112 protein-coding genes, 1 pseudogene and 1 riboswitch (2 of these 114 cut by a window edge) are annotated in these 112126 nt (G+C 67.0%); of the genes and pseudogenes, 53 read left to right on the forward strand and 60 right to left on the reverse strand.

Annotation, left to right across the window (positions count from 1 at the left end; translation table 11 throughout):
• A protein-coding gene (locus ACFXKN_RS01265; RefSeq protein WP_378948933.1) for a class 1 fructose-bisphosphatase crosses the window boundary here: on the reverse strand, nucleotides 1-362 show its beginning. Its footprint begins 718 nt before the window's first position; the window shows 362 of its 1080 coding nt (coding positions 1-362); its start codon is at nucleotides 360-362; the stop codon falls past the left edge of the window.
• A gap of 160 nt (nucleotides 363-522) precedes the next feature.
• Here ACFXKN_RS01265 and ACFXKN_RS01270 point away from each other — a divergent pair, with 160 nt between their 5' ends.
• The 18 genes from ACFXKN_RS01270 (at nucleotide 523) to ACFXKN_RS01355 (ending at nucleotide 19123) form a co-directional block, all read left to right on the forward strand.
• Nucleotides 523-1005, forward strand: a complete 483-nt coding sequence (locus tag ACFXKN_RS01270) for a MerR family transcriptional regulator (RefSeq protein ID WP_379432131.1) — start codon at nucleotides 523-525, stop codon at nucleotides 1003-1005.
• Nucleotides 1005-1352: a thioredoxin gene (gene trxA, locus ACFXKN_RS01275; RefSeq protein ID WP_379432132.1), complete on the forward strand. Its 348-nt coding sequence runs from the start codon at nucleotides 1005-1007 to the stop codon at nucleotides 1350-1352. The genes ACFXKN_RS01270 and trxA overlap by 1 nt, the downstream gene beginning before the upstream one ends.
• A gap of 88 nt (nucleotides 1353-1440) precedes the next feature.
• Entirely contained in the window at nucleotides 1441-2025 is a 585-nt protein-coding gene (locus tag ACFXKN_RS01280; RefSeq protein ID WP_378948940.1) for a DinB family protein, read from the forward strand.
• Nucleotides 2026-2124: 99 nt separating this feature from the next.
• A complete protein-coding gene (locus ACFXKN_RS01285) occupies nucleotides 2125-2526 on the forward strand; it encodes a hypothetical protein (RefSeq protein WP_378948943.1) in 402 nt (133 codons plus the stop codon).
• A gap of 372 nt (nucleotides 2527-2898) precedes the next feature.
• Nucleotides 2899-3279, forward strand: coding sequence for an NADH-quinone oxidoreductase subunit A (locus tag ACFXKN_RS01290; protein WP_056819816.1), 381 nt, complete (start codon nucleotides 2899-2901; stop codon nucleotides 3277-3279).
• A 10-nt stretch (nucleotides 3280-3289) separates the two neighbouring features.
• Nucleotides 3290-3844 (forward strand): NuoB/complex I 20 kDa subunit family protein, encoded by a 555-nt coding sequence (locus tag ACFXKN_RS01295; RefSeq protein ID WP_378913693.1) that lies wholly within the window; start codon nucleotides 3290-3292, stop codon nucleotides 3842-3844.
• A complete protein-coding gene (locus tag ACFXKN_RS01300; RefSeq protein WP_378948946.1) occupies nucleotides 3841-4593 on the forward strand; it encodes an NADH-quinone oxidoreductase subunit C in 753 nt (250 codons plus the stop codon). The genes ACFXKN_RS01295 and ACFXKN_RS01300 overlap by 4 nt, the downstream gene beginning before the upstream one ends.
• Nucleotides 4593-5906, forward strand: coding sequence for an NADH dehydrogenase (quinone) subunit D (nuoD, locus tag ACFXKN_RS01305; RefSeq protein ID WP_378948949.1), 1314 nt, complete (start codon nucleotides 4593-4595; stop codon nucleotides 5904-5906). The genes ACFXKN_RS01300 and nuoD overlap by 1 nt, the downstream gene beginning before the upstream one ends.
• A gap of 49 nt (nucleotides 5907-5955) precedes the next feature.
• Nucleotides 5956-6672, forward strand: a complete 717-nt coding sequence (nuoE, locus tag ACFXKN_RS01310; RefSeq protein ID WP_378948952.1) for an NADH-quinone oxidoreductase subunit NuoE — start codon at nucleotides 5956-5958, stop codon at nucleotides 6670-6672.
• Nucleotides 6669-7991, forward strand: coding sequence for an NADH-quinone oxidoreductase subunit NuoF (gene nuoF / locus ACFXKN_RS01315; RefSeq protein WP_379432133.1), 1323 nt, complete (start codon nucleotides 6669-6671; stop codon nucleotides 7989-7991). The genes nuoE and nuoF overlap by 4 nt, the downstream gene beginning before the upstream one ends.
• Nucleotides 7988-10447, forward strand: a complete 2460-nt coding sequence (locus ACFXKN_RS01320; RefSeq protein ID WP_379432134.1) for an NADH-quinone oxidoreductase subunit G — start codon at nucleotides 7988-7990, stop codon at nucleotides 10445-10447. Before nuoF ends, ACFXKN_RS01320 begins: the two co-directional genes overlap by 4 nt.
• Nucleotides 10440-12230, forward strand: coding sequence for an NADH-quinone oxidoreductase subunit NuoH (gene nuoH, locus ACFXKN_RS01325; protein WP_379432135.1), 1791 nt, complete (start codon nucleotides 10440-10442; stop codon nucleotides 12228-12230). The genes ACFXKN_RS01320 and nuoH overlap by 8 nt, the downstream gene beginning before the upstream one ends.
• Nucleotides 12227-13063, forward strand: coding sequence for an NADH-quinone oxidoreductase subunit J (locus ACFXKN_RS01330; protein WP_378948964.1), 837 nt, complete (start codon nucleotides 12227-12229; stop codon nucleotides 13061-13063). The genes nuoH and ACFXKN_RS01330 overlap by 4 nt, the downstream gene beginning before the upstream one ends.
• Nucleotides 13060-13359 carry an NADH-quinone oxidoreductase subunit NuoK gene (gene nuoK, locus ACFXKN_RS01335; protein WP_056819797.1) on the forward strand — a complete coding sequence of 100 codons (300 nt, stop codon included), beginning with the start codon at nucleotides 13060-13062 and terminating at the stop codon, nucleotides 13357-13359. Before ACFXKN_RS01330 ends, nuoK begins: the two co-directional genes overlap by 4 nt.
• A gap of 1 nt (nucleotide 13360) precedes the next feature.
• Entirely contained in the window at nucleotides 13361-15247 is a 1887-nt protein-coding gene (gene nuoL, locus ACFXKN_RS01340) for an NADH-quinone oxidoreductase subunit L (RefSeq protein ID WP_379432136.1), read from the forward strand.
• Entirely contained in the window at nucleotides 15244-16866 is a 1623-nt protein-coding gene (locus ACFXKN_RS01345; RefSeq protein ID WP_378948970.1) for an NADH-quinone oxidoreductase subunit M, read from the forward strand. Before nuoL ends, ACFXKN_RS01345 begins: the two co-directional genes overlap by 4 nt.
• Entirely contained in the window at nucleotides 16863-18485 is a 1623-nt protein-coding gene (gene nuoN, locus ACFXKN_RS01350; RefSeq protein WP_378948973.1) for an NADH-quinone oxidoreductase subunit NuoN, read from the forward strand. The genes ACFXKN_RS01345 and nuoN overlap by 4 nt, the downstream gene beginning before the upstream one ends.
• A complete protein-coding gene (locus tag ACFXKN_RS01355; protein WP_379432137.1) occupies nucleotides 18485-19123 on the forward strand; it encodes a class I SAM-dependent methyltransferase in 639 nt (212 codons plus the stop codon). The genes nuoN and ACFXKN_RS01355 overlap by 1 nt, the downstream gene beginning before the upstream one ends.
• A gap of 18 nt (nucleotides 19124-19141) precedes the next feature.
• Here ACFXKN_RS01355 and ACFXKN_RS01360 read toward each other — a convergent pair whose 3' ends face one another.
• Together ACFXKN_RS01360 and ACFXKN_RS01365 are read right to left on the reverse strand one after the other, a co-directional pair.
• Nucleotides 19142-19927: a MerR family transcriptional regulator gene (locus ACFXKN_RS01360; RefSeq protein WP_379432138.1), complete on the reverse strand. Its 786-nt coding sequence runs from the start codon at nucleotides 19925-19927 to the stop codon at nucleotides 19142-19144.
• A gap of 106 nt (nucleotides 19928-20033) precedes the next feature.
• Entirely contained in the window at nucleotides 20034-21575 is a 1542-nt protein-coding gene (locus ACFXKN_RS01365; RefSeq protein WP_379432139.1) for a serine hydrolase domain-containing protein, read from the reverse strand.
• Nucleotides 21576-21837: 262 nt separating this feature from the next.
• On the opposite strand from ACFXKN_RS01365, the gene ACFXKN_RS01370 reads away from it, so the two are divergent.
• From ACFXKN_RS01370 to ACFXKN_RS01385, 4 genes are all read left to right on the forward strand, one after another.
• Nucleotides 21838-25092 (forward strand): hypothetical protein, encoded by a 3255-nt coding sequence (locus ACFXKN_RS01370; RefSeq protein ID WP_378948985.1) that lies wholly within the window; start codon nucleotides 21838-21840, stop codon nucleotides 25090-25092.
• Between the two features lie 140 nt (nucleotides 25093-25232).
• Nucleotides 25233-27113 (forward strand): multicopper oxidase family protein, encoded by a 1881-nt coding sequence (locus ACFXKN_RS01375; RefSeq protein WP_379432140.1) that lies wholly within the window; start codon nucleotides 25233-25235, stop codon nucleotides 27111-27113.
• Nucleotides 27114-27250: 137 nt separating this feature from the next.
• Nucleotides 27251-27832: a TetR/AcrR family transcriptional regulator gene (locus ACFXKN_RS01380; protein ID WP_379432141.1), complete on the forward strand. Its 582-nt coding sequence runs from the start codon at nucleotides 27251-27253 to the stop codon at nucleotides 27830-27832.
• A gap of 5 nt (nucleotides 27833-27837) precedes the next feature.
• Nucleotides 27838-29010 (forward strand): GDSL-type esterase/lipase family protein, encoded by a 1173-nt coding sequence (locus ACFXKN_RS01385; protein WP_379432142.1) that lies wholly within the window; start codon nucleotides 27838-27840, stop codon nucleotides 29008-29010.
• A gap of 95 nt (nucleotides 29011-29105) precedes the next feature.
• Here ACFXKN_RS01385 and ACFXKN_RS01390 read toward each other — a convergent pair whose 3' ends face one another.
• Nucleotides 29106-29696: a TetR/AcrR family transcriptional regulator gene (locus tag ACFXKN_RS01390; protein WP_379432143.1), complete on the reverse strand. Its 591-nt coding sequence runs from the start codon at nucleotides 29694-29696 to the stop codon at nucleotides 29106-29108.
• 82 nt (nucleotides 29697-29778) lie between these two features.
• On the opposite strand from ACFXKN_RS01390, the gene ACFXKN_RS01395 reads away from it, so the two are divergent.
• The gene (locus ACFXKN_RS01395) at nucleotides 29779-30789 is read left to right on the forward strand and encodes a saccharopine dehydrogenase (protein WP_379432144.1); all 1011 of its coding nucleotides are present in this window, start codon (nucleotides 29779-29781) and stop codon (nucleotides 30787-30789) included.
• Between the two features lie 18 nt (nucleotides 30790-30807).
• Here the strand turns inward: ACFXKN_RS01395 and ACFXKN_RS01400 are convergent, their stop codons facing one another.
• Nucleotides 30808-31944: an epoxide hydrolase family protein gene (locus tag ACFXKN_RS01400; protein ID WP_379432145.1), complete on the reverse strand. Its 1137-nt coding sequence runs from the start codon at nucleotides 31942-31944 to the stop codon at nucleotides 30808-30810.
• 62 nt (nucleotides 31945-32006) lie between these two features.
• On the opposite strand from ACFXKN_RS01400, the gene ACFXKN_RS01405 reads away from it, so the two are divergent.
• The gene (locus tag ACFXKN_RS01405) at nucleotides 32007-32999 is read left to right on the forward strand and encodes a helix-turn-helix transcriptional regulator (protein WP_379432146.1); all 993 of its coding nucleotides are present in this window, start codon (nucleotides 32007-32009) and stop codon (nucleotides 32997-32999) included.
• A gap of 24 nt (nucleotides 33000-33023) precedes the next feature.
• On the opposite strand, the gene ACFXKN_RS01410 is transcribed toward ACFXKN_RS01405, so the two are convergent.
• From ACFXKN_RS01410 to ACFXKN_RS01425, 4 genes are all read right to left on the reverse strand, one after another.
• The gene (locus ACFXKN_RS01410) at nucleotides 33024-34139 is read right to left on the reverse strand and encodes a serine hydrolase domain-containing protein (RefSeq protein ID WP_379432147.1); all 1116 of its coding nucleotides are present in this window, start codon (nucleotides 34137-34139) and stop codon (nucleotides 33024-33026) included.
• Between the two features lie 117 nt (nucleotides 34140-34256).
• Nucleotides 34257-34685 carry a nitroreductase/quinone reductase family protein gene (locus tag ACFXKN_RS01415; RefSeq protein WP_379432148.1) on the reverse strand — a complete coding sequence of 143 codons (429 nt, stop codon included), beginning with the start codon at nucleotides 34683-34685 and terminating at the stop codon, nucleotides 34257-34259.
• Between the two features lie 47 nt (nucleotides 34686-34732).
• Nucleotides 34733-35560: an alpha/beta fold hydrolase gene (locus ACFXKN_RS01420; protein ID WP_378949015.1), complete on the reverse strand. Its 828-nt coding sequence runs from the start codon at nucleotides 35558-35560 to the stop codon at nucleotides 34733-34735.
• A 301-nt stretch (nucleotides 35561-35861) separates the two neighbouring features.
• On the reverse strand, nucleotides 35862-36062 hold the full coding sequence (locus ACFXKN_RS01425) for a hypothetical protein (RefSeq protein WP_378949018.1): 201 nt from the start codon (nucleotides 36060-36062) through the stop codon (nucleotides 35862-35864).
• Nucleotides 36063-36907: 845 nt separating this feature from the next.
• Between ACFXKN_RS01425 and rsgA the strand changes: the two genes are divergently transcribed.
• Together rsgA and ACFXKN_RS01435 are read left to right on the forward strand one after the other, a co-directional pair.
• Nucleotides 36908-37918, forward strand: coding sequence for a ribosome small subunit-dependent GTPase A (gene rsgA / locus ACFXKN_RS01430; protein WP_378949022.1), 1011 nt, complete (start codon nucleotides 36908-36910; stop codon nucleotides 37916-37918).
• Between the two features lie 95 nt (nucleotides 37919-38013).
• A complete protein-coding gene (locus ACFXKN_RS01435) occupies nucleotides 38014-38529 on the forward strand; it encodes a GNAT family N-acetyltransferase (RefSeq protein WP_378949025.1) in 516 nt (171 codons plus the stop codon).
• Nucleotides 38530-38809: 280 nt separating this feature from the next.
• On the opposite strand, the gene ACFXKN_RS01440 is transcribed toward ACFXKN_RS01435, so the two are convergent.
• The 12 genes and pseudogenes from ACFXKN_RS01440 to ACFXKN_RS01495 all read right to left on the reverse strand — a co-directional run bounded on the left by ACFXKN_RS01440 (nucleotide 38810) and on the right by ACFXKN_RS01495 (nucleotide 48779).
• The gene (locus ACFXKN_RS01440) at nucleotides 38810-39034 is read right to left on the reverse strand and encodes a Tn3 family transposase (RefSeq protein ID WP_378949028.1); all 225 of its coding nucleotides are present in this window, start codon (nucleotides 39032-39034) and stop codon (nucleotides 38810-38812) included.
• 25 nt (nucleotides 39035-39059) lie between these two features.
• A pseudogene (locus tag ACFXKN_RS01445) lies at nucleotides 39060-39493 on the reverse strand (DUF4158 domain-containing protein); the annotation flags it as partial.
• Nucleotides 39494-39698: 205 nt separating this feature from the next.
• Nucleotides 39699-41120, reverse strand: coding sequence for a three-helix bundle dimerization domain-containing protein (locus ACFXKN_RS01450; RefSeq protein WP_378949033.1), 1422 nt, complete (start codon nucleotides 41118-41120; stop codon nucleotides 39699-39701).
• Nucleotides 41121-41339: 219 nt separating this feature from the next.
• Nucleotides 41340-41927, reverse strand: a complete 588-nt coding sequence (locus ACFXKN_RS01455) for a DUF308 domain-containing protein (protein WP_378949036.1) — start codon at nucleotides 41925-41927, stop codon at nucleotides 41340-41342.
• Nucleotides 41924-42319: a hypothetical protein gene (locus ACFXKN_RS01460; RefSeq protein WP_378949790.1), complete on the reverse strand. Its 396-nt coding sequence runs from the start codon at nucleotides 42317-42319 to the stop codon at nucleotides 41924-41926. Before ACFXKN_RS01460 ends, ACFXKN_RS01455 begins: the two co-directional genes overlap by 4 nt.
• A gap of 62 nt (nucleotides 42320-42381) precedes the next feature.
• Nucleotides 42382-43623 carry a GNAT family N-acetyltransferase gene (locus ACFXKN_RS01465; RefSeq protein WP_378949039.1) on the reverse strand — a complete coding sequence of 414 codons (1242 nt, stop codon included), beginning with the start codon at nucleotides 43621-43623 and terminating at the stop codon, nucleotides 42382-42384.
• A gap of 45 nt (nucleotides 43624-43668) precedes the next feature.
• Complete coding sequence (locus tag ACFXKN_RS01470) at nucleotides 43669-44280, reverse strand: 1,4-alpha-glucan branching protein (RefSeq protein ID WP_378949042.1); 612 nt, start codon at nucleotides 44278-44280, stop codon at nucleotides 43669-43671.
• 5 nt (nucleotides 44281-44285) lie between these two features.
• Entirely contained in the window at nucleotides 44286-45734 is a 1449-nt protein-coding gene (locus ACFXKN_RS01475) for a S8 family serine peptidase (protein WP_378949045.1), read from the reverse strand.
• Nucleotides 45735-45803: 69 nt separating this feature from the next.
• The gene (locus ACFXKN_RS01480; protein WP_378949048.1) at nucleotides 45804-46076 is read right to left on the reverse strand and encodes a hypothetical protein; all 273 of its coding nucleotides are present in this window, start codon (nucleotides 46074-46076) and stop codon (nucleotides 45804-45806) included.
• Nucleotides 46073-47623, reverse strand: a complete 1551-nt coding sequence (locus tag ACFXKN_RS01485) for a radical SAM protein (protein WP_378949765.1) — start codon at nucleotides 47621-47623, stop codon at nucleotides 46073-46075. Before ACFXKN_RS01485 ends, ACFXKN_RS01480 begins: the two co-directional genes overlap by 4 nt.
• Nucleotides 47624-47628: 5 nt before the next feature.
• Nucleotides 47629-48027 (reverse strand): hypothetical protein, encoded by a 399-nt coding sequence (locus ACFXKN_RS01490; protein WP_378949051.1) that lies wholly within the window; start codon nucleotides 48025-48027, stop codon nucleotides 47629-47631.
• The gene (locus ACFXKN_RS01495; protein ID WP_378949054.1) at nucleotides 48024-48779 is read right to left on the reverse strand and encodes a prolipoprotein diacylglyceryl transferase; all 756 of its coding nucleotides are present in this window, start codon (nucleotides 48777-48779) and stop codon (nucleotides 48024-48026) included. Before ACFXKN_RS01495 ends, ACFXKN_RS01490 begins: the two co-directional genes overlap by 4 nt.
• Nucleotides 48780-49011: 232 nt before the next feature.
• Here ACFXKN_RS01495 and ACFXKN_RS01500 point away from each other — a divergent pair, with 232 nt between their 5' ends.
• On the forward strand, nucleotides 49012-50724 hold the full coding sequence (locus tag ACFXKN_RS01500; RefSeq protein ID WP_378949057.1) for a glycoside hydrolase domain-containing protein: 1713 nt from the start codon (nucleotides 49012-49014) through the stop codon (nucleotides 50722-50724).
• Nucleotides 50725-50728: 4 nt separating this feature from the next.
• Here ACFXKN_RS01500 and ACFXKN_RS01505 read toward each other — a convergent pair whose 3' ends face one another.
• From ACFXKN_RS01505 to ACFXKN_RS01515, 3 genes are all read right to left on the reverse strand, one after another.
• Nucleotides 50729-50914, reverse strand: a complete 186-nt coding sequence (locus tag ACFXKN_RS01505; protein WP_378949060.1) for a hypothetical protein — start codon at nucleotides 50912-50914, stop codon at nucleotides 50729-50731.
• 10 nt (nucleotides 50915-50924) lie between these two features.
• On the reverse strand, nucleotides 50925-51914 hold the full coding sequence (locus tag ACFXKN_RS01510; protein WP_378949063.1) for a hypothetical protein: 990 nt from the start codon (nucleotides 51912-51914) through the stop codon (nucleotides 50925-50927).
• Nucleotides 51915-52386: 472 nt separating this feature from the next.
• A complete protein-coding gene (locus tag ACFXKN_RS01515; protein ID WP_378949066.1) occupies nucleotides 52387-52953 on the reverse strand; it encodes a TetR/AcrR family transcriptional regulator in 567 nt (188 codons plus the stop codon).
• Nucleotides 52954-53031: 78 nt separating this feature from the next.
• On the opposite strand from ACFXKN_RS01515, the gene ACFXKN_RS01520 reads away from it, so the two are divergent.
• Nucleotides 53032-54303, forward strand: coding sequence for an MFS transporter (locus ACFXKN_RS01520; protein ID WP_378949069.1), 1272 nt, complete (start codon nucleotides 53032-53034; stop codon nucleotides 54301-54303).
• A 58-nt stretch (nucleotides 54304-54361) separates the two neighbouring features.
• On the opposite strand, the gene ACFXKN_RS01525 is transcribed toward ACFXKN_RS01520, so the two are convergent.
• Nucleotides 54362-55018 (reverse strand): TetR/AcrR family transcriptional regulator, encoded by a 657-nt coding sequence (locus tag ACFXKN_RS01525; protein WP_378949072.1) that lies wholly within the window; start codon nucleotides 55016-55018, stop codon nucleotides 54362-54364.
• Nucleotides 55019-55118: 100 nt separating this feature from the next.
• Between ACFXKN_RS01525 and ACFXKN_RS01530 the strand changes: the two genes are divergently transcribed.
• Nucleotides 55119-55337, forward strand: coding sequence for a DUF5708 family protein (locus tag ACFXKN_RS01530; RefSeq protein ID WP_378949075.1), 219 nt, complete (start codon nucleotides 55119-55121; stop codon nucleotides 55335-55337).
• A gap of 381 nt (nucleotides 55338-55718) precedes the next feature.
• On the opposite strand, the gene ACFXKN_RS01535 is transcribed toward ACFXKN_RS01530, so the two are convergent.
• Complete coding sequence (locus ACFXKN_RS01535) at nucleotides 55719-56003, reverse strand: hypothetical protein (RefSeq protein WP_378949078.1); 285 nt, start codon at nucleotides 56001-56003, stop codon at nucleotides 55719-55721.
• A gap of 105 nt (nucleotides 56004-56108) precedes the next feature.
• Between ACFXKN_RS01535 and ACFXKN_RS01540 the strand changes: the two genes are divergently transcribed.
• Nucleotides 56109-56972 (forward strand): alpha/beta fold hydrolase, encoded by an 864-nt coding sequence (locus ACFXKN_RS01540; protein WP_378949082.1) that lies wholly within the window; start codon nucleotides 56109-56111, stop codon nucleotides 56970-56972.
• Between the two features lie 183 nt (nucleotides 56973-57155).
• The gene (locus tag ACFXKN_RS01545; RefSeq protein WP_378949085.1) at nucleotides 57156-58577 is read left to right on the forward strand and encodes an amidase; all 1422 of its coding nucleotides are present in this window, start codon (nucleotides 57156-57158) and stop codon (nucleotides 58575-58577) included.
• A gap of 106 nt (nucleotides 58578-58683) precedes the next feature.
• On the opposite strand, the gene ACFXKN_RS01550 is transcribed toward ACFXKN_RS01545, so the two are convergent.
• From ACFXKN_RS01550 to ACFXKN_RS01560, 3 genes are all read right to left on the reverse strand, one after another.
• Complete coding sequence (locus tag ACFXKN_RS01550; protein WP_378949088.1) at nucleotides 58684-60141, reverse strand: amidase; 1458 nt, start codon at nucleotides 60139-60141, stop codon at nucleotides 58684-58686.
• A 269-nt stretch (nucleotides 60142-60410) separates the two neighbouring features.
• Nucleotides 60411-61583, reverse strand: coding sequence for a macrolide family glycosyltransferase (locus tag ACFXKN_RS01555; protein WP_378949093.1), 1173 nt, complete (start codon nucleotides 61581-61583; stop codon nucleotides 60411-60413).
• Nucleotides 61584-61588: 5 nt separating this feature from the next.
• Nucleotides 61589-62197 carry a CatB-related O-acetyltransferase gene (locus ACFXKN_RS01560; protein WP_378949767.1) on the reverse strand — a complete coding sequence of 203 codons (609 nt, stop codon included), beginning with the start codon at nucleotides 62195-62197 and terminating at the stop codon, nucleotides 61589-61591.
• Between the two features lie 173 nt (nucleotides 62198-62370).
• On the opposite strand from ACFXKN_RS01560, the gene ACFXKN_RS01565 reads away from it, so the two are divergent.
• Nucleotides 62371-62991 carry a TetR/AcrR family transcriptional regulator gene (locus ACFXKN_RS01565; protein ID WP_378949096.1) on the forward strand — a complete coding sequence of 207 codons (621 nt, stop codon included), beginning with the start codon at nucleotides 62371-62373 and terminating at the stop codon, nucleotides 62989-62991.
• A gap of 343 nt (nucleotides 62992-63334) precedes the next feature.
• Here the strand turns inward: ACFXKN_RS01565 and ACFXKN_RS01570 are convergent, their stop codons facing one another.
• Together ACFXKN_RS01570 and ACFXKN_RS01575 are read right to left on the reverse strand one after the other, a co-directional pair.
• Nucleotides 63335-63979: a DUF4097 family beta strand repeat-containing protein gene (locus ACFXKN_RS01570; protein ID WP_378949099.1), complete on the reverse strand. Its 645-nt coding sequence runs from the start codon at nucleotides 63977-63979 to the stop codon at nucleotides 63335-63337.
• A 123-nt stretch (nucleotides 63980-64102) separates the two neighbouring features.
• Entirely contained in the window at nucleotides 64103-64621 is a 519-nt protein-coding gene (locus ACFXKN_RS01575; protein ID WP_378949104.1) for a pyridoxamine 5'-phosphate oxidase family protein, read from the reverse strand.
• 185 nt (nucleotides 64622-64806) lie between these two features.
• Between ACFXKN_RS01575 and ACFXKN_RS01580 the strand changes: the two genes are divergently transcribed.
• Nucleotides 64807-65838, forward strand: a complete 1032-nt coding sequence (locus ACFXKN_RS01580; RefSeq protein ID WP_378949107.1) for a DUF6670 family protein — start codon at nucleotides 64807-64809, stop codon at nucleotides 65836-65838.
• A gap of 10 nt (nucleotides 65839-65848) precedes the next feature.
• Here ACFXKN_RS01580 and ACFXKN_RS01585 read toward each other — a convergent pair whose 3' ends face one another.
• Nucleotides 65849-66925, reverse strand: a complete 1077-nt coding sequence (locus ACFXKN_RS01585; RefSeq protein ID WP_378949110.1) for an epoxide hydrolase family protein — start codon at nucleotides 66923-66925, stop codon at nucleotides 65849-65851.
• A 102-nt stretch (nucleotides 66926-67027) separates the two neighbouring features.
• On the opposite strand from ACFXKN_RS01585, the gene ACFXKN_RS01590 reads away from it, so the two are divergent.
• Nucleotides 67028-67516: a MarR family winged helix-turn-helix transcriptional regulator gene (locus ACFXKN_RS01590; RefSeq protein WP_379432149.1), complete on the forward strand. Its 489-nt coding sequence runs from the start codon at nucleotides 67028-67030 to the stop codon at nucleotides 67514-67516.
• On the opposite strand, the gene ACFXKN_RS01595 is transcribed toward ACFXKN_RS01590, so the two are convergent.
• Entirely contained in the window at nucleotides 67483-68226 is a 744-nt protein-coding gene (locus ACFXKN_RS01595; protein WP_379432150.1) for a class I SAM-dependent methyltransferase, read from the reverse strand. The genes ACFXKN_RS01590 and ACFXKN_RS01595 overlap by 34 nt on opposite strands.
• A 100-nt stretch (nucleotides 68227-68326) precedes the next feature.
• The gene (locus ACFXKN_RS01600) at nucleotides 68327-68659 is read right to left on the reverse strand and encodes a hypothetical protein (protein WP_379432151.1); all 333 of its coding nucleotides are present in this window, start codon (nucleotides 68657-68659) and stop codon (nucleotides 68327-68329) included.
• Nucleotides 68660-68727: 68 nt separating this feature from the next.
• Here ACFXKN_RS01600 and ACFXKN_RS01605 point away from each other — a divergent pair, with 68 nt between their 5' ends.
• Nucleotides 68728-68904, forward strand: a complete 177-nt coding sequence (locus tag ACFXKN_RS01605) for a hypothetical protein (protein ID WP_379432152.1) — start codon at nucleotides 68728-68730, stop codon at nucleotides 68902-68904.
• A gap of 40 nt (nucleotides 68905-68944) precedes the next feature.
• Here ACFXKN_RS01605 and ACFXKN_RS01610 read toward each other — a convergent pair whose 3' ends face one another.
• Nucleotides 68945-70066: an acyl-CoA dehydrogenase family protein gene (locus ACFXKN_RS01610; RefSeq protein WP_379432153.1), complete on the reverse strand. Its 1122-nt coding sequence runs from the start codon at nucleotides 70064-70066 to the stop codon at nucleotides 68945-68947.
• Between the two features lie 90 nt (nucleotides 70067-70156).
• Between ACFXKN_RS01610 and ACFXKN_RS01615 the strand changes: the two genes are divergently transcribed.
• From ACFXKN_RS01615 to ACFXKN_RS01625, 3 genes are all read left to right on the forward strand, one after another.
• A complete protein-coding gene (locus ACFXKN_RS01615; RefSeq protein ID WP_378949125.1) occupies nucleotides 70157-70855 on the forward strand; it encodes a winged helix-turn-helix transcriptional regulator in 699 nt (232 codons plus the stop codon).
• 84 nt (nucleotides 70856-70939) lie between these two features.
• The gene (locus ACFXKN_RS01620; protein ID WP_379432154.1) at nucleotides 70940-71179 is read left to right on the forward strand and encodes a hypothetical protein; all 240 of its coding nucleotides are present in this window, start codon (nucleotides 70940-70942) and stop codon (nucleotides 71177-71179) included.
• Between the two features lie 100 nt (nucleotides 71180-71279).
• On the forward strand, nucleotides 71280-72482 hold the full coding sequence (locus tag ACFXKN_RS01625; RefSeq protein ID WP_379432155.1) for a site-specific integrase: 1203 nt from the start codon (nucleotides 71280-71282) through the stop codon (nucleotides 72480-72482).
• Here the strand turns inward: ACFXKN_RS01625 and ACFXKN_RS01630 are convergent, their stop codons facing one another.
• Entirely contained in the window at nucleotides 72483-72965 is a 483-nt protein-coding gene (locus ACFXKN_RS01630) for a nitroreductase family deazaflavin-dependent oxidoreductase (protein WP_378949134.1), read from the reverse strand. It abuts the gene before it with no gap.
• 110 nt (nucleotides 72966-73075) lie between these two features.
• On the opposite strand from ACFXKN_RS01630, the gene ACFXKN_RS01635 reads away from it, so the two are divergent.
• The 3 genes from ACFXKN_RS01635 to ACFXKN_RS01645 all read left to right on the forward strand — a co-directional run bounded on the left by ACFXKN_RS01635 (nucleotide 73076) and on the right by ACFXKN_RS01645 (nucleotide 75944).
• Nucleotides 73076-73621: a nitroreductase/quinone reductase family protein gene (locus tag ACFXKN_RS01635; RefSeq protein WP_379432156.1), complete on the forward strand. Its 546-nt coding sequence runs from the start codon at nucleotides 73076-73078 to the stop codon at nucleotides 73619-73621.
• Nucleotides 73622-73860: 239 nt separating this feature from the next.
• Nucleotides 73861-75183, forward strand: coding sequence for a family 1 glycosylhydrolase (locus tag ACFXKN_RS01640; protein WP_379432157.1), 1323 nt, complete (start codon nucleotides 73861-73863; stop codon nucleotides 75181-75183).
• Between the two features lie 38 nt (nucleotides 75184-75221).
• Nucleotides 75222-75944 (forward strand): TetR/AcrR family transcriptional regulator, encoded by a 723-nt coding sequence (locus ACFXKN_RS01645; protein WP_379432158.1) that lies wholly within the window; start codon nucleotides 75222-75224, stop codon nucleotides 75942-75944.
• Between the two features lie 18 nt (nucleotides 75945-75962).
• Here ACFXKN_RS01645 and ACFXKN_RS01650 read toward each other — a convergent pair whose 3' ends face one another.
• The 4 genes from ACFXKN_RS01650 to ACFXKN_RS01665 all read right to left on the reverse strand — a co-directional run bounded on the left by ACFXKN_RS01650 (nucleotide 75963) and on the right by ACFXKN_RS01665 (nucleotide 79220).
• Nucleotides 75963-76961, reverse strand: coding sequence for a diiron oxygenase (locus tag ACFXKN_RS01650; protein ID WP_378949147.1), 999 nt, complete (start codon nucleotides 76959-76961; stop codon nucleotides 75963-75965).
• Between the two features lie 120 nt (nucleotides 76962-77081).
• The gene (locus ACFXKN_RS01655; protein WP_378949150.1) at nucleotides 77082-77675 is read right to left on the reverse strand and encodes a hypothetical protein; all 594 of its coding nucleotides are present in this window, start codon (nucleotides 77673-77675) and stop codon (nucleotides 77082-77084) included.
• 83 nt (nucleotides 77676-77758) lie between these two features.
• Nucleotides 77759-78499 (reverse strand): TetR/AcrR family transcriptional regulator, encoded by a 741-nt coding sequence (locus ACFXKN_RS01660; RefSeq protein ID WP_378949153.1) that lies wholly within the window; start codon nucleotides 78497-78499, stop codon nucleotides 77759-77761.
• 7 nt (nucleotides 78500-78506) lie between these two features.
• A complete protein-coding gene (locus ACFXKN_RS01665) occupies nucleotides 78507-79220 on the reverse strand; it encodes a MerR family transcriptional regulator (RefSeq protein ID WP_378949156.1) in 714 nt (237 codons plus the stop codon).
• 99 nt (nucleotides 79221-79319) lie between these two features.
• On the opposite strand from ACFXKN_RS01665, the gene ACFXKN_RS01670 reads away from it, so the two are divergent.
• Both ACFXKN_RS01670 and ACFXKN_RS01675 read left to right on the forward strand, forming a co-directional pair.
• Nucleotides 79320-81047, forward strand: coding sequence for a GMC oxidoreductase (locus tag ACFXKN_RS01670; protein WP_378949159.1), 1728 nt, complete (start codon nucleotides 79320-79322; stop codon nucleotides 81045-81047).
• Nucleotides 81048-81172: 125 nt separating this feature from the next.
• Nucleotides 81173-81307 (forward strand): hypothetical protein, encoded by a 135-nt coding sequence (locus tag ACFXKN_RS01675; protein ID WP_378949162.1) that lies wholly within the window; start codon nucleotides 81173-81175, stop codon nucleotides 81305-81307.
• Between the two features lie 55 nt (nucleotides 81308-81362).
• Here the strand turns inward: ACFXKN_RS01675 and ACFXKN_RS01680 are convergent, their stop codons facing one another.
• The 3 genes from ACFXKN_RS01680 to ACFXKN_RS01690 all read right to left on the reverse strand — a co-directional run bounded on the left by ACFXKN_RS01680 (nucleotide 81363) and on the right by ACFXKN_RS01690 (nucleotide 84865).
• Nucleotides 81363-82244: a DUF5995 family protein gene (locus ACFXKN_RS01680; protein WP_378949166.1), complete on the reverse strand. Its 882-nt coding sequence runs from the start codon at nucleotides 82242-82244 to the stop codon at nucleotides 81363-81365.
• 195 nt (nucleotides 82245-82439) lie between these two features.
• Entirely contained in the window at nucleotides 82440-83738 is a 1299-nt protein-coding gene (locus ACFXKN_RS01685) for a hypothetical protein (RefSeq protein ID WP_378949169.1), read from the reverse strand.
• A 197-nt stretch (nucleotides 83739-83935) separates the two neighbouring features.
• On the reverse strand, nucleotides 83936-84865 hold the full coding sequence (locus tag ACFXKN_RS01690) for an IclR family transcriptional regulator (RefSeq protein WP_378949172.1): 930 nt from the start codon (nucleotides 84863-84865) through the stop codon (nucleotides 83936-83938).
• An 86-nt stretch (nucleotides 84866-84951) separates the two neighbouring features.
• Between ACFXKN_RS01690 and cysD the strand changes: the two genes are divergently transcribed.
• The 5 genes from cysD to ACFXKN_RS01715 are packed head-to-tail and all read left to right on the forward strand — an operon-like array spanning nucleotide 84952 to nucleotide 90871.
• The gene (gene cysD / locus ACFXKN_RS01695; RefSeq protein WP_378949175.1) at nucleotides 84952-85857 is read left to right on the forward strand and encodes a sulfate adenylyltransferase subunit CysD; all 906 of its coding nucleotides are present in this window, start codon (nucleotides 84952-84954) and stop codon (nucleotides 85855-85857) included.
• Nucleotides 85857-87728, forward strand: coding sequence for an adenylyl-sulfate kinase (gene cysC, locus ACFXKN_RS01700; RefSeq protein WP_378949178.1), 1872 nt, complete (start codon nucleotides 85857-85859; stop codon nucleotides 87726-87728). The genes cysD and cysC overlap by 1 nt, the downstream gene beginning before the upstream one ends.
• The gene (locus ACFXKN_RS01705) at nucleotides 87725-88942 is read left to right on the forward strand and encodes a hypothetical protein (protein WP_378949181.1); all 1218 of its coding nucleotides are present in this window, start codon (nucleotides 87725-87727) and stop codon (nucleotides 88940-88942) included. Before cysC ends, ACFXKN_RS01705 begins: the two co-directional genes overlap by 4 nt.
• Nucleotides 88939-89724, forward strand: a complete 786-nt coding sequence (locus tag ACFXKN_RS01710) for an SDR family oxidoreductase (RefSeq protein WP_378949184.1) — start codon at nucleotides 88939-88941, stop codon at nucleotides 89722-89724. The genes ACFXKN_RS01705 and ACFXKN_RS01710 overlap by 4 nt, the downstream gene beginning before the upstream one ends.
• A gap of 13 nt (nucleotides 89725-89737) precedes the next feature.
• Nucleotides 89738-90871 carry a sulfotransferase family protein gene (locus tag ACFXKN_RS01715; protein WP_378949187.1) on the forward strand — a complete coding sequence of 378 codons (1134 nt, stop codon included), beginning with the start codon at nucleotides 89738-89740 and terminating at the stop codon, nucleotides 90869-90871.
• 172 nt (nucleotides 90872-91043) lie between these two features.
• Here ACFXKN_RS01715 and ACFXKN_RS01720 read toward each other — a convergent pair whose 3' ends face one another.
• Together ACFXKN_RS01720 and ACFXKN_RS01725 are read right to left on the reverse strand one after the other, a co-directional pair.
• A complete protein-coding gene (locus ACFXKN_RS01720) occupies nucleotides 91044-91607 on the reverse strand; it encodes a TerD family protein (RefSeq protein ID WP_378949191.1) in 564 nt (187 codons plus the stop codon).
• Between the two features lie 55 nt (nucleotides 91608-91662).
• Entirely contained in the window at nucleotides 91663-92883 is a 1221-nt protein-coding gene (locus ACFXKN_RS01725; RefSeq protein WP_378949194.1) for a serine hydrolase domain-containing protein, read from the reverse strand.
• Nucleotides 92884-92946: 63 nt separating this feature from the next.
• On the opposite strand from ACFXKN_RS01725, the gene ACFXKN_RS01730 reads away from it, so the two are divergent.
• Nucleotides 92947-93168 carry a hypothetical protein gene (locus ACFXKN_RS01730; RefSeq protein WP_379432159.1) on the forward strand — a complete coding sequence of 74 codons (222 nt, stop codon included), beginning with the start codon at nucleotides 92947-92949 and terminating at the stop codon, nucleotides 93166-93168.
• A 261-nt stretch (nucleotides 93169-93429) separates the two neighbouring features.
• Here ACFXKN_RS01730 and ACFXKN_RS01735 read toward each other — a convergent pair whose 3' ends face one another.
• From ACFXKN_RS01735 to ACFXKN_RS01765, 7 genes are all read right to left on the reverse strand, one after another.
• The gene (locus ACFXKN_RS01735) at nucleotides 93430-93522 is read right to left on the reverse strand and encodes a DUF5993 family protein (RefSeq protein WP_378949200.1); all 93 of its coding nucleotides are present in this window, start codon (nucleotides 93520-93522) and stop codon (nucleotides 93430-93432) included.
• A gap of 157 nt (nucleotides 93523-93679) precedes the next feature.
• Nucleotides 93680-94273: a hypothetical protein gene (locus tag ACFXKN_RS01740; protein ID WP_379432160.1), complete on the reverse strand. Its 594-nt coding sequence runs from the start codon at nucleotides 94271-94273 to the stop codon at nucleotides 93680-93682.
• Nucleotides 94274-94331: 58 nt separating this feature from the next.
• Nucleotides 94332-94967, reverse strand: a complete 636-nt coding sequence (locus ACFXKN_RS01745; RefSeq protein WP_379432161.1) for a (2Fe-2S) ferredoxin domain-containing protein — start codon at nucleotides 94965-94967, stop codon at nucleotides 94332-94334.
• Complete coding sequence (locus tag ACFXKN_RS01750) at nucleotides 94964-95752, reverse strand: ABC transporter ATP-binding protein (protein ID WP_378949209.1); 789 nt, start codon at nucleotides 95750-95752, stop codon at nucleotides 94964-94966. The genes ACFXKN_RS01745 and ACFXKN_RS01750 overlap by 4 nt, the downstream gene beginning before the upstream one ends.
• A complete protein-coding gene (locus ACFXKN_RS01755; protein WP_379432162.1) occupies nucleotides 95749-96816 on the reverse strand; it encodes a FecCD family ABC transporter permease in 1068 nt (355 codons plus the stop codon). The genes ACFXKN_RS01750 and ACFXKN_RS01755 overlap by 4 nt, the downstream gene beginning before the upstream one ends.
• Nucleotides 96813-97811 (reverse strand): FecCD family ABC transporter permease, encoded by a 999-nt coding sequence (locus tag ACFXKN_RS01760; RefSeq protein ID WP_379432163.1) that lies wholly within the window; start codon nucleotides 97809-97811, stop codon nucleotides 96813-96815. The genes ACFXKN_RS01755 and ACFXKN_RS01760 overlap by 4 nt, the downstream gene beginning before the upstream one ends.
• Nucleotides 97808-98845 carry an ABC transporter substrate-binding protein gene (locus ACFXKN_RS01765; RefSeq protein ID WP_379432164.1) on the reverse strand — a complete coding sequence of 346 codons (1038 nt, stop codon included), beginning with the start codon at nucleotides 98843-98845 and terminating at the stop codon, nucleotides 97808-97810. Before ACFXKN_RS01765 ends, ACFXKN_RS01760 begins: the two co-directional genes overlap by 4 nt.
• Before the next feature lie 28 nt (nucleotides 98846-98873).
• Nucleotides 98874-99067, reverse strand: a riboswitch (cobalamin riboswitch).
• A 184-nt stretch (nucleotides 99068-99251) separates the two neighbouring features.
• Here ACFXKN_RS01765 and ACFXKN_RS01770 point away from each other — a divergent pair.
• Nucleotides 99252-99476 carry a hypothetical protein gene (locus ACFXKN_RS01770; protein ID WP_378949222.1) on the forward strand — a complete coding sequence of 75 codons (225 nt, stop codon included), beginning with the start codon at nucleotides 99252-99254 and terminating at the stop codon, nucleotides 99474-99476.
• A 359-nt stretch (nucleotides 99477-99835) separates the two neighbouring features.
• Here the strand turns inward: ACFXKN_RS01770 and ACFXKN_RS01775 are convergent, their stop codons facing one another.
• Nucleotides 99836-100315, reverse strand: a complete 480-nt coding sequence (locus ACFXKN_RS01775; RefSeq protein ID WP_378949226.1) for a MarR family winged helix-turn-helix transcriptional regulator — start codon at nucleotides 100313-100315, stop codon at nucleotides 99836-99838.
• A gap of 106 nt (nucleotides 100316-100421) precedes the next feature.
• Here ACFXKN_RS01775 and ACFXKN_RS01780 point away from each other — a divergent pair, with 106 nt between their 5' ends.
• Nucleotides 100422-101552, forward strand: a complete 1131-nt coding sequence (locus ACFXKN_RS01780; RefSeq protein ID WP_379432165.1) for a GDSL-type esterase/lipase family protein — start codon at nucleotides 100422-100424, stop codon at nucleotides 101550-101552.
• A gap of 83 nt (nucleotides 101553-101635) precedes the next feature.
• On the opposite strand, the gene ACFXKN_RS01785 is transcribed toward ACFXKN_RS01780, so the two are convergent.
• The 5 genes from ACFXKN_RS01785 to ACFXKN_RS01805 form a co-directional block, all read right to left on the reverse strand.
• Nucleotides 101636-102298 carry a disulfide bond formation protein B gene (locus tag ACFXKN_RS01785; protein ID WP_379432166.1) on the reverse strand — a complete coding sequence of 221 codons (663 nt, stop codon included), beginning with the start codon at nucleotides 102296-102298 and terminating at the stop codon, nucleotides 101636-101638.
• Nucleotides 102295-102459, reverse strand: coding sequence for a DUF5993 family protein (locus ACFXKN_RS01790; protein WP_378949235.1), 165 nt, complete (start codon nucleotides 102457-102459; stop codon nucleotides 102295-102297). Before ACFXKN_RS01790 ends, ACFXKN_RS01785 begins: the two co-directional genes overlap by 4 nt.
• Nucleotides 102460-102559: 100 nt before the next feature.
• Nucleotides 102560-104518, reverse strand: a complete 1959-nt coding sequence (locus ACFXKN_RS01795; RefSeq protein WP_379432167.1) for an acetoacetate--CoA ligase — start codon at nucleotides 104516-104518, stop codon at nucleotides 102560-102562.
• Entirely contained in the window at nucleotides 104515-105261 is a 747-nt protein-coding gene (locus ACFXKN_RS01800) for a 3-hydroxybutyrate dehydrogenase (protein ID WP_379432168.1), read from the reverse strand. The genes ACFXKN_RS01795 and ACFXKN_RS01800 overlap by 4 nt, the downstream gene beginning before the upstream one ends.
• Complete coding sequence (locus ACFXKN_RS01805) at nucleotides 105258-106631, reverse strand: MFS transporter (protein WP_379432169.1); 1374 nt, start codon at nucleotides 106629-106631, stop codon at nucleotides 105258-105260. The genes ACFXKN_RS01800 and ACFXKN_RS01805 overlap by 4 nt, the downstream gene beginning before the upstream one ends.
• Nucleotides 106632-106730: 99 nt before the next feature.
• Between ACFXKN_RS01805 and ACFXKN_RS01810 the strand changes: the two genes are divergently transcribed.
• Together ACFXKN_RS01810 and ACFXKN_RS01815 are read left to right on the forward strand one after the other, a co-directional pair.
• Nucleotides 106731-107705, forward strand: coding sequence for a LysR family transcriptional regulator (locus ACFXKN_RS01810; protein ID WP_378949247.1), 975 nt, complete (start codon nucleotides 106731-106733; stop codon nucleotides 107703-107705).
• Nucleotides 107706-107890: 185 nt separating this feature from the next.
• Nucleotides 107891-108562, forward strand: a complete 672-nt coding sequence (locus tag ACFXKN_RS01815) for a histidine phosphatase family protein (RefSeq protein ID WP_379432170.1) — start codon at nucleotides 107891-107893, stop codon at nucleotides 108560-108562.
• Between the two features lies 1 nt (nucleotide 108563).
• Here ACFXKN_RS01815 and car read toward each other — a convergent pair whose 3' ends face one another.
• Nucleotides 108564-111995 carry a carboxylic acid reductase gene (gene car, locus ACFXKN_RS01820; RefSeq protein WP_379432171.1) on the reverse strand — a complete coding sequence of 1144 codons (3432 nt, stop codon included), beginning with the start codon at nucleotides 111993-111995 and terminating at the stop codon, nucleotides 108564-108566.
• A gap of 4 nt (nucleotides 111996-111999) precedes the next feature.
• Nucleotides 112000-112126 carry the 3' portion of an SDR family oxidoreductase gene (locus ACFXKN_RS01825; protein ID WP_379432172.1) on the reverse strand. 629 nt of this gene lie beyond the right edge of the window, so the window shows 127 of its 756 coding nt (coding positions 630-756); its start codon lies off the right edge, out of view; its stop codon occupies nucleotides 112000-112002.

Below are 112126 nucleotides of genomic sequence, written 5' to 3' on the forward strand. Positions count from 1 at the left end.
GGCAGGTTCACGTCGATGTTGCTCGACCCGTCCAGCGCGTCATAGGCCAGTAGATACTTGCCCCGCCGCTGAGCAGCGGGCAACACGGTCGCGTGCTGCTCGGACAACAACCCCGATAAATGCCCGGACCACTGCGTCTGCCCCACCATGATCTCATCGGTCAGCACATCGAGGCGCCCACTCACCGACGACTCGTCGTCGACCCCCGACCCGATGATCGCCCCACGCGTCACCTGATTGGCAATGATCTTCGCCGCCGTGGCTACCACATTGACCAGCGCGGAGAACTCCCCTGAAGAACCGGGGTGCCGATGTTCTTCCTCGATCGTGTAGCGAGTGAGTGTTTTCAGTCCATTCGGCATCCGGCAACAGCCCCTGTGAAATCCGGTGTGTCCCTTGCCCTTTCCAGAATGGCTCACAACACGCTCACAATCAATGTGAACCCGCCCGACAACATGGGCCGCGCCTTGATCGGCCGTCACGCTTGACCTTGCCCCTGGGGGCAGCGTTTACATTCGCTGTATGAGGATCGGAGAGCTTGCGCGGCTGGCTCAGCTCAGCCCCAAGGCCATCAGGCGGTACGAGGCTTTGGGGCTGGTCGCACCGGAACGTCACCCCAACGGCTTCCGCGAATACGACGACCACACCGTCCGGCTGGTGCAGGAAATCCGATCCCTGAATCGTCTGGGAATCCCGGTGGAGGAGACCCGCCCGTTCCTGGACTGCCTGGCGACAGGCAGCGAACGCATAGACGACTGCCCGGCCTCGCTGGCCGAATACCAGCGGACCATCGACGCATTGAACGCAGAAATCGAAGCACTCACCACCCGCAGAGACGCCCTCGCCGATCGACTCCGCGACGCCGCGCACCGCCACAGCACCACTCGAACGCTCCCATGGCCAGAAGCGGTCTTTGCGCGGCAGCCCCTATCGGGCCGCGATGGGGCGATCGAACGGCACGCCGAGCAACCCCACGACAGCCCCACCGAACTGAAGGAATCATGATGACCCAGAGTTCCGCGATCGCCGGCACCGTCGCGGTGACCGATGAATCATTCGACCGCGACGTCCTCACCCACCCGGGCCTCGTCCTCGTGGACGTCTGGGCCACGTGGTGCCCTTCGTGCAAAATGATCGCCCCCGTGCTGGCCGAAGTCGCCCGCGAACGCGCGGACACCCTCGCCGTTCGCACCCTCAACGCCGACGAGAACCCGCTCACCGCCCGCAATTACCAAGTGATGGCGGCCCCGACGCTGCTGCTCTTCCGGGACGGCCAACTCCTGCGCACCCTCGTCGGCGCCCGCTCGAAGGCTCGACTCCTCGCCGAGTTGGACGACGCGCTGAGCAAATGATCCCGGTAGACGGGTACCGACGTCGTCGATACCGTTGTCGCCAGGGGCGAGATCCTCGCAGCTACGCCAACTACGAGGAGAGACAACCTTGACGGTCAGCCGCACCATGGCCCCGAGTTTCTTTGCCCAGCCGCTCCGGAATCAGCTCGCCGGTTTCCTCGACGACCATCGCGAGTCATTGCGGAACTGCCTCGACGGGATGACCGAGGCGCAGGCGCGACGCTCACTGGTGTCGTCGCGAACAACGCTGCTCGGCCTGGTCAAGCACGCGACCTTCGTCGAGAGGGTGTGGTTCGACGAGGCGATCAGCTGCCGCTCACGCGCGGAGATCGGAATCCCCGAGACTCCGGACGAATCGTTCGTGCTCGAGGAGTCGGACACGATCGCGTCCATCCGAACCGCCTACGACCAGGCGTGTGACGCGTCCCGAACGGCCGCGGCGGACCTCGACCTCGATGACCTCGTCCACGGCAACCGACGCGGCCCGCTGCCGACGCGGTGGGTCTACCTGCATGTGCTGCGCGAGCTCGCGCAGCACTGCGGACACGCCGATATTCTGCGCGAGCAGATCCTGTCGACCGAACTCGCCGACGACCAACCCGATCAGCCCATCGGAGAAGGCGTTGCGACGATTCCGCTGGGCGGCAACGTCGTCGGAGACGCCGACGGGTAGCTCCCGGACGCCCGCGGCGGAGGTCCTTGCGCCGCAGGCCAACTGCCTGATCCGGCGAACCTGCCACGGTGGCGCCACACCCGGACGTACGATCCGAGCGTGGCCGAATCCAATGGTTCCACCCCCTTGCGTGTGCTGGTCTACAGCAACGATGCCGATACCCGCCAACAGGTGATCCTGGCGCTGGGTCGTAAGCCGCGTGCCGATCTACCCGAGCTCGATTTCTTCGAGGTCGCCACCGCACCGGTGGTCATCGAGCAAATGGATGCGGGTGGGATCGATCTGGCGATCCTCGATGGCGAATCGGCTCCGACCGGTGGCCTCGGTATCGCCAAGCAACTCAAGGACGAGATCGAGCAGTGCCCGCCGGTGGTCGTGCTCACCGGTCGGCCCGATGACGCCTGGCTGGCCAACTGGTCGCGTGCCGAGGCCGCCGTCTCACACCCGATCGACCCCACGCAGCTCACCAACGCGGTCGCCGGGGTCCTGCTCGCCCGCTGACCGGGAGCGTCCGGGCATCGTCCCGAACCGTCGGATAGTCCGCTTCGCACCTTTCTGTTCATCACCACTGGTAATGCCAGTGGTTCGCTGCCGCATGCCCGCTGACGATTACCCCCGTATCGCTCATGAATCGCGGTACCGATATCGATCAAACCCCGCCCCGGAAACGTGCGGCGGAGCCCCGAAACGGCGGTAGTCTGTGCTCTAGCTCACACGAGCACGGGCTCTTGTATAACGCTCCGTCATCGCTGCACAGCCTTGCGCGAGCCCCGGTTCGGCGGACAACGTTGTCGGCCCCGTCTCGCCGAAAGCTGCCGTCCGCGGCCGGGCCACACGGCTCGGCCTGCTCCAGCGAGGAGGGGAAGTGCAGTCGTGAATATCGAGGTGCCCGCACTCGTACTCGGCGCCATCGCCGCGGCGTTCGCGGTGTTCTCCGTCATCATGGCGTCGCTGATCGGCCCGAAACGCTACAACCGGGCCAAGCTCGAACCCTATGAATGCGGCATCGAGCCGACCCCGCACGCCATCGCCGGTGGCCCGGGAAATGCAGCAGGACAGCGCTTTCCGGTGAAGTACTACCTCACGGCGATGCTGTTCATCATCTTCGACATCGAGATCGTGTTCCTCTACCCGTGGGCAGTGCATTTCGACACGCTCGGGCTGTTCGGTCTCGCCGCGATGGCGCTGTTCATCGTCAATGTGTCTGTCGCCTACGCCTACGAGTGGCGTCGCGGCGGCCTCAGCTGGGAATGAGTGGGAAATAATGGGTCTCGAAGAGAAACTGCCAAGCGGGTTCCTGCTGAGCACGGTCGAGGATTTCGCCGGCTACCTGCGTAAGGGCTCGGTCTGGCCCGCCACGTTCGGGCTGGCGTGCTGCGCGATCGAGATGATGGCCACCGGCGCCGGACGATTCGACATCGCCCGCTTCGGCATGGAAGCGTTCCGCGCCTCCCCACGCCAGGCCGATCTGATGATCGTGGCGGGCCGGGTGAGCCAGAAGATGGCGCCGGTGCTGCGCCAGGTCTACGACCAGATGACCGAGCCGAAATGGGTGCTGGCCATGGGGGTCTGCGCGTCCTCGGGCGGCATGTTCAACAACTACGCCATCGTGCAGGGCGTCGACCACATTGTCCCGGTCGACATCTACCTGCCCGGCTGCCCGCCGCGCCCGGAGATGCTACTCAATGCGATCCTGGCGCTGCACGCGAAAATCGCCGAGATGCCGATGGGCGTCAACCGCGAGGAAGCGATCCGCGCCGCCGAAACAGCCGCGCTGGCCAGCACGCCGACCATCCGGATGGAGGGGCTGCTGCGATGACCTTCGACTCCCCCGACAACACCGACAGCCCCGCGGGACAAGAAATTCCGGAGGAATCGCCCGTACAGCCGCAACCGAAACCGCCCGAGGACGAGGTGATCGGCACCCGGCGCGGCATGTTCGGCGTCAGCGGCACCGGCGACACCTCCGGCTACGGCGGCCTGGTCACCCCGGTTGCCCTGCCCGCGGGCACCCCGCCCCCGTACGGCGGCTGGTTCGACGCCTTCGTCGGCACGTTGCGCGCCGCACTCATGGGACGGGTCATCGCCTTCGATACCGTGATCGAGAGGATCGTGGTGTTCCGCGGCGAACTCACCCTGCACGTGCGGCGCGAACACCTCGTCGCCGTCGCGAGCACGCTGCGCGACGACAGCTCCCTGCGATTCGAACTGTGCCTTGGTGTCAACGGCGTGCACTATCCCGACGACGAAGGCCGCGAACTGCACGCCGTCTATCACCTGACGTCGATCACCCACGGCCGCCGCGTGCGGCTGGAAGTGTCCGCGCCCGATGCCGATCCGCACATCCCGTCGCTGTTCTCGGTCTATCCGACAACCGACTGGCACGAACGCGAAACCTACGACTTCTTCGGCATCCTCTTCGACGGGCACCCCTCCCTGACCCGCATCACCATGCCCGACGACTGGCGCGGCCATCCGCAGCGCAAGGACTACCCGCTCGGCGGGATCCCGGTGGAGTACAAGGGCGCGCGCATACCGCCGCCCGACGAGCGGAGGACCTACAGCTGATGACCGACACCGACTTCCGCCGCGACGAACCGCCGGTAGTGACTGTCGCAGGCCAGGACTGGGACCAGGTCAGCGAAGTGATCGACGGCGGCGCCGAAGAACGCATCGTGGTGAACATGGGCCCACAGCACCCCTCCACCCACGGGGTGTTGCGCCTGATCCTCGAGATCGAAGGCGAAACCGTCACCGAGGCCCGTTGCGGCATCGGCTACCTGCACACCGGCATCGAGAAGAACCTGGAATTCCGCAACTGGACCCAGGGCGTCACCTTCGTGACCCGGATGGACTACCTGTCCCCGTTCTTCAACGAAACCGCCTACTGCCTCGGCGTCGAGAAACTCCTCGACATCACCGAGCAGATCCCCGAACGCGCCACCGTGGTGCGGGTGCTGCTGATGGAGCTCAACCGCATCTCCTCGCACCTGGTTGCCCTCGCGACCGGCGCCATGGAACTGGGCGCGCTCACCCCGATGCTGTTCGGCTTCCGTGAACGCGAACTCATCCTCGACGTCTTCGAAACCATCACCGGCCTGCGGATGAACCACGCCTACATCCGCCCCGGCGGCTTGGCCCAGGATCTCCCCGACGACGGCGTCACCAAAGTCCGTGAACTCCTCGACCTGCTGCCCGGCCGGCTCCGCGATATGGAGCACCTGCTCAGCGCAAACCCGATCTGGAAGAAACGCACCCAGGACATCGGTTACCTCGACCTCACCGGCTGCATGGCCCTCGGCATCACCGGCCCCGTCCTGCGCGCCACCGGCCTGCCGCATGATCTGCGCAAATCAGATCCGTATTGCGGTTACGAGAACTACGAATTCGACATCCCGACCACTACCGGTTGTGACTGCTACGGCCGCTACATCATCCGCGTCGCCGAGATGGCCGAGTCGATCAAGATCGTCGAACAGTGCCTGGACAAGCTGCGGCCGGGACCGGTGATGATCGACGACAAGAAGATCGCCTGGCCCGCCGATCTGGAACTGGGCCCCGACGGTCTCGGCAATTCACCCAAGTACATCGGCAAGATCATGGGCACCTCCATGGAATCGCTGATCCACCACTTCAAGATCGTCACCGAGGGCATCAGAGTGCCTGCCGGACAGGTGTATTCGGCGGTGGAATCCCCGCGTGGGGAACTGGGTGTGCACATGGTCAGCGACGGCAGCACCCAGCCGTATCGGGTGCACTACCGCGACCCCTCGTTCACCAACCTGCAAGCGGTGGCCGCGATGTGCGAGGGCGGCATGGTCGCCGACGTGATCGCCTCGGTCGCCAGCATCGACCCTGTCATGGGCGGAGTGGACAGATGAGCAATAGATACCGTCCGGGCACTGACCTCTCACTGTGCGGAGTGGCCCGATGACTATCGAACAGTCCTCCAGCACACCAATTCTCCTGAAGCTCAGCACGCGCCCAGAGCCCTATCCACCGCACGTGCGCGAACGCCTCGAACTGGACGCGAAGGAGATCATCACCCGCTACCCACACCCCCGCTCCGCGCTGCTCCCTCTGCTGCACCTGGTGCAAGCCGAGGAAGGCTGTGTGACCGGCACCGGCATCGACTTCTGCGCCGACCACCTGAACCTCACCGGCGCCGAAGTGACCGCGGTCGCCACGTTCTATTCGATGTACCGGCGCACCCCCACCGGCGACTACCACGTCGGCGTGTGCACGAACACCCTCTGCGCGGTCCTCGGCGGGGACGCCATCTACGAAGCACTGCAACAACATCTGGCAGTAGGACACGGCCAAACGACCCCCGACGGCGCCATCACCCTCGAACACATCGAATGCAACGCCGCCTGCGATTACGCGCCGGTCATGATGGTGAACTGGGAATTCTTCGACAACCAGACCCCCGAATCGGCAATCGCGATCGCCGATGCCCTGCGCGCAGGCCACCAGGTCCGCCCGACCCGCGGCGCACCACTGTGCACGTTCCGTGAGACCGCCCGCATCCTCGCCGGATTCCCCGACGAGCGCCCCGGCGCGCTCGAAGGCGCACCGGGCGCACCCACCTTGGCAGGGCTCGAAACCGGTGCGGCAGAAGATGACTCGGCAGGAGGATCGCGATGACGACGCTCACCCCGGTACTCAGCGAACACTGGGCCACCCCACGATCCTGGACCCTCGAAAGCTACCGCGCGACCGGCGGTTACGACGGACTCCGCGCCGCCCTGCGTACAACGCCCGACGAGGTAATCCAAACCGTCAAAGACGCGGGTCTGCGCGGTCGCGGCGGCGCGGGCTTTCCCACCGGCATGAAATGGTCGTTCATCCCGCAGGGCCCCGGCCCCGACGGCACGACGAAACCGCACTACCTCGTCGTCAACGCCGACGAATCCGAACCCGGCACCTGCAAAGACATCCCGTTGATGCTGGCCACCCCGCACACCCTCATCGAAGGCATCGTGATCGCCGCGTACGCGATCCGGGCGGCGACCGCGTTCATCTACGTCCGTGGCGAAGTGGTGCCGGTGCTGCGCAGGCTCCAAGCCGCCGTCGCCGAGGCCTATTCGGCGGGACTGCTGGGCCACGACATCCTCGGCTCGGGATTCGACCTGGACCTGATCGTGCACGCCGGCGCGGGCGCCTACATCTGCGGTGAGGAAACCGCCCTGCTCGACTCACTGGAAGGCAGGCGCGGGCAGCCCCGGCTGCGCCCACCGTTCCCTGCCGTCGCGGGCCTGTACGCGTGCCCGACAGTGGTCAACAATGTGGAATCCATCGCCAGCGTGCCCTCGATCCTGCGCAACGGCACCGAATGGTTCCGCTCGATGGGCAGCGAGAAGTCACCCGGCTTCACGCTGTATTCCCTGTCGGGACACGTCGCCCGACCTGGCCAGTACGAGGCCCCGCTCGGCATCACTTTGCGCGAGCTGCTCGACTACGCGGGCGGCGTGCGGGCCGGGCACACCCTCAAGTTCTGGACCCCCGGGGGTTCCTCGACGCCGATGTTCACCGACGAACATCTCGACGTCGCCCTCGACTACGAAGGTGTCGCCGCCGCCGGATCCATGTTGGGCACCAAGGCCTTACAGATCTTCGACGACACCACCTGCGTGGTGCGCGCGGTCCTGCGCTGGACCGAGTTCTATGCCCACGAATCGTGCGGTAAATGCACACCGTGCCGTGAAGGCACCTACTGGCTCGTGCAATTGCTGCACCGTCTCGAAGCGGGCCATGGCACCGAGGCCGACCTGGACAAGCTCGCCGACATCGCCGACAACATCAACGGCAAATCGTTCTGCGCGCTCGGTGACGGCGCGGCCAGCCCGATCTTCTCCTCGCTGAAGTACTTCCGCGAGGAATACCTCGCGCATCAGCGACTCGGCGGCTGCCCGTTCGATCCGGCCGCCTCGACCGTATGGGCGCCAGCGAAAGAGGACCGATGACAGCCATTGCCCCGGGTAACAGCAGCGGTGTGGTACCCACCGACATGGTGAGCGTCACCATCGACGACACCACCATCGAGGTGCCCGCCGGAACCCTGCTGATCCGCGCCGCCGAACTGATCGGCGTGCAGATCCCCCGCTTCTGCGACCACCCCCTGCTCGACCCGGTCGGCGCATGCCGGCAGTGCCTCGTCGAAGTGGAAGGGCAGCGAAAGCCGGTCGCCTCCTGCACGATCCCAGTTACCGACGGCATGATCGTGCGCACCCAGATCAGCTCCCCGGTCGCCGAGAAGGCCCAGCGCGGGGTGATGGAGTTGCTGCTCATCAACCATCCGCTGGATTGCCCGGTGTGCGACAAAGGCGGCGAGTGTCCGCTGCAGAACCAGGCGATGTCGACCGGTAGCGCCGAATCCCGCTTCGAGGGTGAGAAACGGACGTACCCGAAGCCGATCCCGTTGTCCACGGCGGTGCTGCTGGACCGGGAGCGGTGCGTGTTGTGCGCACGGTGCACCCGGTTCTCCCAGCAGGTCGCCGGTGACCCGTTCATCGAGCTGATGGATCGTGGTGCGCTGCAACAGGTCGGCATCGCCCAGGCCGAGCCACTCGACTCCTATTTCTCCGGCAATACCGTGCAGATCTGCCCAGTGGGTGCGCTCACCGGCACGTCCTACCGTTTCCGGGCCCGCCCGTTCGACCTGGTCTCCACACCCAGCGTCTGCGAACACTGCGCCTCGGGGTGCGCCCAACGCACCGACCATCGCCGCGGAAAAGTGTTGCGCCGCTTGGCCGGTGACGATCCGCAGGTCAACGAGGAATGGAACTGCGACAAAGGCCGCTGGGCCTTCGCGTACGCCACCGAACGCGACCGCCTCACCACACCGATGGTGCGCGGCTGGGACGGCGTCCTCGCCCCCGCCTCCTGGACAGAAGCCCTCACCGCCGCCGCCGCGGGCCTGAGCGCCGCGATCGGCAATGCCGGAGTACTCGTCGGCGGCCGAGTCACCGAGGAAGAGGCCTACGCGTACAGCAAGTTCGCGCGAATGGTCCTCGCTACCAACGACATCGACTTCCGTAGCAGGGTGCACTCGGAAGAGGAGCAACGATTCCTCGCCGCCCGCGTCGCCGGACGCGGTGTCCAGGTCGACTTCGCCGCGCTCGACAGAGCCCCTGTCGTGCTGCTGGTCGGGTTCGAACCGGAAGAAGAATCGCCCATCGTTTACCTGCGGCTGCGCAAAGCAGCACGGACACGTGGGCAGCGGGTGGTGTCGCTGGCACCGTTCGCGTCCCGCGGCCTCGAACGGATGTCGGGTGCGCTCATCCAAACCCCGCCCTGCGGCGAAGCCGATGTCATCACCTCGATCATGGCCAAGAACTCCGCTGATGCCACCGAACTCATGGCGATGCTGAACACACCGGGCGCGGTCGTCATGGCGGGCGAACGTCTCGCGGGCAGCCCCGGCGCGCTGTCGGCGGTGACCCGGCTGGCCGATGTCACCGGTGCCGCGCTGGCGTGGGTGCCGCGTCGTGCGGGCGAGCGCGGTGCGCTGGAGGCGGGCGCACTGCCTGGCTTGTTGCCCGGCGGCAGGCCCGTGGTGGATCCCGCTGCGCGCCAACAGGTGCGGCATCGCTGGCAGTCCGCAGAACTCCCTGTCACGCTGGGGCGCGATGCCACCGCGATCCTGTCGAGCGCGGCCCAGTTGGGTGCGCTGGTCATCGGCGGTGTCGACCCGGCCGACATGCCCGACCCGGCAGCCGCACTGGCCGCCATCGACGCCGCCCGGTTCGTCGTCAGCCTGGAAATGCGGCACAGCGCCGTCACCGAACGTGCCGACGTCGTCTTCCCGGTGGCGACCGCGATGGAGAAGTCCGGCACCTTCCGCACCTGGGAAGGCCGACCACGCCCCTTCACCGCGGCCTCGCTCGACACCACCCGCCGCGTCGCCGCCCCCCAGTCGGACCTGCGGGTATTGCAATCGCTGGCCGCGCAGATGGGCGTCCCGATCAACTTGCCCGACACCGCCGCCGCCCGCACCGAACTCGACGCGCTCGGCACCTGGAACGGCGCCCCCCTCGCGGCACCGGAGCTGACCAGCCAGACCCGCCCCGTGCCCGGCCCGGGAACGGCCGTGCTGGCCGGCTGGCGGATGCTGCTCGACGCCGGTCGCATGCAAGACGGTGAACCCAACCTCGCCGGCGTCGCCCGCCCGCCCGTCGCACGCCTGTCGGCCGCGACCGCCGCCGAGATCGAAGCCGACGATGCCGATCACGTCATCGTCTACACCGATCGCGGCGAGATCTCGGTGCCGCTGATGATCACGGACCTGCCCGACCGGGTGGTGTGGCTGCCGCTGCACTCGCCCGGCTCGACGGTCGCCGCCGAACTCGGTGTGACACCCGGCGCCGTGGTGCGCCTGCGTCGCGCCGACGACAGGATGAAGGAACACCGTCATGAGTGATCGAGTGCTACTCCTCGCGGCCGACGCCGGACCTGTCTTCGGCACCGACCCGCTGTGGCTGGTGGTGGTCAAGGCGCTCGGCGTGTTCGTCTACCTGATGCTGGTGCCGTTGATCGCGGTATATGCCGAGCGCAAAGTCGTCGCGTGGATGCAGATGCGGATCGGCCCCAACCGGATCGGCCCCGGTGGCATGCTCCAGTCCGTCGCCGACGGTGTGAAGATGGCGCTCAAGGAAGACATCATCCCGGCCATCGTCGACAAGCCGATCTTCGTGCTCGCCCCGATCATCTCGGTGATCCCGGCGTTCATGGCGTTCGCGGTGATCCCGATGGGCCCGGAGGTGTCGATCTTCGGGACGCGCACCGCGTTGCAGCTCACCGACATGCCGGTCGCCGTGCTCTACATCCTCGCCATCACCTCCATCGGCGTGTACGGCATCGTGCTGGCCGGCTGGTCGTCGGGCTCGACGTACCCGCTGCTCGGCGGCCTGCGCTCGACGGCGCAGGTGATCTCCTACGAGATCGCGATGGCACTGACCTTCGCCACGGTGTTCCTGCTGTCGGGCACCATGGCGACCTCCGAGATCGTCGGCGCGCAGGAGGGCACCTGGTACGTCTTCCTGCTGCTGCCGTCGTTCCTCATCTACTGCGTGTCGATGGTCGGCGAAACCAACCGGGCGCCCTTCGACCTGCCCGAAGCCGAAGGTGAACTGGTCGGCGGCTTCCACACCGAGTACTCGTCGCTGAAATTCGCGATGTTCATGCTCGCCGAATACGTGAACATGGCAACGGTGTCGGCGCTGGCGACCACCCTGTTCCTCGGCGGCTGGCGGGCACCGTTCCCGATCAGCCTGTGGGAGGGCGCCAACTCCGGATGGTGGCCGCTGCTGTGGTTCACCCTCAAGGTGTGGACGTTCCTGTTCGTGTTCGTCTGGCTGCGCGGCACCCTGCCCCGGCTGCGCTACGACCAGTTCATGAACCTCGGCTGGAAACTGCTCATCCCCACCTCGCTGGTGTGGGTGATGGTCGTGGCCGGGGCGCGGGTGCTCGACCTCGAAGGCCTCCCCGGGCAGAACCTGATCCTGGTCGGTGTGGGTCTGGTGATCACCGCGGCGATGATCGCGATGTTCCTGCGCGCCGGCCGCAGCAAGGGACTACCACCGTTGCCACCACAGGAGCCCTCGACCTCGTCGGTGTTCCTCGGATTCCCGGTCCCGCCGATGCCACCACGGCCCGCGAACGACGAACCCCAGATCGGCTTGTTCGAACCGCTCGCCGGATTCGCGGTTACCGCCGCCACCATGTTCAAGAAGCCCAATACCGAGTCCTACCCCGAAGAGAAGGTGCCGACCGCACCGCGCTATCACGGTCGCCACCAGCTCAACCGCTACGAGGACGGACTCGAGAAGTGCATCGGCTGCGAACTGTGCGCGTGGGCGTGCCCGGCCGACGCGATCTTCGTCGAAGGTGCCGACAACACCGAGGACGAACGCTTCTCCCCCGGTGAACGCTACGGACGCGTCTACCAGATCAATTACCTGCGCTGCATCGGCTGCGGCCTGTGCATCGAGGCCTGCCCGACGCGCGCACTGACGATGACCAACGAATACGAACTCACCGACGACAACCGCGCCGACCTCATCTACGAGAAGGACCAGCTGCTGGCACCCCTGCAGCCGGGCATGACGCCCGCGCCACACCCGATGGCACCGGGCACGGATGCGGCCGACTACTACCTGGGCCGGGTCGGTCCCGCACCGTCGGAGCAGGAGGTACTGCGATGAGCACCGCACAGATGCTGGCCGCCGAGATCGCCGACACCTCCACCGGCGAGGCCGTGTTGTTCTGGGTGCTCGCCCCGATCGCGGTGCTCGGCGCACTGGGCATGGTGACCGCCGCCAAGGCCGTGCATTCGGCAATGTGCTTGGCCGCCACCATGATCGCGCTCGCCGTGTTCTATATCGCGCAGGGCGCACTGTTTCTCGGCGTCGTGCAGATCGTGGTGTACACGGGCGCGGTGATGATGCTGTTCCTGTTCGTGCTGATGCTCGTCGGCGTCGACTCCGCGGAATCGCTGCGGGAAACGTTGCGCGGACAGCGCATCGCCGCCGCGATCGTCGGGGTCGGATTCGGGTTGCTGTTCATCGGCGGCATCGGCGCGGCCTTGCGTGACAGCGGAACCAGCTTCCCCGGCCGCGGTTTCGGCGACCGTGACGTGATCGCCGAACTCGCCGAGTTGATCTTCCTGCGCTACGTGTGGGCCTTCGAACTCACCGGCGCACTGCTGATCACCGCCACTATCGGTGCGATGGTGCTGGCCCACCGTGAGCAGTTCACGCCCAAGCGCGGGCAGCGCGAAATGTCGCGCGACCGGTTCCGCACCGCGGGCGAACGGGCGACTCCGCTGCCGACACCGGGTGTCTACGCACGCCACAACGCTGTCGACAGCCCCGCCCAGCTCCCCGACGGCTCCTTCGCCGAACTCTCGGTGAGCACGATCCTGCGTCACCGCCGCACCCGCGCTCACACCGAGGCCGCCGTGGCCTCGGTCGGCACGCTGCGTGAGGACGAGATCAGCGACGACAACCCGACGGCCGACGAGGAAGGCAAGCGGTGAACCCCCAGAACTACCTGTTCCTGTCTGCGCTGCTGTTCACCATCGGCGCCGCGGGAGTGTTGTTGCGCCGCAACGCGATCGTGGTGTTCATGTGCGTGGAGCTGATGCTCAACGCGGTGAATCTGGCGTTCGTCACCTTCGCCCGGTTGCACGACAACCTCGACGGTCAGGTGATCGCGTTCTTCACCATGGTGGTCGCCGCCGCCGAGGTCGTCGTCGGCCTGGCCATCATCATGACGATCTTCCGTGCCCGCCGATCGACCTCGGTCGACGACGCGAACCTGCTGAAGTTCTGACATGGGTACCGCGATGCTGTGGCTGCTGCCCGCCCTCCCGCTCGCAGGCGCGATCGTCTTGCTCCTGTTCGGCCACCGCACCGACCGTTGGGGCCCCTACCTGGGTACCGCGGCCGCTGTGGCCTCGTTCGTCGTCGCCCTCGTCGCGTTCTTCGGCATGCTCGGCCGCGCCGACGCCGACCGCGCCGTGCACAAGGAACTGTTCAACTGGGTGCCCGTCGGTGATCTCCAAGTCGGGTTCAGCTTGCAGCTGGACCAGCTCTCGATCTGCTTCGCGCTGCTCATCACCGGTGTCGGGTCGCTGATCCACCTCTACTCGCTGGGCTACATGAGCCACGACCCCGCCAAGCGCCGGTTCTTCGGCTATCTCAACCTGTTCCTGGCCGCCATGCTGGTGCTGGTACTCGCCGACAACTTCCTCGTGCTGTATCTGGGCTGGGAGGGCGTGGGCCTGGCGTCCTATCTGCTGATCGGGTTCTGGTACGAAAAGCCCTCGGCCGCAACGGCAGCCAAGAAGGCGTTCGTGGTGAACCGGGTCGGCGACATGGGCCTGGCCATCGCCATGATGGTCATGTTCGCGACATTCGGTTCCTTCGACTTCCGCACCGTGTTCGCGGCGAGCCCCGGCGCGAGCGAAGGCACCCTCACCGCGATCGGACTGCTGCTGTTGCTGGCCGCGTGCGGCAAATCCGCGCAGGTGCCGCTGCAGTCGTGGCTCGGTGACGCGATGGAAGGCCCCACCCCGGTCTCGGCGCTCATCCACGCCGCCACCATGGTCACCGCCGGTGTGTACCTGATCGCCCGCTCCAACCCGATCTACGATCTCGCCCCGAACGCGCGTACCGCGGTGCTCGCGGTCGGTGCGGTGACGTTGCTGTTCGGCGCCATCATCGGCTGCGCCAAGGACGACATCAAGAAGGCACTGGCCGCCTCGACGATGAGCCAGATCGGGTACATGATCCTGGCCGTCGGCCTCGGCCCCGCCGGCTACGCGTTCGCGATCATGCACCTGCTCACCCACGGCTTCTTCAAGGCCGGGTTGTTCCTCGGTGCCGGTTCGGTGATGCACGCGATGAACGACGAAACCGATATGCGCCGCTACGGCGGCCTGCGCACGCTGATGCCGATCACCTTCATCACCTTCGGCCTCGGCTATCTCGCCATCATCGGAGTGCCACCGTTCTCCGGGTTCTTCTCCAAAGACAAGATCATCGAGGCGGCCTTCGACCACGGCGGATCCACCGGGATCCTGCTGGGCGTGGTCACGCTCCTCGGTGCCGCACTCACCGCCTTCTACATGACCAGGGTCATGCTGATGACGTTCTTCGGCGAGCGCCGATGGAAGCCCGACACCCATCCACACGAGTCACCCACGGTGATGACCGGGCCGATGATCCTGCTCGCGTTCGGATCGGTCTTCGCAGGCGGACTGTTCGTCTGGGGGTCGTCGCTGGTGAACTGGCTCGAACCCGTCGTCGGTTCCCATCACGCGGAACCCGTGATCCCCGCGGCGGTGGTGACCGGCCTCGCTCTGACAGCGGTCGCGATCGGTGTGGCCGTCGCTTACCGCAAATACGCCGAGAGCCCGATCCCCGAGGTCGCACCGGAGCCGGTCAGCGTGCTGACCGGGGCCGCGCGCGACGACCTCTACGGCGACAAGATCAACGAAGCCGTCTTCGAGCGCCCCGGTCGCCACCTCACGAGGGCGCTGGTGTTCCTCGACGCGAAGGGCGTCGACGGGATCGTCAACGGGACCGCCGCGACGATCGGTGGGCTGTCGGCGCGAATCCGCAAGGTGCAGACCGGTTTCGTGCGCTCCTACGCCCTGTCCATGTTCACCGGCGCGGCCCTGGTGGCCGCTGCCCTGCTGGCGGTGAGGTACTGGTGAACTCGTTTCCCTGGCTGACGACACTCTGGCTCGCCCCCGCGATCGGGGCGGGGGCGGTGCTCGTCGTGCCCGCCGCCCGCCGCACTGTGGCGCGCGGCATCGCGTTCGCGGTGTCGATCGGTGTGCTCGCGCTCGCCGTCGTCCTGACGGTCCGGTTCCAGCCCGGCGGTGCGCAGTACCAGTTCGTCGAATCCCACGAATGGATCCCGGCATTCGGCGTCGGTTACACCCTGGGATTGGACGGCATCGCCACCGCCTTGGTCCTGCTGACGGCGGTACTGGTGCCGTTGCTGATCCTGGCGGGCTGGAACGACGACACCGCCACCGGAGACGGCCGCAAGACCACTCACATCTACATGGCGTTGATGCTGCTGGTCGAGGCGATGGTGCTGATCTCGTTTCTCGCCCTCGACATCCTGCTGTTCTACGTCTTCTTCGAAGCGATGCTGATCCCGATGTACTTCCTCATCGGCGGATTCGGCACCCGCACCACCGACACCGCGATCCGGGCCCAACGTTCGCGCGCCGCGGTGAAGTTCCTGCTCTACAACCTGTTCGGTGGGTTGATCATGCTCGCCGCGGTGATCGGGCTGTACGTGCTGACCGCCACGGCAGGCCTCGGCGAGGGATCCGCGGGCACCTTCGATCTGCGCGTTGTGGTCGCCGCGGCCAACAATGGCGAACTCGGGGGCAGCACCGCGGTGCTCAACGCGCTCTTCCTGGGTTTCATGTTCGCCTTCGCGGTGAAAGCGCCACTGTGGCCACTGCATACGTGGCTGCCCGACGCGGCGGTCTCGGCCACCCCGTCCAGCGCGGTGCTCATGATGGCGGTCGTCGACAAGGTCGGCACCTTCGGCATGCTGCGCTACTGCGTGCTGTTGTTCCCCCTGGCGTCGGACACCTTCGCGCCCTTGGTGATCACGCTGGCCGTGATCGGCATCGTCTACGGCGCGCTACTCGCGATCGGCCAAACCGATGTGATGCGCCTGATCGCCTACACCTCGATCTCGCACTTCGGATTCATCATCCTCGGCATCTTCGCCATGACCAGCCAGTCCCAATCCGGGGCGACGCTGTACATGGTCAACCACGGATTGTCCACGGCGGCACTGTTTCTCATCGCCGGATTCCTCGTCTCCCGGCGTGGAACCAGAATGATCGCCGAATACGGCGGCGTGCAGAAGGTCGCGCCGGTTATGGCGGGCACGTTCCTCATCGCCGGCCTGGCCACTCTCTCCCTGCCGGGTCTCGCACCGTTCATCAGTGAATTCCTGGTCCTGGTCGGCACATTCCCGAAATATCAGGTGGCGGCGGTGATCGCGACAGGTGCGCTGGTGCTGGCCGCGATCTACGTGCTGTGGCTGTATCAGCGGTTGATGACCGGCCCGCTGAAGCAGGGCAACGAGCACCTGCGTGATCTGGTGCCGCGCGAGCTGGCCGTGGTGGTGCCGCTGCTGGTCGCCTTGCTGGTGCTCGGCTTCTACCCGAAACCGGTCCTGGATCTGGTGGATCCCGCGGTGGGACACACCCTGTCGACGATCGGTAAGCACGATCCCGCTCCGACTGTCCCCGCTCCCGAAGCAGGTGCGGCCACCCCGCCCGCAGGCGGCCACAAATGAGGACGGACTCCGTGACCATCACCGAGCTCGCGGCCATCGCGCCCGCACCGAGCATCGAATACCACCTGCTCGCCCCGATGCTGATCGTGTTCGCGGTCGGCGTGGTCGGGGTGCTCGTCGAAGCGTTCGTGCCACGGCCCTACCGGTATCTGACGCAGTTGGTGCTCGGGATGGCCGGTGTGATCGGCGCGTTGGTGGCCGTGGTGCTGCTCGCGGGATCCGAGGGCACGGCGGTGGTGGGTGCGGTGGCCGTCGACGGGGTCACGTTGTTCCTGCAGGGCACGATCCTGCTGGTCGCGCTGCTGGGTCTGCTCTTGATCGCCGAGCGCGGCGCGGTGCCGCGGGCGCGCAGCGGGCCGGGCACGTGGAACCGGGCGGCGGCCGCGTTGGATCGAGGGGTCGACGCGTTCACTCCGCAAGCTTCCGCGGTGCCCGGCAGCGCGCACGAACTCGCGGCGGTGCGTTCCGGTGTCTCGACCACCGAGGTGTTCCCGCTGACGATGATCGCGGTCGGTGGTCTGCTGCTGTTTCCCGCGTCGAATGATCTGCTGACGATGTTCGTCGCGCTCGAAGTGCTGTCGCTGCCGCTGTATCTGCTGTGCGGGCTGGCTCGCCGCAGGCGGTTGCTCTCGCAGGAGGCGGCGATGAAGTACTTCCTGCTCGGTGCGTTCTCCTCCGCGTTCTTCCTCTACGGCGTGGCGTTGCTCTACGGGCAGACCGGCACGGTGTCGCTGCCGGGAATCGGTGCGGCACTGGACAAGCAGCCCGAGAACGCGACACTGGCGCTGCTCGGGATCGGGATGCTCGCTGTCGGTCTGCTGTTCAAGATCGGTGCCGTCCCGTTCCAGGCCTGGGTGCCCGATGTGTACCAGGGCGCGCCGACACCGATCACCGCTTTCATGGCCGCCGCCACCAAGATCGCCGCGGTCGGTGCGACCATGCGGGTGCTGATGGTCGGAGTGAATGCGCTGAGCTCGGATTGGCGTCCGGTCATCGCCGCGGTCGCGGTGGCGACGATGGTCGTCGGTGCGATCATGGCGATCACCCAGACCGATGTGAAGCGCATGCTGGCCTACTCCTCGATCGCCCACGCCGGTTTCCTGCTCGTCGGTATCGTCGCCGCCGACACCGCCGGGGTCGCGGCCGTGCTGTTCTATCTGCTGGCCTACGGCTTGGGCACCGTCGGCGCGTTCGCGGTGGTCAGTCTGGTCCGCGACGCGTCCGGTGACGAAGCGACCGCGCTGTCGCAGTGGGCGGGTCTCGGACGCCGATCCCCGTGGCTCGCTTCGGCATTCGCCCTGTTACTGCTGTCTTTCGCCGGTCTGCCACTCACCAGTGGGTTCGTCAGCAAGTTCGCGGTCTTCGCGGCCGCCTCCGGTGCCGGCTACACCCCACTGGTCATCATCGGTGTGCTCTGCAGCGCCATCGCGGCCTTCTTCTACGTCCGCGTCATCGTCCTGATGTTCTTCACCGATCCCCCCGCTGACGCTCCCACCGTGACCGCCCCCTTCGCTACCACCCTGGTCGTGGCCTTCAGCGCGGGCGCCACCCTTCTGCTCGGCATTTTGCCCCAGCCGGTTCTCGACCTCGCCGACCGCTGCGCCCTGTTCATCCGCTGATGCCGACGACACCCAGGCCCGACCCCCGTCCACCGACCAGTCACGAACGCCATGCCGGTCAACCGTGGAACGCGTCCTATCTCGACGGCCCCGCACCGTGGGACATCGGCGCCCCACAACCGGCTGTCGTCCGGCTGGCCGAGGTGGGCGGATTCTCCGGACCTGTCCTCGACGTGGGGTGCGGCACCGGCGACAACGCACTGTTCATCGCCGCCCGTGGCCTGCCGGTGTTCGGCGTCGACGTAGCCGAAACGGCGCTGGCCATCGCCCGGCAAACAGCCGATGACCGCAACGTCGACGTCAATTTCGCCATGGCCGACGCCCTACACCTGCAACGCCTGTACCGCCGCTTCCAAACAATCCTCGACTGCGGTCTTTTCCACGCCTTCGACGAGGTCGAACGCATCGAATACGTCGCGAGCCTGGCCTCGGTCGCCGACGACGGTGCCACTCTGTATGTGTTGTGCTTCAGCGACATCGGCACCGGCACCGGCCCCCATCCGGTCAGCCGGGAAGCCCTCACCACCCCCTTCGCCGACAGTCCCGCATGGCAGATCACGACCATCGCCCCCGAACACCTCCGAACCCGCTTCCACGACTCCACCCCCGCCTGGCTCGCGACCGTCGTCCGCAAGTAACCCTCCGCTCCGGCGCGGTCAGTGGGCGTTCGGTCTGGGGATATGAATGCCGGCGGCGCGGAGCCTGGTTTCGAAAACCGCGGCCCCTCGCGTCGTGGCCGGTGTCTGTTCTTCGCCGTGGCGGGCGATCAGCGTGTACCGGGTGGCGGCCTCGGTGCGGGCTTGCAGGGCAGTCACGACCTTCAGGTGTGCGGGGTTGGCGAGGTAGTGCTCGGCCATGGCGGTGGCGAGCTCGGCGACGCGGGGGTCGTCCGGTTCCCAGGTGGCGGCCTCGGCGGCGCGTTTGATCAAGGCGACGTAGTGCGGGTCGTCGAGGGCGTGCTCGAGATGGGTGAGGTAGTCGTCGAAGCCGTCCGGGACCAGGGCTTTGGCCAGCACCCAGCCCTCCCGGGCGGTCGCCACCTCGTCGGTGGGGAAGCCGAGGCCGGTCATCCGCTCCAGCAGTGCCACCGCGTGGTCGCCCAGCAGCGCGCGGTCGCCGTCGGCGAGACGGTCCAGTGTGTCACGTCGCGCGGTCAAATCCTCGATCCGTTCGGTGAGCTGGCGTCCGACGTCGGCGAGCGCGGCAGCGAAGGACGCGGCGTCGGCGTCGAGCATGGGCCCGATCTCGGCCAGCGGCACCCCGGCAGCGGCCAGCGTCCGGACCTGCACCAGCCGCGACAACTCGGCCGATCCGTACCGCCGGAAACCGGAGCTGTCGCGTTCTGGCTCCTCGATCAGTCCGAGTTTGTGGTAGTGCCGCACGGTCTTCACGGTGACGCCGACGAATGCCGACGCCTGCCCGATCGTGACTCCGTTCCTCATCTGCTCAGCTTGCCTTGTCCTCGGGCGGCAGGGAGCCGCGGTTGTCCACAAGGACAAGCGGACGGCCCGCGCCGAGTTGAGTTCGGCGCGGGCCCCGGTTCCCGTGCTACTGACCCGGATCGGTCTGCCCGCCGCCGAACACCTCGGCGAGGAGCATGTGCTGTGCCTTCTGGAACGGCACCGCCATTGACATCGCGGAGTCGTCCACGCAGGTCAGCGAGGCGGTCATGGTCTTGCTGCCGTCGGGGGTGCTGTACATCAGCGTCGCGTAGCCCGCATGGCCGCCGTTGTGAGTGATGACGATGCCGCCGTCCGGACCCAGGTCCCGCACGAACACCCCCAGTCCGTAGTCCATCGTCGGGATGCCCGTCGGATGCGGCGTGCACATCTCGGCCAGCAGCTCGGCCGGCAGGAGCTTGCCACTCAGCAGCGCGGAGATGAACGTGGCCAGATCCTCGGTGGTAGAGATCATGTCGCCGCCGCAGGGGTTCCAGGACGGGTTGTGGCGGGTGACATCGATGGTCTGCTCCTGGCCGTTCTGCTCGTACCGGTAGTAGGCGTGGGCGTGCGGCTCGGGAATCTCCGGCGAGGTTTCCGGCACCACGGTGCCCGAGAGCCCGAGCGGGCCCAGGATCAGCCGCCCCATCTCCTCGGCGAACGAGCGGCCGGTGACCTTCTCGATCAGCAGCCGGGCCAGCACATAGTTGGTGTTGGAATAGCTCCAGCCGGTGCCCGGTTCGAACCGCGCCGGCTTGGACAGCGCCAGCTCCACCAGCTCCTGCGGTCGGTAGGTCTTGAATCGGTTCTCCACCCACTCCGCACCCAAGGGTGTACCCGGGGCGGGGATCCCCAGCACGATCGTCCCGTCCTCATACATCTCGCCGGTGAAGTTGAAGATCCCGCTGGTGTGCTGCAACAGCATCCGCACCGTGATCCGCTTGTCGAGCCCGAATTCTGGCAGGTAGTCCGTCGCCGGGACATCCAGCTCGATCTTGCCCTCGGCCACCAATTGCAGCACCAGGGCCGCGGTGAAGGTCTTGGTATTGCTGGCGATCCGGACATGCCCGTCGATCGGCGGCTTCGCGCTACCGCCCAGCTCGGCCACCCCAGCGCTGCCGACCCACTCACCCCGCTCATCGTGCACGCGCAGCGACACCCCGAGGAAACCGGACTCGGCGATCTCCTCGATCATCTTCTGCAGCTCCGGGCGATCCTGTCCGGCAGCGGCATTCGGCACGCCGGCCCCGGTGGCATCGAGGGCGGCGGTGATCTTGCGGGCCATCTCGGCTGTCGCCGGGCTGCGCTGCCCCTGCTGGGCCTGGGCGGCGTCGGTAGCGACGAGGACGGTGGTTCGGAAGTTGGCGGCCTCCGCCGGATCCTGCTGCGCGAGCAGGCACATGGCTGCGGTCAGGGCCGGCAGCACCTGGTCGGCGAGTTCTGCCACCGACCTCCCCGTCAGATCGATGTCCTTGGCTTTCGCAGCAAGGACGTGCCCAACCGGTCCGGTCGCGGTGTACAGGGCGATGGAGCCCGCGGTCGCGATCTTGTGGGGCTTGCCGGCGGCACCGGCGGCGGCGATCAGCGAGACGGCGCCGTACGCGGCAGTGCGCAGAGTGCTCTTGTCCTGGTCGGAAAGGGTGATCGACATGGTGCTTTGCTCCATCGAATCGGTGATGTCCGGTCGGCTTCGTGCCGCTGCGACGAGCTTCCACCCTGACCTAAGGTCAACTGCAACCGTGATCTAGCTCACAGCCGCGTTGTATGCACCCATGAAGCGGGAACCGGTTGGCGGACCTGCTCAGTCCGTGACCGTCGCCTCGAAGTACGCCGAGCAGGACCTGTCGGTCCGGGCAGATACGGTGGGCGGAGTGAAGGATACGGGGAGAACGCTGTTGAACGACGTTGCGGGGATGTCTGTGCCGCAGCGGATGCGGACGTTGGCGGTCGAGGCCCGACGGTTGGTCGGGACCGCCGAACTCGCGAGGCTGCTCGGTGAGATCGCCGGGGAGGGGCGAGCAGGGCGGCGGACGGCGAATTATCTGGCTGTTGTCGGCGGAGAGCGTGGTTACCTGCTGTCGCAGCTCGATTCGACGGATCAGGAGACCGCGAGTCAGGCATTGACCGGATTGATTCGTCTCGGTGTCGAGCCCAGTGTCGTTGTCGACAGATTGGCGGGCGCCTCGCAGCGGACCAGGAAGAACATCAGTCGGGCGCTCGGACGTGGTGATCGGACGCAGATCGCCGATGCGCTGGTTCCGGCGTTGCGGATGTTGTTCGGGGACGCCGAAGCGGCGCGTGTGTTGCCGTCGTGTTCAGCCGCCACAGTGACCGAGTGGCTGCCGACGCTTGCGTATGCGGTGCCGAACTGGACCTCCTTGTCCAGCAAGCACATCGGTGTGGTGATGGATTTCGTGGAGACGCGGTCACGGGGCGCAGGCCGCGCCGAGTGGCAGGAACTCTGGTCTTGGCTGACCGCCGGTGCGGCAACGGCAGGAGAATATGCCCCTGGCCGATTGCTCGCGGTGGCCGCGGTGGCTGTCGAATTCGTCCCGGTGACGGCGTTGAATCCGGTGGCAGGAAGACTGGCTCGCCACGATCCGCAGGCGGTTCGCCGACTGATACTGCATCCCAGCGGCAACGGCCGCGCACTGGCAGGCCCGGCGTTGTGGCGGTCGATGCGATGTATGCCCGACGACGAGCTGCGGGTGCTCTACCGCGCCGCCCGCTCGAAACTCGAGTTCCTGCGAACCGTTCCACCGTCGCGGCGAAACGCGATCGCCGGGGCCGAGCTGTCGCGCCCAGGATCGGCCCCCGCCGCGGTCGACCTCGGTCTGCTCGACGCGATTCCCGGTCCTGCCCGTGCGGAGATCGCCCGCGAGCTGCTGTCGCGGCCCGGCGGCGCCGACATACCCGAGGTCGCCGATCGGCTCACTGCGCGACTGATGTGGGCAGAGGCGAAATCGGTGCTGACCGAGGCAATCCGGCGCCCCAATGCCGACGAGCGCGCCATCGCCTACCCCCATCTCGTCACGGCGGCGGTGGGTAGCCGCGATCCGTCGGTGATCACCGAACTGCTGGCCATGCTGACGAGGTTGCGCAACGAACAGGACCCCGTTCGCTCCAGTGCGCTGCGCGCAGTTGCCGGCATCCCGATGTCGCTACTCACCACCGACCACCTGCCCGGCCTCGAACAGCTCGCCACCGATGCCCTGCAAGCGCGTGACCGGTCATGGAACACCTCGAGCACAGTCGGCACACTCACCCGTACTCTGCTGTTGCACGGCAGCGTCACGACCGACGCCGCCTTCACCGAGACCGCGCTCCGGATCATGAGCATGCTCGCCGACCTGTCGATCGACCCGAATCTGTCCGGGCTGCACCGCAATCTCCCCCGCGGAGCGGAACAGCAGATTCTCGCGACGCTGCTCCCCCGACTCGAGTCCGACGCCGACCGCGACCGTTGGGACCTCTGCCTGAGCATGGCCGCGGGCCTCGAACACCGTGCTTTCCACCTGCCGGAACTTCAGCGGCTGATCGTGCGAGCCTGCCGTTCGTCCTCGGATTCGACTGTCCGCCGGGCCGTTCAGCTCGCACTCGCCGCCCCGGCTACCCGCGACGCCCACCTCGATGAACTCCTCGCCCGCGACCGCTCCCTGATCACTCTGCCGTCGGTCCAACTCCTGATCGGTAACCGTCGCACCGACCTGCTCGGTGACTTGCTGAACACCAAGACGCCGGGCAGGTTCCTGTCGGCGAAGGTGGTGTTCGTGCCGATGTTCGTGACCGGATTCCACCGGTGGTCACCGCACCACGTCGACCGTTACGCGCATCTGCTGGACGACTACGCACGCGGTCGCAAGACCACCCCGTACGAGCGGGCCTCCGCTGTCCGCCAACTCGGTCTTCTGCCGGGCAGTTTCGCGCGGCTGACGTGGTTTATCGACAACGGCGAACTCGTCGTGACCGAGGCCGCGCTCACCGCGCTCGGCACCAGCGACGAGCCCGAAGCGGCCATCGGCGTTCTGGCGCGGCATGTGGGTGACGATCGTGCTCGGGTCGCGGTCAGCAGTATCGCGACCTGTGCCAGGTGGATCGCACCGGATCGGCTGTCGAGAACAGTTGCGCCACTTCTCGAGTCGCCCAACGTCAGTGCGGCGAAAGAAGGTATCCGACTCCTCGCTGAGTTGCGTGCACCGGACGCGCTTCCGATCATCGCAGGGCTCGCCACCCACCCCGATGCGCATCGCGATGTCCGACGCGCGGCCGTGTTCGCCACACGATTCCTGCTCGGCAACGACCAAACATGGGCTCTGCTCGACGAAGCGGCAACCGATCCCGAGGTGGCCGACGCGATCCTCGACATCCGACCGACCATGTTGCCCGTCCCGCAGCGACAAAGGTTCGCCGCGTTCGTACGCGACGCGGCCGCGGGTCTCGATCCACGACTGGCCGGTGCGGCCCTCGACGCGTTGCCGTTGTGGCAGCGCTGGTGGGCGCCCGGCACCGACGACGTGATCGTCGATCAACTCACCGACCTCGAATCGCTCGGTACGTGGAAGGCCGCACTACGCGCGCTGTTGGCCGGTGTCCGAGCTGACACCCACCCCGCGGCCCTGGTCGATTCGGTCCGCAGATTGCGCAGCGCCGAATTTTTCGCCGTCGACCGGGATCTAGCCGCGCACCAGCGTCTTTCCACCCTCCTGCACTGGTTCATGACCGTCGTCCGCAACCATCCCACCAGTCCGCACAGCATCGTCGCACCGGTCGTCGCCGCACTGACCGATGACCCGCTCTGGCACGACCAGGTCATCGAACTCACGGTCGTCGCGGTCCGCTGGACTGACCCCGACGGTGTCATCGCGACCCTCGACGAGGTAGCCCGCTACGCCACCGGCGCCCTCGTCACCCGGCCCGCACATCACCTGAGTCAGCGTCTCAATGCCGAACTCGACACCACGCCACCGATAACCTTCCACGCAGTCAGTTCCCAACTCGCTTGCAGTCCAACACCTTCTACCGCGCTGGCCGCACTCGCCATCATCAGCCGTTGTGGCACCGAGTTCGGCTGGTCACCGGAGTGGGCCCACTTGCTCACAACCCTGCGCACTCACTCCGATTGCGACGTCCGGCGCGCTGCCCACACCGTGTTCACCGCACCGGAGTAACTGCGGCGTTGACCGCCTGACCGAACACGGTCACGCGGCGATCATCTCGATACACCACACATTTGGACTCGCGCCCGGGCTACCGCGGGAACCCGGCAGAAGGTGGTATGTATGAAGACTCGCAGCACACCATCCCGGGCATGATCAGGAGAGAGGTCGGGTACGAGATGGCGTCGAGGAACCAGCTCTATTCCTCGACAGCTTCGCGGCGAGGCTTCCTGTTCGGCGCGGTGGGCGCGCTCGCGCTGGGCGCCACGGGATTCGCGCAGGCCGACACCACCCCCTTCCCACCCGCCCTGTTGCCATTGCCGCCGCTGCCGCCGCCCACCTACACCCCGCTCAACTATCATTCGCCGCCGCTGGAGCCGTTCGTCGACGCGCTGCCGATCCCCGAAACCCGCCCCGCCGCAGGGGAACTGGTCTCGATGTCGGGCATGCACAGATACCACCGCGACCTGCCCGAAACCCGGACGTGGGGCTATTCGCGGCCACTGCTCGGTCCGATCTTGGAAGGGCACCGGGATCGACCGGCGCACATCACCTTCCGCAACGACCTCGGTGCCCACGTGCTCGCCCCGCACGTCGACGTCACGATGCACGCCACCACCGAACTCGACCGCACCGACCCGCGCGCGACGGTGCACCTGCACGGAGGTGTCAACGCCCCGGATTCCGATGGGCACCCGATGATCTCGTGGCGCAACGGCGGCAGCCAGCGCAACGTCTACAGCAACCGGCAAGAAGCCGCGACGCTGTGGTACCACGACCACGCGATGGGCATCACCCGGCTCAATGTCCAGGCCGGCTTGGCTGGGCTGTACTACCTGCGCGACGAGTACGACACCGGGACTGCCGATAACCCGCTGGGATTGCCGACCGGTGAGTTCGAGATCCCGCTGATCGTGCAGGACCGCACCTTCAACCCCGACGGCAGCCTGCAGCCGATGGTCGGTACCTATATCCCGCAGGGTTACAACCAGTCCGGCCAGTTCGGGGACGTGGCCTGCGTCAACGGAGTGGCATGGCCGAACCTCGACGTGCGCCGCACCCTCTACCGCTTCCGGCTGCTGAACGGATCCAATTCGCGCACCTACGGATTCGGGCTGAGCAACGGGATGCCGTTCTGGGTGATAGGTAACGACCTCGGACTGCTCGACGCCCCCGTGCCGACTGCGCTGGTCCGGTTGGGTCCGGGCGAACGCGCCGACATCCTCGTTGATTTCAGTGGGCTACGCGACGGTGAGCAGTTCGAGTTGATCAACACTGAACTCAACGACTTCGGCAACGCCGTGTTCATGGTCCCGGAGTTGCGGCCCATCATGCGATTCACTGTCGGCGGTGAAGGCCCGCCCGCTCAGGTGCCCGCCGTGTTGCGCGGCGGACCCGGCCTGCCCGATCCCCTTCCGCCACTGAGTGATCCGATCCGCACACGCACAATGACGCTGATGGGTTTGAACGACTCCGACCGTGGGGCCGCGAACTTCCCGACGATGATGGCGATCAACAATCTGCCGTTCCGCACCGACGACATCGAAGTGGCGGAGGCGGGAACTGTCGAGCGTTGGGACATCGTCAATGTGACCCCATTCGACCACCCCATTCACGTGCACCTGGCCCGGCAGCGTATCGGCTCCCGCCAAACGATCCTCAGCTCGGCTTACTGGGCGACGCACCCGCCGCCCGCCCGACTCGGCGTGCGCTGGAACCCGCCCGTCGACAGGTTCACTCTCGGCCCCGACCTGCCACCCGCCCCGTGGGAGGCAGGCTGGAAAGACACCGTGCATTGCCCGGCCGACTCCGTCACCCGCGTCTACGTGTACTGGCCCTCGGTCGACGAACTCGGTTTCGACCCGGATCAGGTGCTGCGAATTCCGGCCGGTGCGGAAATGGTGTCGCCGCATGCCGACATGGGTCACGGCGTGGCCGACGTGCCGCCCGAGATCCGCGGCTATGTCTGGCACTGTCACAACCTCGACCACGAGGACCACGACATGATGCAACGGATCCGCGTCACCGGCTAGACGGATCGCGCCCCGGCTCACCTGGTGCCCGCGAGCTAAGCGGCGATGCTCGCTCCTTCGCGGCACTCCTGGCGCGCACATTTGCCTACAACCTATAGGTAATGGCATGCTGGCAGTAGCCAGATTGGAGAATGTTGATGGTTCGAGTGGGGTTGACCCCTGACCGGCTGACCCTCGCGGGCGCCGAGCTCGCCGACGAGGTGGGTTTCGCGCAGGTGACCGTGTCGGCGCTCGCGCGGCACTTCGGCGTGAAGTCGGCGAGCCTGTACTCGCACGTGAAGAGCACCGAGGACCTGAAGACGCGGATCGCGTTGTTCGCCCTCACCGAACTCGCCGACCGTGCCGCCAACGCGGTGGCCGGCCGGTCCGGCAAGGACGCGCTCGCCGCGTTCGCCGATGCCTACCGCGACTACGCGCGTGCGCATCCCGGCCGTTTCGACGCCGCCCGATTACGACTGGATCCCGAGACAGCAGCGGCGAGCGCGGGGGTGCGCCACGCGCAGATGACGCGCGCGATCCTGCGTGGCTACGACCTGACCGAGCCCGATCAAACCCACGCGGTTCGCCTGCTGGGCAGCGTCTTCCACGGCTACGTCACCCTCGAGCTGGCCGGTGGGTTCAGTCACACCGCCGTCGACTCACAGCAGTCCTGGGAGTGGGTTGTCGACTCGCTCGACATCCTGCTGCGCACCCGAGCAATCCCTGCCACCGAGAAGTAGGAATGATGAAGACCGGCACTATGTGGGTGACCACGCCCATCACCCCCGATCTGCTGCGCGGATTCCTGGACCTGGAATCGACCCGGCACGGGGTGCTGCCGCATCGTTTGCCTGCGGCGGCGCGCAAGCAGATCCCCGACAGTCAGCTCGCCATGGCCGAGGCGCAGCCATCCGGAGTGCGGCTCGTGTTCCGGACCCGCGCCACCACCGTTGAACTGGACACCCTGCCCACCAAGCGGGCCTTCCGCGGCATGCCCGCGGTGCCAGACGGCGTCTACGACCTGCTGGCCGACGGCGAACTCGCCGCGCAGGCGACGGTCGACGGCGGCAACGTCCGGACGATCACCGACCTGCGTACCGGGGCCGCCGAACTGGCCGAGGGGCCGGCGGGCACCGCGCGGTTCACCGATCTGCCCGTCGGTGACAAGCGGATCGAGATCTGGCTGCCGCACGCGGAGATCACCGAGCTGATCGGCCTGCGCGCAGACGCCCCGATCGAACCGGTCACCACCGACGGACGGCGGGTGTGGCTCCACCACGGCAGTTCGATCAGCCACGGGTCCAACGCCGCGCACCCGAGCAGCATCTGGCCCGCGCTCGCCGCGCGGCACGCCGGTGAGGTCGAACTGATCAACCTCGGCTTCGGCGGTAGCGCACTGCTCGACCCGTTCACCGCCCGCGCCATGCGCGACACTCCAGCGGACCTGATCAGCGTCAAGGTCGGCATCAACATCGTCAACACCGACACCATGCGGTTGCGCGCGTTCGGTCCGGCGGTGCACGGCTTCCTCGACACCATCCGCGACGGGCACCCGCACACTCCGCTGCTGGTCGTTTCGCCGATCCTGTGCCCGATCCAGGAGGACACCGCAGGCCCGCTGATGCCCGACTTCTCGACCGGCACCATGCGGTTCAAGGCCACCGGCGACCCCGCCGACGTCGCGGCGGGTCGCCTGACGCTCACCGTGATTCGCGACGCGCTGGCTCGGATCGTCGAACAGCGGGCCGTCGACGATCCGAACCTGCACTATCTCGACGGCCGGGACCTGTACGGGGACAGCGACTTCGCCGAGTTCCCGTTACCCGACGCACTGCACCCCGACCCGGACGGCCATCGCCGAATCGGGGAGAACTTCGTACGGCACGCCTTCGGGGCCGGGCGCCCGTTCGCGGGCTGAGGTCACCTCAGCGCCGAGGCCGTTCGGCATCAGAGCTTCGTACCCGGGACCGAGCTCGCCCAGCTCAGCGGTGGCGCTCACGGCCCGGCGAGTTGTCAGGTCCGCTTTCCCGCGCCGATGCTGCCCACGATCAGATCGGTCAGGGCCGAGACAGCTTCCTCGGCTGACGTCGCGCCCAGGTTCAGTTCCGCGGCCAGTGTCTCGGCCGCGCCGAGTACCCCGACACAGCGCAGTCGGAGCGCCGCGGTGGTGAGCGACGAGAACGGGAGCAAGGTGGCCGCCATCCAGTCTCGGTAGCTGTCGAGCATGGCGTGCTGGATCGCCTGGACGTCCGGGTTCCCTTTCAGGGCGGCGGAAATCGCGTCGAACTCGGGCATGTCGGTGGCGCAGGCGAAGTAGGCGGCACTCATGACGCGGGCGATCTCGTCGACGGTGGGGATGGCGGCGCGGGCGGCGTGTTCGGCGGCCAGGCGGTGGCGTTCGTCGAGTTGGCGGTACAGCGCGAGCAGGAGTTCGGGGCGGGTGCCGAAGTGGTCGTAGACGATCGGCCTGCTCACTCCCGCGGCCTCGGCGAGGGTGGCCAAGGTCAGGCCATCGGTGCCGTGCGCACGCACCAAGGTCAAGGCGGTGTCGAGCAGTTGCTCGCGTCTGGCCGGCTTCGCCAGTCGGCCCGATCGTGTGGTCATCGTCCTGCCTTGCGCCATTCCCTCAGTTTAGCTACAAAGAGTAAGTTACAACTTGTAGCTTAGTCGCTGGAGAGGATTCACCATGGAACAATCGGTACTGATCATGGGCGGGTCGGGGCAGGCCGGATCGGACACCGCCGCGCTGTTGCGCCGCTGGTATCCGACCCTGCCGTTGACCATCGCGGGCCGCGATCTCGGCCGCGCCCAACGGGTCGCCGACGAACTCGGCACCGCGACAGCGGTGACGATCGATCTGTCCCGCCGCGATCTCGGCCTCGTCGAGGACACCTACTCGGCGGTGGTCGCGACACTCTGGGACGACCGGCTCAACGGCCTGCACTACGCGCAGGACCACGGACTGCCCTACCTCAGCATCTCCAGCGGCCTCCTCGACATCAGCCCGGAGATCATCGCGGGCACGCAAAGGTCGACTGCGGCACCGGTTCTGGTCGCCAGCCACTTGATGGCGGGAATCGTCGTGCTCGCCGCACTGGATTCCGCGCGCGAGTTCGACCGAGTCGACACGGTCCGCGTCGGTGTCGCCCTCGATGACACCGACACCGGCGGACCCGCGGGAGTCGCGGACCTAGAGCGCTGGTCGGCGGTCACGTCAGCAGGTCTGGTGCGGCGCGACGGCGTCTTCACCTGGCTCGCCGAAGCCGACGCACGGGCGGACGTGCACACCCTCGACGGCACCGCGCTGCCTGGTCAGAGCATCCCGGTTCTCGATGTGCCGAGCCTGGCGCTGGCGACCGGCGCACCGAACGTCCGAGTCGACTTCGCGGTCGGCGAGACCCCGAGTAGACGTCGCGGCGAACCTGCCTGCATCGAGATCAGGATCGATCTCGCCGGAACCGACCGGACCGGCGAACCGCTCGACAGGGCACAGCATCTCGTCCATCGGGAGGGGCAGCGACCGCTGACCGCCCTCGGCATCGCACTCGGCGTCGAACGACTGCTCGGCCTGCGCGGCGATCGGCCCGCACCGGGCATCCACACTCCTGAAGCATTGGTCGACCCTGCCTACGCGGTCGAGCGGCTGAGCGAGATCGGGGCCGCGTGGCATCGAGTCAGCCGTGGCCCCCGGCCATGACCAGGGGCCACCGAGCCCCTACCGCAACGAACGGAAGAACTCGCGCACATCGCCGATCAGCAGGTCGGGCGCTTCCATCGCGGCGAAGTGCCCGCCGCGCTCGTATTCGGTCCAGCGAACGAGGTTGTTCTGTTTCTCGGCGATACCGCGAATCGTGGTGTCGCCGGGGAAGACCGCGACCGCGGTCGGCACTCCGGAGCTGGGCAGGTCGGCGCCCCACTGCTGGGATTCCTTGTACAGGCGCATCGAGGAGCCGACGGTGCCGGTGAACCACAGGATCGCAGTCTCGGCGAGCATGGCGTCGCGGTCGAGGGAGTCCTCGGGCAGCGCGGCGGCCGGGTCCTTGTAGGTGTTGACGACATCGACGATCCAGGCGAGCAGGCCCGCGGGCGAATCGGTGAGCGCGTGGGCCAGGGTTTGCGGGCGGGTGCTGTGCACGCCCGCGTAGGCGGAGGTTTCGTTGCTGCTCCAATCTTGGAGTGCGGCAAGCTTTTCCTGATCCTGCTCGGTGTATCCTGCGCCGTCGTCATTCCAGGAAGGGATGGTGATCGCGGCGTTGAGGTGCACGCCGGCGACTCGTTCGGTGTCGACGCGGCCCAGGTGTGGGGCGATGAATGAGCCGGCGTCGCTGCCTTGCGCGCCGTAGCGTTCGTAGCCGAGTTCGCTCATCAGCGCGGCGATCAGGTCGGCGGACCGCTCCGTCGCGGCCTGGCCGGGTTGGTGTGTGGATCCGGAGAAACCGAAACCGGGCAGGGTCGGGATGACGACGTCGAAGGCGTCGCGCGGGTCGCCGCCGTGCGCGCGCGGGTCGGTCAGCGGCCCGATCGTCGCACCGAAGTCGGTGAACGGCCAGCCGTGGATAAGGACCAGTGGCAGTGCGTCCGGTTCGGGTGAGCGGACGTGGGTGAAGTGCAGGCGCTGTCCGTCGATCTCGGTGACGAACTGCGGGTGGGCGTTGCGCGCGGTTTCGGCGGCGCGCCAGTCGAAACCGGTCCGCCAGTAGTCGGCGAGATCGCGCAGGTAGGTGGTGGGCAGGCCGTAGGTCCAGCCGGTGCCGGGTAGGTCCTCGGCCCAGCGGGTGCGGGCGAGGCGCTCGTGCAGGTCGTCGAGGTCGGACTGCGGGATGTCGATCTGGAAGCTGTCGATGTCGCTCATACCGGCAACGCTAGAGATTACTTAGGTCAGTATCGTTCCTAAGTTCACGGCATTATGGAGAGATGGCTGAAACATCCGCCCGGCTGCTCCGTCTGCTGTCGCTGTTGCAGACCCACCGCGCGTGGTCCGGCGCCGAACTCGCGATCAGGCTCGATGTCACCGCGCGCACCGTGCGCCGCGATGTGGAGCGGCTGCGCGGATTGGGGTATCCGGTGCAGGCGTTGCAGGGCAGCGCGGGGTATCGGTTGGGAGCTGGTGCGTCGATGCCACCGCTGCTGCTCGACGACGAGGAAGCCGTGGCTGTCGCGGTCGGCTTGCGCACCACCTCGGGCGGCACCGTCACCGGCATCGAGGACGCGTCGTTGCGCGCGCTCACCAAGCTGGAACAGGTGCTGCCGTCTCGGCTGCGGCAGCGGCTGACAACCTTGCAGCAGTCGATGGTGCGGGTCGCCGCCGAAGCGCCGCGGGTGTCGTCCGAGACGTTGCTGACGATCGCGGAAGCCTGCCGGCGCCACGAGCGTTTGCGGTTCGACTACACCGACCACGCCGGTCACACGTCGCGCCGCGATGTCGAACCCGATTCGCTGGTCAATGTGAGCAGGCACTGGTATCTGGTCGGTTGGGATATCGACCGGACGGATTGGCGGTCGTTCCGCATCGACCGGCTCCAGCCGCGTGTCCCGACGGGCCCACGATTCACCCCGCGCCCATTACCCGACGGCGACGCGGCGACCTATCTGTCACACAGGCTGTCGGTCGCGTCGTGGCCGTGGCGCACGGTCGTCACCCTGCACGGGTCGGCCACCGAGCTGGCCGAGCGTGTCTGGCCGGGAATGGGTGTCCTCGAAGCGGTCGACGACATCAGCTGCCTGCTGCACCTGGGTGCCGACTCCCCTGCCTCGCTGGCCTGGATGATCACCGCGCTGGATATCGGATTCACCGTCACCGACCCGCCGGAGCTCATCACGGCGCTGCGAACGGTGAGCGAGCGCTGCCGTGACGCGATAGTGAATGCACCCGATGCCGATTTGCATCCTGTGCCACCTGCGCGCTGACCGTCAACCAACGAGGTGGGATGCTCACTCACACAGCGCGTGAGTGAGCATCCCACCGAGATCGACCGAGGACGATTCGCCGGTGTGGACGATGGTGACCGCGCGGCCGGATCGGGTGGCGCCCGCGACGGTGGAGAAGCCGCGGACGCCGCCGATATGGCCGACGTACTGGGCACCGCACGGCAGTTGGGTGTATCCGATACCCAGACCGTAGGACATACCGTCACCGTTGCCCATGTCGATTCCGTCGAGCATCTGCCGCAGTTGGGGCTCGGGCACGACCTGACCGGCCAGCAGCGCGAGGAAGAACCGATTCACATCGGCGCCGGTGCTGACCAGCGCGCCCGATGTCCACGGCACCGACGGCTCCATCCTTGTCGTATCGGTGACGGTCCCGTCGACCGTGGTGTATCCGGTCGGGTGGGGATGGCGCAGCCCGGTTTCGCCGGTGGCAGGCAGGTAGGTGTTCGACAGGCCGAGCGGCGTCAGGATCCGGTCGCGTAGCTCGTCGGTGTAGCGATGCCCGGTCACCGCCTCGATCAGCATGCCCGCGACGATGAAATTGATGTTGGTGTATTCGAATCGGCTGCCGGGCGCGAACTTCGCGGGGTGCTCCAGCGCCAGCGCGATCTCCTCGGCCGGGGTGAAGGTGCGGCCGTTCTTTGCCGCTTCGTGTTCGTCGAGATCCGGAGATCGGGCCGGTTCGGGCAGGCCACTGCGGTGGCCCAGGATCTGGCGCACGGTGATCGCGCGACCGTCCACACCGACACCGGTGAGCAATCCGGGCAGATACGTGTCGATGGACCGGTCGAGGTCGATGCGGTGCTCGGCCACCAGTTGCAGCACGATCGCGGCGGTGAAGGACTTGGTGACGCTGCCGATCCGCACATGCTGAGCAACGTCGGTAGCGATCGGAGTCGCTGCGGCGGTATCGCCGAGACCGGCGCTGACGACGGTGCTCACGCCGTTCCCGGTGAGCGTGGCGATGGCCCCGACGGCGCCCGAGCCGACCATCGAGTCGAGGTCGCCGCGCACGTTGTCCACGCGGGTTGCCGCGACGGGCTCGGCCTCGCTGGTCGTGCAGGCAGACAGGATCAGAGCGGCGGTGAGGATCGGCACGGTGAAGGTTCGACAACGCATGATCGAACGGTAGGAAGCCGAGGTACGCACACACAGTGGACTGCGGTACTACCAGCACATCGGACCGGAGTAGTGGGGCAGGGCGCTTTCGGTCGCCCTGCCCGCGACATCACCTGATCAACGCCGCCGTAGTGCCAGCACCGGAATGGTGCGAATGCCCTTCGTCTTCTCCTCGTATCCGGCGAAACCGGGATACCGTCGCGCCTGCTCGGCGAAGAGGCGGTCACGTTCGGCACCGGTGACTTCGGTGACGGTGACCGCAAAGGTCTCGGTGCCGACCTCGGCTGCTGCTGTGCCCGCGGAGATGAGGTTGTAGTACCAGTCGGGATTGGTGGGGGCACCGGCTTTGGACGCGAAGACGTACATGACCTCGGCGTCGTTCTCGTCGGCCAGATACATCATCGGCGAGACCAATTCCCGGTCGGTGCGCCGCCCCCGATGATGCACCAGGGCCATCGGCGCACCCTCGAAGGGCCCGCCCACTCGCCCTTCGTTATCTCGGAACTCGGCGATGATCTTGCTGTTCCAGTCCTGCGATTCGCTCATGCCTGGCATCCTCTCCCCCCGACCTGCGCGTGTGCGAGTAACCACGCTCACGGCTCGTCGAGTACTTCTTGCAGGCGGGCGGCGAAGCTGACGGGGTCGTTGACGAATCCGATGTGGTCGCCAGGGAACAGGATCGGGTCGAGCCCGAGCGCCGATGCCAGTTCTCGTGCGGTGTGATCGCAGAACTGGCCGGTGGACTCGGCACCGATGCCGACGATCACGCGGGTGGGAATCGAGCGCAGCAACGGCGGGTCCGGTACCCACGCGGTGGTCGGGCGCAGTTCGTGGGCGAACCAGAATCGTTCGCTGGCCACCTGTCGAGGATCGCGGTCGCCGCCGAATATCTGTTCGAACATCGGGTCCGGGAGGGGAATCTCGGCTTGGGCGAAGAACTTTCGCCAGGCGCCGATCACCTCGCCGGTGGCGTAGGTGGCGATGATGTCCTCGGTGACCGCACGCTGGGCGTCGGCGTCGGGGAGCAGTTCGCGCAGCGGCGGTTCGTGGGCCACGGCGGTGGTGACCAGGTCGGGGTTGGTCTGCGCCAGGGCCAGCGCGGTGACGGCGCCGCCGCTGGATCCGAAGACCACGGCCGGGCCCGCGTCGAGGTGGGTGATGAGCCGGGCGAGGTCCTCGGCGCGGGCGAGCACCGTCGAATCCTGGTTCGGGTCATCCAGGGGGCTGGCGTAATGGCCGCGCGGGTCGGTGGTCAGGACGGTGTTGGTGGTGGCGAGCTGTTCGGCGGCCGCGGCGAACGAGGCGGCGTTCATCGGAGCACCGACGAGGACGAGCAGCGGTCCCGCCCCACGGACCTCGTAGTACAGGCGGGCGTCCGGCACCACGAGGGTGCCGGTGGTGACGGCGGAACTGGCGGTCATGAGTCTCTCCCGGATCTCGGCTACAGGTAGCACTCATAGAGACGGTGCCTGCCGTGAGAACTCATCGCTCGCCGCGAAAATTCTTTCGCGACAATATTTTCCACAGGTCAGAGGGCTTTTCGTAGCCGATGACGGTTAAGTCGGCTGTCCAGGGTCGCAGTTTCCGGGTGGCTGTCGTCTCAGCGGCATGCGCAAGGTCGACGGCACCTGGTTGATCGCGCATGATCAGGTGTCGGTGCCGCTCGACATCCAGAGCGGAAAAGGTGTGCTCGACCTCGAGCCGTGAGGGTGGGCGGGCCGCCTACCGGCGGTGGCGGAGTTCGTCGGCGCGAGCACGCAGTGTTCCGGCGACCAGTTCACGGCCCTCGTGTGCCAGATCGACCAGCTCGCGGGCGCTCTCGCGTCCCGCGTCGCCCAAGATGCCGGCGATCGCGGTACCCGCTCGGCGCGCCGCGATGGACAGTTCGTTGATCAGTTCTCGACCGGGATCGAATTTGTCCATCTCCGTGGGACTCCATTCGCAGTGCAGGCCAGCTCGGATATCTGACAACCTCAGTGTACAGTCGTGCACTGAATTCGTGTCAAGTCCCCAGCGCGATATCCGGCCGAGTGGGGGTCGCCGTAGTATTCGCCGAAAATCGGGCGGATATCGCGTAATTCGCTGGTAGAGATCGATTTTCGTCCCCGACCCCAAGCGTGTGGCGGCTTATCGCCTTGTGACGCGGCAGGACATGTTATCCGCGTTCGAGGTGGCGGTAGATGGTTGTGCGGGAGACGCCGAATGTGGTGTGCGTCGATTTGGGAGTCGTCCTTCTGCCCGCGTGTGGACACTCGTGCGTATCCGAACCGTCCCACGCGCGGAACTGTCCCATAAGCTGCCCACTTTCCTGACGGTGTCGACCCGGCTGGTCTTGGGTCGAAAACGATCGTTTCGTCCCGTCGCGGCCGCGACGGGACGGCCCCGCTCTCGCGCCGTGGCCGTAGCGCTCTCCCTCATATGAAGACGTTCACAATCTGCTGGCGGGGATCGTCGCCGCGTGTTAGTTTGGCTCGTCCGTGTTTGACCTGGAGTGCGAGAGAATGGGAGGTGAGTTGATGTTTGCGGTGAAGACCGCTGCGGTGCGCAGCGCCCGGACCATCCTCACGTCCCGGGTCCCGGTCTAACCCGATACCCATTGCCGGTAGTCGCCCCGAGCTGTGCTCGCGGTGTCGCTGCTGGTGGGTTCGTATCCGAGCGGGGCTCCTTTATCCAAGGGTCTCACCTTGCATTCACCTCATCTTTCTTCCACTTCTTCATCGTCTTCGCGAGAGCTGTCCGCGCTCGGCTGGGACGAGACGTTCGCTGCGATGTTCGCTGAACACGCCGCCGCCGGGCTGATACCGGCCCGTATCGTCCGGGTCGACCGCGGCCGATGTGACACCCTCACCGCCTCGGGTCCGGTGCGCGCCGATAGCAGTGCGCTGAGCGGGGCGGACCGCGAGCACATCGTGTGCACCGGAGACTGGGCCGCGCTACGCCCGGGACCGCAACCACTGGTGGTGGCATTGCTGCCTCGCCGTACCGCGATCACTCGCGCGTCCTCGGACCGCACCTCCCAGCAACAAGTGCTCGCGGCCAACGTCGACACCGTCGTCATCGCGGTCTCGCTGGCGGCACCGGTCAACGCGGGCCGCATCGAGCGGCTGCTGGCGCTGGCTTTCGACAGCGGTGCCCGGCCGGTCATCGTGTTGACCAAGGCCGATCTGGCTGAGCACCCCGGTACGGACGAGGCCGTGGTGGCCGCGCTGGCTCCCGGCGTTGACATCCTCACTACCAGCGCCGCTACCGGTGTGGGCCTCGAGAGGCTGGCCGCGACCGTGACCGGGACCGCGGTGCTGCTGGGTCCGTCCGGGGCCGGTAAGTCGAGTCTGGCCAATGCGCTGCTGGGCCGAGAACACATGGGCACCAACGAGGTTCGCGCCGTCGATGGAAAGGGCCGCCACACCACCGTGCATCGCGAATTGTTGGCCTTGCCCGATGGTGGGGTGCTCATCGATACTCCGGGCCTGCGGGGCATCGGCGTTCAGGATGTCGCCGACGGGGTCGGGCAGGTGTTCGCCGAGATAGAGGCCTATGCCCGCGGCTGCGCCTTCAATGACTGCGAACACCGCAGCGAGCCCGGGTGCGCGGTGCAGGACGCGGTCGTGACCGGCGAGTTGGACCTGGGGCGGCTGGATCGGTACCGCAAACTGATGCGGGAAAGCCAGTGGGCGGCCACCCGCGGTGACTCCCGCCAGAGCGGCAAACGCAGCAAGACCGTCAAGGCGATCACACGGGACCTGCGCGCGACCTACCAATTCCGCGACCGCCAGCGCTGACACCGGCGTGCCCGTCCGTGCCCGCGGGCCCGGGCCGGACGGGGTTACTGGATGTCTTGTCTCACAACATCATTCAACACAGGAAGACAACAATCATGAGTACTCGTAACGACTGGACCACTCGCGCCGAGACCAGCGCCGATATCGCCGCGATCCGCGAGATCAACCTTGCCGCGTTCGACACCGCCGAAGAGGCCGACCTCATCGACGCGCTGCGGGAGGACCCCGCCTGGATCGACGGACTCTCGCTCGTCACTCTCGACGACACCGGCGCCCTCGTTGGCTATGTACTGCTGACCCGCGCGCACATCGGTGATACCCCGGCACTGTGCCTGGGACCGTGTGCGGTCCTGCCCCAGTACCAGAAGACCGGCGTCGGATCGACCGCGATCCGCGCCGCTTTCGAGGCCGCCCAGGCCAGGGGTGAGCATTTCGTCACCGTCCTCGGGCATCCCGAGTACTACCCGCGTTTCGGGTTCACCCGCGCCAGCACCCACGGCGTCACCATGAAGATGTCCGTCCCTGACGACGCGCTGATGGTACTGAGCCTGGACACCGAACCCCTGCCCAGTGGCGTCATCCGCTACGCGGCAGCCTTCGGCGACATCTGAACACTCCCGTCCGGCCGGTAACCCGGCGATCCCCGGGGCTCGTCTGCGCACCCGCAAGCGAGCCCCGGCGGTATGCCGCGACACGAACACAGGACCGGATGAACACTGACATCGACTCGATCAATCGCGTCGAGACCCGCACCGCCACACTGTGTTCAAGTGACTCGGAGGTAGACGGGACCTGATCGCGGAGCCGACCGGCCGTGCTCAGAACAAGGTGTCGCGCACACGCAACGGCCGGTAACCGGTCGGTCCAAGCTGAGCGAGTTCGGCGTCGACATCAACCTCGATCGCGCTCGACCGCGAGCCCATAATATTCTGTGGTCCAGGCGACTACGGCGTTCGTGGCCAGGGTCAGTTCGGTTTGGTCCTCCAGATGACGAGCCCGGATCATGCCTTCGTGGGCATAGAGCAGGTCGCGGCGCAGCGCGTGCAAGGATTCGCCCTTGTTGAGCTCTTGCCAGTCCTCGCCGGAGCGGCCGCGCACGGCCAGCTCCCGCTGCATCCTCCGTTCGGCCGTGCTGAACTGGCCGGAACAGCAGGGTCGGCGAATCGTGCTCCATCGCCCGCGCCAGCAGGAACTCGTCGAGTTCCTTCAGCTCCATCGTCCCGGCCGGCCGCCAGCTCAGATACTGCGCCACCAGGCGCACGTGCTCGGTCCGGGTCTTGGCTCGCTTGCCGTACGAACGAAGCTGCGCCGCATCGACATTCAGCTGCTCGGCCAACCGAGCCACCGCGACCTGCGGCGCTGTGGTCAGCCTGTCGGAAACGAAGCCGAGCCACGGCAATGTGCACAGCGCGAGGGCGAGTCCCAGCCGGTCCGCTGGTCCGCGACCGCGGCCGGGGTCGACGAACGCCACGTCAGCAGGCGTAAGCGTGAAGAACCGGAACAGTTCCTCGCGGCTGATCTCCGGGAACCCCGCAGACGCTCCAGTTCCTCATCCGCGAACACCCGTGTCGCCACGAACCCCAGCCTCCAGCACGCCGGCCAACCTCATCGGCCGCTAAGCCGACCACCAAACATCCTGCGCCGCAGGCCAACCGCGAACTCAAACACCAGGAGCTACGCCATATCCGCCCGATTTTCGGCGAATACTACGGTGACCCCGAGTGGGAAGAACGCGAGTGCCGCACAGCCGATAGCTGCGCGGCACCGGTGTGAGACGGGTTCAGTTGTAGGAGTTGGCCACTCCGTCGAGCAGGTGCTCGAGCGTCTCGTAGGCAGGCACGTCGACCACGTCGATCAGGTCGGCGGCCACGGGGACCGAACGTTCGGCGGCGATCGAGGTGAACTGGGCGGTGTCGCCGGTGCGGAAACCGTGGTCGGCGGCCAGGCGACGCAGTTCGGGGTTGTCGGTGAGTAGTTTGCCGATCTTGTCGCCGGTGGCGTTCAGCGGGACGAGGGTGTGGCTCGACAGGACCGTCGGGGTCGGGTAGGTCAGCACCATGTCGGGCTTGATCCGGCCCTCGCCCGCCGCTTCGACGAACTGTGCCTCGTAGATGCAGACCAGTGGCATCGGGCCCATCCCGTTGGTGAGGTACTGGTTGAACGGTCCGTCGCTGCTGTTGTCGGTGTAGCCCTGGGCGAGGAACAGTTTCGACAGCGCGGGCAGCACGTGCTGTTCGGCGGTGGCGCCGCGCACGATGGTGTGGTCGTTGGCGACGTAGCTGGCGATCGACAGGTACATGGCCGCGGAGTTGGAGCTGCGCGGGTCGGTGGTGGAGACGAGGATGTTCTTGGCGACCGGGTAGGTGGTGTTGTCGGGCAGGTCGTCCCACTGCACACCGGTTCCGGCCAGCTCCAGGTACTTGTTCATGTCGAACGTCGCGACCGGTCCGGGCTTGATCACCCCGGCCGCCGTCAGCAGGTCCGCGATCGGCCGAAAGGTGGCGATCGCGATCGGTGACGAGAACGGCGTGTATTTGGTGGTGATGTTGCGTTGACGCTGGATTCGTTCCGCGGCCGGAATGCTCGACGGGAACGCGAAATCGAAGGCGCCGAGGTCGACGGTGGTCGCGATCTGCCGCGAACCGGCCGGTTCGACCTGAACACGGATACCGTTGTCGGCGAGCACCTGCACCACGCGCTCGTCGGCGAAGAACGCCATCTTCTCCGACCCGACGACCCCACGCACCACAGTCGGTGCCGCGACAGGAGCGCCGGCCGGAGCATCGGCACCACCGGGCAACAGCACTACCCCGGCGACAACCCCGGCGACGACCACGGCCGCGCCGATCGACAACGGCACCACCGCACGCCTGCTCACCGACCGCTTCGCCTGCTCCTCGGTCGTGTTCGACTCGCGCGCGATCAGCTCGGAGGCCCGCACGCTGGCCGCGGGGGCCGGGACCCGCACCGTAGGATCGGGATCGGCGAGTTCACGCCGGACGATCCGCTCGACCAGAATCGGCACGAACTCCCGGATCGGGTTACCGCGGAAACGATGGTGCGCGGCGCCTACCGCCGACGTCACCTGGTCGACGGGGACGTTCTCGGACAGGTCTTCGACCAAACTCTCGGTCATGCGCCGCATGGCCAGCTTTTCACGCTGGACGGCATCGGCAGCTACGCCGGGGACTACGCGCGACACACTTTTCTCCTGGGCTCACATCGGGCTGCGGAATCGGCGCGCCGAACAGGGCCTCCCGTGCGCACGCCGCGGGCCACGCTACCGGCGCGCAGCACAGTTACCCCAGCTGTGAGCGAGGGTGCGCACAGAGTTCAGCGCGCGCTCGACTGCCCGCAATGTCGCGTTGTCCCCGAGTTCGCGTAAACCTCCAATAACGAACTCGCAGTGTGTGATTCGCTACTAGAGCTCGGTCGCGGCCCGAACCGGTGGCACCTGATCCTCGTGCGCGGACCCGTGCGCCGCGTGCAGAGCCGCCCGCCCGAGCCCGCCGGCGAGCAGTTCCATGACACCGATCACGACCAGCCCAGCACCGGCCATCGTGGCCAGCCCCGTGACCGTCTGGAAGGTGATCGCGATGATAGTGATACCGATCGCGGCGGTGGCGAGCCCGCACACTTCGTGCGCCCAGCCGTCGACGATGCTGTCGTCCCACGCCGCGACCAGCGCCTGCACGATGCCGCGCACCGACCAGCCGATGCCGATCCACAGCGCGAGCAGTTCGATATTGCCGCCGTGGAAGACCAGCCCCGCCAATATCCCCGTGAGCCCAGCGCTGATCAGCACCAGCACCCGCAGCAAGAACGCGATCCGCGCCATCATCGCCAGATACGCCTGCACCGCGGTGCTCAGGACCAGCGAGATCCCGAACAGCATCGCCAGCGTCGATTCGTCGCGCCCCGGCCACAGCAGCAGCGCCACACCCAGCGCGAACGCGCACCCACCGGCGACGAGCATCGCATTCCGGGTCCGATCAGCGCTGCGGGTCATGCCAGCCGCTCCAGCAGGTAGGGCGAGGTCCGGCTGACCGGATTCTCCGCAACCCGCTCCGGTGTCCCCTGCGCCGCGATCCAGCCTCCCTGCCCACCACCTCCCAAGTCGGTCACGTGGTCGGCGCAGGCGCCGGGCCACGACGCGATGGCGCCTTCGCGGATGCTCAGCGACCGGCCCGGCAACCGTCGGGCATACAGAGCCACCGACTCCAGGTATCGGCGTTGCGGTTCCACGTAGCGAGTGCCGAATGCCAGCGACGACTTGCCCGAACCCGAAAGGCCGGTGAATTCGACCAGGGCATTTCGCGGCATGTCCGTGTCGACAGCACGCAGATTGTGGACCCGGGCGCCACGCACCCGAACCGAAGAATCGACCTCGTGCGAATCCACAGCTACCTACCGTACTCCCGAGGCCGCGACCTTCGGGGCGAACGCGCCTGTCGTCGCGGCGCCTAGAAGAACCAACCCAATTGCGGCGCACGGTCGGCGACGAACGCTTCGTCGAACGCACGCAGCACCATCGGATCCTCGACCGCGATCCGATGCGCGGCGGCGAAAGTGCTCGCGCGCTGCCCACCGAAGTAGAGGGCGCCGAGAATGTTGATGTCGAAGCCGAGAGTCGCCGGCCGGGTGGTCGGCTCGCACTCGGCGATGCCGTCGCGGATCCGCAGGGCGAAGTTCCCGCCGGCGTCACGGAACGGGTCGTGCACCGCCACGACGGTGTCGAGGTCGGCGCGGTAGGTGCGGGCGGTCAAGGCGGCGGGTACGTCCATGACCCGCGCCCACAGTGCGTCGCCGCGGTGGGTCACCTGCACCGTGCGCGGGTCGGTGAGCATGTAGGCGAGCGGATCGTCGTCGGCGATCTCGGCTTCGACGGTGTCGACGAGGTCCATGCCGAGCAGCACCCGCCACAGCGCGGCGTGCGCGTCGGGGGTCACGGCACGGAATTCCCAGACCGAGGCGATGCCACAGTCCGCACGCCTGGAGCGCCGAAACAGGGCGTAGCCGTCGGCGTGGAGCAGCACGAACAGTGTCGTCGCACCTTGGCGGTGACGCTCCACATCAGCGAAGAACAGGTCCCACTTGGCATCCGGACGACCCTGCGCCCCCGATGTCACTTTCTGCCAGCGCTCGTAGATCTCGCGAATACGCGGGGCGGCGTCGGCCAGTGTCTCCAAAGTGACGCCACCGGGATCAGGTGTGGTTGACCGGAATTCGGCCCGGCGCGTATCGATGGACACCGCGGTCTCGAGAATGGCCACCTCGTACCCGAACCGCCCGTATATCGTGCCCTCACTGGCAGTGAAGATCGTCAACGGCAACCCATCGGCCTCGGTCCGAGCATGCTGGGCCGCATAGAGCTCGCGCAAGATCCCCCGCCGCCGATGCGTCGGCGCCACCGCGACACCCGACACCCCACACGCCCGCACCGACCGCTCCCCCGGCACCGTGACCGTCATCGTCCGATCGACCGTATGCCCCACGATCCGGTCACCCTCCACCGCGACCAACGACCGCTCGACCGGAAAAATATCTCCCCGGAACTCGTTCTCATCACCCCCGTACCGCATGCCGAACCCGGCCTCCTGCAACCCCGTAATCGCAGCCGCGTCCGCCTGAGTACCCGCCCGAACGCAAACACTCTTCACCGATGCCATCCCCGTACCCTCCCACGCCACCCGGCCTCGCCACATCTGGTTTTCGACCCGATATGGCGTGTCGCGGAGCCGCTGCAACGTCTATTCGGTCAGCACAGTGATCAACTCGACGACCGGGCCCAGCACGGAGGGCGCGGAGACGGCGCCTGCCCCGCCGAGTCGCGCGGCTGTGGGCGCGCGATGGAATCGCACGACAGCGAACCCGAGGGGAACGTCGGTGTGCGCGACACCGTCCACACCGATGCCGATATCACCGTCAATGAGTTTCTGCTCGGCCTGCGTCACAATGACCGTCGGATCTGTCGTGTCGCTGAGGCTCTGAGCCTGAGCCGTCGTCCGATCTGTCAGCAGAGCCCCGATGGCACCGATCGCTACCGGATCGCGGGTGGCGTCGTAGATCCAGCGGCAGCCGAGAACTCCATGCTCGGCTGTGCCGAGTAGCGCTGACTCACCGCCCGGGAGCGGTGCCCCACGATAGGTCAACGGCACCTGATACAACACCTGGTCAGCACCGGAATCATCGACAAACAACAGGAATTCGATACCCACCTCGCCGACAGGATCGTCGAGCCGGAATCCGCCGGCTTTGTGTATCTGTGGAATCGTGCCCTGATACCACTGCCGACTGGGCAACCACGCCGCGACGATATCGAGCTTGGACGGGGTAACGCTGGTCTGGTGGATGACAGCCATAGCGGTCAGCCTTTCGCGGTCATGGCCCGCAGGTCGGGGAGGGTGCCGATGCGTTGGGTGTTGGGGCGGGTCGGGGCGGGGGTTTGGGGGGAGCCTGTGGTGCGCAGGAGGGTTCTGATCTGGTCGGGGGTTGCGCGGCCGGGGCCGTGGGTGCGGATGCCCTGGTAGGCGGCGATGGCGCCGACGACGATCGGGGAGGCGCTGGAGGTGCCGCTGAATTCGTCGGTGTACCAGAGGTCTTCGTCGGGGCCGCCTTGGAGGTCGCCGTAGCCGGTGGTGGTGACTTCGCGACCCCAGCCTTGGGCGTCGAGGCGGGCGCCGTGGTTGGAGAAGTCGAGGCGGGAGCGGGCGGGGCCGTGGTCTCGGCCGTGCAGGCCCGGCGGTGGGGCGCCCGCGCCGACCAGGATGGCGCCGGAGTCGGCGAGGCCGGCGCGGAACGGGTTGTGCCAGGTGGCGGGGAAGTCGCCGGGGCGGGTGTCGTAGACCGCGTCGTCGAGGTTCTCGCCGCCGTTGCCCGCCGCTTCGACGACGACGACGCCGCGGCTCACGGCGTAGCGGATGGCAGCGAGGTCGTCGGGCCACCATTCGACGGCGATGTAGCCGCGCTGATCGGGGGTGCCCCGGTAGTCGAATCGTGGTCCGGGACGGTGCAATTCGATCAGAACGATGTCGCCGGGGTTCAGGGCGTCGGCTGCGGAGCGGATCGCGGCGGCCGAGCCGATACCGAAGATGGAGATGGCTCTGATGTGGGCTTCGGGTGCGATTCCGGTGACACCGACGGCGTTGAGGTCGCCGCTGATCTCACCGGCCACGGCGGTGCCGTGATTGCGCCAACCCAGATCGGCCGATGCGGTGCCACCGATCACCCCGCCTTGGTTCTGGCGCAGATCCTCGTGGGTGAACCGCCACGCACCCTCGACGTCGATCACCCGCACGCCGGTGCCGAGCCCGCCGGGCCGACCGTGCGCCCACACCGCGTCGATGCCGTTCGGCGCGGCATCCAGATAGGCCTGCCTGACCCGGAAATCGGGTGTCACTGCGGGAGCGCGCGGTGCGACGATGTTCTGTGCGAGGGGTGCCAGCGGCGGTTCGGCCGCGGGCTTCACATAGGCGGCGGCGACGGTGTCGTCCTCGCGTAGCCGGTGCGCGAGCTCACCGAGGTCGCCCAGCTCACCGTGCACCGCGTAGAAACTGAGGTACTCCCCCGCGACCGGCGCCTGCGGCGTGTCGGCCAGTCTGCCCGCGAGCCGGTTGTCCGGACCGAAGATCGGCACCAGGCGTGCCGTGCCGGGTAGCAATTCATCGACCCTGGTGCGGACGGATCGGTTCTCGCGCAGGGCGGCCGGGGTGATCTCCGGGCCGGTCGGCGTGGTGATGACGATCAGTTCGCCCGGCGGGACCGCGGGTGCGGGCACCCCTGATCGGCGCTGCCTGCTGGATCGAGTGGAGGCCATGGCTACCAGTCAACCGCGCGCCACGCCTGCCCGCTACTGTTCTGCGGCAACGACTTCGGCGACACACCGTCACCACAGCGCGGCGACGACCCCGACCACGGCGATCGCCCCGACATACACCAGCACCAGTCGGGTATCGCGCAACCAGCATCGACTGCGCCGCAACCCGGCCCGCCACGCCCGCCAATATCCGACGAACGCGAGCGCACCGAACCCGACCACCGCCCACGGCCCCACCAGCCACGTCAGCAACGCCACGGTCGCGACCACACACAACCTCAACGGGTCGTGTGGCTGCTGCCCGCGCACCGCCTCCTCGTAATAGACCCCGCGCTCGCTCACCGCACCTCCACTGGCAACAACGCCCGGCCTGACGGTGCCGCCGCCGACAACCGCTGCCGCGACAGCGCCGGCCACGCCTGCACCGCACAGAACGGCGCGCACTGATCGGCATCAGCGCGGGTCCCGACGTGCACGCAACACTGGGTGAGCCGTTCCTCGATCATCGTCGACATATCCATGAACGGTTTGACCGTGATCCGCACAACCCGTTCCCCGAGCAGCGTCCGCAACCGTTTGCGCCGACCGGGCAATGCCGACGACGCCAACGTGAGCAGGGTCGACATTCCCAGATCACAGTTCTCGCAGATGTTTCGCCACACCCGCCCGATCTCCGGGTGCGACAGCGACGACTGCTCCGACAGCAATCCCAGCAGCGATTCCTGCACCGCCACCCGCAGTTCGGCGGGCAGCGCCGAGTCCGCGATCCGGTTCGACACCAACCCCAGTTGCTGCTTCAACCTCTCGTGCCCGATCAGCGAGACCAGCGACCGCCATTGCCCGGCGTCGTCACGCAGCAGGTAACCGACCGAGCAGCAGTGCGGATGCGAACACGGCAGCGCGGTGAGATCGCGCCAGGTGATTCGGCCGTCGGTCTGCGGGCCGAGTCGGCGCAGCACACCGGTGTGGGTGAGCCGGTCCATCGGGTCGATCGCTCCCGAACGCCCGGAACCGAATTGCGGTTGGATCGAGACCCCGCCGACGAACGGTGTATCCATCGCCGTGCGCAAGACCGCACCGATCTCGTCGTCGTTCACGCCCAGCGCGACCGTCATCACCAAGGTGGTGAAGACAGCGTTCGACGAAAGCCGATCCAGCGCCTGCTGTTTGCGCACCCGCAGGTCGCCACCACGATGATGGCGTGAGGCCTGCGCCGTTTCCCCGTCGTATTGCAGATACACCTCGACCCGGTCGCGATGCGCACGCAGCAGCGCCAGCAACTCGTCGTCGACGGCGATGCGCAGACCGTTGGTGTTGAGCAGGATCCGGGTGATCGGCCGTGCGGTCAGCTCGGCGAGCAGACGCGCCAACTGCGGATGCAGGGTCGGTTCGCCGCCGCTGAGCATCAGCACATCGAGGCGCCCGTTCTCGCGGGCCAGCCGCTGGTCGACATTGGCCAGCACGTCCTCGACCGACACCACACCGCGCAATGCGGGCGAGGAGTCGGCGAAACAGGTGGGGCAGCGCAGGTTACAGCTGTCGATGATGTCCTCGAGCAGGATGCAGGTGTGCTGCGTCTGCATCTCGGGCAATCCACGCAGGTATGCCGAGGGCACCGGATCGAAATTGCCCGCGGCGTCGGGCAGGTGCGCTTTGGTCGGGGCCGTCCACTCTTCGAGGTAGGCCAGGATCTCGGGGTCCTCGTCGTAGAGGGTCCGCACCATGCCGTGGGTGCGACACCCGCGTTCGAGGAATACCTTCCCGTCCCGTTCGGCCAACCACCCCGACAGTCGCGCGACGTCGGGCAGCGGGGTCTCGGGGTGTTCGTCGTGACAGCGGGGGCAGAACGCCGTGACATAACGCAGGATTCGATCGCCCCGCAACGGCATCCCGGTCATCGCGCCATCCCGAACATGCCCGTGTACAGCTCCGGGTTGATGGCCGTGCACAAACCCGCCGTGCACACCGTGACCAACGACCACCCGATCATCAGCCCCATCCCGAACCCCTTGGGCGCGGGCCGTTTACGCCGGATCAACAGCCAGCCACCCCCGAAGGCCACCGCCGCACCGGCCACCGCGGTGAGCCCGAACAGCACCTTGGTCGCGGTGTCGTCATTGATGGAGGCGACCACCATGAACACGAAGAATCCTGCCATCGCGTTGGCCACGATGAACGCCATCGCGCCCGCCAACGCCATCGCCGCGACCTGACCGCCCTGCCCGGGCGGTTTCCCGCCCTGGTGCGGTGGCGGGGGCGGCATGTTCGGTGGTGGTCCGGGAGGAAAGTTCATGCTACGACCTTTCGTCGAAGTACACCGTCATAGTTTCCGCGCCGGTAGCCGATGCTCCAGCGCACCGCGACCAGGACCAGTCCCGGCAGCAGGAACCATTGCGGGCGCGTCAGATCCAGCCATACCGTGTCGTTGGCGCGGGTGAACTCGACCAGGAACCGGAAGATCGCATAGGCACCGACATAGAGGGTGAACAGCTCTCCCGGCGTGCTGATCCGCTCGCGCAACCACCACAGTGCGCCGAAAGCGGCCAACTGGAACACGATTTCGTAGAGAAAACTCGGATGCATCGCCACACCGGCCACGCACCCGGGGCACTGCGGCACCGTCGCGGGCGCGTGGATCCCCCACGGCAGGCTCGTCGGCCGTCCCGGTGCCTCGGTGAGCAGGCACCCGATGCGCCCCACTGCCATGCCGAGCGCCACCGCGGGTGCGAACAGATCACCGGTCCGTTCCCGATATCCGATGATCTTCTTCGCGATCAACACGCCCACATACGCGCCGAGCAAGCCGCCGAGCACGCTGCGCGCACCGAACATCCAGCTCTCCACGGGATCCAGCGTCTCGGCCAGGCTCGACAACCGCATGCCGATCGCCCCACCGACCAATGCCCCGGTGACCGCGACCAGGGACTCTTCGCGCAGTGCGGCGCGTCGTCGGCATTCGGCCACGAACACCACCGCGGCGACTGCGACACCCAGCGCGACGAAGAACCCGTGCGTCGGAATCCCCCACATCAGCTGCGCCACCATGGCGAAAGGTTAGCGGGCACATGGGCCGCCGTGCGTGAGTGAAACTACTCCCGAATCTGGGTACTACCTTGATCGTTGGTGAACGATGGTGCGGGAGTGAGTGTTTCGTTTAGAATGGTGCACGGTGAGATCCTCACCGCGGTAACGATCCTCGGGTACCAGCGCACATCATCGCGATAGTTCCACCATCTCGGGAATTCCATCGGATACGCAGTCATACAGGGGGTCAATCATGTCTACAGCTGTCGATTTCGCGGCCCGGCTCATCGATCCGCGGGCGATCGCCGCGGCGGGCCATTCGGCGGTCCTCGCCTACATCTCACCGAGCAGACCGGGCGCGAACTTCGGTGCCAAACCGATCACCGCCGACTACGCTCGCGCGCTCACCGCCGCTGGGCTCGACATCGTCTCCATCTGGCAATACGGCAAACCGGGCGACGCGACCCCGTCGGACTGGACCACCGGTTTCGAGGGCGGCCGGCAGATGGCCGAACAGGCGCTGGCCACCCACCTGAGCGTGGGCGCACCGCGACACGCACCGATCTTCTTCGCCGTCGACGAGGACATCTCGCTGTCGCAGTGGAACAGCACGGCCGTCGAGTTCTTCCGCGGCGTCAACGCGGTGCTGGGTACGGCATGGACCGGCATCTACGGGCATGCGCGGGTGTGCGCGTGGGCAGTCGAGGACGGGGTGATCGGTGCGCGAGGGCAATTCAGCTGGGCGTGGCAGACACGTGCTTGGTCGGGCACCGAACGGGAACCGCGCGCCGTGCTCTACCAGCGGGTGATCGACACCCCGAGCAACCCAGGACCTCTGATCGACGGCACCCGCGTCGACGTCAACGACATCCTCGCCCCCGACTTCGGGCAGTGGGCACTCGACCGCTCGGCATCGGTACCGCAGTTCAGCGAGATCGACCGGCTCGGAGCCTCGCATTCCCCGCGCGACGGCGCCCGGGTCACCAACTTCCTGTTGCACACCCAGGAAGGCAACGGCACCGCCGAATCCCTTGCCGCCTACCTGAACAACCCGGCCAACGGAGTGTCCTACCACTACACGCTGCGCGACGCGGTGGTGGTGCGGGTAGTGCCGGAGGAACTGGCGTCGTGGTCGGTGCTCTCGGCGAACCCTTTCACCGTGAATCTGTGCTTCGCCGGCAGTCGGATCGCGTGGTCGCGTGAGCAGTGGCTGGGTATCGACGGTGATCTGCGGATCGCGGCGTTCCACGCCGTGCGCAGCGCGCACCGGCACGGGTACTCGACCGAGGTGATCGGGCCCGATTACCACGTGGCCGACGGCATCTCCGACCATCAGTACGTCACAACGGCTCTCGGCATCGGCTCGCACACCGATGTCGGCCCGAACTTCCCGTGGGATGTGTTCGCGGCCCACGTCGCCTCGTTCGCCGGTGGGACCGGGCAGACCGCGATCGATGTTCGTGCCGGCGCGTCCCCGTGGCTGGGCACACGCCGCACAGACGGCGAACTCACCGCGCCGGACGGGGTAGGACGTTTCGCCGAATTCGAACACGGCTACGTCTACTGGCATCCGGCCACCGATGCCCACGCCATCCCGACGGCGGTCATGGCCAAGTATGCCGAGCTGGGGCGGGAAACAGGCCCCTTGGGCTACCCGACCGCCGAGCACACCGAACTGTCCGATCCACGAGGGTCCGGCCCCGGGCTGGCGCAAGCCTTTCAAGGCGGCACCGTCTACCGGCGCGCCACACAACCGGCGCACTGGGTGCACGGTGCGATCGGTGCGCGTTGGGCGGCGGCCGGGTACGAGAACGGCGAGCTCGGCTGGCCTGTCTCCGACGAGACCGCCCACGACGACGGCATCTATCAGGCGTTCGAATTCGGCCGGATCTACTGGGTGCCCGAACAGATCGTCGCGCTGCGCCATTCCGGCGACCCCGACACCCCGTTGGCTCGGCCCGCCTGAGGGGTCAGGCCAGCAGGATCGCGAGGGTGGTGGCACCGGCGCTCAGTACCAGCGCCGCCACCACCAGGATCGCGATCAGCCGCGTCCGTGACGTCGGGCCGGTGTAGGTTTCTTCGGCGTTCAGCATGTCGTCGATGTCGATGGCGGCGAACTCACGGGTCGATTCGAGAGGGCCGGGCTGCTCGGTCATGTGCGTGACGCTAGTCCAGGTCACTACTCACCGCCGCCGATACCCCACTCATGGTCGCGGGCACCGGGGTGCGGGTGGCAGCGAGGAGTTCGTCGAGCTGAGCTTCGGCGCGTTCGGCACGGGCCAGCGTTTGCTTGCGGGCATCGTCGAGCGCAGCCCATCGTTCGGCGGCTTCGCTACGGACCCGCGCCAGCGCGGCCGCCGATTCGTCGCGGCGTTGCTGGGTTTCGACGGTGGTGGTGCGGCGCAACTCCGCGAGTTCGGTACGGGTGCGGTCGAGTTCGCCGCGCGCGGCATCGAGTTCGGTGCGGGCCCGGCGCCACTCCTCGCGTGCTTCGGCGGCGGCTTCTACGCGTTCGGCGCTGGCTTGCTCGGCACGTTCGGTGGCACGGTCGGCGTCGGCGGCCCGCTGGATCGCCAGGTCGCGTTCGGCGTTCGCGGCCGCGATCCGGGCATCGGCGTCTCGGCGCTGGTGCGCGATCTCGGTATCGGCACGCTGCTCGGCGCGTGTCACGGAGTCGTCGGCTTCTTGTTTCGCTGTGTCGATGTCGTCGGCTGCTTGTCGTTGCGCCGCACGCACTTGCGCCTCGGCGTCGCTGCGCGCCGCGAACACGTCCTCGGCTGCCTGCCTGGTGAGCGCGTCCACCGAGGCCACGACTTCATCCCTGGCCGCGAGTGCCTCACCCACGGCCTGCTCAGCCTGTTCCGCGGCAGCCACCGCCTCCTCGGCCACCGACTCCGCCAGTGCGCGTGCCTCTTCGGCCTCGCGCCGCGCTTGTTGGGCCGCCACCGTTGCCATCTCGGCCTCGGCGATCCGTCGCGCCGCGTCGGCCTGCGCAGCCTGGACCTGCGCCTCGGCCACTGACGGATCCCCGATCGTTTGCAGCTCGGCCACCGCGGCGTTCAACGTGGTTCCCAGCTGCTCGGCCAGCCCTCGAAACTGCCCGAGTAACTCATCGGCCCGCAACCGAGCCACCGTCACCGGCCCCTGAGCCGTCACAGTGACAGTAGCCGTCGCACCCTCGGACTCCTGTTGCTGCCGTTGCCTTTCCCGCCACGCCCGCCACCGCGTGTGGTCCGGGTGATCGCAGTACTCGGAAGGACGACCCGGGCCGCCGGCGCGGGTAATGGGGCGGGCGCAGCCCGGGTAGTTGCAGATGCTCGGCACGGGAGAATCGTAGCGTTTGTTTCGTCCTTTCCATACGTATTACACGAAACGAAACTCATGCCACCTCTTGGAGACTCGAATCCCGCCCATTCGAACCTGACCGCCGATAAGTGAACATTATCGGCGGTCAGGATTCGTGCCAGGTTCGAATGACCTCACACGATTTACGTTTACGTTTGGTCGCACACAACGCAACGTAATAGACACGGAATTGGGGACCGCCGTACGGATCGGTGACATCCGATCGGCCGAGAAGGACTACGGGCCAAGGTAATGCCCGGAGCATCGGACGGAGCGCGCCTGCTCAACGAGCACGCAGACCCTCGAGTGCGATCTCGATGTACCGCCGCCAATCGCCCGCGGCGTTGCGGATGACAGCCGCCAGGCCACAGATGACCATGTCGATGTCCCCGGTCGTCACGTCCTGTCCGACTGCGCCGTGCACCCGCGCCCGATCGATCAACTCCTCCATGCTGGCGAGCAGTGCCGCATGCGTCTGTCCCCGCGGTTCGTTCGAGCCCATGGCCTTTTCGATCACCTCGGACATGCCGCGATCTTCTGCCAGCACCTCGCCCACGTGATGCAGGAATCCGGCCAAACCGGCTCGACCGGAATCGTCCGCTTCGACGAAATGACGTGCGGTGCCGGCGATCTCGACAGTGCGCTGCTCTGCGATGGCCTCGATCAGCGCTTCCCGGGTCGGGAACTTGCGATACAGCGTCCCGACGCCGACGCCCGCCGCGCGCGCGACCTCCGACATCTGCACGTCGTAGCCGGACGCGGCGAACATCGTGCGAGCCGCCTCGAGGACGCGGTCTCGATTGCGCTCGGCGTCGGCACGGGTCTTGCGGCGGATCTGCGGGGTTGACATCCCAAAGGTTCCTCTGGCTAGACTTCAATCCGGAATTCGGATTCCACATTCCGCATTATGCCACGAGAGGTCGGCGCCATGTCGAAGCAACGTTCCATCCTGTTCTCACCGAATCCGGGGCGACCGACGGGCCGTTCGGCGCAAGCGCTCCTGGTGTGGGGGTTGCTGGTGGTGGCGGCGAACCTACGGCCGAGCTTGACCGGGGTCGGTCCGTTACTCGGTCGCGTTCAGGCCGACCTCGATTTGGCTCCGGCCGTGGCTGGGCTGTTGAGCTCACTGCCCTTGTTGGCGTTCGCGGTGATATCTCCGCTGGTTCCGCGACTTGCGGCGCGGTGGGGGCCGGAGCGGCTCCTCTGGGGTGCGCTGGTGGTGCTCACGCTGGGGATCGCGGTTCGATGGTTTCCGGCTACCGGCAGCCTATTCGCGGGGACCGTCCTGATCGGGGCGGGAATCGCGGTCGGCAATGTCCTGCTGCCCAGCTTGATCAAGCGCGATTTCCCGACCCGCGTGGGGCTACTGACCAGTGCATACGCCACGGTGATGGGGGCTGTGGCAGCGGTGGCTTCCGGCGTCGCGGTGCCGATCAGCCAGGTCGCCTCTGGCGGATGGTCCACCGCACTGGGTTGCTGGATCGTGCTCGCCCTGGCGGCTGTCGTGCTGTGGCTCCCGCAGGTACGGACGTCGCGGGCGACTCAGGTGCCGGTCCGCAGCCACCGGTTGCCGTGGGGATCGGCGCTGGCGTGGGCGGTCACCGCGTTCATGGGATTGCAGTCGCTGAGCTTCTATGTCGTCGTCACCTGGCTGCCTCAGGTCTTCCAGGACAGTGGATTCAGTGCGGCCGCGGCGGGATGGTTGTTGTTCACGTTCCAGGCGGTCGCGGTGGTGACCAGCCTGGCGGTACCCGCCGCGTTGCGATGGGCACGTGACCAGCGCGCGGTGGCGGCGGGGAGCTCGGCAGTCATGCTCATTGGTTACGTCGGGCTACTGGCTACGCCGGGATGGGCACTGCTGTGGAGTGTTGTACTCGGACTGGGCGGCGGAGCGTGCCTGGTGCTCGCGTTGGCCTTCCTCGGCCTGCGCGCCGCGGATGCGACTGCGGCGGGCGCGTTGTCGGCGATGGCGCAGTCGATCGGCTACCTGCTGGCCGCCGTAGGACCTGTGGTTTTCTGGCTGCTGCACACCGTCAGTTCCGGCTGGCACGCACCGATCATTCTGATGTGCGTCGCCGCGACCTGCCAAGTGATCGTCGCCGTGGCCGCTGGCCGGGGTACGGTGCCATCTGCCGACGACCGGCTACCGGACCAGGTCGTCTCGGCCGCGCCGGATCGCGCCCCTTCGACCGACCATTGATTGGCCATTGGTCCAGGTCAGCATAGGGTTGCTCCCGAATACGTCTCCATCGCATGGCTTAATACGCTCGGTGTTGCGCATGCGACGGCGCGCGGTGGTTTGCCCGCCTGGGGTGGACGGCCAGGTGCGCGTCGAGGGTTGCGATAGCGGTGTCGGCGGGCAGGCCTGCCGGGTCGGTCAGCATGCGCACCGACAACCCCTCGACCAGCGCGGACAGGAGGCGCGCCTCGAGTGCGGGATCAACCTCCGGCGCGTATTCGCCGGATTCGACACCGGATTCGATCGCCCCGATCAATTGCGCCTGGGTGCGCCGCTGATAGGCCGACTCGATCGCGGCGAGTGCCTCGGTCACGACGGCGCGCGCGAGGAACGCGATCCATACCTTCACCAACCGCGCCCGCACCGCGTCGACCGGAAGCCAATCCACCAGAACTTCCCGCAGTGCCGTTGCCACGCCGTGCTCGTAGCTCACCTGCGCCGTGCGGTCGTCGAGCAGCTGTTCAACGTGCCTGAACGCGGCGATCAGCAATTCGTCCTTGGTACGGAAGTAGTACTGCACCTTCGCTGGGGACACCCCGACTTGCGCGGCGACCTCACGCACGCTCACCGCCTCCATTCCCCGGGTCGCCGCGAGTTCGAGGACGCCGTCCAACAGCTCCGCACGCCGCAGCGCGTGCGCACTGTCCGCCGCTATCGCACTGATGAACTCGGCCATGGACTGACCTCCAGCTAGGGAAACTATTGCGTCGATGATCGGTGGCGTCGCCGGGTGACCTATCGACTTACCAACCCATACGACTGTACAGTACGATCGTATGAACTACTGGGAGAGGTCCGAGATGAATTCAGGAACAAGGGCCGTGATCATGGGCGGCATAACCCTCGTTATCGGTTTCGTGCTGTGGCGATTCACCGGCGGTATAGAGACACCGGTCGTCACGCTGACCAAGCTGGGCATCGTATTGATGGCCTTGGGTGGACTCGAGGTCGTCTACGGACTCATCAAATCCGTCGGCGGCAAATCCGTCAGGTAGCTCCGGATCTGTGTCCGGCACGGGCCGAGGACCCGTGCGTTGAGCAGGGATCGGACCAGAGGTGAGTTGTGGCCGGCCTCGTCGGCGACCACCTTGGACACTGCGTTGAGCGCGTCACGCAGGCCGCTCAGGGCAGTGACGAGGTTGCCGCACAGGCCGCTGAATGGGTCGCCGCAGCGTCGCGAAATCCGGCGCCATCGGGCCCAACGAAGGGAGCCGACCGATCGGGCCTCGGGCGGGAGCCAGCGCGCGAGTCCGATGACCTCCGCTGCGACCTCGATGATCGACCGCCCGTCGGTCGCGACTCGGCGGACCCGGGGCCGTCCAGGGCGCGGTCGAGGTCGCCGATCTCCAACTGCCTGTCTGCCCAGCGCGACGATATTACTCGCGGCGAGGGCGAAGCGCTGCGAAGAGACCGAGCACGGAGACGACCATCAGCCACACCGTTGCTCCGCAGCCCGCGGTGCCGACCGTTCCCCACAGCATGATGAACGGCCCGTATTCCGCCACGCGGGCCCAGTATCCGCAGGGACCCACATCTTGCGGGATGGTCGCGCATTCGGGGTGGCCGATGGCCGCGAAGGCCAGGGTCGCGAGCATCGGAATCGCGACGGCCACGCCGAGTACGACCGCCAGCCATCTGATGGCGCGGGAGAGGACTGCCATGCGGTCAGACCCTAATGCGCGGCCGGAGGCGATTTCCACGCCGATGAATTTCGGGTGATTCCGTCGTCTATATCGGTGCATATACCGACAGACAGGAGTCTCGGCATGACGAAACCGATTCGATGTGGCATGACCGCGGTACGGGCGAACGGCGTGGATCTCGGCATCGAGAGCTTCGGTCGCGAGGACGATCCCCTGGTCCTGCTGGTCGGCGGCCCAACGATGTTGTCCTGGCCCGACGCGCTGTGCGAGCGGCTCGCGTCGGACGGGCGGCGCGTGGTCCGCTACGACCTACGTGACTCCGGTGCGTCGACGACCCTCGACCCGGAGAATCCCGCGTACGACCTGCGCGATCTCGTCGCCGACGCGGCCGCGCTGGTCGGGGTGCTCGGTGCGGAGACCGCCCATCTCGGTGGGGTCGGTGTCGGCGGAATGGTCGCCCAGGTCGCCGCGCTGGACCACCCGGATGTGTTCGCCGCACTGACCCTTGTCGGCACCCGGGCGGTGGCGCCGGGCGCGGTCGACGAGGACCTGCCAGACCATGACCGCGCGGTCATGGGCGCGGTGTTCTCCCGCTCGAAGCCGACCTGGACCGACCGGGATGCCGTCGCTGCGTTCGCCGCCGAGGGCGCCGAGCCGCTGGGCAACGATCCTGAGCAGGCACGAGCGACGGCGGCTCGAATCTGGGACAGGACGCGGTCGAGCGATCCCGTGGTGCACCAGGCGAACCAGCTCGGGATGGTGTTCTCCCGGATCGACTGCGCCCCGCGATGGCGAGAGCGCCTCGGTGAGCTCGACGTGCCCACGCTGGTTGTGCACGGTCGTGCCGACCCGTTCTTCCCGGTCGGCAACGGCGAGGTCCTCGCCGCCGAGATCTCCGCGGCGCGACTGCTCGTCCTCGACGACATGGGCACCTCGTTGCGGGCCGCCGCGGCCGACCAGGTCGCTGCGGCAATGCTCACCCTCTGACTTGCTCGGCTGGACGTGCGGCAGCAGCCGGATAGACCTACCTTGTGGCGAGGGCTTCAGGATCAGCCACGTTGTGAGGCCTGCTCCAACATTCCCGGCGAGTGGTGTACTCACCCACGGCCCGCGAGCTACTACTTGACAGAATACGTAATACTGTAACGCATGATGCTCCGCCCAGACGGCATGACGATCACTGATGAGTCCGCGATCGGCCTGGCCGCGTCGATCCGCGCACGCGAGGTAACCGTCCGTGCGGTGATCGACGCCCACATCGCCGTCCTGGAACGCTTCGCGCCTGCCACGAACGCCGTGGTCGTCGACTGCTACGACACCGCGCGACAGCAGGCCGACGCCGCCGATGCCCACCTCGCGACCGGACCGGCGGAACTGCCGCCGCTGTTCGGCGTACCGATCACCGTCAAGGAATCCCTGGCCGTGGCCGACTTGCCCAACACGGCGGGTGTCGTGGCACGAAAGCACCGACGTCCCGCCACCAATGCCACTGTGGTGCAACGAGTTCTGGACGCGGGCGCGATCGTGCTCGGGCTGACGAACACCTCCGAGGGGTGCATGTGGATCGAGTCGACCAACCGGGTCTACGGGCGAACCAGCAATGCGCACGACCGAACACGCACAGCGGGCGGGTCCTCCGGCGGTGAAGGTGCCGCCGTCGGCAGTGGCGGCTCCCCACTCGGATTGGCCACCGACACCCTGGGCTCGATCCGCATCCCGGCCTTCTGCAACGGAGTGTTCGGTCACCGTCCCTCGACCGGCCTGCTCCCGACCACCGGCGCCTGGCCGCCGCCCTACGGGGTCGCCGCCTTGTGTTCCAACGGGGTCATCGCCCGCCGCGCAGCCGATCTCATGCCACTGCTGCAGATCATGGCCGGGCCCGACGGGACCGATCCACTGACACAGGAAGTCACCCTCGGCGATCCGGCGACGACCTCGCTCCGCGGTGTTCGCGTGGTGCTGCTCGACAAAACGTTCGCCCCCGGTGTCGGCCGCGAAGTGCTGGCAGCACGCGACCGGGCCGCCACCGCGCTCACCGAGGCCGGCGCGGAGATCACCCGCGTGCCGATGCGTTCACTGCGGATGATCGGGCTGTTCGCCACGATCGTGCTGGCCGAGGAAACCGGGATCAGCTTCGCCGAGATCATGCGCAACGAAGGCGCCGAGATCCTCACGGTAAACGAACTCACCGCCACCCGAGGGGACCACACACCCGCCACCCGGCTCCTCGCGCTCGGCGAACTGTTCGCAGCACGACTACCCGCCCCGGCGGCCCGGCGCATCACCGCCGCCGCACACAACGCTGCCACCGAGATCACCGAAACCATCGGCGACGGATTGCTCCTGCACCCCACCCTGACCACGGTCGCACCCCGCCACGGTCGCACCACCGGGCGTCTGTGGCGCACGAACACGGTCGCACCGTTCAGCCTCGCAGGACTACCGGTCACCCAGGTTCCCCTCGGCCGCGGCACCCATGGTCTGCCACTAGGGGTGCAGGTGGTCGCAGGCCCGAACCGTGATCACCTCTCGATCGCCGCGGCCCTCACACTCGAGAAGGCATTCGGCGGTTGGGTCAGGCCACGCCACTAGCATCGGGCTGCGCGACCAGGGAGGTCGGTGAGAATCTCTGGGCTGTCAGCGATCTGACGACAGGCCCGAGCGTAGGCGGTCGTGAGCGCTGTCGATACTCGCGAACCTACTCACGAGATGGTGCTCGGAAGCCGCCGATCTTCCGCTCGAGCAGTTCGGCCAGCCGCAGTGGGGTGCGGTCGGAGAACATCGGGCCGATGAGCTGTACTCCCACCGGCAAGCCCTCGGGTGACCAGCCCGCCGGTATGGCGGTGGCGGGTAGGCCTGGCATGGTGGCCAGACCTGCCCAGACGAGCTGGTCGAGGTACGGGTACTCCATGCCGTCGATGTCGATTCGGCGTTCCAGCAGATCGGGGTGGTGGTTGTGGGGGAATGCGGGAGTCGGGGTGATCGGGCACACCACGGCATCGAACTCGGCGAAGAGTTGCCGCCAGCCGTGGCGGTGGAGTTCGCGGCGGTTGTTCGCCGCCAGCCAGTCGCGGTGGGTGAAAACCATGCCGCGCAGCCGCGTGGCGACGAGACTCTGGTCGTCGGCGCTCAGTCCGGCGGCGCGGGTCCGCAGTTGCTCGTACTCTTCGACGGGGAAACTTGCGACGGCGCCCGAGAACAACAGCTGCATGTAGAGCGTCGCGGCTTCGGTGAGATCGGGCAGCAACGGACTGTGCCGTTCGACGCGGGCACCGCCGTCGACAAGCGCGTCGGCCACCCGGTTCACGCCTGCCCGCACCGCGATCCCGGTCGCAATGAGCGGATGCTCGTCGAGGACCAGCACTCGGAAGTCGCTGAGCCGCTCGTGGCGCGCGGGCCGCAGTGTCAGGTCATACGCCGTACCGAGCGTCAGTGGGTCCGGTCCGGCCATGACATCGAGGAGCAGGGTGAGGTCGCGGGCAGTGCGCGCCATCGGACCGACAACAGCGAGGTCGAGGTCGACCGGCAATGCCGACGCGGGCGGCGCGACCATTCCGCGGTTCGCCGCCAGCCCGAGTGTCGGCTTGTGCGCGTAGACACCACAGAAATGCGCCGGGGTGCGCAACGAACCGCCGATGTCGGAGCCGACGGACAGCGCGCCGAATCCGCACGCCAGTGCCGCCGCCGATCCGCCGGAGGAGCCACCCGGCGTGCGGCCGTGATCCCACGGGTTGTTGGTGGTGCCGTAGATCTCGTTGAAGCTCTGGATATCTCGCAGTCCCAACGGCACATTGGTCTTGCCGAGCACCACCGCCCCGGCGGCTTCGAGACGCGACACCTGTACCGCGTGCTCGGTCGGTACGTAGTTCTTGTGCTGCGGCATGCCCCAGGTCGTGGGCAGCCCAGCGACGTTGTAGGACTCCTTGACTGTCACCGGAATACCGAGCAGCGGCCGATCCTCACCGCGGGCTCGCGCCTGATCGGCACGCTGCGCGGCGGACCGAGCACGGTCGAAGTTCGGCACACAGATCGCATTGATCACCGTGTCGTCGCGCTCGATACGGGCGATCGCCTCATCGGTCAGTTCCACCGATGTCACCTCACCGGCACGCAAAGCGGCGCCGAGTTCTTCTGCCGACTGAAAATTCCGATCCATGAATCCAACGCTATTGACCCGCCGGCGAAGACATAAAATACCGCTTCGCGCAACGGGACAATCGAACGGACCGCCTGCACCGGATAATCGCACGCTCGCTCTGCCATCGAAGGCGGTCCACCCCAGGTCACAGCCTCGCCAGCAGGCAAACTCCATGAGGGCAAGCCATGAAATCTCACTTCGCGCAACGGGACAGTTGTCTCAATCGACGACCCACAAATAGCGGTCGGGACAATTCTTGGAACAAGCCGGATACGGCTGGATGTGGTTCAGCCCAGCATGTTTTCGATGAGATCGGCGGCACGCGTGGTCCCGCCTTCGGCTATCGCTTCGGTGCGCAGCTGCGCCGAGCGGCGGGCGACCTCCGGGTCGCCGACCAGGTTGTCCAGCGCGGCCCGCAGGTTCTGGGCGGTGGCATCCGGGGTATCGATGCGGCGGGCAACCCCCAGTTCGACGAGCCGGTCCGCGTTCATGAACTGTTCGGCGCCCTGGGGCACGGCGATCATCGGGACACCCGCCAGCAGCCCTTCACCGCAGCCGCCCATACCGGCGTGGGTGACGAAGGCGTCCGCCCGTTCCAGGATCGCCCGCTGGGGAACCCAGGAGTGCACTTCGACATTGGCCGCGATGGCGCCGAGCTCGTTCGGGTCGGTGTGTTTGCCGATTTGAAGGACCACGTGCCAGTCGGGCAGGTCGCCGAAGGCTTTCAGGCATCGGCGGTAGAACGCTGGTTGGCGTGTGTACGCCGAACCCAGGGAGATCAGCAGTACCTTCTCCGCGCCGGCGGGGCGGACCCAACCCGCTGACTGGTGTGTGTCGAAGCAGGGGCCGACGAAAGTCACTGTGCCGGAGTCGACTTGGTCGGCATGTGGTTGCATCGCCCGGGGAATCAGCGCCAGGGCATCAGCGGGCAAGCCGGAGAAGTCATCGACATCGGTGGTCGAGGCGCCGCATTCGGCGAGCCACTGGGCGAACCTCTCCTGGTATGCCTCGGCACCCGGTAGCTGGCGCAGGCGGGCCGCCACGTCCTGTTCGTAGCCTTCCCACGCCACGAAGGTGGGCGAGAGCTGGGTCAACCGGCGGTTCTGGGATTCGGCGAGGGCGCGTCCGGCGTAGGCGCCGATGTCGTACAGATAGAGATCCGCGGGGTCGTGGTCGTAGGCCGCGCGCAGTTGCGGGAGCGCCAGTAGTGCGTTGTCGAGGAACAGGTTCATCACCGCGACGGGGTCGTCGGGCCAATTGTTGTCGGCCACCGGCAGCGTCGAGGTGCACGCGATCAGCTCGGCACCGGCTCCGGTGATCAGGTCTGATACGGCCGGGTCGTTGGCGTAGGTGACGCGATGGCCACGCGCCACCAGCTCACGGATGATCTCGAGGCTCGGCAGGACATGGCTGACGATGGGGATCCCGACCATCGCGATATGGGCTGGGCGAGAAGGCATTTCACTCATTTCAAGGATTCGGCGGCGGCTTCCAGTTCGTCGATGCTGCCCGACATGATCGCCGGCACGTGTGCGGTGATGTGTTCGGCGGGCCAGTCCCACCACGCCACTGCCAGCAGCCGGGCGACATCGCGGTCGTCGAAGCGGGTTCGAATGAGGCGGGCCGGATTTCCACCGACGATGCCGTAGTCGGGCACATCGGCGGTGACGACGGAACCGGTGCTGATGATCGCGCCGTGGCCGATCCGCACGCCGGGCATCACCGTCGCGCCGTTGCCGAACCAGACGTCGTTGCCGACGACGGTGTCGCCTCGCCCCGGTAAGCCGGTGAGCAGGTCGAAGTGGTTCGACCAGGAGCCACCCATGGTGGGAAACGGGAAGGTCGACGGGCCGTCCATGCGGTGGTTGGCCCCGTTCATAATGAACCGCGTCCCGGTGCCGAGCGCGCAGAACTTCCCGATGATCAGTTTCTCGGGGCCGTAGTGGTAAAGGACATTGCGCGTTGCGAAGGCGGTCGGGTCGTCGGGGTCGTCGTAGTAGGAGTACTCGCCGACCTCGATGAGCGATGAGGTGATCAGCGGCTTCAGCAGTACGACTCGCGGCTGGTCGGGCATGGGGTGCAGCACTGCTGGGTCAGCGGGAACAAGCGCGGAATCGTGAGGCACAGCGAAACTCCTTCGACGCGTGAGCTATCGGGTGCGGTGGAAGTCGAGGCTTCCTAATACGACAACTGTCGCACTAAGCTACGTCGACAGCCCTACTCCGTCAAACGATCGGATTGCCGACAATGAGATCCGCATCGGACGCCGGCGAGCCCGCTCCCCCGGCGCGCCCCCGTCCGGGTGGCCGAACCGCCCGCATCCGAACCCAGGTGCTCGACGCCGTCACCGCCGAGCTGGCCGAACACGGCTACGACGCGCTCAGCATGGACGCCGTCGCGACCCGCGCAGGCGTGCACCGCGCCACGGTGTATCGCCGCTGGCAAGACGTCGGCGGCCTGCTCGCCGACCTCTTCGATGCGGCAACCGACCAGCCATGGCACCCCCGCGACACCGGCTCCCTGCGCGGCGACCTCGCCGCGCTCAACCACGAGATACAGGATTCCTTGACCGAGGAACCGTCGCTCGCAGTGGCACTGATCGCCGCCTCGTTCCGATCCGAGGAAGCCGCCCGAGCTCTGCGACGACTATGGGATGACCGCTACGCCCAGTCCGAGATCATCGTCGAGCGAGCGGCCCACCGCGGCGAGCTCCCCGCCGACGTCGACGCGCGCGCCCTACTGATCGCCGCCACCGCCCCGATCTACCACCAACTGGTCCTGCTACGCACCCCGCCGGACCCCCGCCTGCCCGACCGCGCGGCCACCAGCGCGGCCCTCGCCGCGGACTCGGGCGCATTCACCCGATGACACACCCCCACAGAGTTCTCGTCAGCACCGATCTCACCGGACCGGCTAGCTCCGTTTGACGGCCGAAGACCCACTGACCTGCTAGCGGGGGTGGTCCTGTTCCGGTCGCTGTCGCCGGTCGCCCACGATCTCCCTACCGCTGGACCAGACGCCGGTATTGATATCGACAGTGCGAACAACGGCCGCAGGTCATCCGGGGATGACCTGCGGCCGTTCGAAACGGTTGCGTCGCGCCGGGCGCTGGCGACCCATCTCGTGTTGCCGGTCGGGCAGGCGATCACCGCCGAGGACGGCGAGATCGCACACGAACGGCTCGGGCGCAACAGCTTTGACGAACCCGGTCCTATACGAGGGCTCCGTGCCCGACGGTGACGTTCCCGTACAGGTTGCGTGCGTATACCTGCACGGCATCCCCGGTCCCCCGCGACTGGTCAACGGGTTCCATCCGGTTCTGCACGCTGCCGTACAGCGCGTTGACCTCCAGTCGAGCCGCGCTGCCCCGGCGGATGCCCACCTCGAGATCGCCCATCGACGTCTCCAGCCGGAGCACCCCACGGGAGGCCTCGTCGACGCGGATGTCGCCCTTGGCGGTCTTCGCGGTCACCGAACCACTCGGGCGCTCCACCACGATGTCGCCGGCGGATACCTCCAGGTCGCACTGGTCGAATTCGCCGACACTCACCAGTCGACCCATGGCGACGGTCGCGTCGAGCACGGAGCCCATCGGCACCTCGACGGTCACCGAGATCGACGGATTGCCGCTGAACGGCGTGAAGGCCTTCCACTTCTTCGGCGTCTCGACCGTCAGCTTGCCACCGGCGAGCTCGACCCGGATCTGTTCAGCAGCACGAACATCCGCTTTGCTGGACGTATCGGCCGGTCGGACCTCGACAACAGTGTCGATTCGGTCAGAGGCGACCACGGTGACGTCACCGCAGGCCACATCGACGGTGACGGCGATCGGCTGCGGTGTCTGGAAAGTAGGCATCTGCACTCCTGGGCTGCGAGGGTTATACGTAGATGTATACGTACATTGCGTGATCCCACTATAAGTAGATGTATACGTATAGCGCAACCCTCAATTTCCGGCGGCCCACAAATCCTGCGATGGTCAGGTAGCGAGCCTCGCGATGTCCGGCGCGTAGACGGTCATCCAGTGCGGGCGCAGCCGGTAGTAGACCACCTCATTGGCCCAGTCGAAGGCGTCGTCGCCATAGAAGTCCTGGAAGTACGCGAGCAGTTCCGGCCAGTCCCCGGAAGGTTCGCCGCCCAGCGGATTGAGGATCTCGACCGTGCCGTGCGTGAACACGCCCAAGTTCTCGCCGCGCATGTGCGCGACACTGGCGGCCGGCCGGGCCGCGAGGTGGCAAGCCTTGGCGGCGTTGCGCGCCGTACCGAAATGCCATCGTCCATGCAGAAAGTGCCCGTCCACTCCGCTGATTCGCGGTTCGCCCTTCGCCGTCACGGTGGACAGGGCAAGGGTGCTCATGCCGGTGAGGGCCTGGGCGAGTTCGGCCGCGGTCAGCGTGTTCTCACTGTCGATGATCGAGCGCAGGTGCGAGGTGGCGTTGGTAAGGGAGGCGTCAAGGAGTGCTTGAAGCTCTGCGAGTTCTTCTGGAGTTTCACGCAAGGGGGTCCCTTATCTCTCGGAGGTGTGCCGACCGGCCAATCCCATCCTCGACCAATACCTTGACAACCTGCGTCATATTTCCCCGCCCGGTCTTTCGCCGCGCGACGCCCATGACGTGCGTCGTCGGCGATATTACTTTCGGGTAATATCGCCGACGAGTGGGCTTATACGACGGAGGGTGAACGGTGAGCGCAGTGCAGCGACTGGTCGGATCGGTGAATCGGACCGGGCGGGTGAACGGTTCCCCGTTCGATGCCAACCAATCGATGAGCCCACCATCGGGGCGGCGGCGGAACTGGGTGCACTACGGGGTGATGGTCCCCGATCTGCCCGAGCCACACCGTTCGTTCGGGGTCATGTCGATCGTCGGTTCCCCCGGGGTGACGATCTTCGCCAACGATCACGCGATCACCACAACTCCATCCGACACCGCCTACACCTCCTCGGCGACGGCATCCATGACCGACGGACAGTTCCTCGTGCACAGCATCGCTCGCGACTGCGAGTTCGCCGCGGACGGCAGCCACCTCCGGTTCGGCCATGACCTCGTCATCGATGGCACCTACCCGCACTTCACCGTGCGCCGAACCCACCCCGACGTCACCGTCGAACCCGAGATCGAGGCCACCGACAAGGTGGCCCACTTCGCGAATATCCCTGCGCTGTATCGACATTGGAGCCTGTTGTCGACCTATCGCGGTCATCTCGACTATCGCGGTGAGCGCGTCGAGGTGCAGGGTTTGTGCACCGTCGAATATGCCGCCGGTGTCGGTACGCACAGCGTGACAGCCTCGACACGACCCAAGCTGCCCGCGAAGTTCTTCACCTACCACGTCCTCAACCTGGACCACCGCACACAGGCGTTGCTGGTCGAGGTCCTCGGCCCCGCCGGGTTCCCGATCCAGAAGTCGGTCTACCTGCGCTCGCTCGACGGGTACGGCGGTGTGTACACCCGCGGATTCGACTTCCGCGTCCGGGAGTACGAATCCGAACCTCGGCGTACCCCCGACGGCCGTGTAATGCGCCTGCCGAAGTCGTTGTCGTGGCGAGTACTCGACGACGAGGGCCGAGACCTGATCACCATCGAGGGCGCGGCCGGTGGCGACTACTCCTACGGGCTCGGCGCCGGGTTCGTCGGCACCTACGACTACACCGGCACCTACCGGGACCGCGTGGTCTCGGGCCGCGCCTACCTCGAGTACATCGACTGCCGCTGACCCGCAGCGCCTACTCGAGGTGGTGCAGGAAGAACTCCCGGATGTCCGCGGCGAGGAGGTCCGGGACCTCCATCGCGGCGAAATGACCGCCACGGTCGAATTCCGACCAGTGCCTGATATCGAAGAGTTGCTCGGCCAGCGGGCGCACCGATTGGGTGATGTCGTAGGCGAATACGGCGACGCCGAGAGGCACCGGGCACGGTTGGCTCCCCCGCGCGGACTCGCGATGTAGCCGGGCCGAGGAAGCCGCCGTGGCGGTGAGCCAGTACAGGGAGATATCGGTGAGCATCCGGTCGTCGCTGATCGGCGAGCGTGGGTCCGTCCACTGCGCGAAACGTTCGGCGATCCAGGCGAGTTGGCCGACCGGCGAGTCGGTGAGCGCGTAGCCGATAGTCTGCGGGGTGACGGCTTGAAGTGCCTGGTAGGGCGGTCGATTCGCCATCAGCTGTTTGACCTTGTCGAGTCGCGCTTCGTCGGCGTCGGAGAGTTCGACATCCGGATTCGGCCGGGTCGGCAGGTAGTTGACGTGGACTCCGACAACGTTCTCGGGTGCCACCGCTCCGAGCGACTGGGAGATGCCCGACCCGAAGTCGCCGCCCTGCGCACCGTAGCGCTCGTAGCCGAGACGACGCATCAACTCCGCCCAGGCGCGTGCGACCCGGGCGACATCCCAGCCACGCTCATGCGTCGGTCCAGAGAATCCATAGCCCGGGATGGACGGGATCACCAGGTGGAAGTCGCAGGAGAGCGGTTCGATCACGTCCAGGAATTCGAGGAACGAGCCGGGCCAGCCGTGGGTGAGGATCAGCGCGAGCGCGTCCGGCTTCGGCGAGCGGACGTGCACGAAATGGATGTTCTGGCCGTCGATTTCGGTGGTGAAGTGCGCGAGTTCGTTGAGTTTCGCCTCGTGCGCTCGCCAGTCGTAGCCGGTGCGCCAGTATTCGGCGAGTTCCTTCAGTCGCGCCAGCGGGAAGCCGTAGTCCCAGCCCGCGTCGGCGATTTCGTTGGGCCAACGGGTGCGGGCGAGCCGGTCGTTGAGGTCGTCGATATCAGCCTGAGGGATGTCGATGCGGAACGGTTCGATCATGGTCTCAACTCCTTCGCCGGCCCAACGTTCGGGCGACTAACGTTTGTGCGGCCAACGATATCGCGATCGTTGGTCGCACAAACGATTTGTTAGAGTTGTCACATGGAGCACCCACCCGAGCCGACCACAGTCAGGTGGGCAAACCTGCCCACCTGGCTACTCACGCAAACCGCCAACCACGCCCACCGCCTGGTCAGCGACGGTTTCGCAGCCGCCGACGCCCGCGGCTACCACTACCGCCTCCTGGCCACCCTCGACGAATTCGGCCCCGCCAGCCAAGCCACCCTCGGCCGCCGCAGCGGCATCCACGTCAGCGACATGGTCGCCACCATCAACGAACTAGCCGACCACAACCACGTCGAACGCACCCCCGACCCGACCGACCGCCGCCGCAACATCATCTCCCTCACCACCGCGGGCAAACGCCAACTACACCGCCTCGAAAAGCGGCTCGCCGAAAGCCAGGAACAACTACTCGACCCCCTCTCACCCAGCGACAGAGCGCACCTGACCGAGCTCTTGGCCACGCTGTTGGACCACCACAACCGGAGAACCGGCTATACAGCCGCTGAGCGACCGCCCGACGCCTGAGCCGCCACCTCACAGACCAGCATCTCGTCCGCGTGCGCTTGGAACTCGTAGTCCACCTTCATGATTCGGCTGGAAATGCCCGCGAGCGACAACTCGGCAAGCAACTTCTCGAGCTGCTCGTACCGCCCCGGCGAACCGATGGGGACTACAGGGAACAGTCGGACTTCCGTGGTGGCAACCCGCGCCAGTTCGGTGATCGCCTGGCGGTGGAACTCGTAGTCGAGGTCGTCGGCGTAGCTGAACAGCAAGTGTGAGCTGAGGACGAGGTCGAAACTGTTGTCGACGAAGGGGAGTGCAGGGAGCCGACCAGGGACGTAACGGCGCGGGGACGAGCGGGTGTGGGCGGCGAACTGCTCGGCCGACTCGCGGCGGGCCCGGTGGTGGTCGGCGGGGTCGGCGAAGAACGTCCAGCGGTAGGCGTCGGCGTGCTCGCGGACATATCTGTTGCCACGGTCAGCTTCGGCGACAGCGGTGGCAGCCACCCGGTCGACGCCCTTGTCGAAATAGGCTATGTCGCAAGCGGTTACATCACCGCCGCGTTGACTCACCTCGGCAGTGAACCCTGCCGCACCACCCGGGCAGTCCAGAATTCTGCGCCCGAGGTCGTCGTCGGTGAGCGCGAACATCGCCCGGTACTCGCCGAGCGAACGCGAGCTGACGAGAATCTCGCCGAACCCACCAGTCCCTGTAGACGTGTCATTGTCGATCATGGTCGTCCTCCTGTTCCAGGACCGCCCGCAGGACCGGAACAGATGTCGTCACGACAGATCTGGCCACCCTCGGGGCGGCCGCGCACAACTCGGTCAGCCGCTAGGTCAGCGGCCACCACAGTTGCGCGAACGTCATCACCCGGTGATTGAACCACGTCGGCGCGCTCCCGAGTATGCGAAATTCGCCGCCATCGCGGATCATATGGCGGTGAATCCCACCGAACTCGCAGCCGATCTGGACGAACGCCAGATCGCGCGGTACGAATGCCCCTGCTGTGACGAGCCGATCGAGCGCACCTGGAACATGATCACCCGCGACGGGAATGCCTACGCGGCGTACTTCGCCAACAGCTACCACCACGCGGATCAGCACCATGACACTTGGATCGACGTCATCCTCGGCACCTGGGATTCCGAAACCGCCGACGACCATGTGACTTTCGGTTGCCGCGTCGGACCGGTGCAGAACAACCCGAACCCCGCGGCAACCCTCGTCCAGGCATGCCTGGACGGATCAGCCTCGTCCAGGCATGCCTGGACGGATCAGCCGATGACGTCCACGGCGTGGTGCTCTCCCGCGAGGACGGCTTGGTCCACCCTCGTCTTCCGGAGTTCTGGGGAATCATCGACTTCGTGCTGGCCAACGACCCGACCGTCACCGCCCACTTGTACAGGTAGGAGAGAGGGGTCATCCACATGCTCGATGACCCCTCTGAACTCAGTCGATCGGGCTGTGCCCCAGAAGCACTCGCCCACTGAAGCGGGTCTGTTTGGCGCGGGGCAAGGGATGGAACTGGCAGCCGTGGATGTCGCGGTAGAGGCGTTCGAGATCGCACGTGCGGGAATAGCCTGCGCCGCCGGTGGTTTCAATGGCCAGTCGGACCGTGGTGATGAGGGCGTCGGCGGCGACGGTTTTGCGGCTCAGGGCGCGGGCGGCGTAGGTGTCGGTGTTGGGGAAGGTCAGGTTCTCGGAGTCGGTGAACATGGCGGTGATGAGGTCCTCGGCAGTGGTGTAGGCGTTCAGCATTTCTCCTGCCGACTGGACCGTGTGGGCTTCGGAACGGCCCGCCAGAAGGCGTGCGGTGAGGTCGACGGCCGCGTCGGCGACACCGAGATAGGCAGCCAGTACCAGCGGAAGAGCGGCGCCGATCACCACATTCAGCACCGGCGGCCACGGACCGACCGGGCGGGTCATCGAGATCGCCGCATCGGGCACGAATACATCGTCGAGGACGACCGTATGCGAACCGCTCGCACGCAGACCGAACGAATCCCAGGTCTTGTCGATGCTCACCCCGGCCGCGGCCAACGGGACCGCGAAATGCAGCACCTCACCGTCGGAGCGAACGCTGGTGACGAGGACATCCCCCACCTCGCACCCACTCGCGGGCGCCTTGCGCGCACTCACCCGATAGCCACCGTCGACGCGCACGGCCTGCCCATTGGACTCGACCCAATCCGAGGCGCCGGTGCTGACCAGAATCGCCCCGCCCGCTACCTTCGCGAACACAGCCGAAGCGTCCACCCCATGGTTGTGCCGCCACACCTGCGCGGCCACCAGGTGCGAATGCATCGCGAACGCGACCGCCGTGGACGGATCGTGCCTGCCGAGTTCGCGCAGGATCTTCCCCATCTCCCGATGGGAGGCGCCCCCACCGCCGAACTCGACCGGTACGAGCGCCGCCGACAGACCGCTCGACCGCAATCGGTCGAACGCGGCGACGGAGATCTCGCCGGTGCGGTCCCGCTCGGGGACCTCGAGACGCAAGGTTTCACCGATCTCGCGGGCGAGGAAAACCCGGTCGGTGCTGGACGTGGTGTCAGAAATTGTGGAAGTCATGTTTCGAAGGTAGGAAGCGCCGCGATAACCAGATAGTCCAGAAAGTGGACTCCCCCGGTCCAGAAAGAGGACCCCGTCGGTGAGGTGACCATGACGACAACGACAGCAGGCTACGGCCAGTACTGCCCGATCTCGCGGGCACTCGACGTACTCGGCGAACGCTGGTCGCTGCTCATCCTGCGCGACCTGTTCCTCGGCACCACCCGCTTCAACGACCTCGCCCGCGGCCTACCGGGCCTGTCACGCAGCCTGCTCGCCAAACGCCTGCGCCAGTTCGAACGCGCCGGACTCATCGAAAAGCTCGGCACCGAACACCTGCTCACCGAAGCGGGCAGCCAACTCCAGCCCATCCTGTTCGGCCTCGGCGAATGGGGTGCGCGCTGGACCTTCGGCGCGCCACAGGAGGAAGAGCTCGATGCGGCACTGCTCGTGTGGTGGATGCACACCCGGGTCGATACCTCGATGCTGCCAGGACGGCGGCAGGTGTTGCAGGTCCGGTTCACCGACGATCTCCGACGATTCTGGATCGTCGTCGAATCCGCTGTTCCCTCGGTCTGCGAGACAGACCCCGGGTATCCCGTCGACGTCACGATCAGCGCCGACGTCGCCGGCCTGTATGAGGTGTGGCTGGGGCGCATGCCACTCACCCACGCGCAGCGCACCGGGAGGGTCATGTTCACCGGGCCACCCGCACTCACCCGCCGGATGCCTGCCGTATTGCGTTTGAGCCCGGTCGCCGGATACGTCGCCGCGACGGCCCGACCGGACCCTGCAGCACGCGCTTCGTGAGACGAATCGAACAAAACGTGGCAGTAATCACTACTTGGCCCGTCATGTTGGCAGCGGCCGTAATCAAAACGTTAGGGTTCAACCATGGTACGTACCGGAGCAGCACCCTCAGAGCCGTACGAACCGAATGTTCCTCTGCCCCAACACCATCCGGCACGGCTCGAACTCGTCGGCGAATCGCCCGAACCCACCGCGGCGCCGACTGCGGACGTCGACGACCAATTCCCACGCCTCGGCGACACCAGTTTCCTCACCGGCGCGGCCAAGCACCGGCTCGCCGCCTACATCCACACCCAGCTCGCCGAACTCGAAGAAATGCCGTGAAGTCACGCCGATGACCACGCTGCTGTCCGCCATCGCGGCCGCGCCGGATTAGGCTGCAACGCCAGGAGTTATCGGCGGCAGAGGCGAGGGAGTGGCGAGGTTGAGCGACGCATCGGTCGTGCTTCCCGAACAGGTTCGCACCGAACTGCGCCGCGGGGTGCGCAGCGTCCTCGTCGATACCGCAGCCCTCCGCCTGGTCCGCGAACGCTTCGACGACAACCAGGCAGGCGCACTGCGCCGCTACCTCGAAGCGTCCCAATCGGCGAACACTCTGCGCGCCTATCGAACAGATTGGATCGCCTGGGCCGGCTGGTGCGCGGTCGAACAGCGCCAGGCGCTCCCCGCGGACCCACTCGACGTGGCCGTCTACCTGGCCGCCTCCGCCGATGCCCGAAGAGAGAGCGGGGCGTGGGCGTTCAGCCCGGCCACCCTGGATCGCAAGTCCGCCGCCATCGCCGCAGTCCACGCCGCCAACGGACTCCCCTCGCCGACCCGCTCCGACGTCGTCCGGCTCACCCTGCGCGGCATCCGCCGCACCCGCCGCACCCCGCCGACCCGGAAACGGCCGGTCCTGCTGCACACCCTCGACCAACTCCTCGCCGAGCTCCCCGCCCCCGACTGGCCCACCGAACCCGCGCGCCGTCGCGACGCCCTGGCACTGCTGGTCGGCTTCGCCGGCGCACTGCGCCGCAGCGAACTCGCGGGCCTGCGCATCAGCGACGTGCACGTGCGCACCGACCACACCACCGGTGAACCGCTACTCGTCGTACACCTGCCGACAACCAAGACCGACCCGACCGGCGTCGCCGAGCAGCGCATCGCCCTGCCTCGCGGAAAACACCCACACACCTGCCCGATCTGCGCGTTCGCCGACTGGGTCCGGCTACTGGAAGTCCACGCCGACACCGGCGACATGGGCGCGCGATCCTGGACGACGAACAACCAAGCTGCCGACAGCACCATCCACCGCTGCCCCGGCTTCTCCGGAACCCGCCTCAGCGCCGACGTGAACCGCCCGCTGTTCCCCACGATCAACAGGCACGGCTCGATCAGCGACACCGCGCTGTCCGGTCGGGCCGTCGCCGAACTCGTCAAGCGCTACGCGGCCCGCGCGGGCCTGGACCCCGACCTGTTCTCGGGGCACTCCTTGCGCGCCGGCTTCGCCACCCAAGCCGCCCTCGGCGGCGCCAGTGACCGCGAGATCATGCGCCAGGGCCGCTGGGCGAACCCCCGCACCGTCCACGGCTACATCCGCACCGCGAACCCACTCGAAGACAATGCCGTCACCAAACTCGGTCTGTGATCAGAGGATCCGATCGAGCCGGAAGATGCGGAACTCGCGACCGCCCGAGCGCTGGAATTCCATCTCGTAGCCGGGCCAGAACTCGACGGCCTGGTCCCAGACGCGCTTGCGCTCGACGCCGGTGATCTCGGCGACGGTCACCGGGAACGCGGAGCTGCCGTCGAAGCGGGCCGATGCCGTCCTGGCCGCGCGAAGGTTCGCCGACCACGCCGGATGTTCCGGCTTACCCCAGTTCGAGCCGACCAGATAGAAGCCGTCGCCGTCGGGCACACACAGCAGCGACGTGGTCCGCGGCTGTCCCGACTTACGCCCCACCACCGTGACCTCGATCGACGGGAGCCCGGCGAGGTCGAGCACACCCCACCGACCGCCACTGAGCCTGCGCAACAACCGCTCGGTCGGCAGTACGACACCGGCGCCACGCATCACCCAGGGCTGAGTCGCGAACACGCGCGCAACGCCCGGCAAGGGATTCCAAACCATCCACGAATCCTGGCTCGAGCGAACCGAGTTCGCCCACTCACGACCGTGCCCTGAGAGGCAACTCACTCGGCGTGCTGGACGACCGATCGCCGCCAGCGGACCATGGAGGCATGGACGAGGCCCGAAACGAAGCTCGGCGTATCGCGGCCGAGGCCGAAATCGGTAAACATGGGCGACTGGTGCGCGGCCCCCGCGACGGCAAGCTGCTCAGTGCGGGCATGGCGCCGTTCTTTCGCATCCGCACGCCACGCGGGTACGGCATCCTCACGACAACGGGGCGCAAAACCGGGTTACCGCGCCCCAAGTGCGTCCGGGTCTTTCGCGACGGTGATCGGGCGTACCTGGTGCAGCTGATGCCGCCGCACGTGACGGTTCAGCAGCCTGACGCGGTCAATGCCTGGCTCCGCAATGTTCGTGCCGACCCCCGCGTCACATTGAAGCTGCCCGACGGTACCCACAGCGGGACCGCCCGGGAGATCACTGACCCGAACGAACTTGCCGCTGCACGCGCCCTGCTGTGCGACACCGTGGTCCTGGTTGACTTCGGCGAATGCGCGATCCACCGGCGCGGTATGCCCTCGCGGGCGAAGATCCGGGAGCTGCACGCGTACTGGTTCGATACCGGTCGCGCGGTTGCCATCGATTTGGCGACCTAACGGAAAGCTCTCCCCTGTCCTTGCTGGTGAGTAGCTGTTGAGTGTGGACATGTCGTGAGCTGTAGTGGTCTCGTGGACGCTAGGGAGATATTTATTAGTAGATGCGCATATCTACGTAACTACATGTTGTTTTCGATAGTGACAGGTTCCAAAGCCTCCGCTCCGCCCTAATTCCCCCGCACAACTACCTCGATGTCGCACACTGAACTAACTCCCCTCCCCTAGTCGCCAGGAGTGCCATGCCCTCCCCCACTGGTCGCCGAATCCTCGCCACGGTCGCTTTGGCCGCTGCGGCCTTGCTCACGACCAGCACCTCCCCCACCCTGGCTCGACCACCCGCGCCGGCCCAACTGGCACCACTCGGGCCCGAATTCCTCTGGGGCGTGGCAGCTTCCGGGTTCCAGGCCGAAGGTGATGCACCGGACAGCAATTGGCGCCGATACGTCGAATCCGGCTCCACCGCCGACCCTTATCTGAACTCGGTCGACTTCCGCAATCACTACCGCTCCGATATCGCGCTGGCCGCGAAACTCGGTGTGCGCGTGTATCGCATCGGTATCGAGTGGGCACGGGTCCAACCGCGACCCGGCACATGGGACGAGGCGGCGCTCGCGTTCTACGACGACGTCGTCAGCGCTATCACCGAGGCCGGTATGCGGCCGATGCTGACCCTCGATCACTGGGTGTACCCCGGCTGGGCGGCCGACCGCGGCGGGTGGCGCGATCCGGAGATCGTCACGAACTGGCTGTCCAACGCCCGCCTGGTCGTCGACCGGTTCGCCGGCGCTGATCCGCTGTGGGTGACATTCAACGAGCCGACGGTCTATCTGGCCAACGAACTGCGCCACGGCGGGATCGGCGCCGCCGACGTCATCACCATGGGTGAACGAATCACTCAGGCGCACAACAGCATCTACGACTACATCCATGCCGTGCAGCCCGGCGCCCAGGTGAGCAGCAATGTCGCCTACATACCCGCCGTCGACGATGCTGTAAGCGGACCACTGCTCGACCGGATCTCGGCGCGCCTGGACTACATCGGCATCGACTATTACTACGGCCTCTCTCCCACCCAGCTACAGGTCCCTGATCTCGACCGCCCTTGGACGATTCCGCTGCAGCCCGAAGGGATCTACTACGCGCTCGACCACTACGCGCGTAAGTTCCCCGGCCGCCCGCTCTACATCGTCGAGAACGGTATCCCCACCGAGAACGGACTCCCCCGCGCCGACGGCTACACCCGCGCGGATTCGCTCCGCGACACCGTCTACTGGCTGCAGCGCGCCGTCGCCGACGGCATCCCGCTGATGGGTTACAACTACTGGAGCCTCACCGACAACTACGAATGGGGCTCCTACACAGCACGTTTCGGCCTCTACACGGTCGACGTACTCACCGACCCGACACTGACCCGCACGCCAACCGACGCGGTCGCCGCCTACCGCGCGATCACCGAGGCGGGCGGCGTCGCCCCCGATTACCGGCCGACGCGCCCCGTCGCACCGTGCTCGCTCGTCGACGGGCTCGCCAGTTGCACCGATCCGGTGGCGGTCCCCCGGTAGCGGTTTGAAGCATCGATGGTTGCTCTACACTCAGGCGGGTGTCGAGCGCAGCGTCACGCCCCTCCAGTGCCGTCAGCGGCAGGCAAGCCCGATGGCAGCCGCACAACGACAGCCGCCGGGAGCGGATCGTGCTGGCCGCGGTCGAGCTGATCGAACAGGCGCCCGCCGGCGTCGAGGTGCCGATCATCCAGATCGCCGAGCACGCGGGGCTCGCGAAATCAGTGGTCTACCGGCAATTCGCCGGTCGCGACGAGCTCGATCGCCGGGTCAGGAGCGAGATCGCCGACCGCTTCGTCGCCGACATCGAAGACGCGCTCGACATCGCCGAGGGCTCGATCCACGAAATCCTGGTCCGCACGATCGGCGGCGTCGTCACCTGGATCCAGGACCATCCCCGGCTCCACGAGTTCCTGCGAACAGGTCCATCGGAAACAGATCCCGAGATCGACGCGATGAGCGCGCTGATCACCACCATCGCGGGGTCGGCGAGGGCCCTCGTCACCGGCCTGGCCGGGGTGGTCGGCGTCACCGACGAGGCCTCGGCCGACACGATGACCTTCGCCATCGTCTCGATGACCGAGGCCACCGTCACCCGCTGGGCCAACGACCCGAATCCCGCACTCACCAGAGATCAGCTGATCGAGGAAGTCGCCTCCTACGCCTGGCACGTGGTCGACGGCGTCGCCCGCAGGCACGGCCTGAACCTGGACCCCGACCAGCCACTCACCGAGATCATCACCCAGCTGGTCGCCGGCGACTGAATCGCCGCCGGGCCCAGTTCAGGCAACGCGGCGCGCGCTGCGTTCGGGCTCGCTGCGGTAGCGCGAGATCGGGCCGTCGATGCCGAACTTGCGCCACAGCCACTTGGCGGTCGGGTTCATCAGACCGAGGTCATCGGCCAGTTTGCGCATATCACCGAAGTAGCCCGACAGGATCCGCTGGGAATGTTCCGACTTCCAGAAGGCCTGCTCGATGACCTCGCGCGGAATATCGAACTCGCGCTCGAAGGAACGCGGCGGCGCCATGATCTCGCTCGCCAGCCAGCGCATCGCGATGGGGAACGCCACCGAGCAGACGCCTCGATTGAACTTGCCCATCTGCTCGAGATGCGCGGTGAGGAAGTCGCCGGCGAAGGAGATGTGGCGCGCTTCCTCGGCGATGTGAATCTCCATGGTGCGCAACACCAACGGCGGCATCGACGCGCCCTCGCGGATCACCGCCTTCTGGTAGTGATCGATCGGTTCCTCGCCGCCGAGGATGCCGATGAACAGGATCATGTGGGCGTAGCCGCCTGCGACGCCGATCAACGGCGAGAGAGCGCGGAACAGCGGCCGCATGCCGGGCACATCGACGTCGATGCGGTTCACCAGCTCCTGGAACATCTGGATGTGGTTGCACTCTTCGGTCATCTCGTGCAAGCAGTACCGGAACTCGGGCGAGCCGTTCGGCAACTTCATGATGTATTGCATCATTCCGCGAATCAGCACGCTCTCGAAGGCGGCACCGACCTTGATCGCGTTGGCTGTACGCCACTTGCCGATCTCGATCCGCCGGTCGAGCGGTTGGTCGCGATACCACTGCGTCGCGCCGAGCGGGTCGATCTGCGGCGAGAGAACCCACCGCACATCGTTCGGGTCAAGGGCGAGCTCCGGCGAATCCCAGTCGATATCGAGGTAGGGATCGAAATGACGGTCGACAGACCCCTGTGACAGGGTTGCCAGCGCCTCTCGGTACTCCTCGGTGATGGGTCCGCTACGGCTCGATTCGGTCAGCGTCATCGGTGCCTCCTCGGTTCATGTCCGGCGCGGACAGCCTTGTTAGCGCCGTCACACCGTTACCCAAGAATAACTGAGACCCTCAGTCCCACACAACCCTGGCTCGATAACGTTTTCCGCGTCCTATTCGACGAGCAGAACCACCATCTGGCGGGCGAGATCGACATCGCCGGGGCCGCCCAGCCAGATCAGTGGCCGCCGTTGATCGAGATGGTCCAGCGCTTCGGGCAGGGACACGTACACGCGGTCCGCACGGAGGACACACACCTGAGGTATGGCCTCGGAGACGGCGGGCCCACCATCGACATCGAGTGCCAGCGAGCCGGTAGAGGCGTCGCCTGCCACCGCGTCGCGCACCACCGCGTCACCGGGCTCGACCGAGTCCGAGCCGCTGTGGACGACCTGATGCCCCGGCGCACCAGCCCAGTGGTCCAACCACGCCGGGCCCGGCTCGACCGCGGCGAGGACCGTCTGCACACTCATGCCGTAGAGCACGTCGGCGACGGCGGCGGGCAGGCCCGCGATATCGACGGTGCGCACCAGTGAGCCGTGCTCGCGCAACCGTTCGACGAACCGCGCGAGTACTTCCGCCCGCTCGGTCGGATCCACCACCGCGTGCCTGCCGGTGGATCGACGCATGGGGACCCGGCGCTCGTCCTCGGGTAGGTCGAGCAGCCCGTCACGGACTCGGCGCAAGATCTCCTCGCGAGAATTCACTCGGGCACTCTCCTTCGTTGGCGACACCGTCGTCGCCGTTCACGCATTCCTCTCCCCACATACCGCGGGAACTCTTCAGATCGCTACCGTACCGACCGGTCCACATTGTCCGGGCACGGCACGACGAAGCCGAGCAGATGCAGTAGCTGGTCGATATTCAGGTCGAAGATCTCCGCGCGATCAGCGAAGGTGTCGCGGCCGTACATGTCGAAGACGTCGAAGTTCACGGCACCGAACAGCGTGGTCCAGGTGGTGAGGGCGGACACGATCATCCGGTCGGGGACGAGCAGACCGAACTGCTCGCGGATCGTCGCGAAATCGGCTGCCGTTCGCGGGCTGATCGTCGGCTCGGTAGTAGCGACGCTGAGCTGACCCCGGCGGTAGGCGCTGTCGACGATGCCGAGCAGGATCGCGATCACCCGCACGCCCGGCGCCTCAGTGTCGGCGGCGGGGGCGTCGTAGCCGGGGACGGGCGTGCCGAAAAGCAGGCCGTACCAGGCGGGCTCGGCCAGCGCCCATCCCCGCACGGTGTGCGCGGTGACCCGGAAACGGGTCGCGGGGTCGTCGGGCGCGTCCATCAGTGCCGCCTCGACGGCGTCGCCCAGTGCGTTGTAGCCGTCGACCACCAGCATGGTCAGCAGTTCGTCACGGCTGCGTACGTACCGGTACACCGCCGAGGACACGACACCCAGATCGCGCGCGACAGCGCGCAGCGACAATGCCGCGGCACCGTGGGTGGCCAGGTGCTCGCGGCCGATACGTTTGATGTCGGCGATCGTCTGCGCGCGGGCCAGTGCGCGCGGGCCCGGCCGGTCGGAACTCATCGTCCGATCATCGCGCACTCGCGGCGCGGGCCGGAGCACGGCGCCCGGCCGCGTCGTCGGCGGCCGCGGCGCGTTCGATCTCGGCGGCGAACGTGGCACCGCCGACCTCCCATGCCATCGCGAGCAATCGGTCGCGGAAACGGCTCAGGTCCACCCCGACCCCCTCACCGCCGTAACCCGTGCCCGCGGCGTCGCGGACCGTGTGCACCACCTCGTCGGCGAGCGCGGCGATCCGCGACTGGATCATCGTTCGCAGCGCCCCGCTGAGGGTGACGTCGATGCCGACGTCGTAGAGGACCAGCGCGGCCTTGAACATCGACCGGTCCGCAAGGAACCAGCGTTCGTCGCGGCGCGCGAGATATCCCGCCGCGACGAGTTCCGCGAGGACATCGGCGCCGCGGTCGCCCAGCATCGTCGCGAGTTCGGCGTCATCGATGAAGGACGAGCGTTCGGCGGCCTGGCTCGCGCGCGGATCGAACAGCGCGCGCCAGTCACCGGCCTGCGGTTCGGCGTCGAATACCTCGCGGATGGCGTCCAGGCGCAACCCCCGCGCCTGCATGGCGACGATGTCGCGCAGGCGGTCCAAGTGCTCGTCGGAGTAGACGACTTCCTTGCCCGCGCGGCCGGGTTTCGGCAGCACGCCGAGCGAGTGGTAGTAGCGGATGGTGCGCGACGCCACGCCGCTGACATCGGCGAGTTCCGCTCGGGTATATCGGGCCACCCGACCAGCATAGGTCGGACCGGAACCTACGTTGACAGCTCTGGCTGTCGCCATTAGCGTTACCCGCGTCACTGTCGACACCGATCGAGGAGCTCCCCCATGCCCGAGCGCACCACCGATTTCGACGTTCTGATCGTCGGCTCCGGCTTCGGCGGCAGCGTCACCGCGCTGCGGCTGGTGGAGAAGGGCTACAAGGTCGGTGTCATCGAAGCGGGCCGCCGCTTCGCCGACGACGAACTGCCCAAAACAAGCTGGGACCTGCGCAAATTCGTGTGGGCGCCCAAGCTCGGGTGCTACGGCATCCAGCGCATCCACCCGCTGCGCGACGTCCTGATCCTGGGCGGCGCCGGCGTCGGTGGTGGCTCGCTGAACTACGCCAACACCCTCTACGTGCCGCCGGAGCCGTTCTTCCAGGACCCGCAGTGGCGTGAGATCACCGACTGGCGCACCGAGTTGTCCCCGTATTACGAGCAAGCGAAAAAGATGCTCGGTGTCGTGACGAATCCCCACATGACCCCCGCCGACGAGATCTTCAAGTCCGTCGCCGAGGACATGGGTGTGGGCGACACGTTTGTGCAGACTCCCGTCGGCGTGTTCTTCGGTACGCCTGGTGAGACCGAAGCCGACCCCTACTTCGGTGGTGTCGGTCCCGAGCGCACCGGCTGTGTGGAATGTGGCGACTGCATGGTCGGCTGCAAGTTCGGTGCCAAGAACACCCTGGTGAAGAACTACCTCTACCTCGCCGAACAGGCAGGGGCGCAGGTCATTCCGATGACCACGGTGTCGGCGCTGCGACCGCTGCCCGACGGCACATGGGATGTGGCCACCGAGCGCACCGGCGCCTGGGTGCGCAAGGCGCCCAAGACCTTGACCGCCGAGCACGTCGTGCTCGCGGCGGGCACACTCGGCACGCAGAAGCTGCTGCACGCGATGCGCGATGACGGTGCGCTGCCGAATCTGTCGGACAAGCTCGGCCTGCTCACCCGCACGAACTCCGAGTCGATCGTCGGTGCCGCGACCAGAACGCTCGGCCCGGACCAGGACTTCACCAAGGGTGTCGCGATCACCTCCTCGATCCACCCCACCCCCGACACCCACGTCGAGCCGGTCCGCTACGGCAAGGGCTCCAACTCGATGGGCATGCTGCAAACTCTCATGGTGGACGGCGGCGGCCGGATACCACGATGGCTGCGGTTCCTCGGGCTGGTGCTGTCCAATCCGCTGACGTTCTTCCGCTTCATGAGCACGAAGAACTGGAGCGAGCGCACCATCATCTCCCTCGTCATGCAGCACCTGGACAACTCGATCACCACCTACACCAAGCGCGGGCTGTTCGGTGGCCGCAAGCTGACCTCCAAACAGGGCCACGGACAACCGAACCCGACCTGGATCCCGGCGGGCAACGATGTCACCCGGCGGGTCGCGGAGAAGATCGGCGGCGTCGCCGGCGGCACCTGGGGTGATGTGTTCAACGTGCCGATGACCGCGCACTTCCTCGGCGGCGCGGCGATCGGCGCCGACCGCGAACACGGCGTGATCGACGCCTACCACCGCGTGTACGGCTACCCGACGCTCAGCGTCGTCGACGGTGCCGCCGTGTCGGCCAACCTCGGTGTCAACCCGTCGCTCACCATCACCGCCCAAGCCGAGCGCGCGGCCGCCTACTGGCCCAACAACGGCGAGGTCGACACGCGCCCCGAACAGAGCGCCGGCTACACCAAGATCGCCCCGGTTCAGCCGAACCAGCCGGTCGTGCCCGCGAGCGCGCCCGCCGCCCTGATCCTGCCGATCATCGAGATCCGCAGCTCGGAGAAGACCGCGGGCTGATTCGACGAAACCCGGCCCCGGCCTTGCGGTTACCCACCGCAAGGCCGGGGCCGTTCCTGTTCCCGGCCACGTAGCATTGGTGCCGACGAGCGGCCAGCGGTCGTGGGCAATCCCTGGCTACGGCGGTGGTCACCGCCATCACGGTGCGCGCGCTGATCCGGAATCCGGTCTCCGCACCGACGTGGATCCACCGCGTTCTCGAGCTCGACGACATCTGCCATGACCCGCTCGCAGCCGACATCCGGTTCGACCGCTCCTGACAGTTCCGGCGAACGCTGTGCGACACCGTGTTTCGAATGGACGCCGCGGACGCGTTCAGAGTGCGTTGATTCGGGCCAGTGCTTCGAAAGCCAGGTCCCCTGCCTGCCACAACGCCGTGATCTCCGTGCGGATCGCCGGAGCGAGGACGGGGTCTTGCAAGGCGAGGCCGTTGGTGAAGATCACCGTGTTCGCGCCGAGGTCGGCGGCGATCAGCAACTGTTCGGTGGCGACTCCCGCGCCGAACAACTGGTCGAGTCCCTCGCCGACGAAGTAGAACCGCCACAGCGGTCCGAGGTCGGCACCGTAGGTGGCTTTGGTGCGGTCGATGATCACGTCACCGACCGAGGCGATTCCCGCCACGATCTTGAAGTAGTCCGGCGCGTTCTCGGGCTTGCTGCCGACTGCCGCCACCGAATAGGTCAGGTCGACGGTCAGGTGCGCGTTGTATCCGGCCATCGCCGTGCGAGCGCGCGACGCCCCACAGTCGCGGGCCAGCGCGAAGTAGTGCGCCCACTGGGGTTCCGCGATACCACCGGTGAATTCGGCGTGCAGATTGTCAAGGAACCGGCGCAGCAGTTCGAGGCTGATCGCGTGCGCGTACTCGCGGTTCGCGAATGCCGCCGGATCGCGCTGCATCGGCATCACCGCGGCGTATTCGACGCCGTCGAGCCCGATCGCGAACAGCCCGCGCAGGTCCCGATGCTCGACGAGGATCTCGGTGATCCGATGATGGCGGGCCACCGCGTCCTCGAGCCGGTCCAGACTGCCCGCACCGGAGATCGCCGACGTGTCCGACAACCGCGCGATCTCGGCGATGTCGGCCTGCGACAGCATCGACCCGCACGCGGTGTCCTGAACCGCGCCGGCGGCCGGGCCTACGGGCAAGGCCAGCGTCACGACCGCGACACAGGCTGCAATTCCACTCGATACGCGCACCGGCCGATTCCACCACCTCATCGAGTGATCCGCGCTTCGACGCGCGTGCCGACGCGCCCGATGGGCGTGTCGGCAGGACCTGTCGCGGGTTCGACAACCTGGCACGGTGACCGCGGCGGCGGCAGTCGTCACCATGGTCACCGGAACCGAGCCCGTTCACCCGCGTAGACCACGAGTGCCAAGGTGCCGACGCCATTAGACCAGGCGCAAGCTCTCGATCATCTCCTTCGCCTGATCGGCGGTGAGTTCGCCGGTGGTGCCGCGATCGACGAGGATGGTCAGTACGAGGGTGGTGCCGGCGGCGTTGCGGAATCCGAAGGTGTACACGGAGTAGGCGTTCGCCGTGCACCCCGGGATCTGCGGAGTCCACGCGCCCGAGGTCTCCACGAAGTGGCCGCTGACTCCGCTCTGGGTCTTCAGCGAAGTAGGCGTGCTGATCTTTCCGCCGGTCGGGTCCGAATACCCGCCTGCCGCGGAAATTTTCGCGACGCTCCCGGCCGCCGCGGCGGGGTCGGTTTCAGTGGACGAGGTGACTGCGGCCATGGCTCGGTAGACCGAGCCAGGGCAGTAGTCGGCGCCCTCGGTGGCCTGGCCCCGACCGTCCACCGAGCCGGCCGCGTTGGTGAACGACATCGGGTCGGAGTCGGAGTGGATGGTCCAGGCCGACGGCACGTCGTAGGCGACGCGATAGGCCGGGATCAGCACGCCTTTCGAGCCAGGAGCCAGAGGCGCCGTACTCGTGCCCGACAGTGGCCCCGCCTTGGTGGTGGTTGTCGAGCCCGCCGCCACCGAGGACGCGTCGGAGGAGCGGGCGGCGATCGCGACCGCGACCGCTACCCCGATCGCCAGCACCACGATTACGGCCACCACCGCGATGATCACGCCCGAGCCACCACGACGCGGCGTAGGCGAATACTGTTGTGGCGCAGGAGCGTAGCCGTAGGGCTGCTGCCCGTACCCCGGCTGCTGGGCGAACGGCTGCTGGCCCGGTCCGAACTGCTGCCCGTACGGTTGTTGGCCTGTCAGCGGCTGGGAGGCATACGGCTGCCCGCTACCGGGTTGCGGCCCATACGGATCTTGACCCATCCCGGATTGTTGCCCATAGGGTTGCTGCCCGGTCCACGGCTGCCCGACCACTGCCGGTGGCGCATACGGATGCTGGCCGCTGCCGGGTTGTCCCGTTCCGGGCTGCTGCCACTGCGGCTGCGGTCCGGTCCCGGGTTGCTGTCCGTACGACTGCTCGCCGGTACCGGGTTGCCCGAAAGACTGCCCGAACACCGTGGGTGGCGCGACCGGATGTTGTCCACTACCAAGCTGATTCACCCCCGGGTCAGCAGACGGTTGCGGGCCGTCTTGCGGTCGGGCGGCCGACTGCTCGGCCGGGTTGCTGGGCGACCGCAGGATGGTGGGATCGGCGGGAGGTTGTGCGGCGGGGTCAGGGGCGGGGCCCGACATTCCGGGCGCCTCCCACCACCGATCACTGTCATTTGCCACGTCGGGAGTCCTTCCTCGCCATCCGCCCACGACCGTCGAGCGGGTCGTATCCGGACAGAGCCACCCGCTCAGCGTAATGGCGAAACACCGTTTCCGAGTAGTCGAAACCGCGGCCGACACCGGTCCGGCGAGGTCGGCGCCGCGATCGTCACCGCATTGGACGCGATGTCGTTGCGTGCGTGGGCGAACCGCCTGACCTACGTCCCCGGAACGCCTGCGGCGATTCTGTCCGCGGTCGCGACCGTCGTCGTGCCGAGCTCGCTCAGTGCCTGCGCCGACAGCTGCGTATCGGGGCAGCTGACGACTGCGGCCACCACCGCACCGTTGCGATCACGGATCGGTGCGGCGAGGGTAACCACCGCGTTGTCGGGGCCGAGCTCGTCGGGCAGGTAGTCGATGGTGATCAATTCGGTGATGACCGAACCGAGCTGCGCGCGCAAGGCGGCGGTGATCGGTGAATCACGCAGGCCTGCCAGCACTTCCAGCATCGGCGTCGAGTCGTCGACCAGGCGTTCCACGGAGTAGCCCCGGGTGCGGATCTCGGCCAATACGCGGGCGAGGCGCTCACGGTGGGCCGGGTCGGCGGTGGCAAGCCACGCCTGCATGACGGGTTCCGTTGCCCAGGCGACGAATTCCCGACAGACGGGGGGTGCGAGCGGGAGCCGGCGACCGGGGCGGATCCAGCCCGCCGACGGATGACCGACGACTTCGGTGACCACGATGCTGCCCCCGGCGCGTTCGGCGAGGAATACCGGCACGTCGGCCTGTTCGGACAGCGCTCGCAAATGCGGAATCGCGGTGCGGCGCAGCGGAAATGCCGTTTCGGCGCGCCTGGCCACTGCCAGCAGCCGCAAGCCGATGCCGTAGCACCCGTCGTCGTCGCGCACCGTCCAGCCATCGGCGGTGAGCTGGGTGAGCACGGCGTGCGCGGTGGCGCGGGACAGCCCCGCTTCCCGCACGATGCGGGCCAGCGACAGACGTTCGGTGGGGTGCCGTGACAGCAGCTCCAGCACCTTCACCACGCGCTGCGTCGGCGGCGACGCGGCGCCGGGAATCTCGGCATCGCCCATCGAATCCGGGGTCACCTCTTGACCGGCGCCCTCGGCCCGGCTTATCGTCGGTGTCACAATACCGAACAATAGCGTCGAATATTCGACATCGCAAGCCGTCGGGGAAAGTTTCCGGCGAAATGCTCGAACGAAGTGGGTGAACAGTGCAGGCGGGGTACGAGTTATCGCATCTGGCGGCCTTGGAGGCCGAGTCGGTGCACATCTTCCGGGAGGTCGCGGCCACTCTCGCGCGACCGGCCCTGCTCTTCTCCGGCGGCAAGGATTCCGCCGTGTTGCTGCACCTGGCACGACGCGCGTTCTGGCCCGCGCCGTTGCCGTTTCCGCTGCTGCATGTGGACACCGGTCACAATTTCGACGAGGTGATCGAGTTCCGCGACCGCACCGCAGCGCACACCGGAGCGCGCCTCGAGATCGCCCGAGTCCAGGACGATATCGACGCGGGCCGCGCCGTAGAACGCCCCGGCGGCACCCGCAATCCGTTGCAGACCACCACCTTGCTGCGCGCGATCGGTGAACACCGATTCGATGCGGCGTTCGGCGGCGCGCGCCGGGACGAGGAGAAGGCCCGCGCCAAGGAGCGAGTGTTCAGCTTCCGCAACAGTTTCGGCGAATGGGACCCGCGCGCACAGCGGCCCGAGGTGTGGAACCTCTACAACGGCCGCCATCAGCCCGGCGAACACATCCGGGTGTTCCCGCTGTCGAACTGGACCGAGCTCGACATCTGGGAGTACATCGATCGCGAGGCCGTCGAGCTGCCGTCGCTGTACTACGCGCACCGGCGGCGAGTCATCGAGCGTGACGGAATGCTGCTGTCGGCAACACGATTCATCACCCCTGCTCCCGGCGAACGCACCTTCGAAGCCACCGTCCGTTTCCGCACGGTCGGCGACGCCACCTGCACCGGCTGCGTCGAGAGCACCGCCGACACAGCGGCGAAGGTGATCGCCGAGACCGCCGCCACCCGGCTCACCGAGCGCGGCGCCACCCGGGCCGACGACCGGATCTCCGAGACCGGCATGGAAGACCGCAAGCGAGAGGGCTATTTCTGATGCGCCGCAACCTATTGCGACTGGCGACCGCGGGCAGCGTCGACGACGGCAAGTCCACCCTCATCGGCCGGCTGCTCTACGACTCCAAGTCCCTGTTCGACGATCAGCTCGCCGCGATCGAACGAGTCAGCACCGAACGTGGCGGCGCCGCGGCGGATCTCGCGCTGGTCACCGATGGTCTGCGTGCCGAACGCGAGCAGGGCATCACCATCGACGTCGCCTACCGCTACGTGACCACGCCACGACGCAAATTCGTCATCGCCGATACCCCGGGGCACGTCCAGTACACCCGCAATATGGTGACCGGAGCGTCCACCGCGGACCTCGCGCTGATCCTGGTCGACGCGCGCACCGGCGTGTCCGAGCAGACCCGCAGGCACGCGTTCCTCGCGACGCTGCTCGGCGTGCCGCACCTGGTGGTGTGCGTGAACAAGATGGACCTGGTCGACTGGTCGCAGGAGCGTTTCGAGGAGATCCGCACCGAATTCGCCGCGTTCGCCGCCAAACTGACGGTGGGCGATCTGAGCTTCGTGCCCGTTTCGGCGCTGCTCGGCGACAACGTCGTCGACGGCTCCGAGCACATGGACTGGTATCCGGGGCCGCCGTTGCTGCGCCACCTCGAGGACGTGCACATCGCCTCGGACCGCAACCTCATCGATGCCCGGCTGCCGATCCAGTACGTCATCCGGGCCCAGGAGGGACTCGACCACCGCAGTTACGCGGGCACCATCGCGGGCGGGATCTTCAAGCCCGGCGACGAAGTGGTGGTTCTGCCCGCCGGTAAGTCGACCCATGTCCGGCAGATCTGGGGGCCGGGCGGCAGCAAGGTCGACGAGGCGTTCACCGGAATGGCTGTGTCGGTCACGCTCGACGACGACATCGACGTCGGGCGCGGCGATCTGCTCGCCCGGCCGGGCAACCGTCCGCATATCGGCACCGAGTTGGATGCGATGGTGTGTTGGTTCTCGGAGAGTGCTGCGTTGCGCGAGGGTGCCCAGTACTTGGTGCGCACCGCCGCGCAGACCTCGTCCGCGCAGGTCACGGCCATCGACTACCGCCTCGACGTGAACACCCTGCACCGGATCGAGGACGTCACCACACTGTCGCTCAACGACATCGCGCGCATCCGGTTGCGCAGCCGTCAGCCGCTGCTGTCGGATCCGTATCGGGAGAATCGGCGCACGGGCAGCTTCATCCTGATCGATCCGGTGACCGATCAAACGGTCGCGGCGGGAATGGTGACCGGCCGGGAATCCGGGACAGATTCCGTGACCGGTGACAGTGAACACGCGGCCCCTGTGGTCTGGCATCGGTCTGCGGTGAGTCGCGCCGAACGCGGGCATGCGGGCGCGACGGTCTGGTTGACCGGCCTGTCCGGGTCGGGGAAGTCCACGCTGGCCGTCGAACTGGAGCGGCAGTTGGTCGCGGCCGGACGTCCCGCCTACCTGCTCGACGGCGACAACCTGCGGCACGGTCTCAACGCGGGCCTCGGCTTCTCCCCCGCCGACCGGGACGAGAATGTGCGCCGGGTCGCCGAAGTCGCCGCGCTGTTCGCCGATTCGGGTGCGGTGGCGATCGTGTCGGTGATCAGCCCGTTCGCCGCGCAGCGCACCGACGCCCGAACCGCCCATACCGACCGTGAGCTGCCGTTCCACGAAGTCTTCGTCGACACCCCGCTCTCGGTCTGCGAGCGCCGAGACCCCAAGGGCCTCTATGCGAAGGCCCGCGCGGGCGAGCTGCCCGGCTTCACCGGGATCGACTCCCCCTATGAACGGCCCGAGCACGCCGACCTCGTCATCACTCCCGATCTCGGCTCACCCGCCGAGATCGCCGCCCATATCCTCCGAGAGCTAGGAATCGCAGACCGTTGACCCATTCCAGTACCGCCACCGAATCCGGTAGCAGCGCGCCACCGGAACCGCTCACCGCGCCGTTCCTCGCCGCGGTGGCCCAGGCCGAAGAACTCATCGCCGGAGCGGAATTCGTCCGCAGCGATCAGGACCTCGCCGAGGGTTACGACTATCTCGCCGCCAGTGTCGCCGCGTGCCTGCGGCTTTCTGGCGCGCATGGCACCTCGCATCCCTACTTCGTATCCTCGACGGGTCCGTACGCCAAAATGGGGCTGGACAACCCCGACACCCTCTACTACCACGCCAATATCGAGCCGACCGCCGAGTATGTGGTGAGCGGGGTGCGCGGCAGCACCGTCGACCTGAGTTTCCAGGTACTCAAAGGTGACTACACCGCGACCGATGTGCCCGGCGGAGCCGACGCGTTCGATGACCGGCGCATTCCGATCGCCGCCGACGGCAGCTTCTCCCTTCGCTTCGGTCCCGCCAAACCAGACGCGGGCCCGGACTACTTCCCGCTCGGGGAAGGCGCGTCCATGCTGGCCGTGCGTGAGGTCTACAGCGACTGGTCCGAGCGCAAGGGCTCGATCCGGATCGAGCGGGTCGACACCATCGGCACCGCACCCGTCGAACCGGATCTCGCGCGGATTCGCAAACGGTACGGCGCGGCGGCGAAAATGCTGCTCACCCGGGTGCACACCTGGTTCAACTTCCCGAAGTGGTTCTATCTCGATCTGCCGGTGAACACCCTCACCGCACCCCGGCTCACCCCCGGTGGGCTGAGCACCCAGTACTCCTCGGTCGGGCATTTCGATCTCGCCGACGATCAGGCACTGGTGATCACCGTCCCGAAATCCGATGCGCCGTACCAGGGTTTCCAGCTGGGCAGCCTCTGGTACATCTCGCTGGACTACGTCAACCACCAGACCAGCCTCAATCATGCTCAGGCCCAGGTGGATTCGGATGGTCTGATCCGGATGGTGGTGAGCAAGCAGGATCCGGGCATCGCGAACTGGATCGAAACGACCGGCCGGACCCGCGGCATCCTGCAGTTCCGGTGGCAGCGCACCGATCGGCCGATGACCGAGGCAGACGGGCCGACCGTCTCCGTGGTGCCGATCGAAGAGGTCGCGCAACACCTTCCGTACTTCGAGAACAACCGGATCGACGCCGCGGGATGGCGTGACCGGATCAGCGCCCGGCAGCGGGCATTCGCCGAAAGGATGCTCGGATGAGCGGGGCACTGTTGGACGGGAAAGTCGTCGTCGTCTCCGGGGTCGGCCCCGGGCTCGGGCGGTCGATCTGTCTGGAAGCGGCCACGGCGGGCGCGACGGTCGTGCTCGCGGCGCGCACCGAATCCCGATTGCACGAGGTAGCCGCCGAGATCGAGGCCGCAGGCGGTGCCACGCTCAGCGTGCCCACCGATATCACCGACGAGGCAGCGGTACAGAATCTCGTGACGCGCACGGTCGAAACTTTCGGCCGGGTCGACGCACTCGTGAACAATGCGTTCTCGGTGCCGTCGATGAAGCCACTCGACCGCACCGATTTCGACCACATCCGGTCGAGCCTCGATATGACGGTGCTCGGCGGCCTGCGGATGACGCAGGCGTTCGCGCCCGCTCTCGCCGAGGCCAAAGGTGCTGTGGTGATGATCAATTCGATGGTCGTGCGCCATTCCGAGCCCCGGTACGGCAGTTACAAACTCACCAAGGCCGCGCTGCTGGCCATGTCGCAGACCTTGGCCACCGAACTCGGTGGCAAGGGTGTGCGGGTCAACAGCGTGCTGCCCGGCTATATCTGGACCGATCAGCTGAAGTGGTATTTCGGTCAGGTCGCCGAGAAGTACGGCATCACCGTGGAGCAGGTCTACGAGCAGACCGCGTCGAAATCCGATCTGAAGCGGCTGCCAGAGCCCGACGAGATCGCCCGTGCCGTGGTGTTTCTCGCCTCCGACTGGTCGTCGGCGATCACCGGCCAGACCCTCGACGTCAACTGCGGCGAATACCACAACTAGGAGCTTGTAGAAGATGACTGTGCGCACCGATGTCGGCACCGTGGCCGACCTGCACGCCTCGGCCACCAAACTCACCGGTCTCACCGATTTCGGGACCGACGACTACACCGAGGCGATGCAGGTTCTGCTCGACTCGTATCGCGACGAGGCCGGGCTCACCGAGCTCGGCTCCAAGATGTCGCGGTTCTTCCTGCGCGGTGCACTGGTTGCCCGTGCGCTGAGTGAAGCCGCGTGGGCGGCCAATCCCGGCTACGTCGAAACACCGGTCACCCAGCCGATTTTCGTCACCGGGCTGCCCCGGACCGGTACCACCGCACTGCACCGGCTGCTGGCCGCCGATCCGGCCAACCAGGGGCTGGAGATGTGGCTGACCGATTTCCCGCAGCCGCGACCACCGCGCGAGAGCTGGGCCGGCAATCCCGCCTACGCGCAGATCGACGCGGGTCTGCGACAGCATCAGGTCCAGAACCCCGAATTCATGGGCCTGCACTACATGAGCGCCTCCGACGTGGAGGAATGCTGGCAGTTGCTGCGCCAATCGGGCATGTCGCACTCCTACGGATGCCTCGCCTATATCCCGGGCTACACGCAATGGCTAGCCGGTCAAGACTGGACGCCCGCCTACGCACGGCACCGCCGCAACCTGCAGCTGATCGGCATGAACGACACCCGCCGCTGGGTCCTCAAGAACCCCAGCCACCTGTTCTGCCTCGATGCCCTACTGGCGACCTACCCCGACGCCATCGTCATCCAAACCCACCGCGACCCCGCCACCATCATCCCGTCGGTCTGCAGCCTCAACGAACACGCCACCCGCGGCTGGTCAACCACCTTCACCGGCGAAACCATCGGCCGCACCCAACTCGACCTGTGGTCGCGCGGCCTCCACGAATTCACCGCCGCCCGCGCCCGACACCCCGAAGCCACCTTCATCGACATCGACTTCGAAGATCTCCGCACTGACCCCCTTGGCGTCGTCGACAGTGTGTACGCCCGTACCGGTGCCACCCTCACACCTGAAGCTCGAACCGCCATCACCGCCCTCGACAACGAAAGCCGCACCGGCGCACGCAAACCCACCCACCACTATTCCCTCGCCGACTACGGCCTCACCGAGAACATGGTCGCCGAAAGCTTCGGCAGCTGATCTCGAACGGTCAGGCTACCGACGCTCGCGGGCATCCCCGACCGGATGCCCGCGAGCGATGCGATGTCGTGCTTGTCAGCGAGGCCGACATCGACCGCGGCCGCCACCTCGTGCGGCGTCATTCGTCGACGTCGACCCCGTACCGCCTGGCCAGTTCGGCGAGATCGGTCTCCTAGCCCTGGCCAACCGCGCGCAGCCGCCAATCTTCACCGCGCAGAGACAGCTCCGCGAGCAGCAGGGTGCGCTCCACGGTTGCGGCATCGAGCGTGGAACGTATCGCGGTGCTCGATTCCGTGCCTGCGGCGAAGTCCAGCTCGATGGCGCCGACGTCGCCGAAGGTGAGACCGGCACCGTCGAGCGAAGCGGCGAGGACGACGCGAGTGCAGTGCTCGGGCAGGTCATCGAGGATCAGGGTGATCGACTGCTCGTTCGGCCCATCCTCGGAAAGCTTGGCGCCCTGCGATTCTGGCTGGTTGTAGAACAGGAAGTCGTCGGAGTCGTCGACTCGCTCATCGCTGCCGAGCAGGAACGCGACGAGATCCACGGTCGGCGCACTGAGCTGGCTCCACGTTGCCCGCAGAGTCCACGTATTGCCGCCCCCGGCGATCGGCACGTCGATCACCTGACCTCGCGACAACACCGTCGGCTCCGCGGGCCGGATTTCAGCACGACCAGGCGCGGTCGATGCCGCATGGGCATTGTTGGTGACCAGCACACTGGTCCGGTTGCTCACCATGCTCGTGACGTCGAGCCCCGCAGCCTCGGCACGGGCACAGAGCGCCGCCGAAGGATCACTCGTCGCCCATCGCGATGTGGTAGAGGGTGGCGAGGGCGTCGTCGATGGGGTGTGGCTTCGGCTTTCCGTCGGGGCCGATCTCGTTCCACCGCACGAGGTTTGTCGCGACCGACATCTGGCGGGTGCCGTCGGCGCTGGTCAGAGATAGTGCTTGGGCACCGAAGACACTGCCGTCGTGGCCCCAGAATGTTTCGCCGCCGGGAGTCCGCACCCGGTGCAGGCCGAGACCGTATTCGATCCGCGTACCGTCCAGTGCGATGACGGGCACCGTACGCTGCATCTGCGCCAACGACTCGCGGCTGACGATGTGCCCACCGAACAGCATGCGGTAGAAGCGATTCAGGTCCGCCATGGTCGAGACGAGTCCGGCGCCGGGCAGCGCCCACGACATGTTGTAGACGCTGTAGTCGCGCGGCGGATCGATCATTCCGAACAGCCGCTCGTACATTCGCGGGTGCGCAACCGTCAGGGTCGGCCCGTCCGGAAACGCGGTGTGCTCGAGCCCGGCACGTCCGATCACCTGCTCGGCGACATAGGTCTCGAATGCAGTTCCGGTCACCTGCTCCAGCAGTTCGCCCAGCAGGAAGTAGTTGGTGTTGGAGTACACGCCGGGGGTCGCTCCGGGCGCCAGGGTGGCGGGCGGCGCGCTGACGCCCATTCCGATCAACTCGACCGGGTCGAACTGGGTGAACTGATGCTTGTCCAAGCTCTCCGACGACAGCTGCGTCCCGCCGAAAAAGGCTGCGAGGGAAGGAAATGAGTACGGCAGGTGCTCGGCCAGTCCGCTGGTGTGGTTGAGCAGCATCCGAACCGTGATCTGCGCGCCACGCTCACCAGGGACCAAGTGCGGCAGGTAGTCACCGATCGGTGTGTCGAGCCCGATCCGCCCCTGCTCTACCTGCTGCATGATCGCGGCCGCGATGAACGTCTTGGTGATGCTGCCTACTCGGTGGACCATGTCGGGGCCGATGGGTTCGCCGGAGGTGACATCGGCGACCCCCGCCGTGCCACTCCACACCCGGTCGCCGTCACGTACCTCCATGTACACACCGGTCATTCCCGCGTCGCGGACCGCATCCAGCGCGGATTGCAGCGCAGCCGGATCGAGTCCGGAACCTGTGTGCGCAGTGTCTGTTTCGCCGGCCGACAGCCGCATCGCGCATGCGCTGACGGTCAGGACGGCGACGCCTACCAGCATTGCCAGTGGGATCTTCACGATTTCTGTCCTCTCGTGGTCGGCCGCTGTAGTTCGAAGCGGCGCACCGTTACCGTGGCAGGTGTGACCGATGGGGCGCTTTCGGAATCGTGCGGTCCGGCACGGTCGCCGGTGATCTGGATCCGGCCGGGTCATGCCGGGTATCTCGGGCCCGAACTCGGCGTCGACCTGCACTCCGGCTCGGTCCCGGTACTCACCGTCGGACTCGACGGGCCGTTCATTCTCGAGACCGCCACCCACGGTGAGATACGCACCCGCAGCGCGTATGCGTCGGCCACGATCTGACCCGATCGGCGACGGATGCGGGTTTCGCCACACCCTCGCACTTCAGCGAAACCTTCCACCGCATGTTCGGAATGCCCGCGATCGCAACTCTGCGCACCGGGATCCGATTCGACCTCGGAACCGCTGAGGCGGGGCTCGCGTGACTCGTCTCAGGACCGAGCAGCCGCCGCCGGGTTCATGGCGTCACGGATGACACGCAGGCCCGTGATCAAGCCGTCGAGCTGCACGGGGGTCTGCCAGTCACCGTCGCGGTCACGGCGCTCACCAGGTCAATCCGCGGCCGAGACCGCTCGTGATGTGCAGTTTCAGCAACAGCAGGCACAGCACGAAGGTGATGAACCATGCGACCAACACGATTCGACGCAGTGTCGCGGTAGATCAGACGGGTTGCCTTGCTCGTCCCAGGCTTAGAGGGACACACCCCAGGTAGGACGCTGAGAGTTCGCCGGGCCAGACAGGGATCGTCCGGGCGCCTGATAGGCAAGGCGGCGCCGAGGTTCACTCGCCGCGGTCAATCGCCGGTCTGCGCCGAATCCATGGCCGCCAGTAAGGCCACGCCGCGGGGTGAGATCTGATAGCCGGTGCCCAAGCTGATGGTCAGGCCGAGGTTCTTCAACTTGCGCACGTTGAGTTTGAAGCGGTGCGGGTCGCGCCCGAGTTCCTCGGCCAAGTCGGGCGCCCGGGTCGCGGGGCGCCGCTGGATGATTCGGAGCGTGTCGTAGGTCCACGGGCCCTCGGCATCGGTCCGGTCCATGCGTGCGAGGCGGGCGGCCAACGCCGCGGCATCGTCGATCCGGTCGTCGGCGGCCAGCGCGTCACGCGGATCTTCGTCGGTGAGATAGCGGATCCGGAGCAGATAGATCGGGTCCTGCTCGGCACCCCTGAGATCGGCGACCACATCGGCGGGTGCGTCATATCCTGCGGCGCGCGCGTCCTCGATGCTGATCTGATCGGCGGTGACCGTCGACAGCTGGTCGACGGCGATGCGCCCCGCACCGGTGCGGTAGACCTTGCCCTCGGTGGCCTGCCGGTGACGCCACCGGCGAAAGAGCACCGTCACGGCCCCACTGCGGATCCCGGCCCAGCGCTGCTTCTCGATCAGCATGCGAGGGCCTGCTGCCGCGCAGCCCGGTCGGGGTGGATCGTGGTCGGTTCGTCCTCGATCATTCCGTCAGGCTATCGTGCGCGGCGCCGATGGAGTCACCCCCGCGGATGCCGTTGGTATGCCATTCGCCGTCCGGGTAGGTGATGTAGAGCGGGCCGAGATTGCACGGGTTGAGGCAGCCGGTCGGGGTGATCAGGGCGCCCGGGTGGTCGCGGCGCAGAGTCCGGTGCAGCTCGCCCGCGCCGTACACGGTGCAGCGGGGGCCTCGACAGACCAGGATGTGCGAGGTGTGGTCGGGGATTTCGGACCAGGCCGGGCTACGGAAGCCCCGCGGGCTCGCCGTCACCGGTGTGCCGTCCTCGGACATCCTGGAACGCACCACATCGGCGAATCCGGCGGCGGTGTCGACGCCGTCGGTGATGCGCACGTCGAGTTCGCTCCCGCGCGTTTCCTTCCAGTTCGCTACCGCGCGCGCGATCCAGGTCTCGAGGTACCGGTCGCGTGGCACCGCGAGCGGGATCAGCGTGACCGGCGATTCGTCGCGGGCGGCGGTATCCAGTGCGGTGTGGATGGTCGGCTCCTCCTGGTCGAGTAGCGCGTAGCCGACTCCGCAGGCCTCGGCCAGAGCCTCGACGGACGGGAGATCGACGCCCGACGGAGTCGGCCGGGCGATGAGGACATACCGGCGCGTCATGCGGTACGCACCGTTCGCGGGGCCGGAATCACCAGCGGTGTGCCCGTCATCGGATCCTCGATCACCGTGCAGTCGATGCCGAAGACTTCCGACACCAGCTCGGGACGCACGATCTCGGCGGGTGAACCTTGCGCGACCACGCGGCCGTCCTGCACGGCGACGAGATGGTCGGCGTAGCGGGCGGCGAGGTTCAGGTCGTGCAGGACGACAATAATGGTGCGCGGCAACAGGTTTCGCAGAACGTCGAGCACGTCGAGTTGGTGCGCCAGGTCGAGAAAGGTCGTCGGTTCGTCGAGCAGCATCACCTCGGGGTCCTGCGCCAACGCGAGCGCGATCCACACCCGTTGTTTCTGACCGCCGGAGAGTTGATCCACCGATCGGTCGATCAACTCGAGAGTGTCGGTGGCCACCAACGCTTTTCGCACGGCCTCACCGTCGCGCGCCGACCATTGACGGAACCAGCGTTGGTGGGGATGGCGGCCGCGGCCGACGAGTTCACCCACGGTGATGCTGTCGGGGGCGACCGGTTGTTGCGGCAACATGCCGAGCCGACGGGCGACCGTGCGCGCGGGCTGCGGTGCGATATCGGCACCGTCGAGCAGGACCGCGCCCGCCGTAGGCGCGATCAGCCGGGCCAGGCCACGCAGCAGGGTCGATTTGCCGCAGCCGTTGCGGCCGACGATGACGGTGATCGCACCCGTCGGGAAGTCGACGGTGGCGTCGGTGACGATCGCGGTGTCGCCGTAGCCGAGGGTGAGTCCCTCGGTAGTCAGGTGTGCGGTCATCCAGCGTGTCCGATCCGGGTTGCGCGGGCGAGGAGGTAGACGAGAACGGGAGCGCCGAGGATGGCGGTCACCACCCCGACAGGGAGTTCCGCCGGGAACAGCCGCCGGGCGGCCAGGTCGGCGGCGACCACCAGCAACGCCCCGGTGGCAGCCGCGGGCGCGAGCCCGGCACCGCGTTCGGCCAGCAGCCGTCGCGCGATCTGCGGCGCCACCAAGGCGACGAAACTGATCGGCCCGGCCGCGGCCGTCGCGAGGGTCGCGGCGGCGGCCGCGACGACGATGAGTGTGATGCGATGCGGGCCGCGCCGCCCAGCCAGCGAATTCGCCAGCTCGTCACCCATTTCCAGCAGCGGCAACGAGCGAGCGAGAACGAGCAGCGGCGGCACGACCACCACCAGCGCCGTCGCGGCGAACCCGACGTGGCTCCCATCGCGGTTGGCCAAGCTGCCGGTGAGCCACATGGCGGCCGTATGCGCCTGGTAGTTGTCGGCGATGGTCAGAATGAACGCGATGGCCGAGGACAGCATCGCCGTGACGCCGATGCCGACGAGCACGAGTCGATAGCCATCGAGCCCGTCCTTGGTGGCCACGGCCACGATCAGCACCATGGCCACTCCGGCACCGATCACCGCCCCGCCGACCAGCCCCAGCCCGGCACCACCGAGCAACACGCTCACCACCAACGCGCCCAGTGAGGCGCCCGCGTTGATCCCGATGATCTCGGGGCTCACCAGTGGATTGGTCGCGATCCGTTGCAGGATCGCCCCCGATATCGCGAAGGCCGCGCCGACACACAGCCCGGTGAGCACACGCGGCAACCGGTCGGCCACCACCACGTCGTACTCGATGAGCGTGCCACCGCCACCGAGGACCCGGATCACGTCAGCGACTGTGAGCGGGTAGTAGCCGATCGTGAGTGACCACGCCGCCACCGTCAACGCGGCCGCGGTGATCAGCACGGTCAGGACCGCGGACCGTTTCCCGACGCGAAAGACGATGCGCCGGTCGGGTGTTCGCAGCAACAGCGTGCCGCTGGGCAGCATGCTGCGCTCGGTGAGCGTCACAGTGTGGCCACCTTTCGATTGCGCACGAGAGAGAGGAAGAACGGCGAGCCCGCGAAGGCGGTGATGATGCCGACCTGGATTTCCTGTGGCCGCACCAGCATCCGTCCGAGAATGTCGGCCACCAACAGCAGCGTCGGACCCAGCAGCGCACACCAGAGCAGAATCCACCGGTAGTCGTGTCCGGCGAAGAATCGGGCGATGTGCGGGATCACCAAGCCGATGAAGGCGACCGGCCCGGCGATGGCGACTGCTGAGGCTGCGAGCAGCACCACGCTCAGCGCACCGGTCGCCCGCGTCGCGACCAGTCGGGTGCCGAGCGTGCGCGCCAGGTCGTCACCGATAGCGACGGCGTTCAACGGCCGGGCCACCACTACCGCCAGCACCAACCCGACAGCGATGAACGGTGCTGTCTGCCATACGGATTCGATGTCGGCGCGAGCCAACGAGCCGACCACCCAGAATCGGAAGTTGTCGAACAGCGTCCGGTCGAGCAGGGTGATCGCCGTGGTGATCGACCCACACAGCGCGGTGCAGGCGGCGCCCGCGAGCGCGAGTTTCACCGGGGTCGCGCCACCGAACCCCAACGATCCCAGCGTGTAGACGAACGCGGCGGCGATCGCGGCGCCGAGGAAGCCGAACCAGATGAAGCCGCCCGTCGCCGTGAGGCCGAACGTACCCATCGCGATCACGATCGCCAGCGACGCACCCGCGTTGATGCCGAGCAGGCCCGGCCCGGCCAGTGGGTTGCGGGTGAGCCCCTGCATCACCGCGCCTGCCAGCGCCAACGCGACACCCGAGAGCAGGCCCGCGACAGTTCTCGGCAGCCTGATGTAGCGCACGACCCGGTCGGTGTCGGTCCCCTGGAAATCAGTGAACGCGACCACGGCCTGGTCGAGGGTGAGCGGGTGTGAACCGATCAGGATGGACGCGACGCAGGCAGCCGCCAGCGCGGCGCCGGCCAGGATCAGACCGGTGCCGCGAGCGGTGCGCGTCACCGCCGGAACAGCTCGGGATGGATCAATGCGGCGACCAGTTCGGTCGCGTGCGCGATCCGCACACCTGCCGCCCGGTCGGCGAACAGGAACGGGTGCACGGTCGCGTTCCGCACGGCCGCCAGATTCGCGAATGCCGGGTTTCCGACGATCTTGTCGACCTGGGGCTGAGCGTCGGCGCGCGTGTAGGTCGCCTTGCAGCACAGGCTGGTCAGGATGATGTCGGGGTCACGGGCGATGAGCTCTTCCGCGCCGACGGGCACGTTGCGCTTCACGGTGAGATCGGCGAAGGCGTTCACTCCACCTGCGGCCTCGATGATCTGGGTGATGAAGTCGATGCCGCCTGCCACGGTATAGGAGCCGTCGTCTTTGGGCGTGACGACCGCGACCCGCGGTTTCCCGGCGTTGCCGACCTTCGCGCGGACCGCGTCGATGCGCGAACTCAGCTGCGTGACAACCACTTCGGCGCGCTCGGAGGTGCCCCACAGGGCACCGAGGTCGCGCAGGTCGGCGTACACGTTGTCGAAGCGCACGGTGTCGGGGTCGATCGCTTCATCGGCGAGTCCGTCGGCGCTCGGGCACAGTGGACTCAGCACCCAGGTGCGCACACCCAATTCATGCAGGCTTGCCCTGGTACCGACGCTGTTCTGCGCTGAAGAGGCGAACACCCCGTTGAAACCCGACATCACGAAGTCGGGTCGCTGGGCGAGCAGTTCGTCGCGACTCGGCAGCTTCTCGACGTAGGGTGCGCGCGCCTGCGCGTCGGCATACTCCGGAAGCACGGCAGAGTCCAGAAATGCCGTACCCACCAGCCGATCGGTGACACCGAGCGCGTGCGCGATCTCGATCGACGGCTGATACGCCGCGTAGATCCGGCGCGGTGGGCCATCGACGGCGACGTCGATCCCACAGTTCACCCGGGCGACAACAGCTGCACCGCCCGCGTCGGAGAGGGGTTGCACACCGCAACCGGTGACAACGATCGCGCAGGCGAGCAACGCGCCGGAACGTAGGCGCGCGAAAACAGAGCGGGTCAAGAGACGGCCTTCCAGGTCCTCGTGGAATGGGGTACTGCGTAGCCGTGGCCGGTCTCCTGGCTGACGGGATAGTGCGCGGTGAATCCACCTTCCCAGGGCAGGTGCCCCAGTGGCTCCGGACGACAGACGTTGTCCGGATCGATTCACAACTCCCGATCACAGTGGCGAGGGCCGCACCGGTTCTACACCGGTTTCCCGAACACCACGGCTGGTGCACTGTAACAACGTCGGCTCCATCGAGGGTCGGCGCCGGGGTCTGTGCACGGACGCCGGATCCGATACACAGCCGACTCCCAGCCGCGTCCCACCGTGCTCGACACTTGCGCCGCGAAGATTCAGCTATCGGCCGAGCACTTCGGCCGGCCGATGATCTCGGCAGTGAGATCGAAGATCAGGAGGAACGCGCATGAGAATGACAACGACACTGGCCAAGGCCGCGGTGGCGGGCACTCTCGCTCTCGGAGTGGTCGGCGCTACTGCGGGCATGGCGAGCGCGGATCCGGGCGGCCACGATCAGCAGCGGCCCGAGCAGGGCCAGGATCATCGGCCCCAGCAACAGCCGGAGCATCACAAGAACGACGGACCGCAGCACGGCTTCTGGTTCTTCGGCACCTGGGTTCCCCTACCCTGACCTACCTCTCACCGCGGGCCCGATACACACCGGGCCCGCGGTGTACCGAGCTCATCGATCGGAGCAACACACGCGCCTGGGGCGACGATTCCGGCGAGTTGCGGTGCGGGACTTCGCTATCCACAGCGGCGGCGCCAATCCATCCCGACGCCGACAACGAATGGTTTGCAGGCGGGTCGGCACCGTATCACCACCGATACCATTCACTCCCCTGAAGCCGACCCGCCTGCTTTCACCGGCGCCGAGTAGCGCTTCGCAAGCGCGAGCTGGTCGAACAATGCCGCCCACCGGACCCGGGGCGAATCTCAGCGCTGGCTGTCACCGGTCCCCCTGCGACATCGATCCGTCGCATCGAGCGCTCAGGACCGCTCGGACACGGCGGTGGCCGCCGGGTTCGTGGCGTCACGGATCACGCGCAGGCCGGTGATCAAGCCGTCGAGTTGCGTGGGGGTCAGCTGACCGGTGAGCCATTGTTCGAGGGCGTCGAGGTAGTCGGGAAGAACCTGCTCGAGGCGGCGGATGCCCGCATCGGTCAGGGCCGCGTAGGCGCTGCGGCGGTCGGTCGGGTCGAGTTGGCGTTCGACCAGTCCCGCGGTGGCCAGCCGGTCGACCAGACGGGTGACGCCGCTGGTCGAGAGCTCGGTTTGGGTGGCGAGATCCGACATCCGTAGGCGGCGCCCCGGGGAGCGACTCAGTCTCAGTAGGGCATTGAGGTCGAGGCCGGAGAGACCGTGCGCCTTCCAGGTCGGCTCCAGCTTGGCGATCAGGCCGTTGTGTGCCTCGAAGAGCAGGCCGGAGATGGTGAAGCGGGGGTCGTCGAACAGCTCGTGCACGGACATAAGGCCAGCTTAGCCGATATTTGCCATGCGGATAGTTGACACGAGGAATACCTACGAGTAAACCTATGCGTAGGCATTATTCCGCACGGCAAATATTGGAGAGATCATGCAGAACACCAGGTGGATCGCGGGCTTCCGGACCGGCGTCATCGACCCGAACGAGCAGATCAAGCTCGCCGAGTCACGGGAGTTCGGTGACGAGACTGTGCGCCACGTCGTGCACATGACAGGTGGCGGCGACGCGGTACGCGTGCGCTTGACCAACCGCTACGGTCACGCACCGCTGCGGATCGGGGCCGCACGCATCGCCCAACGCAAGACCGGATCGGCGATCATCGAGGATCGAGAGATCACCTTCGACGGCGCGGTGGGGGTCACCATCGACGCGGGCGCCGAACTCGTGAGCGATCCGATCGACCTGCCGGTCGCGGCGGGCGAAGACCTGCTGCTCAGCCTGTATGTCGCGACTTCGACCGGCCTGGCCACCTACTCCCACCAACCCGGCGAGATCGCCTACATCGTCTCCGGCGACCACACCCGCGACGTGGAACTCAGTGGTGCGCAAGAGGTTCCGTTCCGATTCTTCGTCACCGGAATCGACGTGCTGGTCACCGATCAGACGCCGGTCGCCGTCGCGTTCGGCGACTCCTGGTTCGAGGGCGTCGGTACCACGCTGAGCGCCAATCGCCGCTCGGTCGACGTGCTCAACGCCCGCCTCACCACGGGCTGGGTGGTGAACAACGGCATCGCCGGCAATCGCCTCACCGCCGAGGAAATCGGCGAATCCGGTCTGCGCCGTTTCGATTCCGACGCGTTGCAGGTCCCCGGTGTCACCGACATTTTGATCAACTTCGGCATCAACGACCTCATCCTCGGCGCGATGGGCGGACAGCCCTCGGCAACGACCGAAGAATTGATCGCCGGTTTCCGCGACCTGGCCGACCGCGCCCACGCCGCCGGACTGCGTATCCACGCGGCCACCATCGGCCCGTACGCCGGTTGCGTCTTCCCCGGTATGCCGCTGCTGGAAACTCAGCCGACCCGCCACGCGGTCAACGAATGGCTGCGCACCACTGACGTTTTCGACTCGATCTTCGACGTCGATCGGGCCGTGGCCGACGCCCAGCGCCCCGACTACATCCGCCCCGAGTTCGACAGCGGCGACGGCATGCACCTCAACGACGCGGGCGCCGCCGCCATGGCAGCCACCGTCGACCTCACCGCCCTGTTCCACTGAGACATCGATCGAGATCGCCACGCTTCCACCGTGTCTACGTCGGTACGAGCGTGGCGATCGACCGATCCGGGTACGCCCTGGCGCTATCCCGCCGGGGGAAGTACGCAGCCACCGTCGAGGATGCCGAGGTCGTAGAACAATCGGTAGCACGCGGGATCGTCGGGCAGCTTCCAGTGCAAACCCTCGAGGCCGAAGACGACCACCAGGTTCGCCGCGATCACCAGACCGCAGAACCACAGCGCCAGCTTGCCGATCAGCGCGAGTGCCGGCGGGATGACCGTGGCCGCGGTCGGATACGAAAAGGTCGTCACGACACCGATGGTGGCGATCGCGGCGATATACAGAACCAACGCCCAGACGTACAGATGCAGGCCGAGGACGGCGCCGCCGTAACCCGGATCGCCCGGCAGAATATGCAACATCGTCTGCCGCCATGCGGTGAAACCACCACCGACGCACCCGATTATCGCCAGACCCCAGCCAACCGCGTAGTCGCGCGCCACGATGACGCCGTTCATACCCTTGCGCACGATGAACGCACCGCCCAGTGCGGCCAGCACCATGAACATCCGCTGGAGCATGCACAGCGGGCACGGGTACTCCCAGTCGATGAACTGCACGGCGAACCCGCCGCAGATCACCGCGGACCAGCCGACCACGAAGATCACAGCCAGCAGATATTGCAGCGAGCCGAGCGGACCGGACTTCTCCTCGGTCACTGTCACCGTCTCGGTCACGGCGCTCACCAGGTCAATCCGAGGCCGAGACCGCTCGTGATGTGCAGCTTCAGCAACAGCAGGCACAGCACGAAGGTGATGAACCATGCGGCCAGCACGGCTCGGCGAACGCTGTCGCGGTAGATCAACACCAGGGTGATCAGCAGACCACCGAAGATCAGCGTGTCCATAGTTACGCACGCTACGCATATCGGGCTAGTCCGAGGGTGCGCTGCATCGGTAACACGCCGACCAGGCTGTTCGACTATGGACGGACGGCCGGTGACACGCTCAGCGTTCCTGATGCTTCGTTCGGGCGAATTGGGCGTACCAAGCGAGTAGAGAGGGGTCGTCGACGGCACTGGGGTCCACGACAGTTGCGGGATCGGCGCCCTGGAGGAGCTTCTTGATGGGGACTTCCAGTTTTTTGCCCGTGCGGGTTCGGGGGATGCCGGGTGCGGTGATGATGTCGTCGGGGACGTGGCGCGGAGAGGTTCTGGTGCGGATGGTTGTTCGGATTCGGGTGGCCAGGTCGTCGGTGAGAGTGATGCCCTCGGCCGGAACGATGAACAGGGGCATCCAGTAGCCACCGTCTGGTTGCTCCACGCCGATGACCAGGGCGTCGGCGATTTCCGGGAGTTGTTCGACCGCTTGGTAGATGTCGGCGCTGCCCATCCGGATGCCGTGGCGGTTGAGGGTGGAATCGGAGCGGCCGTGCACGACGATGCTGCCGTGTTCGGTCCGGGTGATCCAGTCGCCGTGGCGCCACACGCCGGGGTAGGTATCGAAATAGGCTGCGCGGTAGCGGGTTCCGTCGGGGTCGTGCCAGAATCCGACGGGCATGGAGGGCATCGGCGCGGTGATGACGAGTTCGCCGACTTCGCCGTGGACCGGGTTGCCCTGTTCGTCCCAGGCTTCGAGGGCAACGCCCAGGTAGGGGGCGGAGAGTTCACCGGGACGGACCGGGACAGTTCGGGCGCCGCCCGCGAAGGCCGAGACCACATCGGTGCCGCCGCTGATCGAAGCGACCGGGATGTGCGCACCGATATTGTCACGCAACCAGATCGACGACGATGGGGGTAGCGCTGATCCGGTGACGCCGATCAGGCGCAGGGCCGCCAGGTCGTGCTCCTGGCCCGGTACAACCCCCGCCTTGGCGCAGGCGAGCACGTAGCCGGGGCTGGTCCCGAGAACGGTCGCACGGAGCCGAGCGGCGATGTGCCACAGGGTATCCGGGGCAGGATGACTCGGGCTACCCGCGTAGCAGACGATGGTCGCGCCGACCAGCAGGCCGGCGACCTGGAAGTTCCACATCATCCAGCTCGGGCTGGTGTACCAGAGGAACGTGTCGTCGGGGCCGATATCGGACTGCAGCGCCATCGCTTTCAAGTGTTCGAGGAGCACGCCACCGTGACCGTGGACGATGCCCTTGGGCAGACCGGTCGTGCCCGACGAGTACAGCACCCACAGCGGGTGATCGAAACCGACCCGCGTCGTCGAGATCGTGGAACGATCGCCACCAGCGGTCACATCCGCCCAGTTCAGCGTGCCGGACAGGTTCACGTCCGACACCACAACGGTCGCTACCAGCGTAGGCAAACCGGCGCGCAGTTCGGCGATCTCGTCGGATCGACTGTGCGCTGTGCCTCCGTAGCGGTAACCGGCGGAAGCCACCAGGACCACCGGCTCGAGCTGCCCGAGCCGGTCCAGCGCCGCCCTGGCCGAGTAGTCCTGCCCGCACGCACTCCACACTGCCCCGAGACTCGCGGTCGCCAGGAAGGCGATCACTGCCTCGGGGATGTTCGGCAGGTAACCGGCGACGCGATCTCCAGCGCGAACGCCGAGACCGCGCAAGGTCTGCGCGAACGCCGCCACCTGGTTCAGCATGTCGTCCCACGACAGCTCGCTGATCGACCCGTTCTCATCCACCGACACGATCGCGCGACGATCAGGACGGGCCTGCCGGATCACCTGGTCGACATAGTTCAGCCGAACCTCGGGAAACCATCGCGCACCCGGCATCTCCGTGGATGCCAGCACCGCACCGGGACGGTCGCCGAGCTCGAAGTAGTCCCATACCGAACCCCAGAACCCGTCAAGATCGTCGACCGACCACTGCCACAACGCGTGGTAGTCAGGCACCGCGACAGTGTGCCGGGCGGCCACGAACCGCGCGAAGTCGGTGATTCGAGCACTGGCGATATCGTGATCGTCGGGCACCCACTGCGGTGCCGCTACCACTGCGGTCATCGGGCGCTCCACCCTCCGTCCATGACGTAGGAGGAGCCGGTGACCATGCCCGCGGCGTCGGAGGCGAGCCAGCCGACCAGCGCCGCGACCTCTTCCGGCTCGATCAACCGCTTGATCGCGCTCTCGGTGAGCAGCACCTTCTCCAGCACCTCCTGCTCCGGGATCCCATGCGCGGCCGACTGCTCGGCGATCTGCTTGTCCACCAAGGGTGTTCGCACATATCCGGGGCTCACACAGTTGCTGGTGACCCCGTGCGGACCACCTTCGAGCGCCGTCACCTTCGACAGTCCCTCGAGCCCATGCTTGGCCGTCACATAGGCGACCTTGAAATGGGAGGCGCGAATCCCGTGCACCGAGGAGATATTCACGATCCGCCCGAAACCCCGCGCGTACATGGAGGGAAGGGCGGCGCGGATCAGCAGGAACGGCGCCTCGACCATCAGCGTCTGCATGGTGCGGAACCGTTCCGGCGCGAAATCCTCGATGGGGCTCACGCTCTGCACGCCCGCGTTGTTGACGAGGATGTCGGTCTCGAGCCGCAACTCGGCCAGCGCGTCGACATCGAGCAGATCGACACTCCAGGCGTTCCCGCTGATCTCGTGTGCCACCGCTTTCGCGCCGACGCCATCGATATCGGCGACGGTGACCTCGGCGCCCCGCGCGGCCAACACGCGCGCACACGCGGCGCCGATGCCGCTCGCACCGCCGGTGACCAATGCCTTACGTCCCGCGAGATCGGTCATGCGGCAACACCTTTCTCGGCGGAGGCGTCGGCGAGGTCGACAGATTCCAGGTCGATGCCGCGAGTCTCCTTCGCACACACCACCGCGATCACCGTGACGGCCGCCGCGAACGCCAGGTACCAGGCGATCGGCACCGATGATCCGAACTCGTCGAGCAGCTTGACCGCGATGATCGGCGCCAGCGAGCCCGCCACGATCGAGGTGACCTGATAGCCGAGCGACACACCGGAGTAGCGCATCCGGGTCGGGAACATCTCGGCCATGATCGCCGGCTGACCGGCGTACATGAACCCGTGGAACACCAGCCCGATGATGATGGCGGACAGGATGATCACGCTGTTGCCGCTGTCCATCATCGGAAAGGCGAAGAAGCCCCAGGTGGCCGCGGCGACGGCACCGGCCAGGTAGACCGGGCGGCGGCCGACACGGTCACCGAGCCTGCCCGCCAGCGGGATCACCACGATGTGCACGGCGTGGGCGATGAGCAGCCACCACAGGATGGTCGTGGTGTCGGCATGCACGTGGACCTTGAGATAGGTGATCGAGAATGTGACGACCAGGTAGTACATGATGTTCTCGCCGAACCGCAGACCCATCGCGGTGAACACCCCACGCGGGTACTTGCGCAGCACCTCGAACGGGCTGAACGAGGCTGCCTTGGCGTGATCCATCGTCTGCTGCGCGGCCACGAAGATCGGGGCGTCGGTGACCTTGGTGCGTACGTAGTAGCCGACGAGCACGACCACCGCGGACAGCCAGAACGCCACGCGCCAGCCCCAGCTCAGGAACGCCTCGTCCGACAGGGTCGAGGTCAGCACCAGCAGCACGATCGTGGCGAGCAGGTTGCCCGCGGGCACACCGGCTTGCGGCCAGCTCGACCAGAAACCGCGACTGCGGCTCGGGCTGTGTTCGGCGACCAGCAGCACCGCGCCACCCCATTCGCCGCCGATCGCGAAGCCCTGGATGAAGCGCAGGATCACCAGCATCGCCGGTGCCCAGTAACCGATTTGGGCGAAGGTCGGCAGACAGCCCATCAGGAAGGTAGCCGCCCCGACGAGCACCAGACTCACCTGCAAGAGCTGCTTGCGGCCATAGCGGTCGCCGAAGTAGCCGAAGACGATGCCGCCGAGCGGGCGGGCCGCGAAGCCGACGGCGTAGGTGACGAAGGCGGCCAGGATCGCGTCGAGGTCGCTGGTGTCCTTGGAGAAGAACACCTTGCTGAAGACCAGGGTCGCGGCGGTGCCGTAGAGGAAGAATTCGTACCATTCGACGACGGTGCCCGCCATCGAGGCGGCCACTACCCGCCGCAGTCCGGTGGGGGCCTCGTCCGGGTCGTCGCCGGTCGGTCGTATCGCGTTCCGCACGCTCATCGCACTACTCCTTCACTGTTCCAGGTCACATCACGAGCGAACTGTGATGCGGCCCACAAGCCGTGAGGAGAGTATTCGTGCAGATCCATCTCGGTGACAATGGCCAGTTTCGCAGCAGCAATCTGCGAAACTGCACACGTGAGTCATTCCCCTTCCACCTCGGGACGCAGGCCGAGTGCTGATGATTTGCTGGTGCTGCTGGCCGTCGGCCGGTCCGGGCGCTACGTCACCGCCGCCGAGGAACTCGGTATCAACCACACGACGATCTCGCGGCGGATCGCGGCACTCGAACACGCCATGGGTGGGCGGGTATTGACCCGGGTCACCGGCGGCTGGGAGCTCACCGACCTGGGCCGCGAGGCCTTGACCGCGGCCGAAGCCGTCGAGGCGGCCGTCCGGTCGCTCGGCTCGACCGCGGGTGAACGCACGCTGGAGGGCGTGGTGCGGATTTCGGCCACCGACGGTTTCAGCGCCTACCTGGCGCCGCCGTCCGCCGCGCGCGTGCAGCGCAGACATCCGGGCGTCGCCGTCGACATCATCGCCACAACCCGACGAGCATCCACCCAGCGAACCGGCCTCGATATCGAAGTGGTGGTCGGCAAACCTCAGGTCCACCGCGCCGAGGCGATCGAACTCGGCGACTACTGCCTGCGCCTCTACGCCTCTCGCGACTACCTCGCCGAACACGGCGCCCCGACCACCATCGCCGATCTCGCCCGCTACCCCCTGGTCTATTTCATCGAATCCATCCTCCAGGTAGACGACCTCGACCTAGCCCTCGCCTTCGCTCCCGCGATGCCCCGATCCGTCTCCTCCACCAATGTCTTCGTCCATGTGGAAGCCACCCGAGCCGCCGCGGGCATCGGCCTACTCCCCTGTTTCATGGCCGACCGCCACCCCGACCTGATCCGGGTCCTGCCCGACCAGGTCCGCGTCCAACTCACCTATTGGCTCGTCATCCGTTCGGAAACCCTCCGGCGTCCCGAAGTCGCCGCGGTCGTCGAAGCGCTGCGCGCTACCGTCCACGAACGCCGCGAGGTGCTACTCGGCGACCACACCGAACCGATCGGCTGATACGACCCCGCATTTATCATGAAGCGGCGCGAGGTCCGACCGCGCGCAGAAAGAACCGTCGCGGCGCGGTATCGAACTGGCAGGTTCACTACGATTTCCCTTTCCGGAACCTCGCAACGGGCCGGGTCGCCGCGGGCCGCGCTGACTACCACCGGCCGACCGGGTCGATGCCGGAAGATGGAGGCATGGACAACGGTGGGCAGAATCGCTCGGCGAAGCTGGTGATGGTGCGCCACGGCGAGTCGCACGGCAATGTCGGGCAGCGGCTCGAAACACGGGTTCCCGGACCACATCTCACCGATCACGGTGCGGCGCAGGCCGCGCGATTCGGTGCCGCGGTGACCGGGTCGCCGCGACTGTTCTGCTCGGCCGCTTCGCGGGCCCGCCAGACCGCCGAGCAGATCGAGTCGGTCGTCGGCGGTCCGGTCACCGTGCTGGCGGGTGTGCACGAGGTGCAGGCCGGTGACTTCGAGGGGCTCGAATCCGATGCCGCGCACCGGGCATTCCATCAGACCTATCAACGGTGGCATCACGGGGAGCTCGACGTCGCGGTTCCCGGCGGTGAAGCGGGCAAGGACGTGCTCGATCGTTTCCTGCCGGTGCTCGAAGACCTGCGCGTGCGGTACCTGACGCCGGACGCCAGGACCGATGTGGTGCTGGTCAGTCACGGTATGGCGATGCGCCTGGCGGCCGGGGCGATCGGTGGTGTGCCCACCGCGTTCGCCGCGGGCACTCGCCTCGACTTCACCCAGACGATCGAACTGACGCCACGCTACGGTCCAGCAGCGCAGTTCCTCGGCTGGGCATGTACGCGGTGGGGACACCACGTCCCGCCGTTCGGTGACATCGTGACCTAGCTCAGGACCCCAACAGGTTCAGCGCCCGGAAGTCGGCGAGGTACTTGCCGATCAACGCGCGATCGAGATGTGGGATGGGCAGCTCGACGGCGCGCAGCGCGTCCTGAAATCGCTTGGCGGGCAGCACACCCCGAGGTTCACCGGGTTGCCGATATGCACCCAGCAACGGCAGCAGTGACCGGCGGCGTTGTGGTTCGGGCAGGCGGGTCAGCGCCGCTTCGAACCGGGTGAGCCACTCCGGATAGCTGTCGATCCGCCGCACGGGCAGGCCCTCCTCGATCAGCCAGTCCACCAGCCGGTCGAGCGAGACGCCGTCGTCGTGGGGGTTGGTGACGTGGAAGATCCGGTGGTCCGGTCGCGGATCACCGCCGAGCGCGGTGATCGCTGTCGCGGTGAAGTCGACAGGAAGCCCGTCGTAGTGGTCGCGCGCGGGTCCGCCGTGCGTGAACGACGACGGCGCGACCCCGGTGGCACCCAGGCTCAACAGCAGTCGCGTGAAGGTATCCGCGACATTGAGCTGGCCGGTGTAGTGGCGGTGCGCCAGGGCCATATTCGAGCGGAACACCGTGACCGGGAGCCCACAGCGGTCATGGGCCGCGCGCAACAGCACCTCCCCCGCCCATTTTCCCGCCTCGTAGCCGTTGGCGTAGCTGTCGTCGATACGGCGACCGGGCGCGGCGACCCGGATGTCGGCGTCCTCGTCGAGTACCGAGGCCTCGGCGACCGCGATCGTCGACAGGAAGTCGACCGGCTTGAGGCGGGTGGTCAGGGCCAGTCGGATGATCTCGGCGGTTCCCACTACGTTCGCGCCGAACAGATGCCGGTACGGGAGAACATGATTCACGTGTGCGGCGGCATGCACGACGTGATCGACCCTGCCCGCGAGCTCTTCCCAGGTCGAATGATCCACGCCGAGACCGGGTTCGGCGACATCGCCGGTGACGATCTCGAGGTGTCGCGCCGCCAGCGCCCGGAATTCCTCACGCAGTGCGGCGTCGGTGTCGAAGACCTCGTCGAGCCGCTGTCGTGCCGCCGCCGGGTCCGCACCGCGCACCAGACAGATCACCGTGCCGCCGATATCGCCCAGCCGACGCAGCCATTCCAGGCACAGGAAGCGCCCGATATAGCCTGTCGCGCCGGTCAACAGGACCGTGCGGGCGACCTCGGCGGCCGGGGTGAGAGCACCGGCCCGCGCCACCGTCGCTGGATCGAGGAACGCTTCCAGCGTCAGATCCTCGGCCTGCACCTCGACACTGTCTCCCCCGTGAACGATGGCGAAGCTGGGCCGCGGTGCCGAATACCGTTGGCGCCGAATATATTCGGCGATACCGGCGAATTCCGCCCCTGGCCCGATGAGCAACCCGGCAGGCAACTCCACATCGAGCAGCTCACTCAGCAGGCTCGAATACGACACGACCGCCAGCGAATCACCGCCCAGATCGGTGAAGCTCGCACCGGCTGGCACATCCTTCTCGGCACTGCCGAGGACCGCCCGTGCGGCCCGCACAACAACATCGAGCACCGGAAGCTCGGGCGCTCGCGCACGCAGTTCGCGCAGCTCGGCCGCCTGTTCGCCGGCATGGTCTCGATAGATCCGTTCCAACCGCGCCTCGTAGCGCGCCCGCACCTTCGGGCGCAGGAGCTTGCCCAAGCCCGACAGCAGACCGTTGTCGGCGGTGAAGGGTTGCGGTTCGACCAGGAAGTCACGCGGGATCTCGTGGGCCGCGAGGCCCGTCGCCGACGCCGCGGCGCGCAGGGAAGCCGCGAGCGCCGAGTCGACGGATCCGGCGGCCAATGCTTCCGCGGTCGGCACGATCACCGCGAGCAGGTAGGCGCGTTCACTGGAGCCGTAGACGAAGATCTGCCGGATCAGCGGGCTCGTCCCGTAGACGGCTTCGAGCCGGGCCACTGTCACGAACTCGCCGTTGGACAGCTTGAGCACGTTGTTGCGCCGGTCCAGGTACACGAGGTGGTCGGGTGCGATCTCGGTCATGACATCGCCGGTGCGGTAGTAACCCTCGGCATCGAAGATCGCCGCGGACAGCTCCGGCTGACGGTAGTAGCCGGGGATCGCGGTGGACGTGCGCACCAGCAGTTCGCCGCGCGGATGCGGCTGATCGGTGGTGAAGTAGCCGAGCTCTGGCACGTCGAGGAGTTTGTAGCCGGTCACCGGCGGACGCTGGATGCGGTGGTCGAGCAGGATGTCGAGGGCTTCGGTGGCGCCGTACCCGTCGTGCAGTTCGAAGCCGAGTAGCGCCTGGGCGAACTGTTTCGCCTCGGTGGCCAACGGCGCGCTGCCGAAAATGGCGTACACGGCGCGCCCGCCGAGAACCTCGTGGCGCATGGCGTCGAGGGCCGCCTCCCGCGCGGCATCCAGGGCCGCGCCCGCTGCACGGCGACGGTCCACGTCGTCGCGGAACTGGTGCAGCAGAAGCTCACACACTCTCGGCGCGAAGGCGATCTCGGTGGGTCGCACCAGCGCGAGGTCGTCGAGCAGCGTCGACCGGTCGGGGCGGCCGGTGAAGTAGGTGGTGCCGCCACGGCCGAGCGTGCCGTAGAGCGAAAGCCGCGCCGCCACATGGCTCATCGGCATGTAGGCGAGGGTCAGGGCGGGCACGAGGCTGGCGTTGAGCCACATCCTGGCGACAAGCCGCTGCGGGTAGATCGCACCCTTGGGGGTTCCGGTGCTGCCCGAGGTGTAGATGAGCAGGCTCATCGAGTCACCGTCGCCGGCGAACAACGGGGCGGGCGGCTCAGCGCGCCCCGCGGTGATGATCGCGTCGAGGGTGCTCACGGCGACGGTGGGCAGTCGGCGCCGGGCATCGTCGAGGATACGGGCGTGCTCGTCGTCGCCGGGGTTCACATCGAAGACGATCAGTGCTCGCGGAATATGCTCCGCGGGAACACTTTCCACCATGCGGGCGAGAAACTCCACGCCGACTGCGAGGATGCGCGGCACCGTCTCGGCCAGAATCGCGGCCAGTTCGTTCGCGGATACGTTGGCCTGCAATGGAACCGCCACCACACCCAGATGCACGCACGCAAGGTCGAGCGTGGCGTAGTCACCGCCGGTGACCCCGACGATCGCGACGAGATCACCGGGGCGCAGCCCGAAGCCGCCACCATGCCAGGAGGCCGCGACAGCGCCGACACGATCCCACAGCTCCCGATAGCTGATGGTGTCGAACCGTGGCAGCAATCGTGTTGTCCGGCCGCCGGTTTCGCTGTCGACGGCGAGTTCGGTGACCCGCCGCCCGAAGGCAGGCCGCTCGGCGTAGCCGGTCATCACCATGTCGACGAGATGTGCCAGCGGCAGTGCGGGTTCTCGAACCGCCGCCGAGAGGTCCGCGTCGCGCAGCGCGGCCCTGGCCTGCGCGTCGCCCTCGCACAGGATCTCGATTCGACGTTGCAGCGGAATACCCGCACTGCCCATGGTCTCAGCCCCTCCCCACGAACGGCATCGTCGTGGGGAAGACGCCGAGAAATTGAATATTCGTATCCAGCGGCATCGAGGCCATCAGCACCAGCGCCTCGGTGAAGCGCTCGACCGGGATGGTCTGTTCG

The organism is Nocardia sp. NPDC059195, from assembly GCF_042754695.1.
Taxonomy (GTDB): domain Bacteria; phylum Actinomycetota; class Actinomycetes; order Mycobacteriales; family Mycobacteriaceae; genus Nocardia.

Bases quoted from the DNA above. Each gene is read 5' to 3' on its own strand.
- ACFXKN_RS01270 (WP_379432131.1), top strand. From the start codon at position 523: ATGAGGATCGGAGAGCTTGCGCGGCTGGCTCAGCTCAGCCCCAAGGCC.
- trxA (WP_379432132.1), top strand. From the start codon at position 1,005: ATGACCCAGAGTTCCGCGATCGCCGGCACCGTCGCGGTGACCGATGAA.
- ACFXKN_RS01295 (WP_378913693.1), top strand. From the start codon at position 3,290: ATGGGTCTCGAAGAGAAACTGCCAAGCGGGTTCCTGCTGAGCACGGTC.
- ACFXKN_RS01300 (WP_378948946.1), top strand. From the start codon at position 3,841: ATGACCTTCGACTCCCCCGACAACACCGACAGCCCCGCGGGACAAGAA.
- nuoD (WP_378948949.1), top strand. From the start codon at position 4,593: ATGACCGACACCGACTTCCGCCGCGACGAACCGCCGGTAGTGACTGTC.
- nuoE (WP_378948952.1), top strand. From the start codon at position 5,956: ATGACTATCGAACAGTCCTCCAGCACACCAATTCTCCTGAAGCTCAGC.
- nuoF (WP_379432133.1), top strand. From the start codon at position 6,669: ATGACGACGCTCACCCCGGTACTCAGCGAACACTGGGCCACCCCACGA.
- ACFXKN_RS01320 (WP_379432134.1), top strand. From the start codon at position 7,988: ATGACAGCCATTGCCCCGGGTAACAGCAGCGGTGTGGTACCCACCGAC.
- nuoH (WP_379432135.1), top strand. From the start codon at position 10,440: ATGAGTGATCGAGTGCTACTCCTCGCGGCCGACGCCGGACCTGTCTTC.
- ACFXKN_RS01330 (WP_378948964.1), top strand. From the start codon at position 12,227: ATGAGCACCGCACAGATGCTGGCCGCCGAGATCGCCGACACCTCCACC.
- nuoL (WP_379432136.1), top strand. From the start codon at position 13,361: ATGGGTACCGCGATGCTGTGGCTGCTGCCCGCCCTCCCGCTCGCAGGC.
- nuoN (WP_378948973.1), top strand. From the start codon at position 16,863: ATGAGGACGGACTCCGTGACCATCACCGAGCTCGCGGCCATCGCGCCC.
- ACFXKN_RS01355 (WP_379432137.1), top strand. From the start codon at position 18,485: ATGCCGACGACACCCAGGCCCGACCCCCGTCCACCGACCAGTCACGAA.
- ACFXKN_RS01360 (WP_379432138.1), bottom strand. From the start codon at position 19,927: ATGAGGAACGGAGTCACGATCGGGCAGGCGTCGGCATTCGTCGGCGTC.
- ACFXKN_RS01365 (WP_379432139.1), bottom strand. From the start codon at position 21,575: ATGTCGATCACCCTTTCCGACCAGGACAAGAGCACTCTGCGCACTGCC.
- ACFXKN_RS01370 (WP_378948985.1), top strand. From the start codon at position 21,838: ATGTCTGTGCCGCAGCGGATGCGGACGTTGGCGGTCGAGGCCCGACGG.
- ACFXKN_RS01375 (WP_379432140.1), top strand. From the start codon at position 25,233: ATGATCAGGAGAGAGGTCGGGTACGAGATGGCGTCGAGGAACCAGCTC.
- ACFXKN_RS01380 (WP_379432141.1), top strand. From the start codon at position 27,251: ATGGTTCGAGTGGGGTTGACCCCTGACCGGCTGACCCTCGCGGGCGCC.
- ACFXKN_RS01385 (WP_379432142.1), top strand. From the start codon at position 27,838: ATGAAGACCGGCACTATGTGGGTGACCACGCCCATCACCCCCGATCTG.
- ACFXKN_RS01390 (WP_379432143.1), bottom strand. From the start codon at position 29,696: ATGACCACACGATCGGGCCGACTGGCGAAGCCGGCCAGACGCGAGCAA.
- ACFXKN_RS01395 (WP_379432144.1), top strand. From the start codon at position 29,779: ATGGAACAATCGGTACTGATCATGGGCGGGTCGGGGCAGGCCGGATCG.
- ACFXKN_RS01400 (WP_379432145.1), bottom strand. From the start codon at position 31,944: ATGAGCGACATCGACAGCTTCCAGATCGACATCCCGCAGTCCGACCTC.
- ACFXKN_RS01405 (WP_379432146.1), top strand. From the start codon at position 32,007: ATGGCTGAAACATCCGCCCGGCTGCTCCGTCTGCTGTCGCTGTTGCAG.
- ACFXKN_RS01410 (WP_379432147.1), bottom strand. From the start codon at position 34,139: ATGCGTTGTCGAACCTTCACCGTGCCGATCCTCACCGCCGCTCTGATC.
- ACFXKN_RS01415 (WP_379432148.1), bottom strand. From the start codon at position 34,685: ATGAGCGAATCGCAGGACTGGAACAGCAAGATCATCGCCGAGTTCCGA.
- ACFXKN_RS01420 (WP_378949015.1), bottom strand. From the start codon at position 35,560: ATGACCGCCAGTTCCGCCGTCACCACCGGCACCCTCGTGGTGCCGGAC.
- ACFXKN_RS01425 (WP_378949018.1), bottom strand. From the start codon at position 36,062: ATGGACAAATTCGATCCCGGTCGAGAACTGATCAACGAACTGTCCATC.
- rsgA (WP_378949022.1), top strand. From the start codon at position 36,908: ATGTTCGCTGAACACGCCGCCGCCGGGCTGATACCGGCCCGTATCGTC.
- ACFXKN_RS01435 (WP_378949025.1), top strand. From the start codon at position 38,014: ATGAGTACTCGTAACGACTGGACCACTCGCGCCGAGACCAGCGCCGAT.
- ACFXKN_RS01440 (WP_378949028.1), bottom strand. From the start codon at position 39,034: ATGCAGCGGGAGCTGGCCGTGCGCGGCCGCTCCGGCGAGGACTGGCAA.
- ACFXKN_RS01455 (WP_378949036.1), bottom strand. From the start codon at position 41,927: ATGACCCGCAGCGCTGATCGGACCCGGAATGCGATGCTCGTCGCCGGT.
- ACFXKN_RS01465 (WP_378949039.1), bottom strand. From the start codon at position 43,623: ATGTGGCGAGGCCGGGTGGCGTGGGAGGGTACGGGGATGGCATCGGTG.
- ACFXKN_RS01470 (WP_378949042.1), bottom strand. From the start codon at position 44,280: ATGGCTGTCATCCACCAGACCAGCGTTACCCCGTCCAAGCTCGATATC.
- ACFXKN_RS01475 (WP_378949045.1), bottom strand. From the start codon at position 45,734: ATGGCCTCCACTCGATCCAGCAGGCAGCGCCGATCAGGGGTGCCCGCA.
- ACFXKN_RS01485 (WP_378949765.1), bottom strand. From the start codon at position 47,623: ATGCCGTTGCGGGGCGATCGAATCCTGCGTTATGTCACGGCGTTCTGC.
- ACFXKN_RS01490 (WP_378949051.1), bottom strand. From the start codon at position 48,027: ATGAACTTTCCTCCCGGACCACCACCGAACATGCCGCCCCCGCCACCG.
- ACFXKN_RS01495 (WP_378949054.1), bottom strand. From the start codon at position 48,779: ATGGTGGCGCAGCTGATGTGGGGGATTCCGACGCACGGGTTCTTCGTC.
- ACFXKN_RS01500 (WP_378949057.1), top strand. From the start codon at position 49,012: ATGTCTACAGCTGTCGATTTCGCGGCCCGGCTCATCGATCCGCGGGCG.
- ACFXKN_RS01505 (WP_378949060.1), bottom strand. From the start codon at position 50,914: ATGACCGAGCAGCCCGGCCCTCTCGAATCGACCCGTGAGTTCGCCGCC.
- ACFXKN_RS01515 (WP_378949066.1), bottom strand. From the start codon at position 52,953: ATGTCAACCCCGCAGATCCGCCGCAAGACCCGTGCCGACGCCGAGCGC.
- ACFXKN_RS01520 (WP_378949069.1), top strand. From the start codon at position 53,032: ATGTCGAAGCAACGTTCCATCCTGTTCTCACCGAATCCGGGGCGACCG.
- ACFXKN_RS01525 (WP_378949072.1), bottom strand. From the start codon at position 55,018: ATGGCCGAGTTCATCAGTGCGATAGCGGCGGACAGTGCGCACGCGCTG.
- ACFXKN_RS01530 (WP_378949075.1), top strand. From the start codon at position 55,119: ATGAACTACTGGGAGAGGTCCGAGATGAATTCAGGAACAAGGGCCGTG.
- ACFXKN_RS01535 (WP_378949078.1), bottom strand. From the start codon at position 56,003: ATGGCAGTCCTCTCCCGCGCCATCAGATGGCTGGCGGTCGTACTCGGC.
- ACFXKN_RS01540 (WP_378949082.1), top strand. From the start codon at position 56,109: ATGACGAAACCGATTCGATGTGGCATGACCGCGGTACGGGCGAACGGC.
- ACFXKN_RS01545 (WP_378949085.1), top strand. From the start codon at position 57,156: ATGACGATCACTGATGAGTCCGCGATCGGCCTGGCCGCGTCGATCCGC.
- ACFXKN_RS01550 (WP_378949088.1), bottom strand. From the start codon at position 60,141: ATGGATCGGAATTTTCAGTCGGCAGAAGAACTCGGCGCCGCTTTGCGT.
- ACFXKN_RS01555 (WP_378949093.1), bottom strand. From the start codon at position 61,583: ATGCCTTCTCGCCCAGCCCATATCGCGATGGTCGGGATCCCCATCGTC.
- ACFXKN_RS01560 (WP_378949767.1), bottom strand. From the start codon at position 62,197: ATGCCCGACCAGCCGCGAGTCGTACTGCTGAAGCCGCTGATCACCTCA.
- ACFXKN_RS01565 (WP_378949096.1), top strand. From the start codon at position 62,371: ATGAGATCCGCATCGGACGCCGGCGAGCCCGCTCCCCCGGCGCGCCCC.
- ACFXKN_RS01570 (WP_378949099.1), bottom strand. From the start codon at position 63,979: ATGCCTACTTTCCAGACACCGCAGCCGATCGCCGTCACCGTCGATGTG.
- ACFXKN_RS01585 (WP_378949110.1), bottom strand. From the start codon at position 66,925: ATGATCGAACCGTTCCGCATCGACATCCCTCAGGCTGATATCGACGAC.
- ACFXKN_RS01590 (WP_379432149.1), top strand. From the start codon at position 67,028: ATGGAGCACCCACCCGAGCCGACCACAGTCAGGTGGGCAAACCTGCCC.
- ACFXKN_RS01595 (WP_379432150.1), bottom strand. From the start codon at position 68,226: ATGATCGACAATGACACGTCTACAGGGACTGGTGGGTTCGGCGAGATT.
- ACFXKN_RS01600 (WP_379432151.1), bottom strand. From the start codon at position 68,659: ATGGTCGTCGGCGGTTTCGGAATCCCAGGTGCCGAGGATGACGTCGAT.
- ACFXKN_RS01605 (WP_379432152.1), top strand. From the start codon at position 68,728: ATGCCTGGACGGATCAGCCTCGTCCAGGCATGCCTGGACGGATCAGCC.
- ACFXKN_RS01610 (WP_379432153.1), bottom strand. From the start codon at position 70,066: ATGACTTCCACAATTTCTGACACCACGTCCAGCACCGACCGGGTTTTC.
- ACFXKN_RS01615 (WP_378949125.1), top strand. From the start codon at position 70,157: ATGACGACAACGACAGCAGGCTACGGCCAGTACTGCCCGATCTCGCGG.
- ACFXKN_RS01620 (WP_379432154.1), top strand. From the start codon at position 70,940: ATGGTACGTACCGGAGCAGCACCCTCAGAGCCGTACGAACCGAATGTT.
- ACFXKN_RS01630 (WP_378949134.1), bottom strand. From the start codon at position 72,965: ATGGTTTGGAATCCCTTGCCGGGCGTTGCGCGCGTGTTCGCGACTCAG.
- ACFXKN_RS01635 (WP_379432156.1), top strand. From the start codon at position 73,076: ATGGACGAGGCCCGAAACGAAGCTCGGCGTATCGCGGCCGAGGCCGAA.
- ACFXKN_RS01640 (WP_379432157.1), top strand. From the start codon at position 73,861: ATGCCCTCCCCCACTGGTCGCCGAATCCTCGCCACGGTCGCTTTGGCC.
- ACFXKN_RS01650 (WP_378949147.1), bottom strand. From the start codon at position 76,961: ATGACGCTGACCGAATCGAGCCGTAGCGGACCCATCACCGAGGAGTAC.
- ACFXKN_RS01660 (WP_378949153.1), bottom strand. From the start codon at position 78,499: ATGAGTTCCGACCGGCCGGGCCCGCGCGCACTGGCCCGCGCGCAGACG.
- ACFXKN_RS01670 (WP_378949159.1), top strand. From the start codon at position 79,320: ATGCCCGAGCGCACCACCGATTTCGACGTTCTGATCGTCGGCTCCGGC.
- cysC (WP_378949178.1), top strand. From the start codon at position 85,857: ATGCGCCGCAACCTATTGCGACTGGCGACCGCGGGCAGCGTCGACGAC.
- ACFXKN_RS01710 (WP_378949184.1), top strand. From the start codon at position 88,939: ATGAGCGGGGCACTGTTGGACGGGAAAGTCGTCGTCGTCTCCGGGGTC.
- ACFXKN_RS01715 (WP_378949187.1), top strand. From the start codon at position 89,738: ATGACTGTGCGCACCGATGTCGGCACCGTGGCCGACCTGCACGCCTCG.
- ACFXKN_RS01720 (WP_378949191.1), bottom strand. From the start codon at position 91,607: ATGGTGAGCAACCGGACCAGTGTGCTGGTCACCAACAATGCCCATGCG.
- ACFXKN_RS01740 (WP_379432160.1), bottom strand. From the start codon at position 94,273: ATGCTGATCGAGAAGCAGCGCTGGGCCGGGATCCGCAGTGGGGCCGTG.
- ACFXKN_RS01745 (WP_379432161.1), bottom strand. From the start codon at position 94,967: ATGACGCGCCGGTATGTCCTCATCGCCCGGCCGACTCCGTCGGGCGTC.
- ACFXKN_RS01750 (WP_378949209.1), bottom strand. From the start codon at position 95,752: ATGACCGCACACCTGACTACCGAGGGACTCACCCTCGGCTACGGCGAC.
- ACFXKN_RS01770 (WP_378949222.1), top strand. From the start codon at position 99,252: ATGAGAATGACAACGACACTGGCCAAGGCCGCGGTGGCGGGCACTCTC.
- ACFXKN_RS01775 (WP_378949226.1), bottom strand. From the start codon at position 100,315: ATGTCCGTGCACGAGCTGTTCGACGACCCCCGCTTCACCATCTCCGGC.
- ACFXKN_RS01780 (WP_379432165.1), top strand. From the start codon at position 100,422: ATGCAGAACACCAGGTGGATCGCGGGCTTCCGGACCGGCGTCATCGAC.
- ACFXKN_RS01790 (WP_378949235.1), bottom strand. From the start codon at position 102,459: ATGGACACGCTGATCTTCGGTGGTCTGCTGATCACCCTGGTGTTGATC.
- ACFXKN_RS01795 (WP_379432167.1), bottom strand. From the start codon at position 104,518: ATGACCGCAGTGGTAGCGGCACCGCAGTGGGTGCCCGACGATCACGAT.
- ACFXKN_RS01800 (WP_379432168.1), bottom strand. From the start codon at position 105,261: ATGACCGATCTCGCGGGACGTAAGGCATTGGTCACCGGCGGTGCGAGC.
- ACFXKN_RS01805 (WP_379432169.1), bottom strand. From the start codon at position 106,631: ATGAGCGTGCGGAACGCGATACGACCGACCGGCGACGACCCGGACGAG.
- ACFXKN_RS01810 (WP_378949247.1), top strand. From the start codon at position 106,731: ATGGCCAGTTTCGCAGCAGCAATCTGCGAAACTGCACACGTGAGTCAT.
- ACFXKN_RS01815 (WP_379432170.1), top strand. From the start codon at position 107,891: ATGGACAACGGTGGGCAGAATCGCTCGGCGAAGCTGGTGATGGTGCGC.
- car (WP_379432171.1), bottom strand. From the start codon at position 111,995: ATGGGCAGTGCGGGTATTCCGCTGCAACGTCGAATCGAGATCCTGTGC.